The organism is Jiangella asiatica, from assembly GCF_004349065.1.
In the GTDB taxonomy this organism is placed as follows: domain Bacteria; phylum Actinomycetota; class Actinomycetes; order Jiangellales; family Jiangellaceae; genus Jiangella; species Jiangella asiatica.
Genome location: NZ_SMKZ01000002.1, coordinates 113,564 through 228,906, shown reverse-complemented (window position 1 = coordinate 228,906; position 115,343 = coordinate 113,564). Strand labels below are relative to the sequence as shown.

Below are 115,343 nucleotides of genomic sequence, written 5' to 3'. Positions count from 1 at the left end.
ATCGGGGCCATGCCTGGCACGAACCTGACCCGAGACGAGGCGCACGAGCGCGCTTCCGTCATAGATCCCTCGTCCGTCCAGTACGACGTCGAGCTCGACCTGACCCGGGGCGACACGACGTTCGGTTCGACGACGACGGCGCGGTTCACCTCGACGGAAGGCGCCGGTACCTGGCTCGACCTCATCGCGCCGGCTGTCCACGAGGTGGTCCTCAACGGCAATGCGCTCGACCCGGCCGACGTCTTCGACGGCAACCGCGTGCGGCTCGACGGGTTGGCGACGGAGAACGAGGTCAAGATCGTCGCCGACGCTGCGTACATGCGCACCGGCGAGGGGCTGCACCGGTTCGTCGATCCCGTCGACGACGAGGTGTACCTGTACTCGCAGTTCGAGGTCGCCGACGCCCGCCGGGTCTACGCCTGCTTCGAACAGCCCGACCTCAAGGCGGCCGTGACGTTCACCGTCGACGCCCCCACACACTGGGAGGTCGTCTCGAACTCGCCGGGCCACAGCCGCAAGCACAAGGAGAAGCGGCGCTGGACGTTCGACGCGACGCCGGTGCTGTCGACGTACGTGACGGCCATCGTGGCCGGCCCGTACCACGTCGTGCGGTCGGAGTACACGGGCAAGGAGAAGACGGTCCCGCTCGCGCTGTACTGCCGCAAGTCGCTGTCGGAGTACCTCGACGCCGACGAGCTGTTCGACGTCACCCGGCGCGGGTTCGCCTTCTTCGAGGAGGTCTTCGGCCTGGCCTACCCGTTCGCCAAGTACGACCAGCTCTTCGTGCCGGAGTTCAACGCCGGTGCGATGGAGAACGCTGGCGCCGTCACCCACCACGAGGACTACCTGTTCCGCAGCCGGGTCACCGACGCCGCCTACGAGCGCCGCGCCGAGACGATCCTGCACGAGATGGCGCACATGTGGTTCGGCGACCTCGTCACCATGCGCTGGTGGGACGACCTGTGGCTGAACGAGTCGTTCGCCACCTGGGCGTCGGTGCTGTCGCTGGCCGAGGCCACCCGCTGGACCGATGCCTGGACGACGTTCGCCGTCACCGAGAAGCTGTGGGCGCTGCGCCAGGACCAGCTGCCGTCGACGCACCCGATCTCCGCCGACATCCGCGACCTCGAGGACGTCGAGGTCAACTTCGACGGCATCACCTATGCCAAGGGCGCCAGCGTGCTCAAGCAGCTGGTCGCCTGGGTCGGCCGGGACGCCTTCCTGGAGGGGGTGCGGGCGTACTTCGCCGAGCACGCCTGGGGCAACACCTCGCTCGGTGACCTCTTCGCCCACCTGGAGCGCACCAGCGGCCGCGACCTCTCCGAGTGGAACGAGCAGTGGCTGCGCACGGCCGGGGTCAACACGCTGCGCCCGGTGGTCGCCGTCGACGGCGCCGGTGCCTACACGTCGGTCGCCATCGAGCAGACTGCGCCGCCGGAGCATCCCACGATCAGGTCGCACCGGGCCGCCGTCGGCCTCTACGACCGCACCGAGGACGGCGAGCTGGTGCGCCGGCACCGAGTCGAGCTGGACCTCGCCGGGTCGCGCACCGAGATCGAGGAGCTGCGCGGCGAGCAACAGCCGGACCTGCTCCTGGTCAACGACGACGACCTCACCTTCGCCAAGGTCCGCCTGGACGATCGGTCTCAGCAGACGGTGGTGCGGTCCATCGGCGCGCTGGGGTCTCTGCCGCGGGCACTGTGCTGGACGGCGTCCACGGACATGCTGCGCGACGCCGAGCTGTCGGCCAGCTCGTTCGTCGAGCTGGTGCTGGGCGGCATCCAGCGCGAGACCGCCATGGGTGTGGTGCAGCACGTGCTGGCCTCCGCCCGGGCGGCCATCGACCTCTACGCGTGGCCGGCCAACCGGACCGTGCTCGCGTCGCGGTGGGCGGCGGCGCTTCGCCAACTGGCTGGCAGGGCCGAGCCCGGCGGCGACCGGCAGCTCGCGTTCGCTCGCGCCTGGGTGGCCACCGCGGCCAGCGACGACCACGTCGGCGAGATCCGCACAATGCTCGACGGGGACGAGTCGACGCTGCCGGGGCTCGTCGTCGACACCGACCTGCGGTGGACGCTGCTGCAGCGACTCGTGGTCCTGGGCGCGGCCGGCGAGGACGCCATCGCCGCGGAACTGGAGCGCGACAACACCGCGGCCGGCCAGCGGCAGGCCGCCTACGCCCGCGCCTCGATCCCGACGTACGCCGCCAAGGCGTCCGCCTGGCAGGCCACCGTCGAGAGCGACGAGCTGCCGAACGCCCTGCTGACGGCGACGGTGCGCGGCTTCGCCCACCCTGAGCAGCGCGAGCTGGTGCGCCCGTACATCGGCCCGTACCTCGACGCGGTGCCGCGGGTCTGGGCCGAGCGCACCACCGAAAGCGCCCAGGCGATCATCGTCGGGCTGTTTCCGCGGGTGCTGGCCGACGCGCCGACGGCGTCCATGGTGCGGTCGTGGCTGGAGACGGCCGAGGTCCCCGACGCCGCCCGGCGGCTGGTCGTCGAGGGCCTGGCCGACCTCGAGCGGGCGCTGCGTGCCCAGGACCGCGACCGGCAGGCCGGCTGATCGTCGCCGTGGCGGGAACGGCGCGGGCGATCATGAAGGTACGGTCGGTCATCTAGCATGTAGATGACCATTCCGCGAGTGATGGTGGAGTCAGGACCGTGCCTCGAGTACCAGCCCGTGAGTCCGCCGGCGGCACCCAGAGCGTCGAGCGGGCGCTGTCGCTGCTGTCCGCGTTCACCGAGGAACACCCGGAGCGGCGCATCTCCGAGCTGGTCGCCGAGACCGGCCTGGGCCAGTCCACGGTCTCGCGGCTGGTCGGCGCCCTGGTCAACCTCGGGTACCTGACGCATCACGGGCGCAGCGGGCTGTACGGCGTCGGCCCCCGCGTGATCACGCTGGCCGGCATCGGGCTCAACCAGTCGCCCGTGCACCAGCAGTCGCGACAGCTCGCCCAGAACCTCGCCGCGTCGCTGGGCCTCGGCGTCAACGTCGCAGAGCGCCACGACACCGGCCTCTTCTACCTGTGCCACTTCGAAGGCGCGAACGCACCGCGACCGTCCACACTGATCGGCCGCGGCGGTCCGCTGCACGCCACCGCCATGGGAAAGGCGCTGATCAGCGAGCTGACGGCCGACGAGGTCAGCGCGCTTATCGGCACCGAGTACGCCCGCTACACTCCGCACACCATCACATCGTTTCCGGAGCTCACCGCCGCGCTGCGCGACGTCCGTGAACGCGGCTACGCCACCGAGCAGGAGGAGCTGGCCTTCGGGCGCGCGTGCATCGCCGCGCCCATCCGCGACCGGTCCGGGCGTATCGTCGCCGCACTGTCGGTGTCCGGACCGCTGTCGGCCATGAACCTGCCGGCCCGCCAGAACGAGCTGGCTATGATCGCCATCGAGCACGCCGACCAGGTCTCGTCGAACCTCGGCTACCACGCCGCACTCGCCTACCCATGATCATCAACGATTCCGAGGGCTATGACACCCGAAATCGTTGATGATCATGGGTGCGGCGCGAGGACGGCGCGGACGGCGGGGACGACCTCCGTCGCGAACCGGCGCAGTTGGTCGCCGGGCCTGCCGCCGAACACCAGCACGTCGGCGCGGTGCTCGGTGACGAGCATGGCCAGCTCGTCGGCCCACTGCGTCGCCGGCCCGGCCAGGAACCCGCCCGACTCACCGTCGGTGATGGTGCCGCCGAGGCTGAACACCCGGCGCACCGCCGACGGGTCCCGTCCGGCCTCCGCCGCCCCGGCGTCGACGCGGTCGTTGAGCTCGGGCAGCCGGGCCAGCACGTCCGCGCTCAGCGACGGCACCCAGCCGTCGGCGACCCGGCCGGTGAGGCGCAGCGCGCGCGGACCGTAGGCGCCCAGCCAGATGCCCAGGTCGTGCACCGGCAGCGGGCCGGAGTGCACGCCGCGCAGGTGGTAGTACTCCCCCTCGAACCGCAGCCCGCGATCGCCGCTCCAGACCAGCCTGATGACCTCGATCGCCTCGGCCAGCTGGTCCAGCGCCTGCCTCGGCGTCCGTCGCTCGCCGCCATAGCCCTCGATGGCGTCCCAGAACGCGCCGGCACCCAGGCCCAGCTCGAACCGGCCGCCAGACAACACGTCCAGGGAGGCCGCCGTCTTGGCCAGCACACCGGCAGGACGCAGCGGCACGCACGCCACCTCGGGGAACACCCGCAGCGTGGACGTGGCCGCCAGCACCGCGCTCATCAGCGCGAACGTGTCGACGTAGCGACGCTGGTACGGGTGATCCTGGATGCCCACCCAGTCCAGGCCGAGCCGCTCGACCTCGCGTGCGGTGTCCAGCAGCGGGTCGGCGGCGTTCGGTACCAGGAAGTAGCCGAAGGTCACCATGTGCCGCTCCAGACCGGCGGCCTGCGGTCGCGCCACGGCCGGGCCGCCTCCAGCTGGGCCGCCAACGACAGCAGCGTCTCCTCCGCGCCGTGCCGGCCACCCAGCATGACGCCGACCGGGAGCGTGACACCGTCGACGACCGTCTCCTCCAACGGCAGGCTGATGGCCGGCCAGCCGGTCAGGTTCCAGACACTGGTCCACGGCGTGAACGCCATCTGAGCGGCGAAGTCCGCGGCCGGGTCGGAGTCGATGCGCTGCGAGCCGACCGGCGCCGGTGGCTGGGCCAGCGTCGGCGCGAGGATCACGTCGTAGCCGGTCCAGGTGGCTGCGGCTTCGCGCGTCGTCAGCTGGATCAGACGGATCGCGGTCGCGTACTCCAGCCCGCTCACCGCGCGGCCCTTCTCGCGCAACCACCTGGTCAACGGCACCAACAGGTGCTCGTTCTCCTCCGGGACCGGTGCGCTCAGGCTCGACACCGACCAGATGGCCTCGAAGGAGTCCCAGCGCTCCGGCTCGAACGGCACCGGCGCCGGCTCGACGGCGTGCCCGAGATCCTCCACCAGCCGGGCGGTGCGGACCACGGCCGCGAGGACGCCGCCGTCGACGGCCGCCTCGGCGGAGATCACCGGCTGGGTCAGCAGCCCCACGGTCAGCCGGCCGGGCGGGCGCTCGCACGCGTCGAGGAATCGGCCGGCCGGCCTGGCCAGCACGTACGCGTCACCCGGCCAGGGATGTGCCAGCACGTCGAGGAACGCCGCGGTGTCGCGCACGTCGCGGGTGAGCACTCCCTCCAGCGCGAGCCCGGCGCCTTCGGCACGGTACGGACCAGGGCTGACCCGGCCGCGGGTGGACTTGAGGCCGACGAGCCCGCAGGCGCTGGCGGGTATGCGGATCGAGCCGCCGCCGTCGCTGCCGTGCGCCACCGGGACGATGCCGGCCGCCACCGCCGCGGCCGCGCCGCCGCTGGAGCCGCCCGCGGACCGGCCGACGTCCCACGGGGTCCGGGCCGGCGGCGCGATGTCGGACTCCGTGTACGGCGGCAGCCCGAACTCCGGCGTGTTGGTCTTGCCGACCATGAGGGTCCCGGCCCCGTGCAGCAGCGTGACGACGCCGTCGTCGGCCGGCGCCACGACCTCACCGAGAGCCGCGCTCCCGGCCCGGAACGGCACCCCGGCCACCATCGCCAGGTCCTTGACCGGGCACGGGACCCCGAGGAACGGCGGAAGGTCGTCGTCGGGCCTGACCAGGGCGTGCTCAGCCTCGACGGCCTGCTCACGGGCCAGCTCCGGGGTGGTGGTGACGAAGGCTCCGACGACGGGGTCCAGGCGCTCCGCGCGGGCCAGCGTGTGGTCGAGCACCTCGGTGGGCGACACCTCGCGCTTGCGCACCGCCGCGGCGAGCTCCAGCGCGGTCAGGTCATGGATCTCGGTCACGTCTCGACCCTACGCACCTCTCCCGTCGATCATGGCCGAAGTGGCCCTTCCCGGCAGCGCGACGACTCGGCGTGCCAGGGTGCTGGCTGATCATCAACGATCCGCGACATCACCAGGAGTTCTCGCGCTCCACCAGGCATGCAAGCACGGTGGAGCACACACAATCCTCGTTATGTCGCGAATCGTTGATGATCACGAGGCGCGGCGAACGCGAGCCCGACCCACACCCCCGCCGTCGATCGCGCGCCCCGCGCCGCCCCGCTCGCGGGCATTCGGCGGGTGGTACGGACCGGAACGATTCGGGCGACGAGTGTCACCGGCGGGCCATATTGTGACTTTCACGGTTGCACGGCGGTCATGTCGGCAGCTTCAATCGAAGATCAGTAGCTCCATCGGAGGCGGCGATGAGCGACCAGCGACAGGCCGGGACCAGCCCACCCGGCGCTTCTTCGCGGGCGCGGCCCACCGGCCCACCCGGGGGGTTCGACGACCCGGAGGCGATGACGGCGGCCCCGGGCGCCTTCCGGCGCCGGTTCTCCAGCGAGGCCACCACGCCGCGACCGATGCGGCACCGGCGCACCGTCGACCTCTCGACCTGGGCGTCGCTGGTCCTGGCACTGCCGTGGTTCCTCTTCAGCCTCACCGTCGTCGGCCTGGTCGGTCTGGGCGTCGGGTCGCTGGTCGGCAACCTCTCCGTCGTGCCCATCCTCGTCATGGTGCTGTGGCTGCTCAGCGGCGCCCTCATTTTCTACCGCCCGGTCGAGGTCATGCTGGCGCGGTACTTCTTCCGGGCCCGCCGGCCCACGCCCAGCGAGCGCGAGCGGCTGGATCACGCCTGGCGCGAGGTCACCGACGCCGCCGGCCGCGACGGGGCGCGCTACCAGCTGTTCATCGAGGACAGCGACGCGCTCAACGCCTACGCCACGTCCGGGCACATCGTCACCGTCACCCGCAAGACCCTCGACGCCATGCCGCACCACCACCTGGCCGCGGTGCTGTGCCACGAGCTGGGCCATCATTTGGGCGGGCACCCGTGGAGCAACCTGCTGGCGTACTGGTACTCCGTGCCGGCGCGGCTGCTCACCCGCTCGCTGCGGATGGTGCTGCGACTGGTGGTCAGCGTGTTCTCGGTCATCTTCGCGGTCGTGGCGAAGATGCCCGGGCTGGCCGCGTTCATCGCCCGGGTCATCACCTGGTCGCTGCTGGCGTTCGTGGCGTTCTTCCTGGTCATGCTCATGATCACCGCGGTCGAGTCAGGGCAGGCATGGGCGCCGCCGACGGTGCTGGTGGTGGTGCTGTCACCGCTGCTGCTGCCATGGCTGGCCCGGCGCAGCGAGTTCCGCGCGGACCGCGTCGCCGCCGAGCTCGGGTACGGCCACGCACTCATCGAGGTCTTCGAGGACTGGCTGCGCCAGGGTGTCGACGACGACCGCCGCACCGCGGTGCTGCGGGTCCGGCTGTTCAGCACCCACCCGGCGCTCGCGGCCCGCATCAAGAAGCTCGACTCCTACCTGAGGAAGAACGCATGATGCTCGGCAGACGGCGGCAGCGCGCGACGCCCTGGGAGTCCCTGCGCGCGGACCACCCCGACGCGGCTGTCGCGCTGGACCGACTCACCCAGGACGGCCGGCTGTCCGACGTCGACACCGCCCGTATCGTCGGCGCCATCGAAACCCGCTCCGGCGATCCAACCGCCACGGCACAGCTGGCCGACGAGATCGTCCGCTACGGCCCGTCGGCGCTGGCTCACCCGTCCGCCCTGCACGACCTCCCGGTGCCGCGGCTGGCCCGGCACAACCTCGCCGCCGGTCAGGTGCGCATCGGCCGCACCGTCCAGGACCCGCACGCCGACACCGTCGTCACCACCGACTTCGGCATCGACCAGGACGTCCTGCGCACGTCACTGCTGGTCATCGGCCCGCCAGGGTCGGGCAAGACGCGCAGCTTCGCGTTGCCGCTCGTCGAGCACCTGTCGCTGTCGGCGCTCGCGCAGCAGGCCAGCGTCGTCGTCGTCGATCCCAAGGGCGACGACTTCGCCTACGACGGCTGGTTCGATGTCACCATCGACCCCCTCAACCCGACCACCGGGTTCGACCTGTACGGCGGCACCAACCACCCCGACACCGCGGCCGACCGGCTGGCCAGCGCGATGCTGCCGCCGTACGTCACCGACGACATGGCCTACTTCATGGACGGCTCGCGCAACGCGCTCTACGCCTGTCTGGCGCCGTTCCACCTCGCGTTCGGCCGATGGCCGAAGATCCGCGAGATGCTCGCGCTGCTGCGCTCCGAGCAAGGCATGACCGACCAGGTCAAGGCCAACCTGCGCGGCCCGGATGGCAAGGAGGCCAAAGCGCTGCTGGACAGCCGCCGCGACCAGCAAGCCCGCAACGCCGATCCCGCCGCGTCCCTGGTCGAGCGGTTCCAGCTGCTGGCCCGGCCGCGGCTGATGGAGCTGTTCGACCGCGACAACACCTTCCGCATGCACGACATCAACCGGCCGACCCGGGTCCGGGTCTCGCTGCCGGAGGCGGAGTTCCCCGACGCCACCCGCATCCTCGCCAGGCTGGTGGTGTCGCAGTTTGTGCAGGTCACGTCCGCTCCCGACACCAACCGGGGCATCTTCAAGGCGCTGGCCATCGACGAGGCCGGCCGCTTCGTCGACGACTACGTCGCTCGCGGCGTGCAGAAGCTGCGCTCCAACAACGCCGGGCTGATCCTGCTCGCCCAGACCATCAGCGACTTTCCCGTCCAGGTCCGGGCGACGGTGTTCGGCTCCGTCGGCTGCAAGGCCGTGTTCGGAGGCATCGATCCCGTCGACGCGAAGGTCTTCTCCGACTGGTTCGGCGATCACTGGGTCTCCGAGATCAGCTACAGCCAGGGCGAGGCGGTCGGCCTGGCCCGTACCACCGGCAGCTCCCGCGACAGCCGCGGCGGCTGGAACCGCTCCGACGGCGAGACCCGCAACTGGGGCACCACCAAGGGCACCAGCCTGCGCCGCGTCGAACGCCCCCGGTGGACGGTGTCCGACATCGTCACCCGCATCCCGGCCGGCCACTGCGTCGTCGCGCTGTCCCGCTCCGACGGCACTCGCACCGGCCCGACGCTGATCAACCTCCGCGCCTGACACCCGCCGCGGTCACGCCGGTCTCAGTAGCACGGATCGCCGTCTGTCGAGCGGCGCCACACGCTGGCATCCGTCACCAGGACTTCACGCGCGTCACCAGGCTTGCAAGCATGGTGCGACACGAGATTTCGTGCTGAACGTGATCATTTGGAAGAGGTGGCGGCGAGGGTGCGCACGGCCGACTCGTCGACGGTGACGCCGAGACCGGGCCCGGTGGGGACGGTGATCGCGGAACCGGACGGCGCCAGCGCATCCGGGGCGATCACGGCCAGCGGGTTCGTACCCACCCAGAACTCCATGATCGAGAAGTTGGGCATCGCCGCGGCGCACTGAACGCTGGCGGCGACGTGGATGGGCGAGCCGATGCTGACGTGCGGCGTGGCCTGGGCGCCGAACGCGTCGGCGAGGGCGGCGATGCGCATCGTCTCGGTGATGCCGCCCGCCCGGCAGACGTCGGGCTGCAGTACGTGCAGGCCGCCGGTGCGCAGGAACTGCAGCGCCCGGTGCCGGGTGGCCAGGCTGTCCAGGGCCAGCGGCAGGTCCAGTGCCGCCGCCAGCCGGGCGTACCCGTCGATGTCCTCCGGCGGCAGCGGCATCTCGAAGAACCCCGCGTCGAGCTCGGCCAGCGCCCGGCCGACCCGCAGCGCCTGGGGCAGCTCGTACTGGCCGGCGGCGTCGGCGAACACCGAAGCGTCCGGACCGAACACCGACCGCACGGTGCCGACGGACGCGACGTCGTCGGCGGGCGCCACGCCGATCGCCACCTTGACCGCGCCGAAGCCCCGCTCGCGCAGCCGGGAAGCCTCCGCCCGCACCTGCTCCTGACCGGCCTCCCCAGAGCCGGCTGGCGCGCCCGGAACGCCCGACGCGTAGACCGGCACGGTGTCGCGGAAGCGCCCACCGAGCAGCGCGGACAGGGGCTGACCGAGGGTACGCCCCCACGCGTCCCACAGCGCGATGTCGACGCCCGCGAGCGCTTCCAGCCAGAACCCGGTGTCGTGCCCGCGCACCCGCATCCCGGCGTACATGCGCTCCCAGGTGGCGGTGATCTCGTCCAGCCGGGTGCCGACGACGAGCGGCGCGAGCAGGTCGTCGACGATGGCAGCGGTCGCCCGCGCCCCGACCGGTGCCTTCGACTCGCCCCAGCCGACCGCGCCATCGGCGGTGGCCACCCGCACGAGGACGGTGTCGATGGTGTCGCTGTAGACGTAGCGGCGCCTCGCCTCCGGCGGGTATTCGACGAGCGGGCGGCCGCTGGTGGCGCTCCACGTGCGGGCGCCCCAGTACACCTCCTCGGGCGCGGCCCCGAGCACGAACGTCTCGACCGACGTCACCTTCATGCGTGCGTTCCTCCATCCAGCCGGTCCAGCAGCGCGTGCAGCACCGGCGCCTGGCCCCACGGGAAGACCCCGGTGGCCCTGGTCACGTAGTTCGTCCGGTCGCCGACCGGGGTCGCCTCCGAGACCTCGAGCTCCGCGTCGTCGAGCACGTCCAGCGTCGCCTCGAACGCCCGGTGCGCCATCGCGCCGTGGCCGTCGCCCACCAGGCCGTGCGCAACCGCCCGTCCGACGCCCCAGGCCACGTAGGCGGCCACGCTGTGCTCCACCGGCGAGGACGGGTCGTCGACGACGGTGTGCCAGCGCCCGGCGTCCTCGTGCCGGGCCAGCGCCTCGACCAGCCGGGTCAGCCGCTTGGACAGCGCGTCGTCCGGCGCGGCCAGCACGGTGTCCATGAGCCCGAACAGCGCCCATGCCTGCCCGCGGCCCCAGGCCACCCCGTTGCCGCGGCCGGTGTCGACGTCGTAGCCGTGGTGGAACAGCCCGTCGTCGCGCTGCAGGACCTCGGCGTACTCGCTGGCGTACGCGACCGCCTCCTCGCCGAGCCCCAGCGCGGCCAGGCCCGGCCCGTCGGTGTGCATGCAGTCGACCCAGATGGTCGACGACCACGGCTCCAGGTCCGGCCGGTGCACCCTCGGCCCGCCGCGACCGCCACGCGGGGCGCCGAGCACCGTCGCCACCCACTGCTCGCAGGCGGCGCCCACCGCCACCGACGGCCGGGCCCGGTTCAGCTCGAGCAGGGCCTCGACCGGTATCAGGTGGTCCGTGGGTGCCGCCCGCGCGGACAGCGCCGGTCGCACCAGCTCGACCACCCGGTCCGCGAACTCCGGCGACCCGGTCGCCGACGACGCCCGCACCAGTCCGGACAGCGTACCGCCGATGCCGAAGCCCCAGATCGTCACCGGGCAGCCAGCGGTCCGGGCCGCGACGTCGACGGCGAGATCGGTCAGCGTCATGGAACCCTCGATCCGTAGACCTCGACCTCGAAGACCCGCGCCAGATCCGAACCGCCCTCGTAGCCCGACGGGTCGGTCAGCACCAGGCGCACCTGGTCGGCAGGAGCGGACCCGGCCACGTCTACGACGACGGGGTTGCGCGTGTTGTCCGTGACGCTCGCCACCGGCTGCCACAACCCGTCGACGAGAAGCTCGACGGTGAAGGCCCGGACGATCGCCCGGCTGTCGGTGAAGTAGCCGCTGTACACCTCGACGCGGTCGACGTCGACCGGCTGGGCCAGCTGGATCGTGGCCGTGGGCGTCAGGTCGCCGCGGGCGGAGATCCACCTGCTGTTGCGGTCGGTGCGGTTGCCGTCGACCAGGCAGGTGCCGCCGCTTTGCGGTGTCAGTGCCGAGCTGACCATGACGTCGGCAGCATACGCCCAGTTCGTCTCGTCCTCGGCGGCCGACGCCGAGGCCAGCACGTCGGCGGACCCCTCGGCGGAGTCCTCCGTCCTCGGCAGGGTCGCGTAGTACAGCCGGCTGGCCGGCGGGTCGTCGATGTTCGGCGCGGCCAGGTACAACACGTCGGTACCGTCGTCCCTCGTCGTCGTGGCAAGCCGCAGGATCGCCGACTCGTCCTCGAGGAGCGAGACCGTCCAGCCCGCGTCCGTCCGAACCGGCCGCAGCGAGACCTCCTTCTCGGCCAGGAAGAGCCCACCGCGCTCGGTGCTGCCCGGATCGCACATCGGCGGCTTGAACGTGTAGTAGACCCGGGCGACGCGGTCGTGGTAGGTCGCGCCGATGGCGGCCTCGGTCTCCATGGCGCCGGAGTAGATCGTCTCGCGGACCCACCGCCGTCCGTCCCACTGCGCCCAGCGCACCTGGAACAGCGCACCCGGCTCGGGCCGGTACCGGTACGCGACAGCTCCGGGCCGCACGGCCGGGTCGAGGAGCACCAGCTTGGCGCTCTGGATGCCCGGGTCGACGCTGCTGGTGCCGTCGTCCTTGCTCTCCTCGCCTTCCAGCGGCTGGTACACGACGTCGGCCGGAGCCTCGGTCGTGACCGGCACCCGCACCGGCAGGCCGCCGGCACCGACGAACCTGTCGTGCTCTGGCTGGTACACCAGGTAGGAGCCGAGGTGGCGGATGCCCGAGGCGCTGCCGTCGGCCCACTCCCACAGGATGTGCACCTGCCCGCGCCGGTCGGCCTGGAGCTGGTCGGGGTAGATGGCGTAGCCGGGCTCGTGGGCGAAGACGGCCACCCTGGTCCACGTGCTCGTGTCGACATCCCACCGGTAGAGCCGGCCGCTGGGTGACGCACCGGTCTCGGCGGAGGCCACCCGGGCGATCAGGTACACGTCGCCGGTCGGTGTCGACGTGGTCGTCGGGTAGGTGACGCCGCCGTCGGTGTCGGGCATCTCGGCGGAGTGGTTGGTGAGGGTGGTCACCGAGCCCGGTTCGTCCGAGCGGTAGTAACGCCAGCCGTGGCCGTGCATCGACACGAACGCATGGATGTGGCCGCGGCCGTCGACCGCGATCGACGGCTGGTGGTGGCCGATGTCGTCGTTGTACCGGACGCAACTGCCGTCGCCGGCGCGCAGGCAGCCGACGGTCCATTCGCCGGTGTCGGTGCGCTTGGCGATGTGGACCTCGTGCAGGTTCTCCTCGTCGGCCGGGGCGTCGAAGGCGAAATAGGTCGCGCCGTCGTGCTCGGCCACCGGATTCCACCACGCGGCTTGGTTGGTGGCGTCCATGGCGAACGGGACCGGCTCGACGGCGAGTTGCGGCGCCACGGCCGCGCTCGCCGTGACCAGTGGTAGCACGGATGCGGCCAGTGAAAGAGCGAGCGTCCTCATGCGGGGTCTGCCGTGCTCGCGGTGCCGGCGGGTCATGACGATCGTCCCGAGGCGGCCGCCGCGGTCAGCAGGTCCTGGCTCTGCTGCCGGGTCAGCAGGCCGTCCTCGCGCCAGCCGTCGGCTGTCGTGCGGACGGCACGGACCAGCGCGCCATGGTCGGCGAACGGTCCCTGTGCCTCGACGACGTCGAGGAACGTGCAGCCGTCGCCGCGGTCGCGGTTGGGCACGCCGGAGTCGACGGCACCGAAGGTCACCGTCACGTCGGAGGCGTGGCCGTCCGGGCAGGCGTCGGCCGCCTCGACCGTCACCCGCGCCAGCGCCGTGAAGGAGCCGAGCCCGTACGACACGGTCACGACGTCACCGGGCTCGGCCCCGAGCGCCGCGACGTCGAGCGGCCCGGCGAACGTCGTGGTGTCGGGGCTCACCTGCCGCACCGGCAGCGGCCGCGCGGGACCGGAACCGACGCGCACCCGCACCTCGGCTTCGTCGAGCACGGCGGTGTCGAGGTCGAGCGGTGCGGTCAGCTCCACCGTCGCGGCCGACCTCGACAGCACGTGCGTGACCGGCTCGCCGGACGACGACACGACGCGCACCGCCGTCTCGGTGTCGGCGAGCCAGGCCAGCGAGGCGTTCCAGGCCATGTTGAACGCCACCCAGCCCTCGCTGTGGCCGATGTTGCCGACGGTGGGCGCGAACGGGTAGTGCGCGTTCTTCGGCGACCCGTCGAGCACGCCGGGAATGCCTTGCAGCAGGCCGGCGCCGCCCTGGTACTCGCTGTACCAGCCCAGCTCCACGCCCTCGAAGCCCCACTGCTGCGTCGGCGCGCGGTACGAGGCGTGCCGTCCCGTGGGGTTGCGGCCGAAGACGTTGTCGACGGCGGCGACGGCGATCTCGCGCAGCCGGCCGGCCAGCTCCGGGTCGTCGACCACACTTGCCGCGGCGAGGGCCGGCGCCGCGAGGCCGGCGAGGTTCCCCGTCTCGTTCGGGTCGGCACCGCCGCCGCCGGAGAACGACGGGATCGTCCAGCGGTCGTCGGAGTAGCGCCGGAAGTCCCACAGGTTCGCCGAGCGGGCGACGGCGACCGAAGCCCACTGCGTGATCTTCGCGGCGGTCCCGGCCGGCGCCTCGCCGGGGTACCGCCGCAGGAAGTCGACCAGCCCCGTCACCGTGACGTGCTCGGACATCCGCTGGCCCTTGGTGGTCCGGGGGTCGTTCCAGTCCAGCTCGTCGACGATCCAGGCGGCGTTGCGCCGGGCGGCGTCGAGGTAGGCATCGGCGTCGTCACGGCCCTCGCGCAGCGCCACCTCGTGCATGTCGAGGTTCGGCCGGATCGAGTGGCCGGGCGGGAGCTCGCCCTTGCCGGTGCCGACCTGGGTGTAGGTCTGGAACAGGTCCGCGGTGTGCGGCGTGTAGTCGTAGGCGGAGGTGAACCGGTCGTGCGGCTGGTGGCTCCACAGCGGGAACAGGTAGTCGCGGGTGTCCTCGTACATCTCGACCGGGATCCACGCGGCGAGGTCGGGGTAAGCACGCAGGAACGCCGCCAGCTGCCCCTTCCACAGCGTGTGGTTGACGTCGTGCGCGAGCATCCGGTCGACGCCCCAAGCGATCAGCCGCACGACCTCGGGCGTGTCGGCCGGCAGCTCGTAGGCCATGCCCTGGTAGACGGCGTCGTCGAAGCGCATCCCCTCGAAGGCTGCCGGGTTGGCCGAGAACAGGTCGATCAGCGTCGGGACCTCGAACGAGTACGTGTCGCCGTCGCGCCACATGACGCTCCATCGGCAGCGTGAGCCGTTCCAGCCGACGTCGGATGCCGCGGCGTCGCCGAAGTAGCAGCGCGACCCGGTCATGAACTCGACCGCGTTCTCGTACGACACCCGCTCCAGCCAGGACGGGCCGATGCCGAACGCCACCGACTCGCCGGTGCCGGCCTCGCCATCGACGACGACGCGGAAGTCGCTCTCCCCCGCGCCCGGCCGGAACGCGCTGAAGTCACCGACCCCTCCGTGCACCGTCCCGGAGAAGCGCACCGTTCCGTCGGCGTCGACGACGGTGAACGCGGCGCCGTCCTCGGCCTTCGGCGCGGTGAACCGCTTCGGCCAGCTGGTGTTGAAGCCGCTCTGGTTGAGCAGCACCGGCTGCTCGTCGTCGGGCTCGCCGGGCGGGCTCCAGTCGCAGCCGCTCGGCTCGGTGGGGTGGTCATCCGGCACGCCGTCCAGCGCCTCCACCACCACGGAGTCGACCGAGGTCCGGGCCCGGTAGACGCCGAGCCCGACCGTGCCGCCCGTGTCGCCGGCTCGCACCGCGGCGACCCGCTGGTCGTTGATCTCCACGACGAGGATGCCGCCGGCCCGGCGCAGCACGATGTCGAACCACTCGCCGGGCGAGATCAGCGGTGCCGGGCCGCTGCAGACGATCTGTCCGGCGATCGGCTGCGCCATCCGCATCCCGCCGCCACCAGGGAGCTGCAGGGACAGGTTCTGCCGGGTCGGCGCGGAAGTGTCGGTCCAGTCGGCCAGCACGTTGAGCGGCACCGAACCGCCGGGCCCGGGGTCGTCGACCCGGGCCCGGACCCGGACCTCGTACGCCTCCGGCAGCACCAGCGCTGGGTCCGGGGTGATGTAGCGCCCGGAGGTCTGCGCCAGGGTGTCGACGGTGGTGTATGCGAACTCCGTGCCCTCGATCCGCCACTCGTCGAGCGACCCGGTCACGGCCCGCCAGGCGCCCATGCCGGCGGAGAAGTCTTCGGCGAACAACGACTCGCCGGCGTTGGCGGAATTGGCGGCCGGTCCGGTGGTGAGGCCGGCCGCCAACCCGGCGGCGAGAACGGGAGCGACCAGCAGGCCGGCGAGCCGGCGACGGGATGTGCGCACGAGATGCTCCTTCGCTCTGGATGTCGGCAGATCAGGGCACGGGGACGAAGCGGGCCGGCGCCGGCTCGGGTGAAGCCGCTCGACACGGCCCTGAGCACGACGGAGGTCGCCGTGCCGGCCGGCCGAGCCGGGACGATCGCATCACGACGCCTCCTCATAGACCTCGACCTCGAAGACCCGCGCGACGTCGATCGTGCTGCCCGACGGGTCGGTGATGGACAGTCGCACCTGGTCGGCGGAGAGCCCGACGTCGTCGACCACCACCCGGTGCGCGACGTTGCCGGTGAACCGCGCGACCTCGCGCCAGCCGGCGTCGGTCCGGGCCTCGACCGTGAAGTCCTTCAAGGTCGTCGTCGGGTCGTGGTTGGTGGTGACGTAGCCGGAGTAGAGGTGGATCTCGCCGATCCGGGTGGGCGCGGTCAGGTCGACGACGAGCCACGGCGCGGGGTCCCCTTCGGCCGAGATCCACCGGCTGGCGTCGGCGAACCCGCCGTCGACGGCCTTGTCGCCGCCCGCGGTGGCGCGCAGCACCGACGACACCGTCACCGGCTTGCCCAGCGCGACGTTGACACCCGGCGGGACCGCCACGAACGCGGTCCGCTCCAGCTCACGCTGAACGCCGAAGCCGCGATAGCTGACACCGGCACGCAGCTCCGCGGTGTCGCCGCCGTCGTCCGGTGCGGTCACCAGCCAGGTCGTCGTCGACATCGCGCCGGGTCGCAGCAGGCCGTCGGCGCCGGACTGGCGGACCGCCTGCCAGCCGTCAGGCAGCACGAGCTGAAACTCCAGCCGATGCAGCGGCACTTCGGAGCGGCTGGTGACGGTCGCGGTCAGCGGTGTGGGCACACCGCGCGGGTAGGACGCCGCCGCGTCGACGGTGAGGGTGGCGCCGAGGTGGTCGCCCGGGCGCACCGGGAACGCCTGGTCGGTGAACTGGATGGGCGCGTTGTGGTCCAGCCAGTTCGTCAGGTAGGTCCGGCCGGCCAGCAGCGCGACCCACTCCTCGCGCCCGGAGTACGTGTCCTCCGACGGCGCGCCGTACGTGCGGCCGTCGTCGAACCGGGCCTGCATGGCCAGCGCGCGCCCGGCATGCGCCGCGGCCCAGTCCGCGGCCGGCACGGCGGTACCGGTGTCGAAGCCGAAGACGGCGGCCAGGGTGTCCAGCAGCAGGAAGTGCAGCTGCCGGCTGGTGCCCCAGTCGTTGCCCTGCGGGTAGTAGATGTCCGCGGTCGCCGCGCCCTCGGCGTCACGCATGTAGATGGTGCCGCCGGGTTCGGCGTACGGCGGCGCGGCGAACTCGTGGTCGGCCAGCGCATGGTAGACGACGCCGGCGTTGTGCAGCGCCGCGCGCGGCGTCGCCCGGCCGGCCAGCCCGTACGCCAGCGGGGCGCCGACACTGTTGGCGATGCTGGTGAAGTAGTCCGGGTGGATGCGGGAATGGTTGACCAGCGTGCCGTCCTCGAAGATGTTCGAGCCGTTCAGCCACTCGCGCAGCTCCTTGCCGTTCACGACGGTGTCGTCGTGCAGGTCCGTGGGGCGCGAGTACGCCGAGATCATGAGCTCGATCGCCTTGTCCTGCCACACCGCGACGTTCGGGTGCTCCGGCATCATCGACACGGCGAGGTTGAGGAACGCGGCGTTCCAGGCGTTTTCCTCGGCCTTGCTGTCGCCGGGCGTGACGACGGTGCCGTCCGGCCGCTGGTAGTAGGGCACGGTGTAGTCCAGGAACACGTCCGCCTCCGCCTGCACCATCCGCGCCACCCGCTCCTGGTCGGCGAGGGTCAGGTCGTCCCAGAGCAGCCAGCCGGCGAACGCGGCGTTGAACGCCCACAGCGCGCTCTGCCAGGCCGTCCCCCACCCGCCGGCGGAGTTGGTCTCGTGCCGGTACGCGATCGACGTCGTCAGTAGGATCGCGACCTCCCTGGCCCGCGGCTCGGGTACGCCGGTCGCAGCGGCGTCGTAGGCACCGGTGGCCACCGACGTCGCCAGCGCGAGCGCCTCGCTGCCGGGCGGGCGGATGCTGCCCTCCCCGACGCCGCCGAGGTCGAGGTAGGGCCCCGTCTGTGACCCGAACTTCGCCGGGAACCAGGTGCGCAGCGCGTACTCGTTGGCGTTCAGCAGGATGGCCCGGGTGCGCTCGGCCTGGTCGTCGTCGGGGAGCCCGGCGGTGAACCGGTCCCAGTCGATGGGCACGACGGCGGCCGCCGCGCCGGAGTCGTTCTCCTCGGTGCTCTGGGCCGGTGCGGCCGTCAGTGTCAGCACGACGGCCGCGGTGGCGGCCAGTCCGGCGAGCCGGCGGCGTACGGCAGACATCTTGTCCTCCTGTAGCGGTGACCGATGCGGGGTCAGGCAAGCCGGAGCCGGGCGATGCGGGTGCCGCCGACGCTGGTGCGCAGGTCGGCGGTGAGCCAGGACGCGTCGCCGATCTGGGTGTCGTCGTCGTTGTACAGGTAGGCACTGCCCGAGCCGGTGTGCCAGCCCCGCTTGTTCTGGTTGTTGATCTGCTCGTAGTAGCGGATGCGGCGGCTCGACATCGAGATGGCGTACGTCCAGGTGGGACGCCGGTGAACGGCGCGGTCCATCACCGGGAGCTGCCGGTGCTCCGACCGCTGTGGCGCCGCCAGGCAGTTCAGTACGTGCTGGAACAACCCCACCGGGGCCACCGGAGCGGAAGGCAGCAGCGCCGGGCCGGTGTCGCGGCGCGCCCAGCCAATCACCTGGCCACGCCAGCGGGCGGCCGTAGGCGCATCCGTGGCCTGCGCCAGCCGCAGGAGGTGCTCCATGGGTGTGGCCGTGCTCGACCGACGTCCGGTCGTGGAGGTACGCCTGGCCATGGCCGTAGATCGTGTCGAGGTTGTGGTCGGCGTCGGCCGCGCAGGGCTCATTGGTTGACCGTCCGAGCCACCTGGATCTCCGAGTGGAATCGGTACTCGCCCGAGCCGACCACGTAGACGGCGTATCCGTCTCGCACTTCGAGGAACCGGACGCCGTCGGCACGGTCGGCTGGACCCCCGCCTTCGGTGACGCTGCCCGGATCAGAGGTGGGGACATGGACCGTTGCCGTCGCGTTGACGGGAACGGTGACCTCGAGCCTGAAGATGTCGTCGTCGTGTTCCCACTCGGTTTCGATCTCGCCACGGACGGACTCGTACGTCGTCTTGGCCTCGTCGACGCCCCCGGGGTACGGCCGGACGACGAACTTCTCGTAGCCCGGCCCGGAAGGATCCGGGGAGAGGCCGGCGACGTGGCTGTAGAACCACTCATCGACCGTTCCGAGCATGTAGTGGTTGTTGGAGCCGGGCCTCATGGGCCAGCGGGACGGGATCGTCGTCATCCCGTTCTCGATCCAGTGGCCCCAGCTGGGGTCCGTGGTCTGGCCGGCAAGACGATGCGCGACGTCATGGTGGCCGTGCTCGGACAGCACCGGCAGCAACACGCTGGTGCCCAGGATGCCGGTGTTGAGATGCCAGCCGCGAGCCTCGATGTCGTCGACCAGGCTCTGGACCACCGACGCCTCGTGTTCCTCGGGGACCAGGCCGAAGGCGAGGGGCACAGCGTTCGACGTCTGCTTGTACTCGAACCCCTCGAAGGTGTCGTAGTAGCCGCCGTCCCGGTCGAAGAAGACGGCGTTGAAACGGTCCCGTACGTGCTCGGCCACGGTGTCGTAGCGCTCGGCGTCGGCGGCCTCGCCGAGGACGGTGGCGATGCGTGCCATTTCGCGCAGCGACTTGTAGAAGTACGCGGTGCCGGCCAGGCGCCTGTCCTCCTCGGGGTTGGATCCGAAGGGTGATGCGTGGTCTCCGTACTGCTCGACGCTCATGATCCCGTCGTCGAGCAGGGTCTCCATGAAATCCATGTATCTGGTGAGGAACGCGTAGTGATCGGTGAGCACGGTGCGGTCGCCGTAGTCGGTGTAGAGCGACCACACCAGAGCCGGGAGGACCCCGGTCCAGGCAGCGGAGATGCTGGTGGAGCGGAAGTCGTTCGGCCAGGGAGCGACGACGGTCACCCGCCCGAGCCCTCGTTCGCGGTCGTCGGTTCGGTTCTCTGCGGTGTCGACCTGGTTGTCCTCGAAATCGTCCAGCCACTTCTTGAAGAACGCGGCCATGTCGAAGTTGTAGAGCATGGTCGGCAGCGCCACGTGCGCGTCACCGGACCAGCCGCGCCGCTCGAACGTCGGACTGTCGGTCGGCATGCTCTGCAGGTTGTTGAGGATGGTGGCACGCATCGCGTCGTGGATCTGACCGTACAGCTCGTTGGAGGACTCGAAGGCGCCCACGGAGTCGACGGCGTTGTGTACCTCGCGGCCTGTGATGGTGTCGGTGGTGGGCGGCTCTGGCAGGCCCTCCACCTGGACGTACTGGAAACCGGTGTAGCTGAACTCGGGCTCCCAGACTTCTCTGCCCTTGCCGTTGAGGATGTAGATGTCGAGCTGTCCGGCCGCGTCGCTTCGTTCCGGGTCGTGGTGACCGAGGTTCCGCACCGTCCCGTCGTCATTCAGCTCCTCGCCGTACAACATCCGGACCGCGGTGCCGGCCGCACCGGAGACCGACAATCTGGCCCAACCGGCCGTCGTCCGGCCCATGTCGAACACGTGGACACCTGGCTTCGGCTCGGTGATGCGCACCGGCTCGATGTCGGTCGCCGTGATCGGGGGCATCGACTGTGCCCGAAGCACCGGCGCCGGCGGCGGAAGGACCGCTGCGCTGGACCAGTCCGTTGCCTCGAAGCCGGGCGTCGCCCAACCCGGCTGCTCCCGCCGGGCGTCGTAGGTCTCGCCGGTGGCGATGTTGTCGTAGACAGTTGGCCCCTCGGTCACCTGCCAGGTCCCGTCCGAGGCCACCGTCTGGGTGGTGCCGTCGGTGTATTCGACCTCCAGCTGCATCAGCATCTTGGTGTCGTCGACGAAATCCGCGCCCCCGGCCGGGAGAACGAACCCGAGGTGGCCTCGACCCAGCTCAGCGCCGAACGCGTTGGCACCCGGCTCGAGCTGGTTGGTCACGTCGTAGGTCGAGTACAGCACCCGCCTGTTGTAGTCGGTGAACGCCGGATCGAGGACACGGTCACCGATCCGCTCACCGTTGAGGAAGTACGTGCCGTATCCGAGCCCGCTCACATAGAGCCGTGCGCGGCTGACCGGCTTGGTGACGGTGAACTCCTTGCGAAGCAGAGGTGCCGGCGGATGGGTCGGCCGAAGCCGGACCTGGTTCGGCCACGGCCCTTCCCCGTAGGCCGCGACCTCGCGCGCGCCGGACCACTCGGAGTCGTCGAAACCGGGCCGGTCCCAGCCCGACTCGTTCCGCCGCGACACCCGCCAGGACGAGTCCGTCAGGACCTCGACGCGCTGACCGTCGGCCAGCTCGACCTCGAGTTTGGCGACCAGGCCCGCCGGGCCGACGTACCGGTTGCGGGCCGACACCGCCAGAGTGTTGGACCCGGCGGTCAGCAGATCGGCGAGGTCGACCTCGATGGCCATGCGACCGCCGAAGACCCGCGTGTGAGAGCGGGCGGCCTCCGTGCCGTTGACATGCAACACGAACGCGTCATCCGCGGCCAGGACCATCATGGCCCGCTCCACGGGTTGCGCCGACAGCTCGAGCGTCCGGCGGAAGTAGCGAGTGCCGGCGGCCACGGAGGTCGCCGGGTCGCCCTCCGGGGTCCAGATCCAGGAGGCCCCGGCTGGATTGTTGGGGCCCTCCGGCATGCCGATCCAGTCGGCCTCCCAGTCGGACTCGTCGAGCAGCCCCATCTCCCACCAGGCCGGCTCGCTCCATCCGGAGCGGTCACCGTCCCCGTCGGCGACCTGTACCCGCCAGAAGTACCGCGCTCCGGACTCCAGGCTCGGACCTGCGTACGCGACGTTGACCGACTGCGACGACGACACCCAGCCGGAGTCCCACACATCCGGCCGGCCGCCGGTCAACCGATCCTCCGTGGACGCCACCTGAAGCCGATAGGCACTCTGCACCTGCGCCCGCTCCGGGGACTCCAACACCCAGCTCAGGAGGGGATGAGGTGCGTCGACACCCAGTGGATTGTGCGCATACTCCACTGTTGTGTCGGTCACGACCATGTCCTGACCCGGCGCCGGCATCGCCGCAGGCGCTGACAAGTGGAAGGCCAATAACAGCGCCGCCATGGTCGGAGCAACGAACAGTCGGCGTCGGAGCATGATGCCTCCCGGCAAGATCGCAGGTTACTGAACCCGAACAAGCGGTCGTACCGTCACTCAGGGCTGTGGCTGAAGCGCACGGCGTCGGCTCGCACGGTCCCGCCGCCCACTGTGAGGGTGACCTCTGCGTAGGCAGCTGTGAAGTCATAGGTGCCGAGCGAATGCCATTGGCCGCCGGTGGCGCACTGATCCACCGGGACATCCGTCGAGCCGCCCGCGTGGTGGACGGCGTAGGTGGTGTCGTCGCTGCAGATGCTGTTCTCTGGGAACCAGACGGCAACGTCGTATGCGCCGGGTGTCAGCGAGGCCCGCCAGGTCGCCGTGGCGCCGATGTCCCGGCTGAAGCGCGTTCTGGACTCGTCGAATCCGCGCACGGCGCTGGGTGACCAGGTGCCCGTCTCGTGGTACGCGGGCTTCTCCGGGTTGCAGGTGGGTGGTTCTCCTTCATTGGTGACGATGACCGGGCCGGGTTCGTCGTCGGGCGCGACGACGGTGTAACCCTCGGAGAATGGGCCGGTGCCGGCGTTGTTGACCGCATGGACCCGATAGGTCCCGCCGACCGAATCGGCCGCGCCCAGCGTGAGTTCGACCGCGCCGGTCGTGGCGCCGAAGACGACCTCCTCGTCGCTCGGGCAAGCGCCGTGGCCACTGACCGACACCACGTAACTGCGGGCACCGACGGCCGCGTCCCACCGTAGTGTCGTCAAACCGTCTGCCTCGGCGTGCGACAGGCCGGTGACCTGCTCCGGCGGTTCGGTGTCCAGCGGCACGGTGTGCTCCGCGGCGCCGCCTCCGGAGAGGCGGTAGTCATGGCCGGGCGTGATCGGGAACGACAGCGCCCCGGTGACCGGGTCGACGTCGAACTCCACCACTCCGCGCGTGGACGTGTCGGTGATCGAGAGGGATTCCGTGTCCCATCCGGTGTTGTCATTGCGGATCCGGGTGGTGTCCTCACCGTCGCTGAAGTCGTAGCTCGAACCGGTCTGGATCGGATACACCTGGGCCTGCAGGTGGTCGTCGGCGCCGGTGACGGTGACGCCCTTGCCACCGACGAACGCCGGCACCCGGTCGTAGCCGATCACGTAGTCCTCGAGAGTCGTCGGCCCGTTGAAGACCGAGCCCGTCGCGATGTCGATCCACTTTCCGGCGGGCAGATACACATCACGCGACTGTGCCGTCCCGAAGTCGGCACCGAACACCGGAGTAGCCAGCACGGATTCACCGAGCATCCATTCATACTGACGGGTCGTGTCGTTGGCGAGCTGGTACGTGTTCTCGTCGTCGGGGTAGGCAAGGGGTAGCGGCGTCATCGCGTATGGGAAGCCCGTCTCGTGCCCGTCCAATGCCGCGTCGTAGATGTACGGCCGCATCGATTCGTGCCACAGCGCCACGTCTTTCACGGCGCGCGCGTAGTCGTCTCGGCCCATTTCCCATGGGCCGCGCCCGAACGCCATCACCGGCTGCAGCGCGTTGAACTGAGCGTTTCGGACGTAGTACTTCTGGTACGACGGATCGCTCATGGGTACTTCCGGCGTCCCGCCCACGTAGTCGCCATACAGGCTGGAGACGCCGCTGGCGGCGTAGTTCAGCAGGTTGATCGGCATGCGGTCCGGATCGGTGTGATAGTTCTCGCCGGTGCCGTAGATCGTGTCGTTGATCCGAAGAATGTCTCCCGGGAGTGAGTACGCGGCGTTCCTCGCCATCACCAGATCGCCGGCCTCGTGCATCGCCCGCAGAACCGGGTTCCAGTTCGCATCCCGGTGGAGTCTGGGCGTGTAGAGCATGGCGTCCTCCTTCCACCCGTCCACGCCCCACTTCTGCAGCTGCTCCACGAACCAATCCACGGCCTCGCCGTTCGAGCCGTCGAGCACATAGCTGTGGCCGGAGGGAAACACGGCCTTCGTGATCACCGTGGGCGCGCCGTCGGCGTCGCTGACCAGGTAGCCGCGGTCGATCGCCTCATGAACAAAGGGGCCGTCGTACTTCTCGACGAAGTTGCCCCCGTCCTCCGGGAGCGCCTTGAAGTTGTTGCGGGCGCCGAGTATCAGTTTCACCTCGTTGTCGGCGAAGAACTGCTTCAGCGCATCGGGATCGGGATAGCGCGGATTGGGCAACCCGTCGTCCCGCCCGACTTCGGCGGTGTCGTCCCACATGCCGAAGCTGTTGGTCGTGCCCTCCTCCGGGGTGCTCCGCTCGCCCGGCCAGAAGCCCGACCCGACCACACCCCAGGACAACGGGTAGCCCTCGTCGAGGAACCTCTGCACTGTTTCGGTCACTGACGATTGATAGGTGTCCCAGCGCAGGGCTCCGAAAGCCTCCCAGCCCAGGCCGAAGAACTCCTGGTTGGGTCGCCCGTCGTAGTAGCCGTGTTCTGCACGTACGTGCCGGTAATCGGCGTAGACCTCCTTCAGGTCGCGGCCGACGAAGTAGTACAGGCCGTCCACCCGGTCCACACCGGCGGCACCGAGGCGGTTCTCCGTATCGGTGAGCCCGAACCGCTTCTGCCCGTCCTCGAACAGCACCTGCCCGAACCGTTGCTTCGGGAAGACGGTGAAGTTGCTGATGAAGCGCTGGCAACTGCCGCCGTTGGTGACGTCCTCCAGAACCAGCCCGGTCAATTCTGTGGTCGGTCGCGATCGCACCCGGCTGTTGCACGACTCGCCCTGCTCGTCCGATCCGTCGGCCCATGAGCCGTGGTCACCAAGGCCGTAGCCGGGCGCGACGTAGCCGGTGCGGAAGTCGATTGTGCCGCCCTCGCCGGGAAGGTTCCCCACCGAGATGCGTGCATGGCTGTCGAACGGGCGGACGTTCACCGTGATGCGTGAACCGCCCTCCAGCGTCACCTTGATGATGGCGGTGCGGGCATTCGGACGAGAGATCAACTCGGCGTCGACCGCGTCTGCGAATTGCGATTCACCTTGCGGGAGGAACCGAATCCCCGACTCATGGTGCGCCGGAACGATCTCCGCACCGGATCGATCGGCGAACGAATAGCGAAAGCCGCCTTTGACGATCCGCAGGTCATATGTGTCTCCGGACACCACGAGCGTGTCTCCGGTGTCGACGACACCGGTCGCCGCGCCGGCATCGGGTGCCGCCGTTGCCGGCGCCACCAGCGCGGCGATCGTCAGTGACAGGGCGAGAACTCCGGCGGCTGATCGTCTGGTCATGGGTCGGTGCATGAGTACCCCTCGCTTCGAAGGATGAGGACACGCTCGACAGGTCCGCGCCGTCACGGAAGCAGGCTCGCGAGGTCGACGACCTCTGCCAGCCGTGCGCGGGCCGCATCGCTGGGGTGCAGGTGGTCGCCCTTGTCGTACTCCGGCGCGAGCCGGGTGGGGTCGTCGGGATCGGCCAGCGCCACGTCGAAATCGAGCACCGCGTCGGCGTCGGCATGTTGGCGGATCGGGTTGCTGATCGCCGAAGTGCCAGCCGGGACGGCGACCCGGTGAGCGGGACCTGGGAGCCGGTCCGACCCGCCGATGCTGGTGTCTACGACGTTGCGCACCGTCTGGCCGGAGATCGTCACGTCCTGCAACAGCGACGACGACGCCGTCCACGTGCCGGTGCCCGGATGCGGCGCGTCCTGCACCGCCGGAGTGAACCGGACCGCGTCGGTTCGGGAGACTCCGGTGCCGCCGGCGGTGAGCGTCACCGATGCCGGTTCGGTGTCGGTGAACGCGAACTCCCCTAGCGACAACCAGGCGTTTCCGGCGTCGGCCTGGACCATGGACACGTCGGTCTCGCCGCCCGCGTGATGAACGGTGTAGGTCACCTCGGTGGCGCTGTTGGTGTGCCGGGGGAACCAGACGGAGACGTCGTACGTCTGCGCGGTGAGGTCGGCGGTCCAGGTGGCGGTGTCCCCGCGTGTTCGGGTGAACCGGGACTTCGTGCCGTCGAAGCCCGCCAGTGAGCTGCCCTGCCACGTCCCGGTCTCCGCGTACGCGGGCCGGTCCGGATCACACCTCGGTGGCGTGCCCTCATCGGTGACCGTGACCACGCCGGCTCCGTCGTCGGTGGGATCGACGACCACCGGCGCCGAGCGCGGCCCGGCTCCCTGCTCGTTCACCGCGGACACCGTGTACGTGCCGCCGATGCCGGACAGGCCCAGCGGGAACGTCGTCTCCGCGGTCGCTCCTACGATGCCGCCGAGGCACTTCTCACTGTCACTGACCTCGACGACGTAGTGCCGAGCGTCGTCGACCGCCGACCAGGACAGCGACGTTCCCTCGGACGAGGCGTCGACCTCGACCGGGTCCGGCGAGGCAGTGGGCGCGGCCTCGGGCACCGGCAGCGAATGTGCCGCCCAGCCGCCGCCGCTGAGGACGTAGTCGTGGCCCGGCTCGAACACGAACCGGAACGCGCCGGTCACGTCGTCGACCTCGAACGGCACGGTCTCGCCGGTGGTCCGGTCGGTGATTCGCAGCTTTGCGGCGTCCCAGCCGGTGTTGGCGTTGAGCACCCGGCTCCGGGCGGAACCGTCGGTCCACTCGTACCTCGTGCCGGTGGCGATCGGGTAGACCTCGGCCGTCATGCCGGTGAGCTCGCCGGAGTCGTCGCGGTCACGCGTCACCAAGACGCCCTTGCCGCCGACGAACGCCGGCACCCGATCGGTGCCGATGGCGTAATCATCGAGCGTGCGTGGACCGGTGAAGACGGCGCCGGTCTCGTAGTCGATCCACTTACCCGCGGGCAGGTAGACGTCACGGGCCTGCGCTGTGTCGAAGTCGGCCCCGAACACCGGGGTGGCCAGCAGCGACTCGCCGAACATCCACTCGTACTGACGGGTCTCGTCGTTGACCAGGCCGTAGGTGTTCTCGTCGTCGGGGTAAGCGATCGGCAGCGGGGTCATCGCGGCCGGGTAGCCGGTCGCGTTGCCGTCGAGCACGGCATCGTAGACGTATGGGTGCAAAGCGTCGTGCCACCGGGCCAGTTCCTTCACCGACTCCGCATAGTCCGCACGGCCCAGCTCCCACGGTCCCTTGCCGAACGCAAGCACCGGCGTCACGGCGTTGAACTGGGCGTTGCGCATGAAGTAGTCCATGTACGCCGGGTCGGTCATCGACGGTCCCGGGGTGCCGCCGACGTAGTCCGGGTACAGGTTGCCCGCGCCGCTGGCGGCCAGGTTCAGCAGGTTCACCGGCATCCGGTCGGGGTCCTCGTGGAACACCTCGCCGGTGCCGTAGATGGTGTCGTTGATCCGGACGATGTCGCCGGGCACGGAGTAGGCGGCGTTGCGGACCATGAGCAGGTCGCCGGCGTCGGCCAGTGCCGTCTGCACCGGGTTCCAGTTGCCGTCGCGGTGGAGGTCCGGCTCGTAGAGCATGGTGTCCTCCTTCCACCCGTCCACTCCCCAAGCGCGGGTCCGGTCGACGTACCACTCGACGGCGTCGGGGTCGGAGCCGTCGAGCACGTAGCTGGGACCGCTGGGGAACTGCGCGCGGGTCACGACCGTGGGTGTGCCGTCGGCGTCCTGCAGGAGGAAGCCCGCTGCGGCGGCCTCCTCCGTGAACGGCCCGTCGTGGACCGGGTTGTGGTTGCCGCCGTCGGCCGGGAGCGCCTTGACGTTGTTCCGCGCGCCCAGCAGCAGGTCGAGGTCGTTGTCCGCGAACAGCGCCTTGAGCCGGTCCGGGTCCGGGTAGCGCGGGTTCGGCAGCCCAGGCTGGGCGTCCTCGCGGCCCGGCTCCTCGGTGTCGTCCCACATGCCGAAGCTGTTGGTGGTCCCCTCGGTGGGTCGGCCGCGCGGCCCTGGCCAGAACCCGGAGCCGACGACGCCCCAGCCCAGCGGGTACCCGTGGTCGAGGAAGCCCTGGACGGTCTCCTCTACCGACGACTGGTAGGTGTTCCAGGCCAGCGCGCCGTAGGCCTCCCAGCCCAGCTCGAACATGTCCGGCCGCGGCTCGACGTCGACGTAGCCGTGCGCCTCGCGGGCGTCGCGGTAGTCGGCGTAGACGCGCCTCACGTCGCCGGCGAGGAAGTAGTGGACGGCGTCGATCCGGTCCACCGCCGCGGCGCCCAGCCGGTTCTCGGTGTCGGTGAGCGCGACCCGCTTCTGGCCCTCGTCGAACAGCACCTGGGCCACGCCCTGCTGGGGGAACACCATGAACGTGCTGATGAACCGCTTACAGGAGCCCTGGTTGGTGAGGTTGTCCAGCACGATGCCGGTCAGCTCGAGGGTGGGCCGGGCCTCGATGTTGCCGCTGCACGGCGTGCCCTCGTCGGGCTGGCCGTCGGCGTGTGCGCCGTAGTCGCCCAGGCCGTAGGCGGGCCCGGCCGGCGCGGTGCGCAGGTCGACGGTGGCCGGCCCGGCGAGGTCGTCGACGGTGATCCGCACGGTGGTGGGCGACGGGTGGACGTGCACCCGCACCGTGGCACCGTCGTCGAGCGTGACGTCGAGGACCGCCGTGGCCGCGTTCGGGTCGCTGACCAGCTCGGTGGCGGCGGCGTCGGCCTCGTCCACGCGCAGCCCGGACTCCGGGTGCGGAGGCAGCGTCTCGCGGCCGGCGGTGTCGGTGAACCCGTAGCGGAACCCGTCCTTGACGATGGTCATGGCGTAGGTGTCACCACGCACCACGATGGTGTCGGCGGTCTCGGTGACCCCGGTCCGGGCACCCGCGGGTGGTGCGTTGAGTGCCGCCGGCAGCGCCGCGACCCTCGGCGCCCCGGCCACGCCGAGCACCAGCACCGCGACCGCCAGCCGCGTCGTCATCGACCTGAACCTGCGTCCTCCGGTCACGGTGCGACCTCCGCGTCGTCGTAGATCTCGATTTCGAAGATTCGGGCGACGTCGATCGAGTCGCGGGAGCGCTCGGTGACCACCAGCCGGACGTGGTCGGTGGCGACCGGGTCGAGCCAGACGTCGCGGCGCAGCGAGGTGTTGTCGGCCACCGCCCCCACGTCGACCCAGCCGGTTGCGGTGCGTGCCTGCACCGTCCAGGCCACGACGACCTGCCGGTCCAGCGTGCCGGTGTAGAGCCGGAGCAGCTTCGGCGTGGTGGTCTCAGCCAGCGTGAAGGTCGCCGTGGGCTGCTCGTCGTCGACGGCGGACAGCCACCTGCTGGCGGTGGAGGTGCGGTCGCCGTCGACCAGGTTCGCGCCGACGTACTGCGGCGCGTAGGTCGAGCTCACCTCGACCGGGCGGCCGAGCGCGATGTTCTGGCCGAGTCGCGGGACCGGCCAGCGCAGCGGCTCGGAGTATCCGACGCCGTTCGGCTGCTCCGCGGCGACCCGCACCTCCACCGTCGCCGGCGCCGTCACGTCACGCAGGTCGATCGTCGCGGTGAGCGAATAGCCCTCCTGGCGCGGGGTGTCCGTCCAGTCGCCGCCGCCCACCCGCCACTGCGCCCAGGTGGTGACGGAGGCCCAGTACGCCCAGCTCACCCGCAGCTCCGTCTCGGAGCCGGTGAGGTCGAAGCCGCGCAGCCGCGGGCCCTCGGGGTCGGCGTCCAGGGTCGCGTCGACGGCGAACACCGCGACGCCGAGGCCGGGCAGCTCGACCGTCCACGCGCCGTCCTCCGGCCCGGCGGCCGCGTCACCGGCGAGCACCTGCGTGTCGCCCCAGGTGGCCCGCTGCCCGGCGACCAGGCTGCGCGGGTCCAGCCGCACCGTCGCCGTCGTCGGTTCCGGCGACTCGTTCACGGCGACGACGAACAGCCGGCCGCCGTCGACGGAGCGGGCCGTCAGCCAGTCGACCTCAGGGTCGTCGACGGTCACCAGCGGACGCGGCATCCACAGCTGGACGTCGTGGCCGAAGATCGTGCCGGCGGCGAACCCGTAGGGCCGGTGCGAGCCGACCTTGGCGGTGCAGAAGCCGTGCGGGAACGCGATCTCGCCGCCGCTGCGCAAGTGCGACTCCGCAAGCACATAGTCCATCAGCCAGCCCATGTGCCACCAGCCGTGCCACGGGAAGACGCTGGACCCGCCGTTGCCGGCCGACCAGTAGTACGACGGGATGCCGCTCTGCTCGCCGACCCACTCGTCCCTGCCCCGGGCGGCGGCCCGGGCCAGGTCGAGGAAGAGCTGCCGGCCGGTCAGCTCGTGGAACCGAACGAACGCGCCGGCGTGGCTGGCCAGCGTGATCGGCCCGACACCGTTGACGCTGCCGTGGAACCCGGCGTGCTCGAACGGGAGCCCGGACTGGCCGAGCTGCCAGTCCTCGACCGGGCCGCCGTTGAACGTCTTCGGCTCGTCGGTGGCGATCGGGTGGTCGAAGATGTGCAGCGTGTAGAACGTGGCCGCCTCGACCGCGGCGTCGCGGTAGCGCTCATCCTCGGTCACCTCGTACAGGTCGAGCAGCGCCTGCGCGGCGAAGATCACCTGGAAGTCGCGGATCAGCCGGGCGTCGTCACAGACGCCGAGGAAGTCGCCGGTGGCGACGGCGTGCTCGATGAACCAGTCCGCGCCGCGCTTCGCGGCGTCGAGGTAGCGCTGGTCGCCGAGCACCCGGTAGGCGGCGACGAACCCGTACCAGGTGGCGCGCAGGTCCGGCAGCTCCGGGTACTTGACCTGGTCCGGCTGGTCGCGCAGGTAGCCGATGTCGAAGCTGCCGTCGTCGTGCTGCCACTCCAGCAGCCGCTCCGCGCCCAGCCGCAGCCGCTCGCGGATCTCCGCGTCGTCGGGGTCGAACAGCGCGATGTTGCCGTCGTCGGCCAGCGTGTAGAACGTCGTGAAGATCGGCGAGACGTAGTCCGGCCCGAGCGAGCCGACCAGGTTCGCCCAGACGATCTCGCTGATCCACTGGCCGTCGCGGAAGTACTCGCCGAGTGCGGCGCCGCGGAACGGCCCGTCGGCGGTCTGCTGCTGGGCCAGCTTGAAGTTGCGCGCGTAGGGCAGCCGCTCGTGCCGGAAGACAGGGTCGTCGGTGAGCCGCGTCATCATCCACATGGCGCCGACGTCGGACAGCTTGCCGCTCTCCGCGCCCAGCGTCAGCCCCTCGTAGGTCCAGGTGTGCCACTGCGACTCCGGCGTCACCAGGAAGTCGTGCATGCGGTGGATACGGTGCGACAGCGAGTCGACGTTGCGGGCCAGCTCCTGCCGCCGCGGCAGCTGGTACACGTCGCGCGTCACGTGGTCGGTGACGTCGGCCCAACCGCCGGCCACCAGCACGTACCGGAACGCCGCACTGACCGGCTGCCCGGCCTCCAGCCAGGAGCCGCGCTGGCCCAGCACCGGCGAGAACAGCGTCGGGGTCAGCGCGCCGCCCAGGTCGCGCAGCGACGTGCCCACCTGCCAGGCCGTGTGCTCGCTGCGGTCGGTCGGCCACGGGTCGCGGGCCAGCGCCGAGTCGGCCGCGACGGCGAGCGTGGCGCCGTCGGCGGCGCTCTGCACGGCCGCGACCAGGCTGGTGGTGCTGCGCTCCTCGGCCAGCAGCGGCACCGCCGGAACGCCGAGGTTGTAGCGGCGGCTCAGCTCCGCGTCGGTCGCGGCCGTCGACGACGACCAGTAGCCGGGCACGACGCCCCAGGCCAGGTCGTCCTCGCCGACGGTGGCAAGGGTCGGGCTGGGCAGGCTGTACCAGCCGGCCCGCCGCGGCGTCCAGGTCACCGTGACCAGCAGGTCCTGGCCGAACTCCGGGTCGAGGCTCCAGTCCGCGCTCAGCGTCCCGCTGGGGTGCTCGCAGCCGAACCGGACGGTATCGCCGTCGGCGACGGCGTCACGGGCGCGCAGCTGAAGGTACCGGCCGGCCTGCGCCCGGCGCACCGCCTCGCGGTCCGGCGCCGCGTCGTCGCCGTGCATCAGGACGCCGTAGCCGCCGGCCGGCGCGAACGCCTGCCGCCAGCCCTGGTCGGCCCGCACGTGGATCGACTCGGTGGTCCAGCCTCCGGCGTCGCGGGCCCAGTGGACCCGGAGCCGGTCACTGTGCAGGAAGACCCGGCCCTGGTCGGCCGAGGCGCCCGCGGCGGACAGGGCGGGTGCCGCCAGCCCGGCGGCGCCTGCCCCGGCCAGGGCGAGGAACGAACGACGATGAATCCGGGCACCGTGCACTGTCATGGAATCTCCTCCAGGCGTTGGACACGTTCGCGGATCTCAGGTCCGGCGGGGCGCTCAGCCGATCCAGGCCAACTCGACCGGGTCGGTGCGGACACCCCCGGCCTCGACGTAGTAGGTCAGCGGTGCGGTGAGGTCGGACACGGTGACGGTCCACTCGTTCGGCAGCACGTCACGGGTGCTGTGCTGGTAGGTCGCGCCGCCGTCGGTCGACCAGTACAGCGTCGCCGGCTGGTCGGTCGCGGCCTGCACGAAGGCGTCGTACCGGCTGTTGTCCGGCGCGACGATGACCATCCCCCAGACGGCTCCGATCGGCGTGGTGTCGTCGAGGTGGTACGACCGTTCCGGCGCCGTCGTGGACGGCGGCTCGGTGTGCGTCGCGACCCGGATCGGCCCGACGTCGTGCACGACCACGGCGGTGATGCCGTGCGCCGACACCGTCGTGTCCAGCGCGTGGTCGGTCATCCAGGTCTCGGTCGGTGCGCCGTTGTCACGGATCACCGTGGCCCGGTAGGGACGTCCGGACTCCATCGGCACCAACGCGGGGTCCAGCCGCAGCCGCACCAGCTCGGCGGCGCCGGACTCGCTGGTGAGGCTGACGAAGACGCGGTCACCGGCCTCCGCGGCGACCCAGTTGACCTGGTCGTTCCCGGTGGACACCAGTCCCCTGGGCAGCCACGGCCAGGCGCCGTCGTGCCCGTAGAACCGGCCGGGCCGGTGTCCGTACACCCGGTAGGCGAACCAGACGTAGTTCTGCTCGAACTCGGAGGGGAACTCGATGTTGCCGGCGGAGCGGGTCTGGTGCTCGGCCAGCAGGTAGTCCAGCGTCATCCCCAGCTGGGCGGGTGCGTGGTGGTAGTAGATGGTCGTGTTCCAGAACGGCCCCTCGTAGGGGAACCGCGGCTTGAGGTGGTTCACCGAGAACTGCCGGAAGTAGTAGCCCGGGTAGTTCGTGTAGCGGCCGACGATGGCGTTGTGCGCGACGTCGCGCAGCAGGTCGTCGCCGGTGTACGCGGCCAGCCGGAGCAGGAACGGCGCCCACGCCGGGTTCATCGAGAACCCGTTGAACCGGTAGGTGGTCAGCGCCTCGAAGCTCATGCCGTTCGGCGACACCACCCAGCGGGGCACCTCGTCCGAGCCGAGGTCGGTCTTCGGGTACCGGTACAGCTCGTCGGGCTCCCACCAGCCGGCCAGCTCGATCTGGTGGTCCACGACGGCCGGCTCGTTCGGCACGGTGATCGTTCCGTCAGGTACCGGCCGCACGAAGACCTGGGTGACGTAGCGCTTGGCCTCCCGGTAGGCCGCGTCCAGGTAGGTCTTGTCGCCGGTCTCCTCGTACAGCTCCAGCAGGTCGACCCAGGACTTGACGTAGTAGTTCTGGAAGTCGTGGGGGTCGACGGCGTCCGGCTCAGGGCTGTCGACGTACTCGCGGGCCAGCTCCTCCGTGCGGCGCAGCAGCGCCGGGTCGCCTGTCAGCCGGTAGGCCGCGAGCGGCGTGCTCATCGGGGCGCGTTTGAGCCAGTAATCCTCGTCGTCGAGCCGGTCCGTCGCCAGCCGCCGCAGCGCCGGCACGCGCCCCCGGGTCATCGCCGCCAGCGGCGCCAGCGCGGGCGCGCCGAAGGGGGTGGCGCAGACACGGTGCTTGGCCGGGTCGCCGTAGACCGTGAAGCCGCGCTCCGGTGTCCAGCCGTAGCCGTTGCGTGAGGCGTGGAACTCCAGGATCGGCCGCGCCCGGGCGCCGTAGAGCTGATCGTCGCCGGTCAGCAGGTGGGCGCTGAGCAGCACCGAGGTGGTGGTGGCCCGGACGGTGCGGTGGTTCTCGATGTCGATGTAGCCCTTGGCCCGGCTCCACCACCCGCTCGGGGATCCGCGGAACTCGACGGAGTCGTCCTCGTCCGGTCCCGTGGCGAGCAGGTCGATCAGGTTGTGCGCGGTGTCGGTGAGGGTGGCGCCGAACACGTTCTGGCGGTACCGGCCGTAGTCGTACACCGTGCGCAGCAGCTCGCGGTAGACCTCGAACAGCTCGGTCCGCGCGGCCACGACGCCGAGCCCGAACCGGTAGGTGACACCGGCCGTCATCGCGGCCCGCTGCCCGTACTGCGGCGCGTAGAGCACCGGCTGCACGTCGCCGTCGTCGCCACGCAGGCTCATCCCCAGCGGCTGGTCGTCGTCGCCCAGGGACGGCTCGTACACGAACGGCAGCTCGTCGGGAGGCACGAACACGCCCACCGTCATAGGCCGTCCCGCCTCGGTGTGCTGGCGCAGGCTGAACGGCGCGGTCAGCTCGGACAGGCCGATCGACTCCGGGCCGCGGACCATGCGGCCGTGCTGGAGCGGGCCGCACAGCACCTCGTCGACGTCGGCGTGCGGCCGGGCACCGAACGCCCGGTACCCGACGACGTACCGGCCGTCGCGCTTCGGCGTCAGCTCGAGGCCGACCCGCGGGTGCGCCTCGGAGACGTCCCAGGTGATGGCGAAGTCGAACGCGTCGTCGGCCGCCGCCCGCAGCACCGCACGGTGCGTGTCGACGACGTCCACGCCGGCGAAGGCCACCCAGTGCTCGGCCAACGACGCATGCAGGTCGCGCCGGCTGCCGGCGTCTCCGGTCAGCACTACCCACTGGTCGCCGTCGCCGGCGAGGACCCAGCCGTCGTCGTCGCGAACGTGCACAGACGCCTGACAGGTGGTCCCGGTCCGGCGGGTGACCTCGGTGAACTCCACCCGGTACGCGTCGCCCTCGATGGCGCCGAGGTCTCGCCGCGACAGCTCCGGTCCGCTCACCCGCGGCGTACCGGCGGTGGGCGGCGGCGCTGTCCCAGCGGCGGCGCCCACCGCCGTCACCTCGATCGCGCCGAAGCTCGCCTCGGCGTCACTGACGCCGAGACCCACGGCACCGCCGGTGAGCCGGTCGAACTCGGCGACCGACACCAGCATGCGGCCGTCGACCGACACCTCGAAGCGGCCGCCGACCAGCGCGACAAACACGTCCAGCCATCGGTCGAAGTCGCACGTCCAGATGTCGTCGACGAGGTTCTCCTCGACCCCGGCCACCCGCTTGACCAGCGTCAGATAACGCACTCCGTTGCGCACCCGGAACCGGGAGAGGTAGCAGGTGTCCAGGTCCACCGCGTTGAGCAGCAGGTCGACCGAGCTGGCCGGACGGCCCCGCTCCGGCGCCGTGATCTTGATGCGCATGCTCACCCGATAGTCGCCGGTCAGCTCGGCCAGGTCCGGCCCGAGCAGGTAGGCATCGGGCTCCTCGTCGGTGGCGGTGGCCCGGACGGTGCCGGCCTCATCGCCGCCGGCCTCATCGCCGTTGGCCCAGCGCGCAGCGGCGCCGGCCAGCCGCCGCCATCCGGCGGTTTCGGCGACCCCCTCGGTCGGGCGCAGTGTCGTCGAACCGTCGGTCATGGCTGCTCCGGGACGTCGTAGTAGGCCTCGAGCTCGGCGATCCGGGCGTACTTGCCGTCGTTCGAGGCGAGCGCGACCACCCGCAGCGCCGTCGTCTCGACCGGCTCGAACACGGAGCTGACCACCAGCTGGGTGTTGCCTCGCACCTGCGCGACCGTCCGCCAGGAGCCGTTGACCAGCACCTCCACGTCCCAGTCGCGCAGCCCGTGCCGCTCCGGAGTGGAGCTGGCCGACTGGCTGGTGTAGAGGTCGACCCGGTTCATCGTCCGCGGCTCGGGCAGCGTCACCTCGTAGGTGCTCGGGAACACGCCGCTGTTCGCGGAGTTCCAGGCCGTGGCGTGCGACCAGGTGCGGTCGCCGTCGACGGCGCCGCACGGGTTGAACGCCGTCGACGCCGTCACATAGCTGGACGACGGCGTCGCGCGCTCGCCGAGCAGCACGTTGCTGCCCGGCGTCTTCGGCGGCGGCGCCGTCACCTCTACCCGGGCGGTGACGGTGTCGCCCCGGGGCAGCCGCTGGAGCAGCTCGCCGGTCACCTCGTAGGTACCGGGCGCGGTGCCGTGCGGCGCGGTGACCACGAATGGCACTGACACCTCCTGGCCGGGCGGGAGGTAGCTCGAGAACGACGGCCGGGACAGCTCGAGGGGTTCGTCCGCCGTCAGGAAGGAGTCGGCGAACACCGGCTCCGCGCCTTGGTTGGTCAGGCTGACGTTCATCGCCGGGTGCGGCAGGCACGGCAAGCCGGCCAGCACCTCGAGCTGCTGCGGCGCCACGGCCAACTCGACCGGCGCGGCGGACGGGCGAGCCTCGTCGGCCTGTCCCGGGAGTGCGCCGGTCTGGTGTGCGACACCGGCCGACACCAGCATCGAGACGGCGGCCGTCGCGACGACCGTGCTGGTACGCATGGTGGTCTCCTCCTCATCCGGCCTGGATGCCCGGCCGGCCGTCTTCGACGACCAGGCTGGTGCGGGTGGACGCCGGCGCCCCGGGCCGGGTGATGTACTCGACCACCCGGTAGTCCGACCGCCACAGGTCCGGCGTCACGGTGCAGCCGACGTAGCCGCGTTGCACGTTCACGTACTTGACGTGCGGGTTCTCGGCGAGAGTGCGCTGCCCGGCGGCGTCGATGTCGACTCCGTCACCGCCGGAGGAGATGGACGTGCCGACGAACTCCGCGGCCACCAGCGGGGCGCCCGGATCGCCGGCGTCGAGTGCGAGGTCCGAGGCGATGCTGCGGTGCAGGTCACCCCCGATGGAGATCACGTTCCCGACACCGCGCTCGTGGATGCCGCCGAGCACCCGCGCCCGCGAGGCCGGGTAGCCGTCCCAGCGGTCCATCCCGAACGTCTGGCCCGCGCCCGCCCTGGAGTCCAGCTGCGCGATGGCGTTCTGCTGGCCGATGACGTTCCATCGCGCCGTCGACGCGCCCATCCCGTCCAGCAGCCAGGCCTCCTGCTCGGCGCCGGTGATGCTCCTGTCCGGGTCCTGCCACTCGGGGCTGGCCTGGGCGACTATCGGCGACCGGTACTGCCGCGTGTCCAGGATGTTCAACTCCATCAGGTCGCCGAAGGTGAACCGGCGGTACAGCGGGAGGTCCGGCCCGACCGGCTTCGGCACCCGCATCGGCATGTGCTCCCAGTGGGCCCGGAACGCGTTCGCCCGCCGGATCAGGAACGTCTCCCACGGTTCGCCGTCGTAGGCGGCCTCGTCGGCCCAGTTGTCCGCGACCTCGTGGTCGTCGATGGTGGTGATCCAGGGTGCGGCCGCGTGCGCGGCCTGCAGGTCGGGGTCGGCCTTGAACAGCGCGTACTGGTCCCGGTATTGGTCCAGGCTCCACGTCTCGCCCAGCGTCGGGTATCTCAGGTGGGTGGGCAGCTCGGCCTGCCGGGCCACCTCCGGCCGGGCTCCGTACTCGTACAGGTAGTCGCCCAGATGCACGACCAGCTCGTAGTCGTACCGCGCCAGGTCCGCGTACGCGGTGTAGTAGCCCGAGGTCCACGACTGGCAGGAGACGAACGCGAACGAGAACCTGTCCAGCGACGCATTGGCCGCGGGTGCGGTACGGGTCCGCCCGACGGGGCTGACCTCGCGCCCGCACCGGAACCGGTAGAAGTACTGCCGGGCCGGCCGCAAGCCGGTGACGTCGACGTGGACGCTGTGTGCCCACTCCGGCACGGCCTGTACCGAACCGCTGCGGACGACCCGGCGGAAGTTCTCGTCCTCGGCGACCTGCCACTCGACCGGCATCCGCAGGTAGTCCATGCCGCCGAACGGGGCCAGCGGATCGACGACGAGCCGGGTCCAGATGACGACGGCGGTGGGCAACGGGTCACCGGAGGCGACGCCCAGGGCGAACGGGTAGCCGCTGGGTCGTGGCGTGGCCGGCCCGTCGCTGCCGCTCGCGATACCCAGGAGCCACGGGCTCAGGGCGGCGGCAGCGGACGCGCCGGTCAACGTCAGGAATCGCCGGCGCGTGGCCGACGCCGCGAGCAGGCGGTCCCGCCCGAGCGAGGTTGACATCGGCATCCTCGCGGGCCCTCAGACGAGACCCTGGACTGCCTCGCCGGCGGCCCGCATCGCGTCGGCGGGCGAGGAAGCACCGGTGAGGACGGCCTGGACCTGCTCGGCGACCGCGGTCTCCATCTGGGCGTACTGCGGGAACCGCCAGAACGGGTTCGGGGTGGCCGTGGCGGTGATGCGCTCGCCGAACTCCGCGGTGAACGGGTCGTTCTGCACCGTGTCCGACGCCAGGGCGGTATCAGTGGTGGGCGGCAGGCCCAGCGCCTCGAAGTAGCCGAGGACGAGCTCCTCGTCCGAGGTGACGAACTTGGCGAACTCGGCGGCCGTGTCCGCGCCTTCGCCGTCGACGACGACGATGGCGTGGCCCCACTGGACCGCGCGAGGCGTGTCACCGGCGGCCAGGACCGGGCGCGGCAGTGCCGTCAGCTTGCTCAGCAGCTCCGGGTCCGGCGACTCGCCGACCACGAACGCCTTGCCCACGATGGCATCGTCGTACATGGCCGCGCGACCCTGACTGAACAGGTTGCGCGCGTCGAGGCGCTCGACGTCAGGTGCGATGAGGCCCTGGTCGTAGAGCTTCTTGTACCAGGTGACGGCCTCGATGCTGGCGTCGTCGCCGATGGTGACCTGGTCGCCGTCGATCAGTGGGCTGCCGAACGTCTCCATCCAGATGAGGATGTCCTTGAGCTGCGCGACCTTGGTGGACGCGGCGTAGGGGATGAAGCCGGCCCCCTTGAGCTCGGTCAGCACGGCCTCGAAGTCCGCGAGCGTGGCCGGCGGCTCGGTGACGCCGACCTGGTCGAGGTGCTCCCGGTTGGCGATCAGGCCGATGGCGGCCGTCGTCCACGGCAGGCCGTACTGGACGCCGTCGACCTGGCCGGACAGCAGCCCCGACTCGGTGTAGTCGACGCCCTCGGCGACGGAGCCGAGATCGCGCAGCTTGCCGAGCGCGGAGAGCGCGGCGAGCCAGGCGATGTCCAGCTGCGCCGCACCGGTGAACTGCCCGCCCTGGACCTGCAGCGTGAGTTGGTTCAGATAGTCGTTGTAGGCGTAGGGCACGCCGGAGACCGAGACGTCGTTGGCCGAGGCGAACGCGTCCATCAGCTTCTGGATCTCCGCCTTCGAGGCGTCGTCGGCCAGGCTCCACGATGCGAAGGAGAAGTCCTGGGCGGCGTCGCCGGTCTCGCTGGTGCCGCCGGAGTCGTCGTCGTCATTGTCGGCCGACGGCGCGCACGCCACCAACCCTCCGATGCCGAACGCTCCGGCGCCCACGCCCATGAGCCTGAGCAGGTCGCGGCGGGTCACTGTACCGGTCACGGTCAACCTCCATGGTTGTCCTGGTAGTCAGCCTTTGATGGCGCCGACGGTGATACCGCCGACGAGGTACCGCTGAGCGGCGATGAACGCGATCACCACCGGGATGGACGCCATCAGCGAGGCGGCCATCAGTTCCGGCCAGGCAGCGCTCGCCTCGCCGAGGTAGCTGTTCACCAGGCCTGGCGGCAGTGTCTGCTTGTCCGGGCCGGCCAGGGTGAGAGCGAAGATGAAGTCGTTCCAGCCGCGGACGAACGCGAACAGCCCGGCCGCCACGAGACCCGGCGCCGACAGCGGCAGCACGATCGCGTGGATGATGCGCAGCCGCGACGCGCCGTCCACCCGGGCCGCTTCGACCAGGGAGTCCGGGATCGTGTCGAAGAAGCCCTTCAGCATCCACACGCACAGCGGCAGCGTGAACGTCGTGAACGACAGCACCAGCGCGGCGTAGGAGTTCAGCAGGCCGTAGGCGCTGAAGACGGCGTAGAGCGTCACGAGCATGAGCGCCTGCGGGAACATCTGGGACGACAGCACGAGGTACATGAGCGAGCGGCGTCCCCGGTAGCGGAACTTGGAGAACGAGTAGCCCATGTACGCGGACACGATGACGCTGAGGACCGCCGTGATGACCGATACGACGATGCTGTTGGTCAGGTAGCGGAACAGGTCGGGGTTGTCGCCCAGGCTGGCCACGTTGTCCAGCGTCAGCGAGTCCGGAATCAGCGACGGCGGGTAGCTGAAGGCCTGCTCACGCGGGGTCAGCGAGGTGACCAGCATCCAGTACGCGGGCAGCAGTCCGAAGCCGCCGAACACCACGACGACGGCCCAGGCCGCCAGCCGTCCCGGCCGGGACCGCCGACGGCGGGCTGCCGGCGGCGCGGACGCCTCGGCCGGAGGCAGCTCGGTCACGACCGGCGTCGCCGTCACTTCTCCTCGCCCCTCTCCGAGTAACGCACGTAGACCACGACGAAGACCATCAGGATGAGCATCCAGAGCAGCCCGATCGCGCCGGCGTGGCCGAGGTCGAAGCCCTTGAAGGCGGTCTCGTAGACGGCCGTGGCGAACGTCTGGGTGCTGCCGGCCGGACCGCCGCCGGTCATGACGTAGATGATGTCGAAGTGCTGGAAGTTCCAGATCAGCTCCAGCAGCAGGACGATGCCGATGATGCCCTTCAGGTGCGGCACCGTGATGGCGAAGAACCGCCGCACCGCACCGGCGCCATCCACCTCCGCGGCCTCGTGCAGCTCCACCGGCACCGTCTGCAGCGCCGCCAGCAGCATGACCATGATCCACGGGAAGCTCTGCCAGGTCTTGGCGATGATCACCGCTGCCGACGCCTGACCCGGGTCGGCGAGCCAGGCCTGCGGGGAGTCCAGCAGGCCGATGTTCTCCAAGACCCCGTTCAGCACGCCGTAGTTCGCGTTGAAGATCCACATCCAGAGGAACGACACCACGACGCCGGGCACCAGCCACGGCACCAGCAGCAGGCCGCGGAAGACGCGCTGGCCGCGGATGCCGGTGTTCAACGCCAGCGCCAAGCCGAACCCAATGACGAACGGCAGGATGGTGCTGCCGGCCGTGAACACAAGGGTCTGCCGGAGCAGCTGCCAGAAGTCGTCCTGGAAGACGTCGCGCAGATTGTCGAAGCCGACGAACTCGCGGCCCGGCAGCACAAGGCTCTGCTCGAAGAACGCCGTCACCAGCGCCGCGATCAACGGGTACAGGACGACGGCAGCGAGCAGTGCGAACCCGGGCAGCGTCAGGACCAGCGCGAACGCGCCGTCGCCCAGCCGGCGAGGTTCTCCTGCCGTCCGGTTGGATGTGCTGTGCGTGACTGCCACCATGCCTCCATGCACTGAATGGAGGTTGCATTCAGTATGTGAGTAGGTTACGCATATGTTGCCACGTGTCAAGCATCTCAGCCGGCGGCCTGCCGATCCAGGCGGCCCCCGGCCCGGAGCCTCGCGCGATCGACGATCACATCATCTACGATGTGGATGTGAATTCCGAAATCGCCCGTCGGGTGGGAGAGTGAACGATGTCCCGAGTCTCTGCTCGTGAGTCCGCCGGCGGCACCCAGAGCGTCGAGCGGGCGATGTCGCTGCTGTCGGCGTTCACCGAGGAGCATCCCGAGCGGCGGACGTCGGAGCTGGTGGCTGCCACCGGCCTGGGCCAGTCCACCGTCTCGCGCCTGGTGGGCGCGTTGGTCAACCTCGGCTTCCTCAGTCACGACCCCCGCAGCGGGCTGTACGGCGTCGGCCCCCGGGTGGTGACGCTGGCCGGAATCGGACTCAACCAGTCGCCGGTGCACCAGCAGTCGCGGCAGCTCGCGCAGAACCTCGCCGCGTCGCTGGGCCTCGGCGTCAACGTCGCAGAGCGCCACGAGACCGGCCTCTTCTACCTGTGCCACTTCGAAGGCGCGAACGCTCCACGGCCGTCCACGCTGATCGGCCGCGGCGGCCCACTCCACGCCACGGCGCTGGGCAAGGCGCTCATCTGCGAGCTGCCGCCGGAAGAGATCTGCTCACTCATCGGCAGCGAGTACGCCCGCTACACCCCGCACACAATCGCCGGGGTCGACGCGCTGCTGGAGGCGCTCGCCGAGGTCCGCGAGCGGGGCTACGCCACCGAGCTGGAGGAGCTGGCCTTCGGCCGGACCTGTCTGGCTGCGCCCATCCGCGGCCGGTCCGGGCGCATCGTCGCCGCGCTGTCGGTGTCCGGACCACTATCGGCCATGAACGTCTCCACCCGGCAGACCGAGCTCAGCATGACCGTCATCGAGCACGCCGACCAGATCTCGTCCAACCTCGGCTACCACGCCGCCCTGCTCTCCCCTTGATCATCGGCGGGATCGTGCGGGGATCGGCTATAGTCGGCGTCGTGGTTCGTCGATCGAGGTATTTTGCGCCGGCTCCGGGTGGAGCCGCGCGCTGATCGACCGACCCACCCGGAGCCAGCAGGGCAGAGACACTCGTCTCTGCCCTTCGTCATGAGACGGGCCGGCTCGGGTGACCACACGGGCGTCCCGCTCACCTGAGACAAGGAGACGCCGCACATGTCCGAGCCCCACTCCCCCACCGGCGACCTGCGCATCACCGGGTTCCAGCCTCTGCTGCCGCCGGCCCGGATGCTCGAAGAGCTGCCGATGGACGAGGAGCACGCCGCGCTCGTCCGGTCCAGCCGCGCGGAGGTCCGCCGCATCATGGCCGGCGACGACGACCGGCTGCTGGTGGTGGTCGGTCCATGTTCGGTGCACGACCCGGCCGCGGCACTCGACTACGCCCAGCGCCTGAGGCCGGTGGCCGACGCGCTGCGGGACGACCTGTGCGTCGTCATGCGGGTGTACTTCGAGAAGCCGCGCACGACGGTGGGCTGGAAGGGCCTCATCAACGACCCCGGCCTGGACGGCACCTTCGACGTGCAGCGCGGCCTGCGCGTCGCCCGCGAGCTGCTGTTCGAGGTGCTCGGGGTCGGGCTGCCGGTCGGCTGCGAGTTCCTCGAGCCGATCAGCCCGCAGTACATCGCCGACACCGTCTCCTGGGGCGCCATCGGGGCACGCACCCCGGAGAGCCAGGTGCACCGCCAGCTCGCCTCCGGCTTGTCCATGCCGGTCGGGTTCAAGAACGCGACCAGCGGTGACGTCCAAGCCGCCATCGACGGCTGCACGGCGGCCGGCCACGGTCACGTCTTCTTCGGCGTCGACCACGACGGCCGGGCCGCCGCCGTCAGCACCGCCGGCAACCCGGACTGCCACGTCATCCTCCGCGGCGGCAGCGCCGGGCCCAACTACGGCCCCGACGACGTCCGCGACGCGCTCACGCTGCTGCACAAGGCCGAGCGCCCGGGCCGGCTGGTGATCGACGCCAGCCACGGCAACAGCGGCAAGGACCACGAGCGCCAGGCCGTGGTGACCGGCGAGATCGCCGCCCAGGTCGCCGGCGGCCAGCACGGCATCGCCGGCGTCATGCTCGAGAGCTTCCTCGTCGCCGGGCGCCAGGATCTCGGCGACTCGCCCCTGGTCTACGGCCAGAGCGTCACCGACGCTTGCATGAGCTGGGAGACGACCGAGGGCCTGCTGTCCGACCTCGCGGCCGCCGTCCGCGCCCGCCGCTGACACACCGTCGCCAGCCGGCCACCGCCCGCCACCGCCATGTCCCACCGCCCCCGAGGGGACCCTGCGGAGGGGTCGGGGGAAGGTCCGGTGGGCGAAGCGCGGCGGTCAGGTGTCGCCGTCGCTGTCGTCGTCGAGGCGGGCCTTGAGGTCGGCTCGGGCGAACGCCGCCGGGGAAGTGATGGACAGCCCTCCGTCGACCGGCAGGACCACGCCGGTGATGCCGGACGCGGCCGGGCCGGCCAGGAACGCGACCGCTTCGGCGACCTCGGCAGCCGCGATGGTCCGCCGGATCGGGTAGCCAGCGGCCGCGTCGGGCACCCCGGAGAACGTGACCATGCCCGGTGCGACGGCGTTGACCCGGACCCCACGGCCCGCGTACTCGAGAGCGAGCTGACGGACCAGCGCGTCGACGCCGCCCTTGGCCGCGGCGTAGGCGGGCACCCAGGGCGCGGCGAGGAACGCGTTGACCGACGACACCGCGACGATCGAGCCGCCGTCGCCGTCGATCAGGTGCGGCAGCGCGGCCCGGGCGGTGTAGAAGAACGTGTCCAGGCAGCCGGCCAGGGCGCGGCGCCACTGCTCGTCGGTGGTGCGGTGCGCCGGAGCCACGGGCATGACCCCGGCGGCCGGCACCAGCGCGTCCAGTCCGCCCAGCACGCGCACGGCGTCCTCGACCGCGGCTTGCGCGGCGGCGGGCACGGCGCAGTCGGCCGTCAGGTCCGCGGCCAGCACCGGGCTGCCGGCCGGTTCCAGGGAGATGCCCACCACGCTCCCGCCGTCGGCGGCGAAGCGCTCCGCGATCGCGGTGCCGATGGGGGTGGACGCGCCGACGATCGCCACCTTCACGTCCTCACCCCTCCCCGCGCTGGTCGCCACGGGCGATACCCAGGACCTCCAGGATCTCATCGAGCAGCGCCCGGCCGCCGGCGTCCAACGGCTTGGCCGGAAGCCGCACCGTCGCGTGGTCGATGATGCCGCGGTGCACCAGGACCTCCTTGTGCACCGCCCAGGCGATCCCCTGCTGCAGGCCGTGCACGATGAGCGGCAGCAGCCGGCTGAACGCCTCCCGGGCCACCGCGGTGCGCCCGGCCGTCCAGTCGGCCAGGATCGGCGCCAGCAGGTCCGGGAACTCGCAGGCCGGCATGGTGCCGATCGAGCCGCGTGCGTACTCGTCGAGCACGAACTGGGCGTTCTGCCCGCCGAGCACCGCGAAGTCGTCCTCGTCGCCGACGGCGTCGACGACGGCGCCGACCTTGGGCACCGTCGGCGGCGACTCGACCTTGACCGACGTGACCCCGTCCAGCTTGCTCAGCTCGACGATCAGTGCCGGCGACATCGAGACGCCGGTGGCTCCGGGCGCGTCCTGGACCATCACCTCGACGCCCGCCCCATGCGCGAACTCGCCGAGCCGGCCGTAGAACTCCACCAGCTGGTCAGGGCTCGGCTTGACCATGAACGGTGGCAGCACCATGAGCGCCCGGGCGCCGCCGTCGGCGGCCTCGCCCGCCTGCTCGAGGGCGGTGGTGGTGGAGGTACCGTTCACGCCCGCCACGACGGGGACGCTCGCGGCCGCCGCGGCGACGACGTCTCCCAGGATCAGCCGGCGCTCCGCGGCGGTCAGCGCGAACCCCTCGCTGGCCATGCCGAAGACGGCGATCCCGTCGACGCCGCTGGCCAACTGGAACTCGACCAGCCGGCGAAGGCCGGACCGGTCCAGCGAACCGTCGGGTCCGAACGGGGTGGCGAGGATCGGCACGAGGCCGTGGACGGTGTGGCTCATACGGCTCCTGATTCATCGGCGAGCTTACGGACGGCTTCCTCGTCGACGTCGACCCCGAGCCCCGGCCCGGTGGGAAGTGCGAAGGCACCGGGGTGGACCGCCAGCGCGTGCTGGAGGAGGCGTTGGCCGACGTCGACCGATGTGGGCTGGTACTCGAACACGGCCAGGTGCTCCACGGCGGCGCTGACGTGCAGGCCCGCGGCGAGTGCCACCGCGAGCCCGGTCGAGTGGTGCGGCGCCACCGGCACCTGCCGGGCGGCCGCGAGCTCGGCGACGACCACCGCCTCGGTGATCCCGGTCCGCGCGACGTCGGGTTGCGCCACCCGCAGCGCGCGGGCGTCGAGCCACTGCCCGAACTCGTACCGGTTGCGCAGCGCCTCCCCGACGGCGATCGGCAGGCGGGCCTGCCGGACCAGCTCGGCGTGGCCGGCGACGTCCTCCGGCGCCAACGGCGCCTCGAGGAACCATCCGCCACGTTCGGCCAGCCCGTCCGCCAGCCGCAGCGCGTCGGGCACGTCGTAGACCCAGTGCGCGTCGACGGCGACCCGCAGCGCCGGCGCGGCGGCGCGCACGGCGTCGACGGTGGCCAGATCGGCGGCAACGCCGTGGCCCAGGTGCAGCTTCACCGCGGTGGCGCCCCGGCCGACCCAGTCGGCGGCCAGCGCGGCCCGCTCGTCGTCGGTGGTGCGCGGCAGCCCGGAGACGTAGACGGGGACGTGGTCGCGGAACGCGCCACCGAGCAGCTCGGCGACCGGGCGACCGGCCAGCCGGCCGGCGAGGTCCCAGAGCGCGATGTCGACGGCGGCCAGAGCGTCGGCCTGGTGCCCGACCAGGTGGCCGCGCTCTCGCATGAGGTCGCGCAGCTTCGACCAGGCCGGCCGCGGCCGCCGGGCGTCCATGCCGCGCAGGACCGGGGCAAGCAGGCGATCGACGATGGCGGCGGGCACCTCCGGCGCGACCGGCGCCAGCGCCTCGCCCCAGCCGGCGGTGCCGTCCTCCGCCGTCACCTTGACCAGCAGCGTCTCGAACCGCGACGAGTACAGGCTGCGCCAAGGCTCGCGAACCGTGTACTCCGGACCGATGGTGGCGCCGTCACGCAGGGCACCGAGATACGCCTCGTCGGCGTTGAGCTTGAGCACGAAGGTCTCAATACGGCGAATCAGCATCGGGCATCCGAACAGGGCTTCACCTCATGCAACATATGCGTAACTCTCCCACATAATGCACGCAATCTTCAACATCAGAGTTCAATGCCATGGTGTGTCGAAGGCCCTCGTTGAGCGGCCACCCCGGGCACTTGGGCACTCCCGGTATCGTCAGACCCACCCGTCCCGTGGAGAGGTCCGATGACCACCGTGCTCGTCACCGGCGCGGCCGGCAGGGTCGCCCAGCAGCTCCGGCCCGGCCTCGACGGGGTCGACGGGCTCACGCTGCGCGCGGTCGACGTCCGCGAGGTGACCGGCTGGGACGGCGCCGAGACAGCGGTGGGCGACCTGACCGACGCGGCGTTCACGGCCGCAGCGGTGGCCGGCGTCGACGCCGTCGTGCACCTGGCGGCCAACCCCCGGCCGGAGGCGGCCTGGCCGGAGCTTCGCGGCCCCAACGTGGACGCCGTAGTCACGCTGCTGGACACGGCGTCGACGGCGGGGGTGCGCAAGGTGGTGCTGGCCAGTTCGGTGCACGCGATGGGCGGTTACGTGCAACCGGGCGGTCCGGTGGTGGACCCGTCGTGGCCGGTGCGGCCGTGCTGCCGGTACGGGTCGAGCAAAGCGTTCGCGGAGGCGTACGGCCGGATGGTCGCCGACGCCGGCGGTCCGGCGGTCATCTGCCTGCGCCTCGGCGGCTGCGTGCCCGAACCTGGCGACCTGGGGACGACGATCGGCTGGCTGGCGCCGGGCGACCTACACCAGCTGGTGCGTGCCGCGCTGGCCGCCGACGTCCGCTACGGCACGTACTTCGGGGTGTCGGCCAACACCCGCGGGATGTTCGACTACACGAACGCCACCCGGGAGCTGAGCTACCGGCCGCGGTTCGACTCCGAGGTCTACGTTCCCGGCCTGCCCGACGGCGACGGTGGACTCTGCAGGTGGGCAGCGACTGACACCTGACCTCCCGCGCCGCAGCTGATTGCCATGCAGGCGTCGAACGGCACAAGCCGGTACGCGGACTCGTGCCCGTCGAGGACCGGCCGGACGATACGAAAGTGCCGCTGATCCGTCGTCAGGATGTCCACGGTTCGATGCTCGGAGGCCAGCACCGTGTCGGAGGCATCCGTCAGACCTTCGCGCGGCTCAGGACGCGGCGGTGTTGTCGAGCAGGCCCGCGCGGTGGGCGATGGCCGCCGCTTCACCCCGTCCGGAGGCGCCGAGCTTGGCGAGGATGTTCGACACGTGCACGCTGGCGGTCTTGGCGCTGATGAACAGCTCCTCGCCGATCTCGCGGTTGCTGCGTCCAGCGGCGACGAGGCGCAACACTTCGTGCTCGCGCAGGGTGAGCCCTGCCGTGGCGACGCCGCGTGCGCTGGGCACCCCGGAGACCAGCGGCAGGTGCGCCCTACGGGACAGCTCGTCGATCCATCCTCGGAAGAGCCCCGCGCCCAGCTTCTCGGCCGCGCCGGCGGCATCGCGCAGCGCGTCGGCGGCGGCGTCACGGTTGCCGCCCCCGAGCAGCGCCAGCCCGAGCCGGTACCCGGCGTACGGGATGAGGTGCACGGGCCCTTCGGCCTCGTCGAGTGCGCGCAACGCCTGCGCCCAGGCGTCCGGGTCGTCGCCGCCGCGGCCGGCCAGCTCGGCATCGACCAGCACCGGCCACAGCGAGACCGGCCAGCCGGTGGACGTGTGGGCGGTGAGCTCGCGCACCCAGGCAAGGTCGGCGCTGAGCCCGGAATCGAGGTCGGCGTCGGCGTCGCCGTCAGTGCCCGAGCCGGCCGCGCGGATGCGTGCGCCCAGCGCCTGGGCGCCGGCGAAGGCCAGCGGGAGATCGTACCCGGCGACGGCGGCCAGGACGTCGTCGCCGACGGCCTCGGTGACCACCGCCCATGCCTCGTCGGGACGGTCGGCGACCAGCGCGACGTCGGCGTGCAACCGAGCCACCAGCCGAGAGTCCTGCGGCAGCACGGCCCGCCGGGTCATGCCGGCACGGAGCTTCTCCACCGCCGCCCATGCCGCGTCGACGTCGCCGCGCCACAGCCCCAGCCAGGCCTGCAGCCCGATCATGTGCCGCTCGTGGTTGGGCGGCGGCACCAGCTCGAGCCCGCGCTCGATCATCCGCTCGGCGCGGTCCCAGTCGCCCAGCGCCATCATGGGTTCCGCGGCGTTGCCGGCCAACACCACTCCGGAGGTGCGCTTGCGGCCGCGTTCGCGGGCGTGCGCATAGCCCTCGGTGGCGACGTCGACCGCGTCGCGGTAGCGACCCAGCAGGGTGTAGGCGTCGGACAGATTGACGTAGTAGCGGTGCAAGTGGTCGCGCTCAGCCGTGGCCGTGCCTGCGGCGCGGTGCATCTCGCCCAGCGCCGCCTCGGCGTCACCCATGTGGACCCAGGCCGTGCCGCGGGTGATGCGTGCGGAGGCGACGATACGGGCCATGCCGACAGCCTCGGCCACCCGCTCGGCCTCGTCGGCGACCTCCAGGCACTCCTCGAAGCTCCAGTCGAGCATGAGGGTGGTGGCCAGCCAGTCCAGCGCCTCGGCCCGCTGCAACGACGGCGGGTCGGCCGGGATGAGCTCGCGGGCCTCGCGCAGCGCGTCGATGGCGCCGGGCTTGCCCAACCGGTTGAGGACGTTGCCCTTGTGCGCGAGCAGCCAGCCGGCCCGGCCGGGGTCGGCCTCACGGTCGACCAGCCGCAACGCCTCCTTGACCAGCGACAGCGCGCGGTCGAACTCGCCGGCGGCGTAGGCCTCGGTAGCCGCACGGACCACGACGTCGAGGCGGGAGGAGCCGGCGACGGCGTCGGGCTCTGCGACCTGGTCCCACAACTCCAAAGCGCGTTCCAGCATCTGCTGAGCGGTGGCATGCGCGTAGCCGCGCACCAGCTCGTCGGCCGCGGCGAGCGACCAGGCGAAGGCGCGCTCGACGTCGTGCGCGGAGTACCAGTGGTGCGCGATCTCGGCCGCGGTGGGCCCGTTGGCCATGAGCTCCGGGTGCGCCTCGAGTGCCTCGGCGTAGCGCGCGTGCATCCGGGCGTGCTCGCCGGGGAGCATGTCGTCGTGCAGCGCCTCACGCAGCAGCGCGTGCCGAAACGCGTAGCCGTCGCCGTCGACCACGATGACCCCGGAGGAGATCGCCTCGCGCAGCGCCGTCTCCATGGCACCGCTCTGCTTGCCGGAGACCTCCTCCAGCACGGCGTGGTCGACCCGGTTGCCCGCCGCGGACATGAGCCGCAGCAGCCGCTGGGTGTCCTCCGACAACGGCTCGACCCGGACCAGCAGCAGGTCGCGCAGGGACCCGGGCAGCTCCGCGCGGCCGGTTTCGTCATCGACCCAGGCCAGCTCCTCGACGAAGAACGGGATGCCCTCGCTGCGCTGGAAGATGCGGTCGACGTGGCCGCGTTCGAGCGGCCGGCCGAGCAGGCCGCGCAGCTGGGCGACGACCTCGTCGTGGTCGAGCCGCGGCAGCTCGATGCGGTGCACCTGGCGCAGGCGGTCCAGCTCGGCCAGCAGCGGCCGCAGCGGGTGACCGCGGTGGAGCTCGTCGGTGCGGTACGTGACCAGGATGAGCAGCTTGGTGTCGCGGACGCCGCGGGCCACGAAGCGCAGCAGGTCGCGGCTGGCGCGGTCGGCCCACTGGAGATCCTCGAGCAGCACGACCAGCGGATGCTCGGCCGCCGCCCGCTCCAACAGGGACGTGACGACCTCGTACAGCCGGCCGCGGCCCTCCGGACCGTCGGCCGGCGGGTCGCCGAGCTCCGGCAGTAGGCTGGCCAGCCGCTCGCTGCCCGGACCGGCCAGCTCGATCAGCCCGGCCGTGCCGACCTCGCCGTGCAGGCCGCGCACCGCGCCGACGAACGGCGCGAACGCCGGGCCCTCACCGTCGAGCGGCACCGACTGCCCGATCACGGTGCGCGCGCCCAGCCGGCCGGCCTCGGCCGTGAAGTCCTCGGTGAGGCGGGTCTTGCCGATGCCCGCCTCACCGCCGATCAGGACCGTGACCGGCTCGCCCGAGCACGCCTGCGCATACGCCTGACGCAGGTCGGCGAGCTGCCGGTCCCTGCCGACCAAGCTGGCGGATCGAGCGACGTGAATGGCCACGTCATTCATCCTGCCACCAGGCACCGACAGCGCCATCGAATTTCGTCTCCCGGCAGAGTGGCCGCCCGTGCCTGACGTCTCAAGCCGTCCGCGGCTGGGCACCGGTGGCCCGGCGCGCCTTGCGCCCGTCCGAGCGGTCCTTGTCGTCGCGGCCGGACCGGGCCAGCCGGTCCTGCCGCACCTCCGCCTGCAGGTCCTTCGACCGCTGGTCGTGGATGATCGATGCTGCGTAGTCCCCGTAGACACCCATGTTTCCCACTCCTCGTTCTCTCTGGGTACGAGCATCGTGCTGAGGCTGCGGGTGACACATCGGGAGACTGCCCCATCCTGCGGCCTCGTCGGCGGGCTAAGGCTCCCTCTGAGGAGCCTTAGACGTCTCACGGCGTCTGAGGGGGTCCACCTGACGGTGGACCCCGGCACCCACCACGCGACGCTCGCGCCCGGGCCGGCCGGTGGCCGATCGTGGAGCCATGACCGAACCGACCGACACCGCCATTCGCGTCCGCGGGCTGCGGAAGTCCTACGCCGGTGTGCCCGCCGTCGACGGGCTGGACCTCGACGTCCGCACCGGCGAGGTGTTCGCGCTGCTCGGCCCCAACGGCGCTGGCAAGACGACCACCGTGGAGATCCTGGAGGGGTACCGGCACCGCGACGCCGGCGACGTCAGCGTCCTCGGACACGACCCCCAAAGCGCCGGCGCCGGTTGGCGCAAACGCATCGGCATCGTGCTGCAGAGCTCCGGCGGCCACGACGAGATCACCGTCGAGGAGCTGGTCGGCCACTTCGCCGGCTACTACCCGGGCGCCCGCGACCCAGACGAGGTCATCGCCGCGGTCGGGCTGGACGAGAAGCGGCGTACCCGGGCCCGGCATCTCTCCGGCGGCCAGCGCCGGCGGCTCGACGTCGCGCTGGGCATCCTGGGCCACCCGGCGCTGCTGTTCCTCGACGAGCCCACCACCGGCTTCGACCCCGAGGCGCGCCGGGAGTTCTGGGCGCTCATCACCTCGCTGGCCGACGGCGGCACCACGATCATCCTCACCACGCACTACCTCGACGAGGCCGAGCACCTGGCCGACCGCCTCGGCGTCATCACCGCCGGGCGGATCGTCGCCCTCGACACGCCGGACCGCCTCGGCGGCCGCGACCAGGACCAGGCGATCGTGGGGTGGACGGAGGACGGCGTGCCGCGCACCGCGCGCACCAGCGAGCCGACCGCCCTGGTCGCCGAGCTGTCCGCCCGGCTGGGCGCCGAGGTGCCAGCGCTCACCGTCACCCGGCCGACGCTGGAGGACGTCTACCTCCGGCTCATCGACGGCGCGGCGACGACGGCGTCGGCGCACCCCTCGCCGTCCACCGCCCGATCCACCATCCAGCCCGCCGACCCGCAGGAGCCAGTGCCCTCATGAGCAGCCTCATCCGCACCGGGCCGGACCGCCGCCCCCATACGGCGTCGCGACCCAGCACGCCGCGCATCGCCGCGGCCCGGACCCGGCTCGAGATCGCGATGTACTTCCGCGAGCGGGACTCCGTCATCTTCTCGTTCCTGTTCCCGATCATCATGCTCGGGATCTTCGCGGTGGCCTTCAGCGAACAGATCGGGCCAGACGAAGGACCGATCGACTTCGCGCAGTACTTCCTGCCCGGCATGGTCGCCTCCGGCATCGCGCTGGTGAGCTTCCAGACCATGGCACTGAGCCTGGCCATCGAGCGCGAGGACGGCACGCTCAAGCGGCTGCGCGGCACCCCGATGCCGCCGATGGCCTACTTCCTCGGCAAGATCGGCATGATCCTCGTCGTCGGTGTCGCGCAGATCGCGCTGCTGCTGGCCGTCGCGGCGCTGGCATTCGGTGCCGAGCTGCCCACCGAGCCGGACCGCTGGCTGACCTTCGCCTGGTGCTACGCGCTGGGCACGGCCGCGGGCACCGTGCTGGGCATCGCGTTCTCGTCGGTTCCGAGGTCGGCGAAGAGCGCATCGGCCGTCGTCGTCGGCCCACTGATCATCCTGCAGTTCATCTCCGGCGTGTTCTTCGTCTACACCGACCTGCCAAGCTGGTTGCAGAACATCGCGTCGGTGTTCCCGCTGAAGTGGACGGCACAGGGCATGCGCTCGGTGTTCCTGCCCGACCACTTCGAGGACGTGGAGGTGTCCGGATCATGGCAGCACGGCTCGACCGCGCTGGTCCTGGCGGTGTGGCTGATCCTGGGCCTGATCGTCTGCGTGCGGACGTTCCGGTGGCGCCGGAGGGACGACGGCTGACGGGGCCGGGCCCGACGGCGTCCGGTGCGGCCGTGGGCACGGCGCCGAGCAGCAGTCTCGCGGACCTGGACACGTTCTGGCAGCGCACCGCGGTAGGCTTCCACGCCGTCTACCTCGGGCTGTTGGGGCTGCTCGCCCTGATGATCGGCAGCTCCGACGACCTGTCCAGCCGAAACCGTCTGATCGGGCTGCTGGTGGTCGCCACCATGGCAGTCGTCTACCTGCTGATCGGCCGCCGGCTGCTGGAGACCGAAGAGCGCGACTGGCGCACGCCGATCCAGCTGACCGTCAGCTGGGCCGGCCTGTACGTGCTCGTCGGCAGCGAGATCTTCGTGGCCTACTTCCTGCTGTTCGGGCTGATCCCACACATCTGGATCTTCCTGTCCACCCGCTGGGCAGTCGCGGCGACGTTCGCCTGCATGGTCGGCCTGGCGCTGGTGGAGGTCGCACGCGACGGCTGGACGCTGGCCGCGGTACGTGACATCGCGCCGCAGGTCGCCATGCAGATCGGGCTCTCCCTGCTCATGGGGCTGTTCATCACGAGCGTGTTCATCCAGGCCGAGAGGCGCGCGGCGCTGATCGACGAGCTCGAACGCACCCGCAGCGAACTGGCCGAGATGGAGCACTCCCGCGGCGTGCTGGCCGAGCGGCAGCGACTCTCCCACGAGATCCACGACACCCTGGCCCAGGGCTTCACCAGCATCCTGACGCTGGCGCAGGCCGTCGAGGTAGCGCTGGACCGCGACCCGGCCGCCGCCCGCGAGCGGCTGGCACTGCTGGAGCGCACCGCCCGTGACAACCTCGCCGAGGCCCGCGCGCTGGTCAGCTCGCTGACGCCGGTGAGCCTGCAGGGCGCCTCGCTGCCGGAGGCGATCGAGCGGATCGCCACCCGGTTCGCCGACGAGACCGGCCTCGACGTCAGAGTCGAGGTCGACGGCCGGGCCCAGCCGCTGGAGCCCAACGTCGAGGTGGTCCTGCTCCGCACCGCCCAGGAGGCGCTGACGAACGTCCGCAAGCACGCCGGGGCCAGCCGGGTCACCGTCGCACTGCGGTTCCGGCCCGGCCCGGGCGGCGCCGCCACGGTCGCCGTCGTCGACGACGGGCGCGGCTTCGAGCCGGTCCGCGCCGCGGGCGACGGGTACGGCCTGCGCGGCATGCGGGCCCGGGTCGAGCAGGTCGGCGGCCGCCTGGAGGTCATCAGCGCGCCGGGCGCCGGCAGCACCGTGCGTGCCACCGTCGCGTGACGACTCCCGCGCCGGGCCATCACGTGCGAGGGTGGCGCCCATGACGCTCGACGACCTCGCGGCACACGCCCGATCCATCATCGATGCCAACCTCTACCTGACCCTGGGGACGGTCGACGCCGACGGGCGGCCGTGGACCTCCCCGGTCTACTTCGCACCGGCGGGCGATCGGGAGTTCTGCTGGACCTCCGCCGTCGACGCCCGCCACTCCCGCCATCTGGCCGAACGTCCGCAGGTCAGCCTGGTCGTCTTCGACTCCACCGTCGAGCCGTACCACGGCCGCGCCGTGTACGCGGTCGGTGAGGCGCGTGAGCTGTCCGGCGACGACGTCGACCGCGCGCTGACCGTCTACCCCCGCGACGACGGCCGCGACGTCACCCGGCTGACCCGGCAGGACGTGACCGGACCGGCACCGTACCGCCTCTACCAGGCGACGGCCTCGGACCTGTGGATCTTGTGCCCGCGCGAGCCGCGGCAGCCCTGCGCGCTCCACGGCCTCGCGACGGACCATCGGGTCTCAGTGACGGGAGCTGACAGCGGCCGTGCCGGTAGCGTGGGCGCCCGTGACGACGTTGCGGCTGCTGCTGGTCGACGACCACCCGGTCGTGCGGACGGGCCTGGCCGGGATGCTCGGCGCTGAGGACGATCTCGAGGTCGTCGGCGAGGCCGGCGACGGCGACGAGGCGGTCACGCTGGCCCGCCAGCTGCGGCCCGACGTCATCCTCATGGACCTGCGGATGCCCCGGCTCGACGGCGCCGAGGCCACCGCGCGCATCGTCGCCGAGTGGCCCGACGCCCGCATCCTCGTGCTCACCACGTACGACACCGACTCCGACATCGTCCGCGCGGTCGAGGCCGGCGCCACCGGTTACCTGCTCAAGGACACCCCGCGGGTGCAGCTGGCCGAGGCTGTCCGGGCGGCCTACCGAGGCGAGACGGTGCTCGCCCCGCCGGTGGCGGCCCGGCTGGTGCGGCGGATGCGCACGCCGGCGGCCCCGCAGCTGACGCCGCGTGAGCGCGAGGTGCTGGCGGCGGTCGCCACCGGGCTGTCGAACGCCGAGGTCGGACGGCGGCTGCACATCGGAGAGGCGACGGTCAAGACGCACCTGCTGCGGGTGTTCGCCAAGCTCGACGTCGACGACCGCACGGCCGCGGTGACGACGGCGTACGGGCTGGGCATCCTCGACCCGCCCGGCGGCCCGAGCTGAACCCGTCGGCCACCCTCGACAGCCCGCCCAGACATACTTGGGGGATGTCTCCAACGCGCACGCGGGTCTCCCGGCTGGCGTTGCGGCCCACCATCGGCATCGACATCGGCGGCACCAAGGTGGCCGCCGGCGTCGTCGACGTCGACGGGAACATCATCGACCGCACCCGGCGCGAGACACCCAGCAAGAGCAAGAGCGCCCGCGAGGTCGAGGACACCATCGCCGACATCGTCGCCGAGCTGGGTGCGCGGCACCACGTGCTCGCGGTCGGCATCGGTGCGGCCGGCTTCGTCGACGGCACTCAGTCCTCCGTGCTCTTCGCTCCCCACCTGGCCTGGCGCAACGAGCCGCTGCGCGACGCCGTCCAGCGGCGCGTGCGCCTGCCCGTCGTCGTCGACAACGACGCCAACGCCGCGCTGTGGGCGGAGTGCCGCTTCGGCGCCGCCCAGGGCGAGTCCCACGTGGTGTGCGTGAACCTCGGCACCGGCATCGGCGGCGGCGTGGTGCTCGACGGCGTGCTGCACCGTGGCCGGTTCGGCGTGGCCGGCGAGTTCGGGCACATGGTCATCGTGCCCGGCGGGCACCGCTGCGAGTGCGGCAACCGCGGCTGCTGGGAGCAGTACGCCAGCGGCAACGTCCTGGTCCGCGAGGCCCGGGAGCTCGTCGTCAACGACTCGCCGGTCGCCTACCGGATCGCGGAAGCCTGCCAGGGCGACCCGCGGCGCATCACCGGCCCGATGGTCAGCGCGCTGGCCGCGCAGGGCGACCCGGCCGCGCTGGAGTTGTTGGAGGACATCGGGCAGTGGCTCGGGGTCGGCCTGGCCAACCTCGCCGCGGCGTTCGACCCCGGCCTGTTCGTCATCGGCGGCGGCGTGTCCGACGTCGGCGACCTGCTGCTGGAGCCGGCGCGCACGTCGTTTCGCCGAACGCTCACCGGCCGTGGGTTCCGGCCCGAGGCGACGGTGGTTCGGGCGGCCCTGGGCAACGAGGCCGGCCTCATCGGCGCCGCCGACCTCGCCCGGCGCGAGCGCTCACGCCGCCGCGACCGGGCCAAGCTGGTGACGACCCGGCTGCTGCTGCCGCGCCGGCGCGAGGAGCTCACTCACTCCGCGTCCGTGCGCCGCAACACCCGCCGCGCGACCACGACCGGAACCGGCACCGCCATCGAACCGGCGTCGACCCGGCGCGGCAACGGGACATGGCGCCGCCCCACTACTTCGTGACGCCTCCGGCGCCGGCCGCGTCGTCACCTGATCGTTCGTGTCCGTGGGCGCCGCCTCCGCGCGCGATCGGCGTCGACCGCACCGTCAGTACTCGTAGAAGCCACGCCCGGTCTTGCGGCCGAGCTGGCCGGCGTCGACCATGCGGCGCAGGAGCTCGGGCGGGAAGAACTTCGGGTCGGCGGTCTCGTCCCAGATGTTGGCGGTGGCATGGTGCAGGACGTCGACGCCGGTGAGGTCGGTGGTGGCCAGCGGGCCCATTGCGTGGCCGAAGCCGAGCTTGCAAGCGATGTCGATGTCCTCGGCGGTGGCCACGCCGGACTCGTGCAGCTTGACCGCTTCGACCACGAGCGCGCTGATGAGCCGCGTCGTGACGAACCCGGCGACGTCGCGGTTGACGACGATGCACGTCTTGCCGGCGGACTCGGCGAACTCGCGGGCCGTGGCGAGCGTCTGGTCCGAGGTGTGCTGCCCGCGGACCAGCTCGCACAGCGCCATCATGGGCACCGGTGAGAAGAAGTGGGTGCCGACGACGTCCTCCGGACGGCGGGTGGCCGCGGCGATCTTGGTGATCGGGATGGCGCTGGTGTTGGTGGCCAGCACGGCGCCGTCGCGGCAGACGCGGTCCAGCTCGGTGAAGAGCTCCCGCTTGACGTCGACATTCTCGAAGACGGCCTCGACGACGACGTCGGCGTCCGCGGCCGCGTCGAGGGCGGTCGTGGTGGTGATGCGGCCCAGCGCGGCCTCGCGGTCGCTTTCGGACAGACGGCCCTTCTCGACGAACTTCGCGGTGCTGGTCTCGATGGCCGCCCGGCCGCGCGCGACGGCGTCGTCGTCGAGGTCGCGCAGTACGACGTCCCACCCGCCGACCGCCGCCACCTGGGCGATGCCGGACCCCATCAGCCCGGCGCCGATGACTGCCACCCTGCGCGTCATGCCTGTTGCCTTCCTTTCACTGCTTCGTGGTCCGTCACCGCCGGCCCGCCCGTCGGTGCCGGCGTCTCGACGACCGCCGCGTCGCTGACGGGGATCGCCGCGTCGACGACGGTGATCGTGGCCTCCGCGACCGGGGCCGGGGTGCGGGCCGCCCGCCAGCGCTCCCACAGGTGCGCCAGCACCATGACGGCGGCCACGTACAGCCAGCCCATGAGGACGTCGACGACGTAGTGCTCGCCGCCGTAGACCAGCGTGAACGCCATCGCGAGTGGGAAGGCGGCCACGAGGACCCGCAGCGCCCAGTGCCGCGCCAGCGGCCACAGCGTCACCGCGACGAGCATCGCGAAGCCGGCGTGCAGCGACGGCAGCGCCGCGACCTCGTTGGCACCGCCCTGGGCGTCGGACAGCCAGACGTCTGCACTGCGCAGGCCCAGCTCGTTCCAGCCGCGACCGACCAGCCGGTACACCGGATCCTCGATGTCGCCGGTGCGCGCGGCCGCGAACCACGGCGGCGCGGCCGGAAGCAGCACGTACGTGAGCAGCCCGGTGTAGGTCAGCAGCAGCACCCGGCGGATGTAGGACACCCACCGCTGCCGGGACCACATGTAGAACCACGCGGCCAGCGCCCACGGCACCACGAAGTGGCTGAAGTAGACGATGGCAATGCCGACATCCCACCAGCGCACGCTCGACTGGAAGAACTGCTCCTGGAGCCAGACCGTGGGGACGGTGCCGCCGAACAGCCACCTCTCCAGGTCGGCGAGGTCGCCCACGTGCAACGGCATGCCCAGTGTGTCGGCGATGCCACGGGTGTGGTCGTAGAGAATGAGGGCGGCCAGCAGCGGCAGCCAGTCCAGGACCGTGCGCAGGTGCTCGCGCCACGGCCGGCCGATCTTGGCGGCGACCATCCCGATGATGATCCAGCCGGTCTGGCCGACCCGGTCCATCGGAATGCCCTCGACGCCGCTGTAGCCGACCAGGACCACGAGATAGACGCCCAGGCCGATGCGCCCGGGCGTCAGATGCCGGCGAAGAGATCTCCCCGGCGGATCGTCGTCGCCGACGGGCTCACCCGCGACCGGCTCGCTCTTCAGGTCAGTCATCGAAGTGGTCCGGGTCCGGCTCGCGGACGACGTCCGCACCCAGGCCCTGCAACTGACCGACGAAGTCGGGGTATCCCCGATCGATGTGGTGCACCGCCGACACCAGTGTCTCCCCCTCCGCGACCAGCCCGGCCAGCACCAGGCCGGCACCGGCCCGGATGTCGGTGGTGACGACCGGGGCACCGGACAGCACGGGCCGGCCGCGCACTACGGCGTGGTGCCCGTCGATTCGGACCTCGGCGCCCAGGCGGACCAGCTCGTTGACGAACATGAACCGGGCTTCGTAGACGTTCTCGGTGATCATGGCCGTGCCGTCGGCGACGGCGTCCAGCGCGACGATCATCGGCTGCAGGTCGGTCGGGAAACCCGGGTACGGCAGGGTGACGACGTCGATGGCGCGGGGCCGGCCGGACATGGCCACCCGCAGTCCGTCGTCGGTGGACTCCACCACCGCGCCGGCGGCACCGAGCTTGTCGAGGACGATCTCCAGGTGCTCGGGCCGGCCGTTGGTGATGGTGATGTCGCCGCGCGTCATGACCGCGGCGACACCCCACGTGCCGGTCACGATGCGGTCGGGAATGGTGGTGTGCTCGGTCGGCACCATGCGGTCGACGCCCTCGACCCGCAGCGTCGACGTGCCCGCGCCGTCGATCTTGGCGCCCATGTCGCCCAGCATGCGGCAGATGTCGACGATCTCCGGCTCGCGCGCGACGTTGTCGATGACCGTGGTGCCCTTGGCGAGAACCGCGGCCATCAGGATGTTCTCGGTGGCGCCGACGCTGGGGAAGTCGAGCCAGATCGTGGTGCCACGGAGGCCTTGGGGTGCCCGGGCCACGACGAAGCCGTGCTCGATCTCTACCCCGGAGCCCAGCTTCTCCAGGCCGGACATGTGCATGTCGAGGCCGCGCGAGCCGATGGCATCGCCGCCGGGCAGCGCGACGTCGGCGGCGCCGCAGCGGGCCACCAGCGGTCCGAGCACGCAGATGGAGGCCCGCAACCGACGGACGAGGTGATAAGGCGCCTCGTGGTTGATCTTCTCCGGGACGTCGATGACGACGGTGGAGCCCTCGCGGTGGACGTCGGCGCCGAGCTGGCGCAACAGCTCGGCCATGTATTCGACGTCGGTGATGGCCGGCACGTCGTGCAGGACCGTGCGGCCCTCGGCGAGCAGCGCCGCGGCCATGAGCTTCAACGCGCTGTTCTTGGCGCCACTGACCCGCACCTGTCCGCGCAGCGAGCTACCGCCCGTGACCCGAAATCTCTCCACTCGCGCCGAACCTTTCGCCGTTTCCACCCTGCCCGTTCACCGTACGTCCGCCAACGGCGTCCATGATGCCCGGCGATCGCCGGGAACGTGCAGAAACGGTACGCCCTTGAGCGCTCAGCCGACGAACTGACCCCCGGGTGGCGCCGCCTCCAGCCAGGCAAGGAAAGCCGTGGCGGCGGCGTCGGTCATGGACACCTCGACCGTACCGTCGCGGGTGGTGCAGATGAGGACGACGTGGCCGGCCGGCAACTCGTACGTCTCCTCCGCGTCGGGCTCACGACGGCGCTCGACGGCCAGCTCGGTGCGCCGGAAGGTGCGCTTGGGCCAGGTGGTGAAGCTGAAGGTGCGGAACCACTCGAGGGTGTCCCGGCGGTAGCGGCCGATGCCGAACGCCCAGCCGCCGGCCCAGCCGTCGTGGCTGTCGGCGCGCACACACATGTCGAAGCCACCGTCTCGCTGCAGGACGGCGCGGCGCACGTACAGGGCGAGGAGGACCAGCACAGCGGCCAGCGCGAGCGCACCCAGCACGAGCAGCGTCCACGACACCAGCGCCACCGATCACCTCCCCCGAGCGTCGATCCGATGATCTCAGATCTACCGGCTGCTCGCGACGTCAAGCCTGGCCTGGGCCCAACGCCGGGCACCCTCGCCGTCGTCTTCCGCAGCGGCGAGCTCGGCCTCGGCCTCGGCAGTGTCGATCTCACCGGCGAGCTCGGCCTGTTCGGCGAGGATGGCGATGTGGTTCTCCGAGACCGACAGGAAGCCTCCGGACACCGCCACCACGACGGCCTCACCGCTGGTGGAGCGCACCGTCACCGCGCCAGCGACTAGCAGTCCGAGGACCGGCTCGTGACCGGGCATGATGCCGATCTCACCCTCCGGCGTCCGGGCGATCACGATGGAGGCGGTGCCGGACCACACCTGCCGGTCGGCAGCCACCACCTCGACGTTCAGCTCTTCGGCCACGTTGTTTCCCTTCCCACGCTTACGCGGACTCTATCGAGCACTCGGAGGACCGGAGCCGCCGGGTGCGTCGGGTGGGCCGGGAGATTGGCGTGGGGCGCGTCAAAGCGAGCTTGCGAGCAGCGCCCCTAGCCAACTCCCGGCCCACCACGAAAGAGCAGCCAGCGGTTTCGGCCTGAGGGATTCGAGTCAGGACGCGAGCTCCCGCGCCTTCTTCTCCGCGTCCTCGATGTTGCCGACGTAGCTGAAGGCCTGCTCGGGCAGGTGGTCGTACTCACCCTTGGTGATCGCGTCGAAGGACTCCAGCGACTCCTGGAGCGGCACGAACACGCCGGGCTGACCGGTGAACGACTCCGCGACGAACATGTTCTGGGACAGGAACCGCTGCAGCCGCCGAGCGCGGTTGACGGTGACCTTGTCCTCCTCGGACAGCTCGTCGACACCGAGGATGGCGATGATGTCCTGCAGCTCCTTGTACTTCTGCAGGATCTCCTTCACCCTCGTCGCGATGCGGTAGTGGTCCTCGCCGAGGTACGCGGCGTCGAGGATCCGGCTCGAGGAGTCGAGCGGGTCGACGGCCGGGTAGATGCCCAGCTGCGAGATCGGCCGCGATAGCACCGTCCGGGCGTCGAGGTGCGCGAACGCGGTGTGCGGCGCCGGGTCGGTGATGTCGTCGGCCGGGACGTAGATGGCCTGCATCGACGTGATGGAGTGGCCACGCGTGGACGTGATGCGCTCCTGCAGCTCGCCCATCTCGTCGGCCAGCGTCGGCTGGTAACCGACGGCGGACGGCATGCGGCCCAGCAGCGTGGAGACCTCGGAGCCGGCCTGGGTGAACCGGAAGATGTTGTCGATGAACAGCAGCACGTCCTGCTTCTGGACGTCGCGGAAGTACTCGGCCATGGTCAGCGCCGACAGCGCCACCCTCATGCGGGTGCCGGGCGGCTCGTCCATCTGGCCGAACACCAGGGCGGTGTCCTTGAGGACGTCGGCCTCGCCCATCTCGACCCAGAGGTCGTTGCCCTCACGGGTGCGCTCGCCGACACCGGCGAACACCGAGGTGCCGCCGAAGTTGCGAGCGACACGAGTGATCATCTCCTGGATGAGCACCGTCTTGCCGACACCAGCACCACCGAACAGGCCGATCTTCCCACCCTGGATGTACGGGGTGAGGAGGTCGAGCACCTTGATGCCGGTCTCGAGCATCTGCGTGCTGCCCTCGAGGTCGGCGAACGGCGGCGGATCGCGGTGGATCTCCCAGCGCTCGCTGACCTCGATCTCCGACTCGTCGACGTCGAGCGGCTTGCCGAGGGCGTTGAACACGTGGCCCTTGACGCCGTCGCCGACCGGCACCGAGATGCCCCTGCCGGTGTCGCGGACTACGGTACCGCGGACGAGGCCGTCGGTGGGCTGCATCGAGATGGCCTTCACCAACCCGTCGCCGATGTGCTGCTCGACCTCGAGCGTGAGCGTGCGGTCGCCGCCGGCCTCATCGGCCAGCTTCACGTCGACCTCGAGTGCGTTGTAGATGCCGGGCATGTGGCCGCCGCCGAACTCGACGTCGACGACGGGGCCGATGACCCGGACCACCCGGCCGGTGGCGACGGCGGTCTCTTCAACCGTGGCAGTCATGATTCCTACTCGCTCCCTGCGGCCGCCAGCGCGTCCGCGCCGCCGACGATCTCGCTGATCTCCTGGGTGATCTCGGCCTGGCGTGCCGAGTTGGACTGCCGGGTGAGCGTCTCCTGCAGCTCACCAGCGTTGTCCGTGGCGTTCTTCATGGCCCGACGGCGCGCGGCCCACTCCGAGGCTGCCGCGTCCAGCAGCGCCGTGTAGACGAGGTTGCCAGCGTACTGCGGCAGCAGCGCGTCGAGAACCTCGTCGGCCGACGGCTCGAACTCGTACAGCGGCAGCACCTCGGAGCGCTCGCCGCGGCCGTTCGACGACGAGGCGCTGGCGGCCGGCGCGGACTGGCTCTCGGCATCGCCGCGGACGGCGCCGGCCTCGGCGTGGTACAGCTCGTCCGGCACCTCCTCGACCATGATCGGGAACAGCCGGCGGGCCCGAACCTCCTGGGTGACCATGTTGCGGAAGTGCGTCGACACGATGTGGATCTCGTCGACGCCGCCTTCCTCGGTCGGCGTGTTGATCGCCTCGAGCAGGTCGTCGGCGATGCGCCGGGCGTCGGCGTAGGACGGCTTGCCGGTGAAGCCCTGATAGTCGCCACCGAGCTCACGGCCGCGGAACCTGAACCAGGTCACGCCCTTCTTGCCCACGACGTACGGCACCGTCTCCTGGCCCTGGTCGCGCAGCAGCCCGGACAGCGCCTCGCTCTGCCGGATGACGTTGGCCGAGTAGGCGCCGGCGAAGCCGCCGTCGCTGGTGACGACGAGGACGGCCGAGCGGCGCGGTTCCTCGACGCCCTCCAGCAGCGGGTTGTCCAGCCGGGCCCGCTCAGCGGCGGCCTCCATCGCTGTCACCAGCGCCCGGCTGTACGGCCGGGCGGCCTCGGCGTACTGCTGCGCCCGGGCGATCCGCGAGGTCGCGATCAGCTCCTGGGCACGAGTGATCTTCTTGATGGACTCGACGGAGCGGATGCGCTGCCGCAGCTCACGAAGCTGTGCACCCATTAGTCGGACGACCTCCCTTCAGCGCCTCGGTACGGGGTTGCGGCCACGGTCACTCGCCCGTGTCGGGACGGGCGGCTTCCTCGATGTCCTGCCGCTCGCGCTTGCGCCGGCGCAACACCGTCAGGTCCTCCTCGCCCTCGCCGAGAGCCTCGACCGGCTCGTCCTTGATCAGCGGCTGGCCGGACACGGTGACGTACTGCTGCTTGAAGTCGTCGACCGCCTCCTCCAGCGTCTTGACGTCGTCGTCGGACAGCTTGCCCGAGGCCTCGATGCTCTCGAAGACCGAGCCCTGCTCACGCGCGATGAAGTCCAGGAACTCCGCCTCGAACCGGCGGATGTCCTCGACCGGGACCTCGTCGAGCTTGCCGGTGGTGCCCGACCAGATGGCGACGACCTCCCGGCCCACGGGCAGTGGCGAGGACTGCGGCTGCTTGAGCAGCTCCGTCAGCCGCTCGCCACGGTCCAGCTGCGCCTTGCTGGTGGGGTCGAGGTCGGAGGCGAACGCGGCGAACGCCTTGAGCTCGTTGTACTGCGCGAGGTCCAGGCGCAGCGTTCCGGCGACCGTCTTCATCGCCTTGATCTGCGCGTCGCCACCGACTCGGGAGACCGAGATACCCACGTTGATGGCCGGCCGGACACCGGAGTGGAACAGGTCGGTCTCGAGGAAGCACTGCCCGTCGGTGATGGAGATGACGTTGGTCGGGATGAACGCCGAGACGTCGTTCGCCTTGGTCTCGATGATCGGCAGGCCGGTCATCGAGCCACCACCCAGCTCGTCGGAGAGCTTCGCACAGCGCTCCAACAGCCGGGAGTGCAGGTAGAACACGTCGCCCGGGTACGCCTCGCGGCCCGGCGGGCGGCGCAGCAGCAGCGACACCGCACGGTAGGCCTCGGCCTGCTTGGACAGGTCGTCGAAGACGATCAGGACGTGGTAGCCCTGGTACATCCAGTGCTGGCCGATGGCGGAGCCGGTGTAGGGAGACAGGTACTTGAAGCCGGCGGCGTCGGAGGCCGGCGCGGCGACGATGGTGGTGTACTCCAGCGCGCCGGCCTCCTCCAGCTGCTGCCGGATGCCCGCGATGGTGGAGCCCTTCTGGCCGGTCGCGACGTAGATGCAGCGGACCTGCTTCTTCTTGTCGCCACTCTTCCAGTTGTCGATCTGGTTGAGGATGGTGTCGACGGCGACCGTGGTCTTGCCGGTCTGCCGGTCACCGATGATCAGCTGACGCTGACCGCGGCCGATCGGCGTCATGGCGTCAATGGCCTTGATGCCGGTCTGCAACGGCTCGGCGACCTTCTGCCGCTGCACGACGGACGGAGCCTGCAGCTCCAGAGCGCGGCGGCCCTCGGCCTTGATCTCGCCCAGGCCGTCCAGCGGCTGGCCCAGCGGGTCGACCACACGGCCGAGGAAGGCGTCGCCGACGGGTACGGACAGCACCTCGCCGGTACGGCGGACCGTCTGGCACTCCTCGATGCCGGCGTAGTCACCGAGGACGACGACACCGATCTCGCGGACGTCGAGGTTCAGCGCCAGGCCGAGGGTCCCGTCCTCGAACTCCAGCAGCTCGTTGGCCATGGCCGACGGCAGGCCCTCGACACGGGCGATGCCGTCGCCGGCGATGGCGACGTGGCCGACCTCTTCGCGGACGGCGGCCGCCGGCTGGTAGGACTCGACGAAGGCGTTGAGCGCCTCGCGAATCTCCTCGGGACGGATTGTCAGCTCCGCCATCGTTGCTCCTGCTCTCTCGCTCTTCGAACGGTGGTCAGTGTCTGATGTGTGCCGGTCAGCCGACGACGACCTGGCGTCGGGCGGTGTCGAGGCGGCTGGTGACGGTTCCGTCGACGACCTCGTCACCCAGCTCGACCTTGATGCCGCCGACGAGACCTGGCTCGACGATGACGTTCAACAGGACCGGACCGCCGGCCCGGGTGGCCAGCGCTCGTTCCAGCCGCTCGCGGTGCTGGTCGGTGAGCGGGGCGGCGACGTGGACCACCGCCACCCGGCGCTCGCGCAGCTGAGCCGCGAAGTCGGCGACGCGGGCCAGCTCCGCCTCCAGGCTACGCTCCCGCCGGTCGAGCACCGCGTGCTCGACCAGGACGACCGTCTCCGGCGCGGCCTTGCCCTCCAGCAGCGTGCGCACCAGCTGCCGCCGTGCCTCCGGCGGCGCGGCGCGGTCGATCAGGGCCGCGCGCAGCTCACGGTCGCCGCGCACCACCTGGCCGAAACGGAAGATCTCCTCCTCGACGGTGTCGAGACGACCGGCCGACCGACCCGCCAGCAGCACCGACCGCACGCCGAACTCCTCGACCGCCGCGGTGAGGTCGCCGGGGCGCGGCCAGCGTTCACGCACGGCCGCGGCGAGCACGTCGGTCGCGGCGGCCTCGATCCGCTCGCCGACCAGCCGGCGCAGCAGCGCCTCGCGGTCGTCGGCGGAACGACCGGTGTCGGTGAGCGCGCGGCGCACCGACGGGCGGGAGACGAGCAGGTTGGCGAACGCGAACAGAGCGTCACCGACCGCCGACGCGCGGTCGGCGGCCCGGTCGACGATGCTCTCGAACCCTTCTTCCAGAGGGCTCCGCCTGGTCGACGCCAGCGAGCCTTGTTGGCCCAGTTCGGCGTGGCTGTCGCCGAGGGTGTCTTGAGGCATCGCTCACGAGTCCTTACCGGCCAGCGTCGCGGCGTCGGCGGACTCGAGGTCGGCGAGGAACCGCTCGACCACCCGGCGCGAGCGCTCGTCGTCGTCCAGCGACTCGCCGACGACCTTGCCGGCCAGGGTGGTCGCCAGCGTGCCGACCTCGCCCCGCAGCTCGCGCAGCACCTGTTCGCGCTCGGCCTGCAGCTGTGCCTCGGCGCGGGTCGCGACCCGCTTCGCCTCGGCCTCGGCCTCGTCACGCGCCTGCGCGATGATGGTCGCACCCTGCTGCTTCGCGTCCTCGCGGATGCGCGCGGCCTCGCTGCGTGCGTCGGCCAGCTGTGCACGGTACTGCTCCAGGAGGGCCTGCGCCTCGGCCTGCGCCTCTTCGGCCCGCTTCGCACCGCCCTCGATGCTGGCAGCTCGCTCCGCGTACGTCCGCTCGAAGATCGGGAAGACCTTGGCGCGGAGGAAGAAGAACAGCAGCGCGAAGGCGACGAGCCCGACGATCAGCTCAGAGGTGTGCGGCATCAGCGGGCTCGGCCCGTCCTCCGCCGCGATCACCGAGATCGGTGCCATCGAGATAGCCATGATCAGAGGGCGAAGGCGAGGCCGATGGCGATGATGAACAGCGCCTCGGCGAGAGCGAAGCCGAGGATCGCGATGCCCTGGAGCACGCTGCGCGCCTCGGGCTGGCGGGCCACGCCGTTGATGTAGGCAGCGAAGATCAGACCGATACCGACACCCGGGCCAATGGCCGCGAGGCCGAGACCGACCATGTTGAGGTTGCCTTCCATCTTTCTTCCTTTCCCATTAGGTGAAGCTCGTTGTTTCGTGGTCAGGGTCTGTGTTCGCGCGAGATGAGGTCAGTGCTCGTGCGTGAGTGCGCCGCCGATGTAGATGGCGGATAGCAGGACGAAAACGTAAGCCTGCAGAAGCTGGACGAACGCCTCGAAGAACGTCAGGACGATGCTGAACAGGATGGACAGGCTGCCGGCGGCGATGCCCGCCACGCCCTGGTACTCGAACAGCAGATACTCGCCGCCCAGGATCGTCAGCAGCAGCACCAGGTGCCCCGCGAACATGTTGAAAGTAAGACGCAGGGTGAGCGTGACCGGCCGGACGAGGAACGTGGAGAAGAACTCCAGCGGCGCGAGCAGCGGGTAGATGGCCTTCGGCACCCCGGGCGGGAACATCATGTTCTTGAAGTAGCCGCCGAATCCCTGCCGCTTGATGCCCACATAGTTGTAGATGACCCACGAAATGATCGCGAGGACCAGTGGAATGGCGATCTTGGAGGTAGCCGGCAGCTGGAGAACGGGGATGATGCCGGAGATGTTCAGCACCGCGATGAAACCGAACAGCGTCACCAGATACGGGACGTATTTGATGCCTTCGCGGCCGATGGTGTCGCGGGCGACGCCGTCGCGAATGAAGCCGTAAACGGCCTCACCAGAGAACTGGAGCCTGCCGGGGACCAAAGTGCTGCGGCGCGCGGCGAAATAAAAGAATGCACCGACTGCAATGGTACCCAGCACGATGATGAGGATGGGTTTGGTGAAGAACGTGCCCTCGCCGAAAAGCGGCGGGAAGTCGAAGTCACCGGGCCCGGGGCTGTGGAACTCCGACGACTCAGCAACGATCATCCGAGTGCTCACGGGGTCCTTTCTTCAGCGCGCTCGCGGCGCGCGCGACAAGGGGTGCCAGGTCAGGGCTTACCGTATCTGACCCATACCAGGTACAGAGCGGCGCCCATCCCTACCAAGAGCCCAAGTACGAGGAAGACGCGACTGTTGAGCCACTCGGAGACGAGCCAGCCAACGCCACCCCATACCGCGATGCCGGACACGACCAGCCCGAAGGCGTCCCACGCCCGGGCCTGATCCTGGCGACGAGCGTCGTCAGGATCGTCCGTGCTCATGGCGACTCGAATACTACTGGGTGGTCCCGCCGGCAACGAAATCGGGTCCCACTATCGCGGTTGACCACCGGTCACGGACCGTCGTGGGCCGGCGGCGGAGCGGACGGGCGTGCGACCGGTCTGGAGCCGGCGTTGGCGCGGATCGTGAGGACGGCGTACACGACCGTGAACGCGAGCGTGCAGGCGACCAGCGTCATGCCGGTCCAGCGTCGGTCCACCACGTCCAGCTCCGCGGCGACGTACAGCGTCAGGAGCACCGCCGCCAGCCGCACCCAGTAGGTCAGCAGCAGCAATCCGACCGCCGCCAGTGGTCCGCGGCTCAACCGCTCGGTAAGCGCCAGCGGCATCAGGCCGCTCCAGAAGAACGCCACGACCAGCACCGTTGCCAGAACGCCCCCGACGACGCCCGGCCCGCCCGCGGCGACGCCGCCGGCCACCGCGCACAGGAGACCGACGGCGGCGGTCGCGGCTCGCGCCGGCGCGCTCGCGTCGCGGCGACGCCGCCGTACCGGCACAGGCGACTTGCTCTCCATCATGACGCACCCACCCTATCCACCCCTTTTCAAATGATCACGTTCAGCACGAAATCGCCTGTCGCACCATGGTTGTAAGCCTCGTGAAGCGCGCAGAAACCTGGTGGGCGGCCCACCCGCGACCGTGATCCACCACCCGCGGACCTCACAGCCTCAGGGTCGGCCGCGTGCGAAATGTCACACGTCGAGCGGGGTGCTGCGGCGCAGCAGCCGCCGCGGATGCCCCGTCGTGAACGCGATCATCACCAGCACCGCGACGGCCAGCAGGACGTAGGTCGTCCACCCGCCGACCATGGCGATCACCACCACGCCGAAGGACACGATGGCCGCCCACACCCACATGATGGCGACCGCGCGCACCTGCGAGTGCCCGATCTGCAGCAGCCGGTGGTGCAGGTGCTGCTTGTCCGGCGCGAACGGCGACTTGCCCGCCCGGGCGCGCCGCACCACGGCCATCATCATGTCCAGGAACGGCAACAGGATGACCGCGAGCGGCAGCACCAGTGGGAGCAGCGTCGGCAGGAAGCTGGAGGACTCCACGTCCTGGCTGGGCAGCCGGCCGGTCAGGCTGATCGACCCCGCGGCCAGCAGCAGCCCGATGAGCATGGCGCCGGAGTCGCCCATGAAGATCTTCGCCGGGTGGAAGTTGTGCGGCAGCAGCCCGGCGCAGATTCCGATGATCACGACGGAGACCAGTGCCGGCGTGCTCATGCGGCTGACGCCGTTCTCGACGTCGAGCAGGTAGGCGTAGGAGAAGAACGCCGCCGCCCCGATGCCGACGACGCCGGCGGCCAGGCCGTCCAGGCCGTCGACGAAGTTGACCGCGTTGGCCGCGCCGGCGACGAGGATGACGGTGAACAGCGCGCCCTGGGTCTGGTCGAGCACGAACGTCCCGCCCGGCAGCGGCAGGTAGAGCAGCTGCACACCCTGCGCCACCAGTAGGCCGGCCGCGACGAGCTGGCCGGCGAACTTCGCCAGGGCGGAGAGGTCCCAGATGTCGTCGGCGGCACCGACCAGGCAGATGACGACGGCGGCGGTGATGAGCGCTCGGGCGTCGGCGTAGTCCTCGAAGACCCCGCGCAGATGTGGCAGGTAGCTCGCGACGAGCATCGCGACCAGCATGCCCGCAAGCATCGCGAGACCGCCCAGGCGCGGCACCGGCTCGCGGTGCACGTCGCGGTCACGGGTGGGCGGCACCGCGCCGACCCAGTAGGCGAACCGGCCCGCCAGCCCGGCGACGAGGTACGTGACCGAGGCCGCGATGAAGAACGTCAGCAGATACTCGCGCACCGGCGGCCGAGCCTCCTACTCTTCCAAGCCGCGCAGCTCGGGCACGACGGCCTGCAGCTCGGCCAGGCCGATGGCGCCCTGGCGCAGCACCCGCGGCAGTGAGCCGGTGACGTCGACGATGGTCGACGGGGTGTCGTTGCCGGTCGGCCCCGCCTCGAGGTAGACGGCGACGCGCTCGCCGAGCTGGTCGCGGGCCTCGGCGGCGGACTGCGCCGGCGGCTGACCGGACACGTTGGCGCTGCTGACGGCGAGCGGGCCGGTCTGCGCGAGCACCTCGAGGGCGACCTCGTGGTCGGGCATGCGGACCGCGACGGTGCCGTCGGTGTCGCCGAGGTCCCAGCGCAGGGACGGCTGTTCGCGGCAGACGAGCGTGAGCCCGCCCGGCCAGAACGTCTTCACCAGTGCCTCGACGGTGGAGTCGGTGACGGCGACGCCGCCGAGCGTGCTCGTGGACCCGACGAGCACGGGCACCGGCATGTTGCGGCCGCGGCCCTTCGCCGTCAGCAGCGCGGCGACGGCGTCGGGCGTGAACGCGTCGGCGCCGATGCCGTAGACGGTGTCGGTGGGCAGCACGATGAGCTTGCCGTTGCGGATGGCGCGCTTGGCCGCGCCCACTCCCCGCTGCCGTTTGGTCTCGTCCGAGCAGTCGTACAAGGGGCTCACGCCCACATCATCCCTCGCGCTGTCGCGTTGTGCGTCATCGGTCCGTCATCACATCACGAGGATTCTTCGTGCATCACCAGGATCGCGATCGTGGTGCGACACGGGATCTCGTGCTGAAGGTGATCATTTCACCGGGGTCTCGAGGGCGGCGCGGCGGGCAGTGACGTAGCGGGGGCGGCCGGCCAGATCGAGGTGATCGGCCACCTCCGTCCACGCTGCGTGCCGACGGAACACCTCCGGCGCGGCCTCCCCCTGCATGTCGGCGTGCTCGGCCACCAGCAGTCCGCCGGGCCGCAGCAGCCGTGCCGCCACGTCGGCCAGCATCCGCATCGCGTCCAGGCCGTCGTCGCCGGACCACAGCGCCGCGGGTGGGTCGTGCTCGGCGACCTCGGGGTCGCGGATGTCGGCCGCGGCCGGCACGTACGGCGGGTTGGCGGTGACGATGTCGACCTGCCCGAGCAGCATCGACAGGCTGCGCTGCGCGACCAGGGCTACGTCGTCGCGGTGCACGATGATCGAGTTGCCGGCGGCGTTGCGGCGCAGCCACGTGACCGCGTCGTCCTCGCGCTCGACGGCGTGGACCATGGACGGGCGCACCTCGGTGGCCACCGAGACCGCGATGGCGCCGGACCCGGCGAACAGGTCGACGACGACGGGGACCCGCCCGGCCTCGACCAGCGCCCGGGCCTCGTCGACGGCCACGCCCGCGGTCAGCTCGGTCTCCGGCCGCGGTATGAACACCCCGGGCCCGACCCGCAGCGTTACGTGGCGGAAGTGGGCCTGGCCGGTCAGATGCTGCAGCGGGATCCGGTCCGCGCGCCGGCGCACCAGCTCGTCGAAGCGGGCGGTGAACTCCGCGTCCGGCTCCGGCTGCGTGATCAGCTCACCACGCTCGACGCCCAGCACGTGCGCGGCCAGCACCTCTGCGTCGTGCCGAGGCGAGGGCACCTCGGCGGTGGTGAGCCGGTCGGCCGCCGCGCGGAGCTGCTCGCGCAGCGACAGCGCGCTCATGCCGTCCCGGCCTCACTCGTCGCGGCCAGCGCGGCCGCCGCGTCGGCGTCGACCAGGGACTGCACGACGGCGTCGAGGTCGCCGTCGAGCACGGCGTCGAGGTTGTAGGCCTTGTAGCCGACCCGGTGATCGGAGATGCGGTTCTCCGGGAAGTTGTAGGTGCGCACCCGCTCGGACCGGTCGACGGTGCGGACCTGGCTGCGGCGGGCGTCGGCGGCCTCGCGGTCGGCCTCCTCCTGCGCCGCGGCCAGCAGCCGGGCCCGCAGGATGCGCATCGCCTGCTCCTTGTTCTGCAGCTGGCTTTTCTCGTTCTGGCAGGAGACGACGATGCCGGTGGGCAGGTGCGTGATGCGCACCGCGGAGTCGGTGGTGTTGACGCTCTGCCCGCCCGGTCCGGAGGAGCGGAACACGTCGATGCGCAGGTCGTTGGGGTTGATCTCGACCTCGGTCTCGTCCTCCACCTCGGGCAGCACCAGCACCCCGGCCGCGGAGGTGTGGATGCGGCCCTGGCTCTCGGTGACCGGGACGCGTTGCACGCGGTGCACACCGCCTTCGTACTTGAGGCGCGCGTACGGCGCGCTGCCCGGCTGGGCCGTGCCGCGCGCCTTCACCGCGACCGACACGTCCTTGTACCCGCCCAGGTCGGACTCCTCGGCGTCGAGCACCTGCGTGCTCCAGCCGGCCCGCTCGGCGAAGCGCAGGTACATGCGTAGCAGGTCGGCGGCGAACAGCGCGGACTCCGCGCCGCCCTCGCCGGCCTTGACCTCGAGGATCGCGTCGCGGTCGTCGTTGGGGTCGCGCGGCAGCAGCAGCCGGCGCAGCCGGTCGGCGAGCTCGGCCTCGCGCCGTCCCAGCTGCTCGGCCTCCGTGGCGAAGGCAGGATCGTCGGCGGCCAGCTCCAGCGCGGCGAGGCGGTCGCCGCCGGCGGTGCGCCACTCGTCGTGGGCCTTCACGATGGCGGTCAGCTCGGCATAGCGCCGGCCGAGCCGCCGGGCCAGAGCGGGATCGGCGTGCACCGACGGGTCCGCCATCCGCTGCTCGAGCTCGGCGTGCTCGGCGGCGAGAGCCTGGACCCCTTCGAACACGGTGTGATCCTTTCGTACCGGACGCGGCTGGTGCCACAAAGACGAGCGGGCGCACCGGCTTCGTCCCCAGGACGAAGAGTGCGCCCGCCGTACGTCTGGCTACTTGGCGTCGGCCTTCTTCTTGCCGTACCGCGACTCGAAGCGCGCGACGCGGCCGCCGGTGTCGAGGATCTTCTGCTTGCCCGTGTAGAACGGGTGGCAGTTCGAGCACACGTCGGCGTGGATGACGCCGTTCTCGGCGGTGCTGCGGGTGGTGAACGTGTTGCCACAGGTGCAGGTGACCGTGGTCTCCACGTACGCCGGGTGGATGTCGGACTTCATGCGTGTACTCCTGGAGTGTCAAGGCCGCCGGGTCGGAACGGCGGGATGCCGCACCGTGAACCGGAACCAACAGACGAGTATAAACGCCCCGCCCCCATAATCATGTTCCCTGGCGGACGCTCGGCGACCGCCAGGGAACATGATCAGCGGGATGGGTGCTAGTCGGCGTCCCTCGAGCCACCGTTGCCACCGATGGCCGGCGTCGTCTTCTGGACCGTGAGCATGAACTCGGCATTGCTCTGAGACTTCTTGAGCCGGTCGAGCAGCAGCTCGATGGCCTGCTGCGGGTCGAGCGCGGACATCACCCGGCGCAGCTGCCACATGATGGCCAGCTCGTCGCGGGAGACCAGGATCTCCTCGCGGCGGGTGCTCGACGCGTCGACGTCGATGGCCGGGAACAGCCGCTTGTCGGCGAGGTCACGCCGCAGCCGCAGCTCCATGTTGCCGGTGCCCTTGAACTCCTCGAAGATGACCTCGTCCATCTTGGACCCGGTCTCCACCAGCGCGGTGGCGAGGATGGTCAGGGAGCCGCCGTTCTCGATGTTGCGGGCCGCGCCGAAGAACCGCTTGGGCGGGTACAGGGCGCTGGAGTCCACACCACCGGACAGGATGCGGCCGCTGGCCGGAGCGGCCAGGTTGTACGCGCGGCCCAGCCGGGTGATGCCGTCGAGCAGGATGACGACGTCGTGACCCAGCTCGACCAGCCGCTTGGCCCGCTCGATGGCCAGCTCGGCAACCATGGTGTGGTCGATCGGCGGACGGTCGAACGTGGACGCGATGACCTCGCCCTTGACGGTGCGCTGGAAGTCGGTGACCTCCTCCGGCCGCTCGTCGACCAGCACCACCATCAGGTGGGTCTCGGGGTTGTTCTCCGTGATCGCGTGCGCCAGCGCCTGCATGATCAGCGTCTTGCCGGCCTTCGGCGGCGAGACGATCAGGCCACGCTGCCCCTTGCCGATGGGGGCGATCAGGTCGATGATCCGCGTCGACATGGTGGCGGCGTCGGTCTCCAGGCGCAGCCGGTCCTGCGGGTACAGGGGCGTGAGCCGGGAGAACTCCGGACGCTGCTTGGCGGCCTCGGGGTCGGCGCCGTTGATGGTGTCGACCCGGACGAGCGCGTTGAACTTCTGCTGCTTCTCGCCCTCGCGCGGCTGCCGGACGGCGCCGGTGACGGCGTCACCCTTGCGCAGCCCGTAGCGGCGCACCATGGCCAGCGACACGTACACGTCGTTCGGGCCGGGCAGGTAGCCCGACGTCCGCACGAACGCGTAGTTGTCGAGGATGTCGAGGATGCCGGCGACCGGGATGAGGACGTCGTCCTCGGAGACCTGCGGCTCCTCGATGCGCTCGCGGTTGGCGTTGCCGCCACGGCGGTCGCGGTTGCCCCCGCCGCGCCGGTCACGCCGGCGGCGCCGCCGGCCGCGGTCGTCGTCGTCATCGTCGCGCGGACCGTTGTCGCGGTCGCGGTCGCGCCCGCCGTCACGGTCGCGGCCGCTGTCGCGGTCGGCCGCACGCTCGCCGTCTCGGTTGCCACGGCCACCATCGCGGTCGCCGTCGCGGTTGCCACGGCCACCATCGCGGTCGCCGTCACGGGCACGCTCACCGTCACGGGCACGCTCACCGTCACGGTTACGGCCGCCGTCACGGTCGCGGCCGCCCTGGCGGCGGTTGTCGCGCTCGCCACGGCGCTCGTCACGACCGGACTCCTCGCGACCCTCGTCGCCTCCGGACTCGTCGCGGCCCTCGTCGGAGCGGCCGGTGACCGGCTCCGTCGTCGGCGCCGCGGACTCGACCGGCGCCACGGTGGGCGCGGCGGCCTGGGCGGCAGCTTCCTGCGTCGCGCCATCCTGCTCGGCGGCGACGATCACCTCGTCGAGGCGGTGCTCCGCGGCGGCCTGCGGCCGCTCGGCCCGGCGGCGCGTCGGCCGCCGGGACCCGGCGGACACCTCGGCCGTACCGGCACCGGCGTCCGGGCCGGCCGGGGCGGTGTCCGCACCAACCGGAAGTACGTTGTCAGCTGCCGGCGCCGAGCCGCCGGACTGAGCTGCCTTGATGGCATCGACCAGTTGGCCCTTGCGCATCCGGCCGGTGCCCTTGAGCCCGAGGCCGGCGGCGAGCTGCTGGAGCTCGGCCAGAACCATGCCCTCGAGGCCCGCCGCGCGACGACGTGGTCGCTTCGCAGCTGTGGCGTCGTCTGCCGACGCCTGGACGTCCGGCGTCTCTCCGACGCCGGGGATCTCGGTATTAGTCACTCAGGGTCCTTCCCTGGACCGGCACCGGCCAGAAAGCCGGTGCATCGAACGCCTCGGGTGGTTCCCCGAGGAACGACACGACGCATCTGATGGGGCCGCCACCTCTGCGGTCGCGCGAGCGAAACTGCGGAGGTTGGACGAAGACCATGGCCTTCAGTGACGAACGTCACCACCATGGGATACCGACCAGCAGAACGTCGGTGCACAGCGAGCGTAGCACGCCGTGGACCGTTTGACCCACCCCCGGTCCGCCCGCGGCGCGCGGGTGTCGTCAGCCCGCGGCATCGTCGACGCGGACGCCGTCGCCGTCGACGCGCAGGGTGCGCACGTCCCACCCGGCGGCGAGTTCAACGACCCGGCCGGCCCGCCCGGCCGCGTCCAGGACCAGCACCGACGGACCGGCGCCGGACACGACCGCCGCGAGCCCGTCCGCACGCAGCGCCCGCACCAGCGCGAGCGTCTCGGGCATGGCCGGCTCGCGGTAGTCCTGGTGCAGCCGGTCCTCGGTCGCGTCGAGCAGCAGCTCCGGCCGCCGCGCCAGCGCCTGGACCAGCAGTGCCGCCCGGCCGGCGGTGGCCGCGGCGTCACCGTGCGCCACGGTGTCGGGCAGCAGGCCGCGCGCCTTCTCCGTCGACACCTCGGCGGCGGGCACGCACACGACCGGCACGACGTCCGGATGCACGTCGACGCGGGTGGCGCGGGCCCGTCCGGTGCCGTCGAGCCAGGCGATCGTCAGCCCGCCGAGCAGGCAGGCCGCGACGTTGTCCGGATGCCCCTCCAGCCGGTTGGCCAGCTCGAGGTCCGCCGACGACGGCGCCGGCTCACCCTCCACTCCGGTGGCGGTGTCGGACAGCGCCCGCGCGGCCACGACACCGGCGACGATGGCGGCCGCCGACGAGCCCAGCCCGCGGCCGTGCGGCAGCGCGTTGCGGCACACCAGACGCAGGTCTGACGGCTGCCGGCCGGCCGCGTCGAACCCCGCGCGAAGTGCGCGCACCACCAGGTGCCGTTCGTCGCGGGGCACGGTCTCGGCACCGGCGCCCTCGACGTCGACCCGCAGCGAGCTGCCGGTGCCGCCGAACGACGCCGTCACCTCCACCTCGTCGTGCAGGGACAGCGCGAGACCCAGCGCGTCGAAGCCGGGCCCGAGATTGGCGCTGGTGGCCGGCACGCGGACCCGGACGGACGCCGTCGTCATGGTGTCGTCAGGCCAGGCCCAGTGCGGACGCGGCCGCGGCGGCGTCGGCCGGCACCACGTAGGGACGGATTTCGCCGTAATAGGCGCTCGCGGTGTCGACGTCCTTGAGCCCGTGGCCGGTCACGGTGATGACGACCCGTTGGCCCGCGTCGAGGCGCCCGGTGCGGCTGTAGTGCAACAGGCCCGCGACGCCGGCGGCCGAGGCCGGCTCGACGAACAGGCCCTCACGACCGGACAGCTCCTGCTGCGCGGCGAGGATTTGCTCGTCGGTGACGGCGTCGATGAGACCACCGGAGTCGTCGCGCGCGGCGATGGCGAGGTCCCACGAGGCCGGACTGCCGATGCGGATGGCGCTGGCGACCGTTTCGGGTGCGCTGACCGGACCGCCGTGCACGAACGGCGCGGCACCCGCGGCCTGGAACCCCCACATGCGGGGACGACGCTTGGCCGGGCCACTCTGCTGGTACTCGGTATAGCCGAGCCAGTAGGCCGAGATGTTCCCGGCGTTGCCGACCGGCAGCACGTGCAGGTCGGGCGCGTCACCGAGGTCGTCGACGATCTCGAACGCGGCCGTCTTCTGCCCGGCCAGCCGGAACGGGTTGACGGAGTTGACCAGCGCGACCGGGTAGGTCTCGGCGAGCTCGCGGGCCAGGCGCAGGCAGTCGTCGAAGTTGCCCTGTACCGAGGCGATGACGCCGCCGTGCACGACCGCCTGCGCGAGCTTCGGGCCGGAGATCTTGCCGTCGGGGATGAGCACGACCGGACGCATGCCGGCGCGAACGGCGTAGGCGGCGGCCGAGGCGCTGGTGTTGCCGGTGGACGCGCAGACGACGGCCTCCGCGCCCTGCTCGGCGGCCTTGGAGATGGCGACCGTCATGCCGCGGTCCTTGAACGAGCCCGTCGGGTTGACGCCCTCGACCTTCAGCCAGACCTCACAAGAGGTCAGCTCGGACAGCCACGGGGCGGGCACGAGCGGCGTGCCGCCCTCGCGGAGGGTGACGACGGGCGTGGCCGGCGTCACCGGCAGGCGGTCGCGGTACTCCTCGATCACACCTCGCCACAGCCGAGACCTGGTGGTAACAGACGCCGCAGCGGCCATCCGGCTCATTCCCCTTCCACCCGCATCACCGACAGCACATCACGAACCGTATCGAGTCGCGTGAGTCCCGCGACCGTCGCGGCCAGTGCGTCGTCGGTGGCCTGGTGCGTGACGATGACGAGCTCGGCGTCGCCGGCGCGCTCGGCGCGCTGCCGCACGGTCTCGATGGACACGTCATGCTCGGAGAAGACGTGGGCGACCGCGGCCAGCACGCCCGGACGGTCGTCGACGTCGAGGCTGATGTGGTACCGGGTAACGGTCTGGCCCATCGGGCGCACCGGGCGGTCGGCGTACCAGGAGCCGCGCGGACCGACGGACTCGCCGAGCCGGTTGCGCGCCGCGGTGACGAGGTCGCCGAGGACGGCGCTGGCGGTCGGCGCGCCACCGGCACCGGGACCGTAGAACATGAGCTGGCCGGCGGCCTCGGCCTCGACGAACACCGCGTTGTAGGCGCCGCGCACGCTGGCCAGCGGGTGCGTGCGCGGCAGCATGGCCGGGTGCACACGGACGCCGACGCTGCCGCCGTCGGCCGACAGCTCGCAGATGGCCAGCAGCTTCACCACGGCGTTCATCGCCTTGGCGGAGGCGACGTCGGCGGCCGTGACGTCGGTGATGCCCTCGCGGTGCACGTCGCCGGAGCCGACCGGGCTGTGGAACGCGATGCCGGCGAGGATGGCGGCCTTCGCGGCGGCGTCATAGCCCTCGATGTCGGCGGTCGGGTCGGCCTCGGCGTACCCGAGCGCCTGCGCCTCCTCCAGTGCCTCGGCGAAGCTGCTGCCGACGGAGTCCATCTGGTCGAGGATGTAGTTGGTGGTGCCGTTGACGATGCCGAGCACCCGGCGGACGCGGTCGCCGGCCAGCGACTCGCGCAGCGGCCGCAGCAACGGGATGGCGCCGGCCACGGCCGCCTCGTAGTAGAGGTCGACGCCGTGCTTCTCCGCGGCGGTGTGCAGCGTGACGCCGTCCTCGGCCAGGAGCGCCTTGTTGGCCGTGACGACGGAGGCGCCCCGCTCCATGGCGGAGAGGATCAGCCCGCGGGCAGGCTCGATGCCGCCGATGACCTCGACCACCAGGTCGACGTCGTAGCGGCTGACCAGGGCCTTCGCGTCGGTGGTGAACAGCGCGGGGTCGACGCCGGACGGCGTGCGGTCGCGGCCCAGCCGGCGCACCGCGACCCCCGCCAGCTCCAGCCGGGCGCCGACCCGGGCGGCGAGGTCGTCGGCATGCTCGTCGAGCAGGCGGGCGACCTCCGTGCCGACCACACCGCACCCGAGGAGTGCCACGCGCAGACTGGCCATCAGTCACCCTCCTTCGACACACCGACACGAGAACGCACGGCCACAAGTCTGTTCGAGTCCCGGACGATCTCGTGCGATCCATCCATGATGCGAGACATCCGTCTCACCCCACGCGCCACCCGCCGGAGATCCTTCGCCCGCCGGATGCACGCCATCTTTCCCATGGGTGGGCATCTCGGGCGGCCCTCGTCACATTCTGCCCGACCTGCGCCTTGGCCGCAGGCGCACCGCCTGCGTAGAAGGAAGCCAACGAACGGCAGCTCGTTGATGGCGACCCCGAACCGGAAGCTGGCGGCGGCCAGGACCCGGCTGGCGGGGCCAGGGCCGCCGCGGTCCACCAGCCGACGAGCAGCACACCCACCAGGTAGCCGACGGGCATCGAGACCTCCTCAGGACCGGTTGCGGTTCCAACCGGCCCACCCACCTCTCCTCCCAGGCTCAGGGAACGAGGGTCAGGCTTGGTCGGCCAGCTCCACCGGGCGCGCGATCACGTCGACCATCGCGCCGTTGCGGAACGTCGTGATGGGCAGTGGCACGTCGATGGCCTCGGCGAACATGCGCCGCTGCAGCGCCTGGGCGTCGGTGACCGGCTCGCCGCCGACCGTGACGACGAGGTCACCTGGGCGCAGGCCGGCGACATCGGCCGGGCTGCCGGGCTCGACATGGACGATGCGCACGCCCTTGCTTCTCCCGATCTTCTCCGCCAGCTTCGGCGGCACCGGCGCCGGGGACGTGGCGACGCCGAGGAAAGCCCGCCGGACCCGGCCGTCACGCAGCAGCGTGGTCACGATGCGGCTGGTGGTGGCGTTGATCGGGACAGCAAGCCCGAGGCCCACGCCGGCCACCGCGGTGTTGATGCCGACCACCCGGGAGTTGGCGTCGGCCAGCGCGCCGCCGGAGTTGCCGGGGTTGAGGGCGGCGTCGGTCTGGATGACGTCCTCGATGATGCGCACGGTTCGTCCGCTCTGCGCCGGGATGGACCGGCCCAGCCCGCTGACCACGCCGGCCGTCACGGAGCCGGACAGCCCGAGCGGGCTGCCCACGGCGACCACCAGCTGGCCGACGGTGAGGTCGTCGGCGTCGCCCAGGACGGCGGGAGGCGGGGTCGAGCCGTCGGCGCGGACGACTGCCAGGTCGGAGAGCTGGTCGCGGCCGATGACGGTGTACCCGACCTCGACGCCGTCGGCGAACGACGCGATTCCACGAGACGACACGCCCACGACGTGCGCGTTCGTCAGCAAGAACCCGTCGCTGGTGAAGACCACGGCCGAGCCGGTGCCGACGACTCCGGTGCGGCCGCGCCGCTCGCCCGTCACCGCCAGGCTCGCCACCGAAGGCAGCAGGGTGCGCGCGACGCCGGTGACCACCCGCGAGTACGCGTCGAGCGGATTCTCCTCAGCGGCCATGGCGCACCTCCCAGCCAGAATGTCCTGACCAACGCCCGGACCGGTCCACTCACTCCCGTGTACGCCCACAGCGCAACCGGCGGGCCGGCGCGAGATGATGTCGAGCGTGATGACGAGGTTCGACCACGTCGCCGACGACCTCCGCGTCGCCTACGAGGGTGGTGTCGAACGCCGCGACCGCATGCCGAAGACCGGCTGGAAGCTGACCGAGCGGGCCGTTGCGGCCGGGCGGGCGCCGGTACGTCGACGTCGCCTGACGTCGTCGACTTCCATGTGCTGGGCGAGCAGGACCGCTACCGCTTCCAGTCCCTCACCCTGCGCCGCTGACCGTCGCCTCGTCGAAGAGCTCCACCGGACACCGTGGCCGGCCCGAGCGAACGATCCGGCCATCGGTGGTCACGAGTGGGACGTCGTACGCCTCGGCCAGCGCGACGTACGTGGCGTCGTACGCCGGGAGGTGCGTGAACAGCTCGCGCACCCGAGGCAGCAACGGTGCATGCTCGACGCGGTGCCGCGGCAGCTCCGCGAACGACGCCCAGGCATCGTCGAGCTCCCGGTCGGTCAGCTTGCCGCCTCGATGTCGGCCGAGCAGAGCGGACGCCAGCTCGACATCGGCAAGATGCGGGGTACAGAGCCGCTCGGTCCGCACCCTGCGGCGCAGGGCCGTGCCCACCGGACCCCGGTCGGCCAGCAGCATGACCAGAGCACCGGCGTCGAGGACGATCACTCGCCGCGCCGGCCCGCGTCGATGTCGGCCAGCACCTCGTCGGTGGACAGCCGCGCGGTAGCACCCGTCTCGATGCGATCGATGACATCGGCCAAGGTCGGCGTGCGGGCTTCCCGCTCCAGGAGCTCACGGGCGTATGCCTGCAGCGACTGCCGGTTGCGGGCGGCCCGCACCTTCAGCTCGTCGACCGCCTCATCGGAGAGATCACGGACATAGAGAGTCGCCATGCGACAAGACTAGTCGCACCGCCAGCATTCTGCTAGCACGTTGCGGTCATGGCACAGTCAGGATGCGTGGCCCGTCCTCGGTGATCGCCACGGTGTGCTCGACGTGGACGCTGCGGCTGCCGTCGCGGGTGCACAGCGACCAGCCGTCGTCGGCCATGTAGTAGTGGTCGCCGCCACCGGCCATGAGGCTCGGCTCGATGGCGATGACCAGGCCCGGCACCAGTGCCAGCCCGCGGCCGGCACGGCCCTCGTTGGGCACGAACGGCTCCTCGTGCATGGCCCGGCCGATGCCGTGGCCGCCGAAGTCGTTCTGCATGCCGTACCCGCCGGCGCGACCGACGGCGGACATGGCCGCGCCGATGTCGCCCATCCGGCCACCGGGCTGGGCGGCGGCGATGCCGGCCGCGAGGGTCTGCTCGGCCACCTCGATCATCCGCAGGTCCTCGGAGCGGGGTTCGCCGACGACGAAGCTGATCGCGGCGTCGGCGTGCCACCCGTCGACGTGGGCGCCGCAGTCGATGCTGACGAGGTCGCCGTCGCGCAGCCGGTAGGGGGTCGGCAGCCCGTGCAGCATGACGTCGTTGACCGACGTGCAGATGACGCCGGGGTACGGCATGGCGCCGAACCGGGGGTGGTAGCCGAGGAACGACGAGCCCGCGCCGGCACCGTCGATGACCTTGCGCGCCACCTCGTCCAGCTCGTGCAGGGTGATGCCGACGGCGGCGTGCGCGCGCACCTCGGCGTGGACGGCGGCGACCACCCGGCCGGCCTCGCGCATGGCGGCGATCTCGGCGGGCGTCTTCAACTCGATCATGGGGGCGTCCTTGTCGGATGGAACGTGGCACGATAACTATACCGGTATTAGTATCGATGTCATGGTGCGAGTCCCGTTGACAATGTCCGAGCGCGAGCGCGGCGAGCGGTTGGGCCGGGCGCTGCGCGAGGCCCGCGGCCGGCGCAGCATCGTCGGCGTCGCCGCCCAGGCCGGCATCTCTCCGGAGACCCTGCGCAAGATCGAGCGCGGCCGCATCCCCACCCCGGCGTTCTTCACCGTGGTGGCCGTTGCCGACGTGCTCGACCTCTCCCTCGACGCGCTGCTGTCCGGGCTGACCGCCCAGGTGACGGATGCCGACGGCGCCGGCGCCCGGGAAATGGCTACCCTTGGGCGGTGACTCCCGAGCAACTCTCCACCGCGGTCCGTGACGTCCTCACCGCCGCCGTCGACGCAGGTGAGGTCGCCCTGCCCCACGGCGTGCCCGGCCAGGTGACGATCGAGCGACCGCGCAGCCGCGACCACGGCGACTACGCCACCAACATCGCGCTGCAGCTGGCGAAGAAGGCCGGCACCAACCCCCGCGCGCTCGCGGAGGTGCTGGCCGCACGGCTGCGAGAGGTCGCCGGCGTCGAGGCGGTCGACATCGCCGGCCCGGGATTCCTCAACATCACCGTCTCCGCGGCCACCCAGGGCGAGCTGGCCCGTACCATCGTCGAGGCCGGCGACGGCTACGGCCACGGCGACGCACTGGCCGGTGCCGCCGTCAACGTCGAGTTCATCTCCGCCAACCCGACCGGTCCCTTGCACCTGGGCCACGTGCGGTGGGCGGCGGTCGGCGACGCGCTGGCCCGCGTGCTCGAAGCCGCCGGCGCCGCCGTCACCCGCGAGTTCTACATCAACGACCGCGGCGCCCAGATGGACAAGTTCGGTGCGTCCATCATGGCCCGCGCCCACGGCGAGGCGGTGCCCGAGGACGGCTACCACGGCGAGTACGTCAGCGAGCTGGCTCGGGCGGTGGTCGCGGAAGTCCCCGGCATCCTCGACCTCCCCCGCGACGAACAGCTCGTACGGTTCCGCGAGGTGGGCTACCGGCTGCAGCTGGCCGAGCAGCAGCGTCAGCTCGACGAGTTCCGGACCCACTTCGACGTCTGGTACTCCGAGCGCAGCCTGCACGAGCGCGGCCGGGTCGAGCACGCGCTGGAGGTGCTGCACAAGCAGGGCCACCTGTTCGAGGCCGACGGCGCGCTGTGGATGCGCACCACCGACTTCGGCGACGACAAGGACCGCGTGCTGCGCCGCGGCAACGGCGAGTACACCTACTTCGCCGCCGACGCCGCCTACTACGTCGACAAGCGCGAGCGCGGCTTCGACGTCTGCGTGTACCTGCTGGGCGCGGACCACCACGGCTACATCGGCCGGCTCAAGGCGCTGGCCGCGTGCGCCGGCGACGACCCCGAGCGCAACATCGAGATCCCGATCGGCCAGCTGGTCAAGATCGTCAAGGACGGGCAGGAGCTGCGGCTGTCCAAGCGGGCCGGCACCATGCTGACGCTCGGGCAGGTGGTCGAGGCCGCCGGGGTCGACGCGCTGCGGTACTCGCTGTGCCGCTACCCGGCCGACTCGCCGCTGACCCTCGACGTCGCCCAGATCACCAAGCAGACGTCGGACAATCCGGTGTTCTACGTGCAGTACGCGCACGCCCGGCTCGACTCCATCCTGCGCAACGCCACCGAGTTCGGCATCGACCGCGGCGAGCTGCGCCCGGAGCTGCTCGACCACGAGCGCGAGTCCATCCTGCTGGGTGCGCTGGCTGAGTTCCCGCGGGTCGTCGCCACCGCCGCCGAGCTGCGTGAACCGCACCGGGTCGCCAGGTACTTGGAGAACACGGCAGGCACCTTCCACAGGTTCTACGACGCCTGCCGGGTTCTCCCGATGGGCGACGAGCCGGCCACAGACGTCCACCGCGCCCGGCTGTGGCTGGTCGCGGCGACCAAGGTGGTGCTGGCCAACGGCCTGGGCATGCTCGGCGTCGTCGCACCGGATCGGATGTAGCCGATGCACGCACACGAAGCCGGCGCGCTGCACGCGGAGGCCGGTCACCGCGGTCCGTCCTGGCTGCGCCCGCCCGACGACGTCAACGCGCTCTACCCGGGCCTGTGGGCCCAGGGCGTGTCCCGCGGCGACGACGGCGTGCTGAGCATCGCCGGCCTCGACGTCCGGTCCCTGGCCGCGGAGTTCGGCACGCCGCTCTACGTCGTCGACGAGGACGACCTGCGTGCCCGCGCCCGCGCCTACCGCGACGCGTTCGGCGCGGTCCTCGGCGGCGCCGACGTCTACTACGCCGGCAAGGCGTTCCTCAGCGTCGCCGTCGCCCGGTGGATCGCCGAGGAGGGGCTCAGCCTCGACGTCTGCTCCGGCGGAGAGCTGGCCGTGGCGCTGCGGGCCGGGTTCCCGGCCGAGCGGATCGGCCTGCACGGCAACAACAAGTCCGTCGCCGAGCTGGAGCGGGCCCTCGCCGCCGGGGTCGGGCGCATCATCGTCGACTCCTTCGACGAGATCGGCCGGCTGTCCCAGCTGGCCACCGAGCGCGGCGTCACCGCCCGCGTCCTGGTGCGCACCAAGGTCGGCGTCGAGGCGCACACCCACGAGTACATCGCCACCGCGCACGAGGACCAGAAGTTCGGCTTCTCCATCGCCGGCGGCGAGGCGGCCGAGGCTGTCCGACAGGTCCTCGCCGCACCTGGCGTCGAGCTGCTGGGACTGCACTCCCACATCGGCTCGCAGATCTACGACACGGCCGGCTTCGAGGTGGCCGCGCGGCGGGTGCTGCGACTGCAGGCCGAGATCCGCGACGAGCACGGCGTCGAGCTGCCCGAGCTCGACCTCGGCGGCGGCTTCGGCATCGCCTACACCAGCCAGGACGACCCCGAGCCGCCGGACGTGCTGGCGCCAGGGATGGCCGAGATCGTGGCGCACGAGTGCGCCGGCTACGGGCTGGCGGTGCCGCGGCTGAGCGTGGAGCCGGGCCGGTCCATCGCCGGGCCGTCGACGTTCACGCTCTACGAGGTGGGCACGGTGAAGTCGGTACCGCTCGACGGCGGCGCCTCCCGCCGCTACGTCGCCGTCGACGGCGGCATGAGCGACAACATCCGCACCGCCCTGTACGACGCCGACTACTCGTGCACGCTCGCCTCCCGGTCGTCCGACGCGCCCGCGGTGCTGTCGCGCGTCGTCGGCAAGCACTGCGAGAGCGGCGACATCGTCGTCAAGGACGAGTTCCTGCCCGGCGACGTGGCACCCGGCGACCTCATCGCGGTGCCCGGCACCGGCGCGTACTGCCGCAGCATGGCCAACACGTACAACCATGTGCCCCGCTCGGCGGTGGTGGCCGTGCGCGACGGCGAGGCCCGGCTGATCATGCGTCGCGAGACCGAGGACGACCTGCTGACGCTGGATGTGGGCTGGCCCCGGGGGTGACCGGCCGGTTCGCTCCGGCGCCGGCCGTCCTGATAGCCTTTGGCGAGCCCGAGCCCGCGTAGCTCAGGGGATAGAGCGTCTGCCTCCGGAGCAGAAGGCCGTAGGTTCGATTCCTACCGCGGGCACCAGGTCAGAGGGCATGTGGGCCGCCGCCGCAGAGGATCGAAAGCCACGTGAACCCCGGTCACACGGTCTTTCGGAACGCGTGATCCACCGGTCGAACCTCATTCGGTCGAACACGTTACGGACGGCGCGGTCCGTGTTACTTGAGCAGCCGCACGCCACCATCGCTCCGGGCACGGTCGCTGGTTTCCTCGAGAGCACGCCCAGCGAATCGCGGGGGTGCTGCCGCGTCGCCCAGCCCGAAGCCGACCGCGTGGGTGAAGCTCTTCACGTGTTTCGGTCGCACGATCGTGAAGTGCCTGTGATCGACCGTGGCGACCTCGGTGATTTGGTGCGGTGCGGTGCACCGCGCTGGACGCAGTACGCAGACGTCTTCGTCGGCGGCAAGGATCGAGGCGAGCGGCGTCGTGGACACTCGGCAGGCGTTCGTCTCCTACCCCGGCGTCGTCGACCAGTAGCGCGAGCTTGCCTTCCGTGACCCCCGGCCTACCGCGAGGTACAGGCGGACGACTGGAGCGCGCCGGCCGCAACCCCACTCCGGCGCGCGCTGAACCGTCCGGGCGCCATGCCCGGGACGACGATGCGCCCGCGCTTTCGCCCCGGACGTCAGGTCGACGGGCGGCTGAGGAGCAGTTTTACGCCGAGGACGGCGAGAGCCAGACCACCCACGGTGTCCATCCAGCGCGACAACCGGGAGACGGGTACGGCGCGGCGGGCGCGGGCGATGCTCCACACCCAGACAGCCAGCCACCCGGCCATCAGGATGATATGCACCAGGCCCAGCCCCAGCATGCTCGCCACTCCCACCGACCGCTCGGGCACGAACTGCGGCGCCAGGGTCAGGTAGACCGCGGCGGCCTTGGGGTTGAGCACGTTCGCCAGGTAGGCACCGGTCAGCACGTGGCCGGTGGTGGGCAGGTCACGTCGGCTGCGCTCCGCCGAGCTCGAGGCGGGCACGGTCGGGTCGGTGATGCCCGCGGCCTTCCGGGTCGCCCGACGCAAAAGGTGCACACCCAGCGCGACGAGGTAGGCCGCGCCGGCCAGCCGGACGACGGTGTAGGCCTCGGCGGAGCGCATGACGACGGCGGACAGGCCGACGCCGGCCAGGACCGCGTGCGTGACAATGCCGAGGGCGGTACCGCCGACGACCCATGCGGCTCCGCGCCGGTCGCCGGCCGCTTCCCGGGCGGCGACGAGCGCCAGGCTCGCTCCGGGCGTGAGCACGATCGGGAGGAGAGCGAGCCCGAACCCCCACATGAGAGCCGCGTTCATCAAGCCGCGGAGGTCGCCGCGTCCCACGCGTAGTGGAACGAGCTGCGCACTCCGTCCGGTCCGAGCTCGTGGAGCGCGACACCCGGCGCGGAGCCGGCATCGGTCAGCGGCCGGGCCGCGGGGTCGGGCCGCAGTGCCGCGGCGAGGCTTGGTGCGCCGACGACGGGCCGGCCCGCGAACGTCGTGGCCAGCGCCGTGTGCACGTGTCCGGTGACGACGAGCCGGGTCCGCGGCAGGGCGATGACCAGGTCGCCGAGCGCAGTCGGATTGGACAGGCCGATGCTGTCGGCGTACTCGTGGCCCAATGGCACCGGCGGGTGGTGAAGGGCTAACACGACGTTCTCGGCGTCCTCGGCCGCACGAAACGCGGCGTCGGTCACCTCCGGCCGCAGGTGCCCGTGGTCCTCACCCGGTACGGTGACGTCGAGGGCGACGACGCGCACGTCGTCGACGTCGAGAGACATCGCTCCGGACTGGTCCCAGCCCAGCACCTGGGCCATCAGGGCCGGGTCGTCGTGGTTGCCCGGGCAGACGATCCACGGGATGTCACCGCGCATCGCCGAGACGAGGTCCACGTACTCCTCCCGCCGGCCGTGGTCCGCGAGGTCACCGGTGATCACGATGAGGTCCGGCCGACGGCTCGGCGGGAGGATTCGCAGCGCGCGATCGAGCCGCCCGCGCGCGAGGTCGTCGTCGAGGTGCAGGTCGCTGAGGTGCAGGAGTGTGGTCACGAGAGGCAGAGTAACGGAACAATGAAGATTTCCGTTACTCTGAGGTTCGTGCGTATCCCACCCGGTGACGACGGAGCCACCGCGCTCGCGCTCGTCAGCACCATCCGCCACGACGGCCACGGCGGCGTCGCCGACGACTTCGCCGAGGACGCCGCCGTCGTCGACTGGGTACGAGTTCGCTGGCCGGGCCCGGCCGCCGCCTCCTCGCAAGGGCTGCCTGACTCGATGCGCCTGCTGCGCCGAGCCGCCCGGGCGCTCTTCGCGATGTCGGTGCGTCCCGCACCGCCCAGCCGCGCCGACACCGCGCGCACCATGGCGGACTCCACCGCGCTCGGCATCCTCAACGACGCCGTCGATGCGCTGGACCTCGAGGTCGGCGCCGAGATCCGCGACGACCGGCTCGTGCCGGTGCGCACCACGGCGCGCACCGACCCGGACACCGTCGTCCGCGGGTTGGTGGCGCTTGCCTGCATGGACTTCCTGACCGGCCCGGCCGCGCCCAAGCTGCGCTCCTGCCAGGCGCCGCGGTGCGTCCGCTACTTCATCCAGGCGCACGGGCGCCAGGAGTGGTGCAAGGAGTCGTGCGGCAACCGCGCCCGCGCGGCCCGGTTCCGGGCGCGCCGCAAGCCGGTGTAGCGGGCGACCCCGCGCCTACGACGACCGGCGGTACGCCCCGGGGGTGTGACCGAACGCGCGGTGGAAGACGTCGATGAACGCGCTGCTCGACGACCAGCCGCAGCGATGGGCGACGGTGGTCACCGGCACATCGTCGGCCAACAGGCGCAGGGCGTGGTAGAGCCGCAGCTGGGTGCGCCACTGCGGGAACGTCATGCCGAGCTCGCGCCGGAACAGCCGGCTGAGGGTTCGCTCGCTGGCGCCGACGACCTGGCCCAGCTGCTCCAGCGTGCGCGCGTCCGCGGGATCGCGATGCATCAAGTCGCAGACGGCGACGAGGCGTGGGTCGGTGGGCGTGGGGAGCTGGACCGGCTGCCGCGGGGAGGCGCGCAGCTGATCGAGGAGGACAGCGCGCAGGCGACGTCGCTGCGGGCTGTCGTCGTCCGATGGGCCGCTGGTGTAGGCGAGGATCAGCTCACGCAGCAGCGGGCTCACCGCGAGGACGGCGGGGCCTTCCAGCCCGAGGGGGTTCGCGTCGGCAGGCAGCCCGAGCAGGCGCAGGTCGAGCCGACCGTAGGCACGATGGGCATGGACACACCCGGCCGGCACCCAGATGGCGCGGGTGCCGGGCGCGAACCAGGTACCGGCGTCGGTGGTGACGGCCACGACGCCCGCTCCGGCATAGACGATCTGGTGGTCGTCGTGACGGTGTGCATCGATGCGCTCGCCCGACACCAGCTCGCGGACGCGCGTCGGGGCCTGGGGGACGTGGCGGATCACCGACATACCTTGGCAGATTATCGGAAGCGCGCCAGCTCCGGCGACGGCGACGATGGCAGAGTGACCGCCACGCATACCGCCACCCGCGGCCCAATCAGGCTGCTGACCATGGGACATGCGTGCGTGGACGTGTATCAGGGCGCGGTGGCCGCGCTGGTGCCGTTCTTCATCGCCGAGCGCGCCTACTCCTACGCCGCCGCCTCGGGCATCGTGCTGGCCGCGACCGTCGTGTCCTCCGTGGTGCAGCCGTTGTTCGGAGCGCTCACCGACAGATGGCCACTGCCCTGGCTGCTCCCGGTCAGCACCCTGATGGGCGGTCTCGGCGTCGGGCTGGCCGGGGTAACGGACTCCTACGCCCTCACCGTCGCGATGGTCGCGATGTCCGGGATCGGCGTCGCCGCCTACCACCCAGAAGCCGCACGCGTGGCACGGGACGCCAGCCGCGGCAGTCACACCGCGATGAGCTGGTTCGCACTCGGCGGGAACGTGGGTTTCGTCGCCGCGCCGTGGATGGTGGCGGCCGTCATCGCCGTCGGCGGTCTGCGTGCCTCGCCGTTGCTGGTGATCCCCGCCGTCGGCGGCGCCGCACTGTGTGCGATCGCGCTGCGGGAGGTCGCCGGCCGGGCGGCGAGCGACTCCACGCACACCGATCGCGTCCAAGGCAGAGACGACTGGCCCTCCTTCACGAAGCTCTCCGGCGCCATCGTGTGCCGCTCGATCGTCTTCGTCGGCCTGAGCGCGTTCCTCCCGCTGTACGTGCGCGAACACGCCGGCGGCGGTGCGGTCGCCGGCACGGTCGCGTTGTTCGTCCTGTACCTCGGCGGCGCCGCCGGCACTGTGGCCGGCGGGAAGCTGGCGACCCGCTTCGGGCGGCTCCGGGTGGTCCGGTGGTCGTATGCCCTGTCCGTCCTCGCCGTCGCGGGCGTCGTGTTCGTCCCCGGCCCGGCGATCTACCTGTTCGTCGCACTCACCTCGCTCGGGCTCTACGTGCCGTTCTCGCTGCACGTCACCCTCGGCCAGGACTATCTGCCGCGGCGGGTGGGTGTGGCCGGTGGGGTCACCTTGGGGCTGGCTGTCAGCGTCGGGGGCGCGGCCAGCCCGCTGATCGGCGCCCTGGCCGACGCCTTCTCCCTGCGGTCCGCGCTCACCCCGTTGATGGCGTTGCCGGCGCTGGGCTGGTTCCTGCTGCGCACCCTGACCGAGCCGGAGCCGCTCGTCGCGCCGACCGTCTCCAGCACGCGAACCGGGGGGTAGTGTCTCTGCCGACCTCGTCCCCGACGGACCGCGAGTCCGGAGAAGGGTTGCTGGCCACCCATGGAGATCCTCGGACTGGCGCTGTCCCTCGTCTTCCTCTACGGCCTGTACCACGTCATCCGCACCGGTGTCCGTGACGGCATCCGCGAAGCCATGAAGGACCAGGTTCCTCGCGAAGCGGGCACCGACCCAAAGAGCTGAGCCGGCGACGGGACCTTGGTCCCGAGATTCGAGCCATGCTGCCCTGGCGGGCCGGCCCGGCACGGCGGATGCTGGACGCGGCGGCGGCAGCCGCCGCCGGATCGGAGAGGTGCCCGTGACCACGTCCATCGCCGTCGGTGTCGACGGCTCCCCCGACAGCGGCGTCGCCCTGGACTGGGCCGCCGGCGAAGCGCGCCGACGCGGCGCCGCCCTGCACGTCGTCTACGGCCTGTTCATGCCGATCGCCGCGGTGCCGTTCGGTCCTGCCGCGGTGCTGCCGCCGTCGGACGAGCTCCGCGCCCACGCCGAGGGCCTGCTCGACCAGGCCCGCCAGCGAGTCGCTGACACCGTGCCGGGCCTCCCGGTCCAGACCTTCTTGATCGCCAAGCCGCCGGAGCACGCCATCCTGCAGGTCGCGGCCACCGCGACGCTCGCCGTCGTCGGGACCCGCGGCATCGGCACGCTCGGCGCGCTCACGCTCGGGTCGGTCAGCGCTCGCGTCGCCGTGCGGTCGCACTGTCCCACCGTCGTGGTGCCGACGGCGGCGATCCCGCGGGACGACGGGCCGATCGTCGTCGGCGTCGACGGCTCCGAGCACAGCGCCGCGGCCTTGCGCTTCGCGCTGGAGGAGGCCGCGCTCCGGGGCGCGGAGGTGATCGCGGTGCACACCTACCGGCTGGCCGCCAGCCTGCTGCCGGAGCTGGATCCTGACACCGCCGCCCGCGCCACCTCGGCCGAGGTCGACGACGCCGTCGCGATGGTCAAGGACGCGATCGAGCTCGCCCGGCAGGACACCGGCTCGCCGGCGACCGTCGTACCGCGGGTGGAGCCCGGGAAGCCGGCGGACGAGCTCGTCGAGATCGGCACCGACGCCGCGTTGATCGTGGTCGGCTCGCGCGGCAGGGGCGACGTGCGCAGCCTGCTGCTGGGCTCGGTCAGCCGGTCGGTCCTGCACCGCGCCGCCCGCCCCGTAGCCGTCGTCCTGGCGCGGTGACCCCTGGTCCCGCCACGGAGGGACGTGGAGACCAGCCGCCGGTGTGCCCCGAGATGAGGTTGGGGTGTGGGGTGGCGCCAGTTGGAGCGTGTCTGACACATGCCGGGTCCAGGCGATGACGGCGTTGCGGACGACGGCGGCGCGGTAGACGATCGCTAGCCCGTCGAACCGGGTGGCCAGCCCTCTCCAGCCTATGAACAGGTTGAACGAGTGCTCCGCGCCGTTGCCGCCTCGATAGTCGTCCGAGTCGAACGCGGGTGGGCGTCCAGCGCGCGAGCCGCGTCGATCGCCTGGCACCTGACCCACCCCACGCAGTACGCCTGTCCCAAGCGACGATCCACCGCATCCTGTCACGCGAAGGAGCCAGCACACCGGACCCGAAGAAGCGACCCAAGAGCTCCCACATCCGCTTCGCAGCCGAGCACGCCGGCAGGCGCGCCATGGCGATCAGCAGCGGGCAATGGTGGCATCGCCGCGTGCGGCGTCTGCGAGGGGTACTTCGCCGAAGTGCTTCAGACCACGGTGGGTCCGAAGTCGTGTTCGGGTTTGCCGTGGGCTTCGACGGAGAGATCCTGCCAATCCGCCCAAGCCTTGAGCCGGTCGGCGTAGACCTTCCGGACTATTTGATAGCCCTGAGGGCCGAAGAACACCCGCAATGGTGGGTTCTCGGAGTCGACAATCTTGAGGAGCGCCTGTGCTGCGGCAGCCGGGTCGCCACCGGGCGACTTGTCCATGAACTCGGCCATGCGCTGGCGGAGGCCGTCATAGATCGGATTGCGGTCGGCCTGGTCACCGTCGGTGAGTGGATTGGGCTTCTCCCCGCCGCTTCTGGTGGCGAAGCCGCCGGGTGCGACCACTGTCACCTTGATGCCGAACGCGCCGACCTCTTGCGCGAGGGAGTCGTTCAGGCCCTCCAGAGCCCACTTTGATGCGTGGTATCCGCCGCCGAGTGGCGCTGCGAACAGGCCCGCCATGGACGACATCTGGATGATGTGCCCGCTGCCCTGCTCGCGCAGGTACGGCAGCGCGGCCTGGACGACCCGCAGCGCGCCGAACACGTTGGTCTCCAGCACGTCTCGCAATTGCTGCTCGGCCAGCTCCTCGACCGCACCGATCAGGGCGTAGCCCGCGTTGTTGACGACGACGTCGAGACGGCCGAAGTGCTCCTCGGCTCGCCGCACAGTCTCGAACACGGCGGCTCTGTCGGTCACGTCCATGTCGAGCGGGAGCAGCGCATCGCCATGAGTGGAGACCAGATCGTTCAGGGTTGCGCTGTTCCGGGCGGTCGCCGCCACCTTGTCGCCGCGAGACAGGGCTGCCTCGACGAACCTGCGACCCAATCCGCGGGACGAACCGGTGACGAACCACACCTTGCTCATGATTTCTCCGAATCTCTCTGGGTTGGCTCTCAACCCCTGACGGGATGGACCGCAAGGATGTGACATCGCCACCAGGACGGCTGGGGACGGTGCCGTCGAAAGCTGCTGGCACGGTCAGGCACGCACTAGGGCTTGGTCAGGCTGCGGGCCTGTGAGCCGCCGTTGAGGATGACGACGGCGGGTCGTCGACGGTGCCGATGCAGGCGAGGAGCACGGTCGCGGGTGCCGTCGTCGCGGCTGCGGTGAGGTCGCCACGCTGGCGGGCTCGGGCTGTGGGGTGTGAGATACGCGCCGCAACATTGCGGCATCGCTGTGCTGATGCCGACAGCGATCGTGCATCATCGACGCGCCGAGCCCACATCCTCTTCTCGCTTGACCCTTCCGTCCAACCCGGGTGAGGATCGCAGCGCGGCCGGGTTGCGAGCGACCCGGCCGCGGTCACGCTCCCGCTGAGTTAGGACCACGATGACCTCGACCACTCGCCACGCGCTGGTGATCCGGGGCGGCTGGGACGGGCACGCCCCGGTCGCCGCCACCGGGCTGTTCATCCCGTTCCTCGAGAAGTCGGGCTTCGAGGTGCGGGTCGAGGAGTCGCTCGACGTGCTCACCGAGGCCGCGGCCATGGCGGACACGGACCTCGTCGTGCAGTGCTGGACGATGGGCACTATCACCCAGGAGCAGTTCGCCGGCCTCAGCGGCGCGGTCCGGGCGGGGACGGGCCTGGCCGGCTGGCACGGCGGCATCGCCGACGCGTTTCGCAACACCTCCGACTACCTGCACCTGGTGGGTGGCCAGTTCGCCACTCACCCGAGCAGGCCGGCGGCGGAGTGCACCCCCGGCGCGCAGGAGAACAACTATCTCCGGCACCGGGTGAACATCCGGCCCGAGCGGGCCGATCACCCGATCGTGGCGGGTCTCGCGGACTTCGACCTGGAGACCGAGCAGTACTGGGTGCTCACCGACGACTACAACGACGTGCTCGCCACCACCACCCACCCGGCCCGCGAGGACCAGCCGTGGCATCGCGCGGTCACGTGCCCGGCGGTGTGGACCCGCGAGTGGGGCCGCGGCAGGGTCTTCGTCGCCACACCCGGACACCAGCCCGCGGTCCTGGAGCACCCGACCGTGCGCACCATCATCGAGAGAGGACTGCTGTGGGCGAGCCGGTAGGCGTCGGGGTTGTCGGACTGGGGGCTATCTCCGGCCAATATCTGGCGACGCTGGACGCGGTGAGCGCGTTGCGGCTGGTCACGGTGGCCGACCTCGACCCCGGCCGCGCCCGCGCCGTCGCCGCCGAGCGCGACGGCGTCCGTGCGGGCACGGTCGACGAACTGCTCGCCGATCCCGCCGTCGACGTCGTCCTCAACCTCACACCGCCGGCCGGCCACGCCGAGATCGCGCTGGCCGCCATCACCGCGGGCAAGGCCGTCTACAACGAGAAGCCGCTCGCGGCCACCGTCGCCGACGGCCTGGAAGTCCTGCGCGCCGCGGAACTGGCCGGGGTGCGTGTCGGCGGCGCACCGGACACCGTCCTGGGCACCGGTGTGCAGACCGCCCGGCACGCCATCGACAGCGGCATGATCGGCGAGCCGACCGCGGCCAGCGCCACGTTCCTGTGCCCGGGCCACGAGCGCTGGCACCCGAACCCGGACTTCTACTACACCGCCGGCGGCGGGCCGCTGCTGGACATGGGCCCGTACTACGTCACGACGCTGGTGACGCTCCTCGGGCCGGTGGTCTCGGTGGTGGGTCGCGGCAGCACCGCCCGCGACACCCGCACCATCGGCAAGGGACCTCGGGCCGGCGAGCAGGTCCCGGTGCAGGTGCTCACCCACGTCGCCGGCATCCTGACCCACGCCTCCGGCGCGCTGTCCACCATCACCATGAGCTTCGACGCGACCGCGACGCTGGCGCCGCCGATCGAGGTGCACGGGTTGGAGGGCTCCCTCGTCGTGCCCGACCCCAACACGTTCGACGGTGCCGTCCAGCATCGCAAGCTCGACGGCGGCCAGTGGGAGACTCTGCCGGTCTCGGCCGGTTACACCACCGGCGGGCGTGGCCTGGGCGTCGCCGAGCTGATGGCCGGCGACGGCTCCGGACGGGCCAGCGGCACGCTCGCGCTGCACGTACTCGACGTCATGGAGTCGGTGCTGTCCTCCGCCGACGACGGCCGGCCGCGGCAGGTCGCCACCCGGGCCGAGCGCCCGGCGAGCGTGCCACTGTCGCCCGAACCCCTCGCCTGATCATCGGCGGTCGCCCAGGCCATGGACGCTGTTCCTCGTGCCGCGCTTGGCCGTACCGCGCCGTGGCACGCGAACTTGTCGCGATGAACGGCGACGCCCGGGGTGGTGGTCTCGTGTGCCAAGGACAACGATCGGGTGGGCCGAACGTCGACTACTACGGACAGCGGACGACCAACCCCGCGTAGGACAGGCCACCGCCGAAGCCGAACAGCAGCGCCGGCGCACCGGCCGGCACCTCGCGCCGCTCCACCAGCTTCGACAACGCGATCGGGATGCTGGCGGCGGAGGTGTTGCCGGACTCGACGACGTCGCGGGCGACCACCGCGCCGGCCGCGCCGATGCGGTTGGCCAGCGGCTCGATGATGCGCAGGTTGGCCTGGTGCAGCACGATGGCGCCCAGGTCCTCCGGCGCGACGCCGCTGCGTTCGCAGGTGAGCCGGGCGATCCTCGGGAGCTCTGTGGTGGCCCAGCGGAACACGGCCTGCCCCTCTTGGCCGAACGTCCCGGGCCGGCCCTCGATGCGCACCGCGTTGGACATCTCAGGCACCGAGCCCCACGTGACCGGGCCGACCTCGGGCTCGTCGGCGGCCACGAGCACCACCGCCCCGGCCCCGTCGCCGATGAGCACGCAGGTGGAGCGGTCGGTCCAGTCGGTGAAGTCGCTGAGCTTCTCCGCGCCGATCACCACCGCCCGGCGGGCCGCGCCGGCCCGGATGGCGTGGTCGGCGGTGGCCAGCGCGTGCGTGAACCCCGAGCACGCGGTGTTGACGTCGATGGCGGCGGGCGTGACCATGCCCAGCCGCGCGGCGACCCGGGCGGCCATGTTCGGCGAACGGTCGATGGCAGTGCAGGTGGCCACCGCGACGTAGTCGACGTCGGCCGGTGCCAGGCCGGCGTTCGCCAGCGCCTTCTCCGCGGCGCGTGCGGCCAGCTCGTCGACGGTCTCGTCCGGGCCGGCGATGCGGCGGGTCTCGATGCCGACCCGCGACCGGATCCACTCGTCGCTGGTGTCGACGATGGTGGCCAGCTCGGCGTTGGTGAGGATGCGTTCGGGCTGGTGGTGGCCGACGGCGACGATGCGGGAGCCTGTCATCCTGGCAGGGTACCGACAGCGTTCACCCGGGAGGACGGATGGCCGAGCACAGCTACGTCACCACGGTCCGGTGGACCGGTGACCAGGGCACCGGCACCGCCAACTACCGCGGCTACGCCCGGTCGCACGACGTGCTCGCCGACGGCCGCCCGGTGCTCGCCGGCAGCTCCGACCCGGCTTTCCGCGGCGACCCGGCCCGCTGGAACCCGGAGTTGCTTTTCGTCGCCGCGCTCTCGGAGTGCCACCTGCTGCAGTACCTGCACCTGTGCGCCACCGCCGGCATCGTCGTCGTCGGCTAGGAGGACACCGCCACCGGCGTCATGCGGACCACGCCGGACGGCGGCGGTTCCTTCACCGAGGTGACGCTGCGCCCGAGGGTGACCGTGACCGAGGCGGACATGGTCGACAAGGCCACCGGCCTGCACGAGCGCGCGCACGAGCTGTGCTTCGTCGCCGCCTCGGTGCGCACGCCCGTCCGGCACGAGCCGGTGGTTCGGGTCCGGGGGTAATCCGATGGCGGGTCCCGACGGGGTCCGCCTAGGGTCGCGGGGATGTCCGACCGACAAGCGGCTGCGCTCCTGGGTCCGCGACGACTTCGGCGTCGAGCTGACGGCGCTGGGCCGCGTCGACGGCGGCGCCGACACGACCGCGGCGGTGTGGCGGGGCGCGACGGCGGACGGGTCGCGGTACGCGGTGAAGTGGAGCGGGGGCGGGTCACCGGCCGGCCTGCGAGTGTCGTCCCGGCTGGCCGAGCTGGGCGTCCCGGGCGTCGCCGCACCGGTGCGGACGAGGTCGGGTGGGCTCTGGACGGAGCGGGAGGGACGGCGGCTGTCACTGCTGCCGTGGGTCTCCGACACCGACGGCCTCGACGGACGGATGGCCCGCGAGCAGTGGCAGGCCTTCGGCTCGCTGCTGGCCCGGGTGCACGGCGTTGTGCTACCGGACCGTCGGCTGGGTGACCTGCCGGCCGAGGGCCCGTCCCCGACGGCGGTGGCGTCGGCGATCCGGGAGGTCGGCCGCCGGCTCGACACCGTCGATGCAGGGGACGACGACCTCGTCCTGGAGCTCGTCGCCGCGTGGCGGTCGGGGATGGAGCTGGTCACGTCGCTGCTGGCGCGGACGGCGTCGCTGGCCCGCACTCTGCGGGACCGGCCGCGGCCGCCCGCCGTCGTCTGCCACACCGACGCACACCTGGGCAACGTCCTTGTCGGCGCCGCGGGACGGGTCTGGCTGATCGACTGGGACGACGCCGCGCTGGCACCGCGCGAGCGCGACCTGATGTTCGCCGTCGGCGGGCTGCCCGGGTTCGCTCCGGTCGGCCGGCGCGAGCAGGAGTGGTTCTTCGCCGGCTACGGACCGGCCGACGTCGACCGGACCCGGCTCGCCTACTACCGCTGTGTGCGGGCCCTGGACGACATCGCCCAGCTGGCCGCCGAGGTCCTCGACCCAGACGGCGACGACCGCGAGCGGGCCAGGTGGCTGCGCTACGCCCGCGGCGAGCTCGACGGCGCCGGGCTGGCCGGCCTCGCGCTGGCCGAGTAGAGGCCGAGTCGAGCTGAGTAGGGGCTGAGCAGGGGGCGCGGCGCACTAGGCGGCCGTCAGCGGCTGGTAGCAGAGCAGCACGTTGCCGGAGTCGAACACTCGGGTCCGCAGCAGCCGGAACCGGCCACGGCTGCCGCCGGCGAGCACCGACCGGCCGGCGCCGAGTGCCACCGGGTTCACCATGATCCGCAGCTCGTCAAGGAGACCGAGCCGCACCAGGGAGGTGGTGAGCGCGGAGCTGCCGAACACCACGACGTCCTTCCCGGGCTGCCGTTTCAGCTCGGCGAGGCCGGCCGGGTCGCGGACGATCCGGGTGTCCGGCCAGTCAGCCCGCTCGAGCGTCCGTGAGACGACCAGCTTCGGGTACCCGTTCATCCGGTCGGCCACCTCGGGCAGGTCGGCCCGGGCGCCCTCGGTCGGCCAGTACTCGGCCATGCCCTCGTAGGTGACCCGCCCGAACAGTAGGGTGTCGGCCTCGTCGAGCTGCTCGACGGAGAACTCATCGAACTCCGGGTCGAGGTTCCAGAAATCGAACTCCCGCGCCGGGCCCTCGTCGTACCCGTCCATCGTCACCATCAGGAAGGAGAAGATCTTCCGCATCGCGCGCTCCCTTCGTACTCATTGCAGTACGGACCGCGCGGCGGCGCCGGACTCATCGCAGCGGCGGCAGGCCGCGGATGAGGTCGGCGGCGCGCTCACGAAGCCGGCGGCTCGCTATCGTGACCGTTGACCCGACGGGCACGACCACGAGGAGCCGCGACCGATGGCCCAGACCTGCGAGCACCTCGGCACCGCTCGCGACGTCAGCCCGTCCGGTGACGGCTGCGTCGAGTGCCTTCGCGACGGCGGCCGCTGGGTTCACCTGCGCATCTGCATGAGCTGCGGCCACGTCGGCTGCTGCAACAGCTCGCCGGGGAAGCACGCGACGGCGCACTGGCACGAGCACCCCGAGCACCCGCTCGTCCGCTCCTTCGAGCCGGGCGAGAACTGGTGGTGGTGCTTCCAGGACGAGCTGACGTTCGAGGTGGACGGTGCGCCGCCGGCGCCGTCGCACGGCTAGCTCGCCACCACGACCGCTCGTCACGTGATCGTCAACCGGTGGCGACACCATGACGTCGCCAACCGTTGGTGATCGAGCCCGTCGTTCAAGCGGCCGACACCACCTGGCCATACGGGTGACCTTTGACACGTCAACGTTGGACCGTTCGTACCCGTGGGTAGACTCGCGCAGCGGGACGGCTGGACCCGCCGTCACGAGGCCGATCGTTCACACAGAAGGGGACCGGGAGACGTCCGTGAGCGCTTCACTGTTCGGACGTCGCGCCGCCACCGCGCTGGTCTGCGTTCTCGGCCTCGGCGTCGCGGCCCCCGTGACCGCCGCACTTCCCGCCTCCGCGCTCGACGTCGGCAGCGCCCCCGCGGCGCCCGCCGGACGGATGCAGGATCTCGACCCTGCCGACTTCACCACCGCCGCCGCTGAGCTGCCAGCCGGACTCGTCGACGCGGTCCGGCGCGACCTCGACCTCTCACCGGAGCAGTACCTCGCCGCCGCAGCGGCGGCGCGCCAGGCCGGCCAGGTGGTCGCCGCCCTGGGTGACGTCGTCCGCTCGGCCTGGCTGGAGGGCCGCACACTGCACGTCGCGGTCGCCGACCGCGCCGACGCCGCGGCCGTGGAGGCTACCGGCGCCGAGGTGCACGTGGGCGATCCGCTGGCCGACGCGCTGGCCGCCGCTCGGGCGCAGAACAAGCTCGCCTACATCGACCGCGCCGCCGAGCGCGTCGTCCCGGTCGAGGCCACCGTGGAGGGCGAGCCGGTCGGGCAGCTCGGCCTGTTCGCCCGGGACGGCGAGCACGAACATCGCGGCGGCTCCGGGTTCGCCGTCAGCGACCTGCTCAGCGACTACTACTGCTCCACCGGGTTCACCGGCACCAACGCCGACGGGGACCCGCTACTGCTCACCGCCGGCCACTGCGGCGGCAGCACCGAGGGCCTGTTCACCTCACCGGTGCAGGAGCTGACCCCGCCCACGCCGCTGGCCAGCGACCCGGCCGGCGACTGGCCCGCGCTCATCGGCCCCGAGATCGGCGCCTACGTCCCGGACAGCTTCGTCTTCGGCGACGGCCGCGACGCCGGCCTCATCGAGCTCACCAAGGACGACGACGTGCTCGCGCCCGAGGTCGCCGCGTGGAGCCCGGCAAGCGCCACCGAGGCCGAGCCGCTGCGCGTGTACGACTCGATCGACGCCATCGCCGGCGCACCTGCCTGCTCCGCCGGTGTCACCTCCGGTTGGAGCTGCGGGCGGGTGCTCGACGCGCAGACCACGGTGCCGGTCAGCGGGCAGCAGGTCACCGGCTTCGTCCTCGACACCTGCGTGCTGCCCGGCGACAGCGGCGGCGCCGTCGTCGTCGGCAACTACGCGCTGGGCATCAACTCCGGCTCCACCTGGCAGGGCCCCACGTGCGCCGACGGCGAGACGAACGTCAGCCTGGGCTACGCCGTCTCCGGCGGCACCGAGAACGCCGAGGCGCTCTACGGCGAGGACTGGGAGTTGCTGATCCACGTGGGCACGCCGGTCATCACCTCGCCGGCCGACCACGGCGTCGTCGGCGCCACCCCCACGCTCACCGGCACCGTGCGGGCCGCGGCCGGGGCCACCGTCACGGTCACTGTCGACGACGGCCCGACGCTGCGGTCCACGGTGGGCCCGACCGGACGCTGGAGCGCCACGGCCGACGAGCCCCTCGAGCCCGGCACGTACGAGTACGAGGTCACGGTCTCCCATCGCACGGCGACCGGCGACACCGTGACGGAGTCCGCGCCGGTCGAGGGCACGTTCGAGGTCGCGGAGCAGGCCGGGCTGAGCGTCGGCTGGCCTTCGAGCGGCCAGGTGGCCGGCACCGGCCAGCCCACGTTCGAGGGCACCGGCGAGCCCGGCGCCACCGTGACGCTCGCCGTCGGCGACGACGTCCACGGCACGGCCACCGTCCAGGACGACGGCACCTGGTCCCTCACCCCCGACGACAGCCTTGCCGCCGGGCGGTTCGACGCCGTGCTCAGCCAGGAGGCCGGGGACGCGTCCACCTCGGTCACGGTGGCCGACATCGGCGTCACCCCCGGCCCGCCGGTCATCACCAGCCCGCGTGCCGGCGACGAAATCGGCCCGCAGCACACGTTCACCGGCGTCGGCGTGGTCGGCGCCACGGTGTCGCTGCGCGTCACCACGGACGGCGACCGCGACCCCAGCGCCGCCGCGTCGTCGGCGGTCTCGGCGCGGACCGACGAGGAAGGCGTCTGGGAGATCCGCCTCGACGGGCCCCTGGCGCCAGGCCAGCAGGTCGTCATCGCCACCCAGACCGTTGACGACGTCGCGTCGCAGCCCTCGCGGTCGGTCGCGTTCGAGGTGACCCGGGCACAGGCCCGGACCGGCGGCGACCTCGGCGGCGACACGGACGAAGGCGACCTCGCGGAGACTGGGTGGTCGAGCCACCTGCTGCTCTTCGGCGCCGTCCTCCTGCTCGCCGCCGGCGCGTTCGTCGCCGGCTGGCGCCGCGGCCTGCTGCGCTGACCTGGTCCGGCCCCTTCCGACGCGACGCCATCGGCACGTCACCAGGACTCCTGGTGCCTCACCACGCTTACATCCGTGGTAGAGCACCAGAAGTCCTGGTGATGTCGCCATCCGTTGATGATCATCGTGCGCCCGTGATCGAACGGGCCGCGCCTCGCGCCGGCTTCGTCGCTCTCACGACGGCTGGTCAACGTCACTGTGAGTGTCCGTTTCCCGTGATTTGACCGTTGAGGATTCAAATATCTGGACAGGTACGGCGACAAGTGACATTGGTCGTGATAGGTGGCGAGTACTTGAATATGCGTCTGAACGGTGCTGTAGGGTGACTCACGGTTCCGGAGCCCCATGGGTGGCCCCCACCCACGGAGTGCCGGAGTCATTCCATGTCGATGACATTTTTCTTGGAGTAACTGTGAGCACAGCCCTGCTGCGCCGTCGTGGCGCTGCACGGGTCACCGGAGTGCTGGCTGCCTGCGCCCTGACGGGTACAGGCGTCGTCGCTTCCTCCTCGGCGGCATTCGCCGAGGAGGAGTCTGTAACGGAGACCCTGCAGACCTTTGCCGCGGAGGCGTTCGCCGCCCAGGCCGAAGCGCTCCCATCCGACCTGGTCGAGGCCATCGAGCGCGACCTCGGCCTGTCCGCTGCCGAATACCTAGCCAACGCGGCGGCCGCCAAGGTCGCCGCTGACGTCGTCGCCCAGCTCGAGGCCGACGGCGTGAGCATCAACGCATCCATCATCGAGGGTCAGGAACTGACCGTCTATGTCGACGCCGAGGCCGACGTCGCCGCCGTCGAGGCGGTCGGCGCCAGCGTCGAGATCGGGCTGCCCGACCTCGACACCTCCGGCACCGAGGACCAGGAATTCTACGCTCAGGACGACTTCAAGGGCGGCTACGGCTACGCCACGGTCGACGACGTCGAAGCGCCCACCGCCGCGAACCGCTGCTCGGCAGGCTTCAACGGCACCGCTGCCGACGGTTCCCCGGTGAACTACACCGCCGGACACTGCGGCGCGGACTTCCCTGAGGGCCACCCCTGGTTCCACCTGCAGCTGGACGCCCCGCTGTTCGACAACGAGGACTGGGCCGGCCCGGAGCTGCTGGACCGCCCGCTGGGCGAGAATGGCCCGATGCACCTGGGTGAGGGCAACGACGGTGGCCTCCTCAACATCACCGAGGAGGGCTGGACCGCCCCGCCGCAGGTCGCGTTCTGGGGCGGCGGCACCGGTGCTCCCGACGACGGCCAGTCGATCAACGTCTACGACTCGACCGACCCGATCGTCGGCCAGCCCGCCTGCAAGTCCGGCGCCACCTCCGGCTGGACCTGCGGTGAGATTCTCTTCGCCGAGGACACCGTGCCGATCGGCATCGGCGAGGGCGAGACCGCCGACGTGACGGCGTTCATCTTCAACGCCTGCATGCTGTCCGGCGACTCCGGCGGCTCGATCGTCTCCGGCAACTACGCGCTGGGCGTGGACTCCTTCTCCACCGCTCAGAGCACCGCCACCTGCGACGAGACCAACTGGAACCCGGCAACGGTGTACGAGGAGGGCGGCGCGTCCGACGGTGACGTCGGCGGCGGCTTCCAGGTCACCAGCGGTTCGGCCAACGCCGAGACCCTGTTCGGTGACGACTTCAGCCTGTCGATCCACGTCGGCGCGCCGAGCGTCACCGCGCCGGAGGACGGCGGCACCACCGGCCAGACCCCGACCATCTCCGGTTCGGTCGAGGCCGCCGCGGGTGCCACGGTCACCGTCGAGATCGATGGCGGCCCGACCGTCGAGGGCGCCGTCGCCGCCGACGGTTCGTGGAGCGCCGAGGTCACCGAGGCGCTGGAGCCGGGCGAGTACAGCTACACGGCGACCGCCTCGCACACCGCCAGCGGCGCGTCGGAGGCCACCACCTCCGACGAGACCACCGGCAGCTTCGTGGTCGAGGAGGGCCCGGAGGTCGAGGAGCTGGTCGTCGACTCGCCGACCGAGGGCCAGACCACCGACAACGCTCGTCCGACCTTCACCGGTACCGGCCACCCCGGCGGCACCGTGGCGCTGACCGTTGGCGAGACCGCCTACGGTGAGGCCGAGGTCGCCGAGGACGGCACCTGGAGCATCACCCCGAGCGGCGACCTGCCGGTCGGCGTGCGGTTCGACGCCGTCGTCACGCAGTCCGCGGAGGGCGAGACCCAGGAGGCCACGGTCGCGGGCCTCGGCATCAACGCCGCGGACGTCACCATCACGGCGCCGGAGGACGGCTCGACCGTCGCTGGTGACGTGGTCTTCGAGGGCACCTCGTTCGCGAACGCCACCATCGGCCTGATGCTCGAGGGCACGGCGGCCGCGTCCGACGAGGCTCAGCCGCGCCTGGGCATCCGTGCCGAGGGCGAGGACGACGTCGAGGAGTGGGCCGGCGAGTTCGAGATCGATGACGCCGGCAACTGGACGTTCGACCCGGCCGAGGACCTGGCGGAGGGCGAGTACACCGTCACCGCCACGGCCACCCTCGAGGGCGGCGACCCCGAGCTGTCCGACTCCGAGGCGGTTGCCACCTTCACCGTCTCGAACGAGGACGGCGACGCCGGCGGCACCGACGACGGCGACGAGGACCTGCCCGACACCGGTTCGTCCGGCACCACCTGGATGATCGTCGGCGGCGTCGCGCTGCTGCTGGCCGGTGGCGCCGCGATCGCTCTGCGGGCGCGTCGCAACGGCACCACGGCCTGATGAAGGCATAAGCACCACCTAGCTCGACACTGTGGCCCCGGCCCGCATTGCGGACCGGGGCCACAGTCGTGTCTCGCCTTTCACATCCGTCACAATGCGCCCCACCGTGATCGACAGTTACCTGATCGTTATGTATCCGGATTGTCCGAATTGCGGAATGATTGGTCGCCACCGAGACCATTACTGAGAGTGACGGCGGTCGCCGCGCCACCATCCGCGGCCGCGGGCGGTCCGATGGCCCTCGCTATGACAGATCGAGCTCGACCGTCACTCGCTGGACGCAGGTGACGCGTCGACCAGGGCGGCCGCATCGGTGATGATCATCAGCGCGCTTCGCAGCTGCGCGTAACCAGCTTCGCCGAGCGTCGCGGCGTGCCGTCGCTCGATTTCGGCGATGATCTCGTCCGCCTGGCGCTGCTCGTCGAGACCGCGTTCGGTCGGCACCACGAGCTTCGCGCGACGGTCGGCCGGGTCCGGGCGGCGCTTCACGTAGCCGAGCTCCTCGAGCTCGTCGACCAGTCGCCCGATGATCTGCTTGTGCCGACCCGAGAGCCGGGCCAGCTCCGTGGCGCGAACGCCACGCGCGTCGAGAAAGCCCAGGACCGCCCCGTGACGCGGGCGCACGTCGCCGTGCCCCCGGTCCGCGAGCCGGCCGAAGACCTCGCCCTGCAACCCGAACAGCAATCGCGCGGCGAGGATGCCGAGGTCAGGGTTCCGGGCGAGCATCTCGATGCGGCCGCCGGCCGGGGTTTTCACCACCCGCTGGATAGTATCACTTCGTGTAAGTCACATTTTGTGATCATCACCAATGTTTACTAATATTGGCCGCAGCCCACCGGCCGCACAGCAGCGAACCAGGACCCCTGACGAAAGGCACCACAATGAGCCGAACTGTCCTGATCACCGGAGCGAACGGCGCGGTGTCGAGCGCGCTTCTCGACGCCCTCGAGGGCTCCGATCTCACCCTGCGAGCCCTGGTTCGCGACCCGTCGAAGTCCGCGCAGTTGGAACGGCGCGGCGTCGAGGTCTTCGCCGCCGATCTCGGCGACCCGACCTCGCTTCCTCCGGCCTTCGACGGGGTCGACGACCTGTGGCTCCTGACCGCGATGGACCCACGGTCGCCCGAGCACAGCATGAACGCGGTCTGGGCGGCTCGCCAGGCCGGCGTGGAGCGGGTCGTGCGCCTGTCGGCGATCGGTGCCGCCTACGACGCGCCGACCCGAAACGGACGCTTGCATGCCATGGCCGATCACGAGCTGCAGGCGTCCGGCCGCCACTGGACGATCCTGCGTCCGCACGCCTTCATGCAGAACCTGCTTTGGCAGGCCGGCACCATCGCCGCCGACGGGGTCTTCGCCTTCAACATGGGAGGCGCCCGGCTCGGCATGATCGATGCGCGTGACGTCGCTGAGGTCGCTGCCCACGTCCTGCGCGCGGAACCCGAGCGACACCACGGCAAGATCTACACCCTGTCCGGCCCGCAGATCATGACCTACGTCGAGGCAGCCGAGCAGCTCGGCCAGCTGCTCGGCAGGCCGGTACGGTACGTCGCCGCCAGCGCCGAAGAAGCCCACGCCGGCATGGTCGGATCGGGCATCTCGCACTGGTTGGCAGGGATGCTCGTCGAGTACGGGGAGGCGATGGTCACCGGCTTCGGTGAGTTCACCACACCCGACGTCGAGAACGTCGTCGGCCGCCCGGCGCGGTCGTTCGGCGTCTTCGCCCGCGACCACCTGGCGGCCTTCACCCCCGAGCCCAGGTAGCGACGCTGCGACACCGCGTGAGCAGCTCCTAGGATGGACGCCGTGAGCACCGCGGCCGACGCCACCGGGCTGCTCCGTGATCGCGTTCTGCTCGAGTGGTACGCGTACGAGCCCGGCCCGCCGGTGACCATACCGCGTCACACCCACGACGGCTACCAGCTCAACCTCAACCTGGACCTGCCCGGCGGCATCCGCTACCGCGGCGAGTACCACGTCGTGCCCACCGGCACGCTGACCGTGGTGATGCCGGGTGAGGCGCACACGCCCGTCGACCCGGACCACCGCGAGCGCGACTCCCGGCACCTGGTGCTCTACGTGGAGGCGGACGCCTTGGGCGCGGTCACCGCCGAGATGGCCGGCTCGCCGTCGGGCACCCCGTTCTTCGGTGAGCTCGCGATCGGCGACGCCGACACCGTCAGCCGGTTCGCCGCCACCCACGCCACGGTGTCGGCGGCGGCGTCGGCGCTCGACCGCGACGTCGAGCTGCTCACGCTCCTGGCGGCCCTGGTGCGCCGGCACGCCGGCGTCCCGGCGCGCCCGATCCCGGCCGCGCACCGGGCGGTCCGGTGGGCCCGCGACTATCTGCACGACCACCGCGCCAGCAACGTGTCGCTGAGCGAGCTGGCGCAGGCCAGTGGGCTCAGCCCGTACCACCTCACCCGGCTGTTCACCGCCGCCGTCGGCATGCCGCCGCACTCCTATCAACTGCAGCTGCGGGTCGAGCACGCCAAACGGCTGCTCCTGGCCGGCCGGGCCGTCAGCGACGCCGCACACGAGGCCGGGTTCTTCGACCTCAGCCACTTCACCCGGCACTTCAGGCGCTTCGTTGGGGTGCCGCCGGGGAGCTACGCACGGCGGGCCGCCGGCACGCGCTGAGCGCTTTCCGAGCAAGAACGTACATTCCCCCTGGCACGGCGCCTCCTAGGGTCGAACCGCACCCCCCGATCACCCAGGAAATCCCCTGCCCATGAACACCGACACCACCGGAACGACCGCCCCGCGCGTCTGGCTCGTCACCGGCGCCTCGTCCGGCTTCGGCCGCGCCATCACCGAGGCGGCCCTCGCGGCCGGCGACTCCGTCGCCGGCGCCGTCCGCCGGCCCGGCGCACTGGACGACCTGGCCAAGCGGCACCCGGACCGACTGGCCACCATCGAGCTGGACGTCACCGACACCGCGGCCGCGCCGGGCGCCGTCGCCGCCGCCGTCGACCGGTTCGGCCGCATCGACGTCCTGGTCAACAATGCCGGCCGGGCGCTCATCGGCGCGGCCGAGGAGACCACCGACGCCGAGCTGCGCGAACTGATGGACGTGCACTTCTTCGGCCCGGCCGCGCTGGTGCGTGCCGTGCTTCCGGTGCTGCGTCGACAGCGCTCCGGGGCGATCGTGCAGATCAGCAGCATGGGCGGGCGGCTGGCCTTCGCCGGCGTCTCGGCGTACTCGGCCACCAAGTTCGCGCTGGAGGGGTACTCGGAGGCGCTTGCGGCGGAGCTGGCCCCGTTCGGCATCACCGTCCTGATCGTCGAACCGGGCGCCTTCCGTACCGGCCTGCACGGCGGCGCGATGCGGATGAGCGCCGTCAACCCCGCATACGACGACGTCGTCGGCCCGGTCCGGGCGATGCAGGACGGCTTCGACGGAGCCCAGCCCGGCGATCCCGCCAAAGCGGCCGCCGCCATCCGCGCCGCCCTGGACGCGGAGAACCCGCCGCTGCGGCTCCCGTTGGGCAACGACGCCGCCGATGCCGTCGACGCGAGCCTGAACCGGCTGCGCGCGGAGTTCGACGCCTGGGAGACCGCGTCCCGTGGCACCGACCTCGATCCTGACCGCTAGGACAACAGCTCGGGAGAGATTCCCAACGCCTCGTAGACCATCGCCGCGCGCCGATCCAGGCTGAGCAAGGTGGCGTCGTGCTCGGCTGCGGTGAAGGCGATCAGTGCGTCGTAGCTCTGGCCACCGGAGATCCGGCCGAGCCAGAGCAGGTCATTCCGTCCGGAACCGGCTGGCAAGTTCCGGCGTACATGAAGGGCAACGGGGAGACCTTCCTCCAGGCATCGGCAGAGCAGCGTTTGGAGGGCATCGTCGCGAAACGCCTACGCAGCCGGTACGAACCCGGAAAGCGCACTCGAGACTGGCTAAAGATCAAAAACTCGCAGAGACAGGTCTACAAGCGCGAAGCAGCAAACCCATCCCGGCTGCGAGGTGCTCGCGGACCATCGTTCTCCTACGTCGACCGAATCCACGACAGGATCGGGTTCGCGCTCCACGTGCACGCTGAACGGGCCGACGGCCTGGTCGCGGAGATGCCGGTCACTCGACTCGAGGAGGTCGTGCGAGAGGAGCTCGACCGCCATGGCGGGGCGATCGCGCTCGGCCACCCGTTCGGGTCCACCGGCGCGCGGATCATGACCACGCTGCTCAACGGGCTGGCGTCGACCGACGGCACGATCGGCCTGGAGACCATGTGCGTGGGCGGCGGTCAGGGGATGGCGATCATCCCCGAGCGGATGTGACGTGACACCAGGGGCCCACGCCGACGGCCCGGGTTGACCCGCGAAGTGCCGCCATACACAGGCATGCGAATACGGTCTGCACGCATCGCATCAACGCCCGCGACAAGCAGGGCATAACGTAGTATCAAGCGTGTTGGGGCCGCTCCGAGCGAGGAAACCTTGATGGAAAGAACAACCGACGCCACGATGCATTCGATGATCCGGAACGAATTGCTGGCGCAAATCGAGGTCGGGCGTTTCAGGCCGGGCGACCAGATCCCAACAGAGCCAGAGCTCATCGCACGCTACGACGTCAGCCGCACCACCGTCCGACGGGCCCTGCGTGACCTTCAGACCATGGGCGTCATACGGCGCCACCCGGGCCGAGGCAGCTTCGTCAACGAGCCGCAGCTGGAACAGCGCCTCGAGAAGCTGACCGGCTTCGTCGAGGACATGAACGCGTTGGGCCTGGACGCCAGCGCGAAGGTCGTCACCATCGAGAAGGTTCCGGCGAGCAAAGTCGTGGCCGACAATCTGCGCCTGAATGTCGACGAGTACGCCATCCATATCGAACGGGTCCGGCTCGCGAACGGTCAACCGATCTCGTTCGACGACAGCTATTTTCCGGAGTCGCTGGGTTCTCGAATAGCCCAGGAGAACCTGGAAGTCGATCCATTCTACAGCATCCTGGAAGAAAGGTACGAGCTGGCGCTTTCCGACGCCGACTACGTACTCCAGGCGTCGGTCGCCGACGCACGGGTCGCGGACCTGCTCGCGACCGAGCCGGGCGCGCCGATCCTCCTCATCGAGCGAACGTCCTTCGCGGCGCCGGACTCACGGCCGATCATCTTCGAGTATCTGATGTACCGGGGCGACCGGATGAAGTACCGACTCAAGCTCAATCGGCAATGACCGACAGCACCCCGCCGGGCCACTCACCCTTCCGGGTCGTCGTCGAGTGACCACGTGACGTCGTCGGGGCTCACGAAGGCCAGGCGTGCCTGACGTGACCGGATCAGCCAGGCATCTCCGACACGCGCGTAGTCGTCGTGGTACGTGCCCACCACCGCGGGCCCGGAGAACTCCACCGGCAGCTCGGCCGCCTCCGGCACGCTCGCGCGATAGAGAGTCAGGTAGATCACGCCGGAGGCGCGTCGATCGTCGTGGATCTCGAAGAGCATGTTCGTGCACACGTGACGGGTGAGAAGATCACGGCGACCTTCCCGGATCGCGAATCCTCTCCGCAGCTCCTGCTGGCCGACCATTCGCACGCCTCCAGCATCGAAGCAACCGTCCTCGGTGAACAGCGACGCAAGACGGCTTCCTTGTCCGGAATCGACCCAATGCGTGTACTGCAGGCTCAGCTGCGTCAACGCACGCTCGATCGCGGCATGCCCTGGTGACTGCACAGCATCCTCCGATGCGGGTAGGTATCGATTTCCGTTGCCGACGCGGTTCACCGCAGCAGGTCCACCAGATCCGGTCGCAGGAACGCGACGGGAGACGCCGCGCTCAGACCACCGTCGACCGGCAACACGACACCGGTGATGAAACCGGCCGCGGGCGACGACAGGAACTCGACGGCGGCGGCCACGTCGTCCGGTTCGCCGGTGTGCCCGAGTGCGTATCCTCGTGCCGCATCTGGTAGCTCCGCTCCGCCGATCAGGCCCGGCGCTACGGCGTTGACCCGGATGCCTCGGGCACCGCACTCGAGGGCGAGCACCCGAACGAGCGAGTTCAGGCCGCCCTTGGCGGCGGAATAGGCGGCATAGCCCGGTGATCCGCGATCGGCGACCACCGAGCTGACGGCGGTGATCGACCCGCCTCGTTCGAGGTACCGAAGAGCCTCCCGGCCCGCGAGGAACGCCGTCGTGAGCGTGCTGGACAGGGCCGCGTTCCACTGCTCGTCGGTGGTCTCGGCGGCCCGGGCCCGAGGAGACACGGCCGCGGCGGTCACCACCGTGTCGAGCCTGCCGAGCTCGGCCTTGGCTCGCCGGAACACGGCGGCCACCTCATCGGACACCGTGCAATCGACGGATTCGTGGACCACCATGTCCGTGCCGGCGCTAGCGGCCTCATGGCTGACGCCGAAGACCCGCGTGCCGTTGACCGTCAGCCGCCGAGCTATCGCCCGACCGATCTCCGACGAGGCTCCCACGATCAGAGCCCCGTTCTCTCCCTGCACCACCGGCGCCACATCACCCTTCTCGATCACCCACACCGATCCCCAACCGGACTATCGCGCTGCCTCGATGGCCTCGTCTCGCATCTCGTCCCACAGGAGGTTCGTCAGCTCTCGGAACCGGGATCCGGCACGTGTCTGCGTCCCGCGCGGACGCGGAAGGTCGACGGTGACGATCTCCTTGATCCGTCCCGGACGACGGCCCATCACCACGATGCGATCCGCGAGGAAGACGGCCTCGTCGATCGAGTGCGTGACGAACACCACCGTCTTCCTTCTCGGCGCGGACGGCTCGGCACCCCACACGCGCACGAGTTCGTCCTGCAGCACCAGACGTGTCTGAGCGTCCAATGCCCCGAAGGGCTCGTCCATGAGGAGCACCTCCGGTTCGTTGGCCAACAGACGCGCGAGTGCGCACCGTTGCTTCATCCCGCCGGACAGCTCGTGTGGATACTTGCCCTCCGAGCCCTGGAGACCGACCAGATCGACGAACCCGCGCGCGATCTCATCACGCCGGCGTCGCGGATACTGCCGGCGTCGCACGCCATAGCGCAGGCCGAACGTGATGTTGTCCCAGACCGTCTTCCACGGAAAGAGGGCGTAGTCCTGAAACAGCATCCCCCGCTCCGGAGACGGACCCTCGATCTCCTCGCCCTCCATGGACACGACTCCGGCCGTGGGCCGCTCCAACCCGGCGATGATGTTGAGCAGCGTCGTCTTGCCGCAGCCGCTCGGCCCGACGATGCAGAGGAACTCTCCTTCCTCGATGTCGAGATCCACATCCTGGAAAGCAACGGTCGCCGATCCTTGGCGGGTCGCCGCGAAGGTCATGCCGACGCTGGTCGCTTCGATGATCCCCATCAGGAACTACTCCTCCGTTGTGGCTCCCACTTCCGCCCGAAGGTGCGGAAGAGGGCATCGATACCGAACCCGAGTAGGCCGACGACGATCATGTACACGATCAGTGCGCTCACGTCGGTCTGGTACGCGTAGCTGATGAACATCAGCTGCCCGATCCCGCCGCTGGCGCCGGTCTTGGCGCCGACGGCCAGTTCGGCGGCGATGATCGACCCCCAGGCCAGCCCCATGCCGAGACGCATTCCGGTCATGACCTGCGGCGTGCAGCCAGGAAGGACCACGTGGGTCAGGACGTGTCGGTGCCCCAGGCCCAACGTCCTCGCCGCGTCGACCAGGCGCGTCTCCGTGCTGTGAACGCCCGCGATCGTATTGATGAGGATGGGGAACACCGCGGCGTACGCCACGACCGACGCAGCCGCCACATCGCCCTGCCCGAACCACAGGATGAACAACGGCAGGACGGCGATCGGAGCGATCGACCTGAACGCCTGCACGAGCCCGTCGAGGAAGCGTTCCAGGAGACCCACGTAGCCCATCGTGAGGCCCAGGGGCAATGCGATGACGACGGCGATGGAGAACCCGAGGAGGACTCGTTGCAGGCTCACCACGGTCGCCTGCCACAGATCCCCGGAAGCGGCCAGGTCGTACGCCGACTCCGCCACGTCCACGACGTTGGGAAACGGCAGTGACGTCGGAATACGCCCGGCGAAGAGCTGCCAGGCCACCAGGATCACCACGATCGACGTCGTGCCCCGAACCAGACGCGCGGCCCCCATCTCAGATCCCCCGTAGCGCCGGCGACCACGGCGTCAGCCGTCGCTGTAGGAGCCGCAGCGCTCGATCGGTGACATAGCCGCCGAACCCCGTCACGCAGATGTAGGCGATCATCTCCGCGGTCTGGATGATCCCGGCGAAGTACCAGATCGAGAAGCCGAGTCCGTCCGGCGCGCCGATGAACTCGGCGGCGACCAGCGCCAGCCACGCACCGCCGGCGCCCAAGCGGGCACCTGTCATGACCCCGACGACGGCGGCCGGAAGAACGACGTGGCGGATGATCGCGGACCTCGACAGTCCCAGGACCCGCGCCGCCCGCAAGAGTCCTTGGCTCACCCCTCGGCATGCCGCGGCCGTATTGAGCATGATCGGGAAGATCGCGACGTAGGCGATGATGAACACCGGGAGTGCCTGGCTGACACCGAGAACGATCAGTGCCAGTGGGATCCAAGCGATCCCCGAGATCGGACGGATGATCTCGACGACCGGTTCGATGAAGTCGTTCGCGGCTCGGGACAGCGCCATCAGAACGCCGAGTGGAGCACCGACGACGACCGCGATGATGAAGCCCATCGCCAAGCGGCCCAGGCTCGCCACCGCGTTGTTCAGGAGTTGGCCATCTGCGATGTGCTCGCCGAGAGCGGAGGCCACGCGCGCCGGCGGCGGCAGCAGGGCGGCGTTCGCGATCGAGCCGGCAGCCAGCTGCCACACCAGCAGGAAGGCCACGACGGCCACCCATGGCAGAGCGGACTCGATGACGGTGCGACTCGTGATCGAGGGGCGCGCGGAGCCCCCGGCGGAGCTCGCATTGTTGTCCGCCAGAGTCACCTGCTTGGACATTCTCACTCTCCGGGTCAGCAGGCGTCACTCGGCGGGCGCCGGCCACTCACCGGATTGCCAGCTCGGGAGGCCACGAAGATCCTCGGCATCGTTCGTGAAGTCGTCGGAGGTCGCCGCGCCCCCGGTGGCGTCGAAGGCCGCCTCGCTCGCGGCCGCGGCCCGGGTGAACAGATCGACCGTCTGCTGCCAGTCCAGCGGCTCGTCGATCTGGCCGGCCTCGACCTTGTCCAGGGTGGCCAGATGCAGGCTCAGCGCATCACCCCTGGTCGTCCAGATGAACCCTCGCGAGCGGAGAAGGTCGTCTTCCAGCACCGCCGCGCCCTGCTCGTCGTCGAGTTCGAGGACGTCGCTCAGCCGGGACGCGGCCTCCTCGGCCGCCATGTCGTTCACCTGGGACAACGCACGCTGCTGCGCCACCATCCACGCCGTCGCGACGTCCGGATCGTCCGCGAACATCTCGGCGCCCATGACCCAGAAGCCGCGATGGGCGAGGAACGCCTCCGGGTGGTACGAACTGTCCGTTGCCCCCTCCAGGGTCAGGCCGGCGCCGTCGCCCTCGGACCCGGAGTAGTACGCCTCCGTCGTCCCGTAGGAGTTGACCAGCGCTTCGGTCCCGAGGTCCTCGTGGGCGGTCAGGTAGGCCGTCGAGACGGTGACCGCGGCGTCCACACCCTCGGGCATCGACGCCGCTTGCGTGGGCGTCTGGAGGTTCACCAGCGTGAACGTGTCCTTGGCCGAGCTTTCGCCCAGGTGGTACTTGGCGATGTTGTCGAGGAAGGCCTCCTGGTCCGTGCCGACCGTCAGACCGATCCGCTTTCCGCGGAGGTCGTCCATGTTCCGGAACTCCGATCCCTTCCGGACGACGACGAGGAACCGCAGCTTTCCCGTGCTGACGTGCAGCGGGACGACGTCCTGGCCCTGGGAGACGAGCCCGACTAGCGGCGTCGTCCCCATGTCCCCGATGTCCAGGGTTCCCCCGGTCATTCCCTGGATCACCTGGGCGCCGGTGGGGAAGAACTGGTAGTTGGCGGTGATGTCCAGGCCGAGCTCTTCGCCGGCCGCTTCGAACAGACCCTCCTCCTGCATGAGGCTCGGAATGACCGAGTCGTAGGGGCCGTACAGGAGTCCTCCGACGTTGACGGTGACGCTCCTCCCGCCGGCTCCGTCCGCGGTGCCGGCGTCACCCTCGCCGTCGCCGGCACACGAAGCGAGCAGGACCGAGGATGCGGCTGCGACGGCGGCGAGAGCCAGCGTGCGGCGCTTGAGATATCCCATGTCACTCCAGTCGTTGCTGCCCGCAGGCGACGTGCCGAGCGCGAGGACGGTGCTGCGCACGGGCGCCCCACGAGATAACGATGTATTGTTATGTCGTTTCGACCTTGTGTCAAATGACGGCGACCAGGAATCCGCCGGCACCGACGAGAACGAGGGTCAGGGCAACGGCCCGCACGTAGAGATGCGGGAACTTCCGGAACACCAACGCGCCCGCGACCACACCGGCCAATCCGAACGGCGCCAGCTGGGCCGCCTGGATCATCTGGCCCGACGAGACATCGCCGGACACGCCGAGCAGCGCCAGCGCCGCGACGCTCGCCATCGCCGTATAGAACATGAGGGTCGCCCGGACCCGGTCCACCTCCGCCACCCCGGACACCAGGTATGCCGCGACCGGCGGTCCACCCATGCCCGTGGTACTGGTCAGCGCGCCGGAGAGGAGCCCGGTCCCCGCCGTGACCAGCTTGCGCGGGGTCACCGCGACCGGCGCCTTGCGAAGCAGCAGAACCACGGCGAACACGACCGTCAGCGCACCGATGACGACCCGCAGCACACCCGGGGTCATCAGCGAGAACAGGACGGTGCCGAACAGCAGGCCCGGCACGCTGGCGGCGATCAGCACGGCCGCCACGCGAACCTCCACATGCCGCCGATAGGCCACCGTCATGACCACGTTGACGACGGTGCCCAGGAACAAGGTCACGATCACGGCGTCCTTGGCCGGCGTCAGCAGAGCCAACGCCGGCACGGCCAGCAGGTTGAACCCGAATCCGGTGAAACCGACCAGGAACCCCGACACGAAGATCGCGATCATGGGGAGCAAGACGCACCCTCCCCCTCGGCCCGCGTGGGCGCCGCCGTGTCGTCCAGCCTCTGGCAGGCGGCCCGCAGGTACGGGCCCTGTCCCCACGGGTAGGCGCCCACCAACGGCGTGTGCTCGTATCGCGCCGGGTCGGCGTTGAGCCCCGGGCGATAGGAGACACCGGCCACGTGGCCGTTGGCGTCGACGCGATGCTCCAGGGAGCTCCACGCGGCGTCGGCCATCGTCAGGTAGCGTGCGTCGACGCGTCCGGACCGGACCGCCTGGGTCACCGCCGCAACCACCATCAGACTGGTCGAGGCCTCCGGGTAGCTGGCCGGGTCGTCAAGGATGTTGCGCCACCATCCGCCGGGCTCCTGGGTGGCTCGTAGCCCGTCGAGCATGGCGACGAACCGCTGGGTGAGCTCGTCGGCCCCAGGGGTTTCCGGTGCCACCGCGAGCACCAGATCGGACAAGCCCAGTACCGCCCATCCGTTGCCGCGGCCCCAGGCGATCCGCGCGCCGTCGGCCCCGTCGAACTCGGCGAAGTGGGCGAACAAGCCGCTGCGCTCGGACTGCAGGAGGCGGCAATGCCCCAGGCTCAGGGCGACGGCGTCGTCCACCATCGCCGGCGTCTC

General features: G+C 71.1%; 96 protein-coding genes, 1 tRNA gene and 3 pseudogenes (1 of these 100 cut by a window edge). 34 read left to right on the top strand and 66 right to left on the bottom strand.

Going from position 1 to position 115,343, the window contains the following annotated elements; all coding sequences use genetic code 11:
- The first annotated feature begins 9 nt into the window (after positions 1 to 9).
- Positions 10 to 2,559 carry an aminopeptidase N gene (gene pepN / locus E1269_RS02900; protein WP_131890915.1) on the top strand — a complete coding sequence of 850 codons (2,550 nt, stop codon included), beginning with the start codon at positions 10 to 12 and terminating at the stop codon, positions 2,557 to 2,559.
- A gap of 98 nt (positions 2,560 to 2,657) precedes the next feature.
- Entirely contained in the window at positions 2,658 to 3,458 is an 801-nt protein-coding gene (locus E1269_RS02895; RefSeq protein WP_131890912.1) for an IclR family transcriptional regulator, read from the top strand.
- Between the two features lie 44 nt (positions 3,459 to 3,502).
- Here E1269_RS02895 and E1269_RS02890 read toward each other — a convergent pair whose 3' ends face one another.
- Positions 3,503 to 4,363: an LLM class flavin-dependent oxidoreductase gene (locus E1269_RS02890; protein WP_131891082.1), complete on the bottom strand. Its 861-nt coding sequence runs from the start codon at positions 4,361 to 4,363 to the stop codon at positions 3,503 to 3,505.
- Positions 4,357 to 5,796 (bottom strand): amidase, encoded by a 1,440-nt coding sequence (locus E1269_RS02885; RefSeq protein WP_131890909.1) that lies wholly within the window; start codon positions 5,794 to 5,796, stop codon positions 4,357 to 4,359. Before E1269_RS02885 ends, E1269_RS02890 begins: the two co-directional genes overlap by 7 nt.
- Before the next feature lie 404 nt (positions 5,797 to 6,200).
- On the opposite strand from E1269_RS02885, the gene E1269_RS02880 reads away from it, so the two are divergent.
- Complete coding sequence (locus tag E1269_RS02880; RefSeq protein WP_131890906.1) at positions 6,201 to 7,325, top strand: M48 family metalloprotease; 1,125 nt, start codon at positions 6,201 to 6,203, stop codon at positions 7,323 to 7,325.
- Positions 7,322 to 8,923 carry a type IV secretory system conjugative DNA transfer family protein gene (locus E1269_RS02875; RefSeq protein ID WP_131890903.1) on the top strand — a complete coding sequence of 534 codons (1,602 nt, stop codon included), beginning with the start codon at positions 7,322 to 7,324 and terminating at the stop codon, positions 8,921 to 8,923. The genes E1269_RS02880 and E1269_RS02875 overlap by 4 nt, the downstream gene beginning before the upstream one ends.
- A gap of 143 nt (positions 8,924 to 9,066) precedes the next feature.
- Here the strand turns inward: E1269_RS02875 and E1269_RS02870 are convergent, their stop codons facing one another.
- From E1269_RS02870 to E1269_RS02795, 16 genes are all read right to left on the bottom strand, one after another.
- Positions 9,067 to 10,263, bottom strand: a complete 1,197-nt coding sequence (locus tag E1269_RS02870) for a mandelate racemase/muconate lactonizing enzyme family protein (RefSeq protein WP_131890900.1) — start codon at positions 10,261 to 10,263, stop codon at positions 9,067 to 9,069.
- Positions 10,260 to 11,216: a glycoside hydrolase family 88 protein gene (locus E1269_RS02865; RefSeq protein ID WP_131890897.1), complete on the bottom strand. Its 957-nt coding sequence runs from the start codon at positions 11,214 to 11,216 to the stop codon at positions 10,260 to 10,262. Before E1269_RS02865 ends, E1269_RS02870 begins: the two co-directional genes overlap by 4 nt.
- Entirely contained in the window at positions 11,213 to 13,021 is a 1,809-nt protein-coding gene (locus E1269_RS02860) for a BNR-4 repeat-containing protein (RefSeq protein ID WP_162606203.1), read from the bottom strand. Before E1269_RS02860 ends, E1269_RS02865 begins: the two co-directional genes overlap by 4 nt.
- A gap of 65 nt (positions 13,022 to 13,086) precedes the next feature.
- Positions 13,087 to 15,924, bottom strand: coding sequence for an early set domain-containing protein (locus E1269_RS02855; RefSeq protein WP_131890891.1), 2,838 nt, complete (start codon positions 15,922 to 15,924; stop codon positions 13,087 to 13,089).
- A gap of 141 nt (positions 15,925 to 16,065) precedes the next feature.
- Positions 16,066 to 18,237 carry a discoidin domain-containing protein gene (locus E1269_RS02850; RefSeq protein ID WP_131890888.1) on the bottom strand — a complete coding sequence of 724 codons (2,172 nt, stop codon included), beginning with the start codon at positions 18,235 to 18,237 and terminating at the stop codon, positions 16,066 to 16,068.
- A 32-nt stretch (positions 18,238 to 18,269) separates the two neighbouring features.
- Positions 18,270 to 18,707, bottom strand: a complete 438-nt coding sequence (locus E1269_RS02845) for a polysaccharide lyase family 8 super-sandwich domain-containing protein (protein WP_203432806.1) — start codon at positions 18,705 to 18,707, stop codon at positions 18,270 to 18,272.
- 98 nt (positions 18,708 to 18,805) lie between these two features.
- Entirely contained in the window at positions 18,806 to 21,991 is a 3,186-nt protein-coding gene (locus E1269_RS02840; protein WP_131890882.1) for a family 78 glycoside hydrolase catalytic domain, read from the bottom strand.
- Between the two features lie 158 nt (positions 21,992 to 22,149).
- On the bottom strand, positions 22,150 to 25,332 hold the full coding sequence (locus E1269_RS02835; RefSeq protein ID WP_203432804.1) for a golvesin C-terminal-like domain-containing protein: 3,183 nt from the start codon (positions 25,330 to 25,332) through the stop codon (positions 22,150 to 22,152).
- Positions 25,329 to 28,805 carry a golvesin C-terminal-like domain-containing protein gene (locus tag E1269_RS02830; protein ID WP_131890880.1) on the bottom strand — a complete coding sequence of 1,159 codons (3,477 nt, stop codon included), beginning with the start codon at positions 28,803 to 28,805 and terminating at the stop codon, positions 25,329 to 25,331. Before E1269_RS02830 ends, E1269_RS02835 begins: the two co-directional genes overlap by 4 nt.
- Positions 28,806 to 28,828: 23 nt before the next feature.
- The gene (locus E1269_RS02825) at positions 28,829 to 32,086 is read right to left on the bottom strand and encodes a discoidin domain-containing protein (protein WP_131890877.1); all 3,258 of its coding nucleotides are present in this window, start codon (positions 32,084 to 32,086) and stop codon (positions 28,829 to 28,831) included.
- A gap of 54 nt (positions 32,087 to 32,140) precedes the next feature.
- Positions 32,141 to 35,494: a hypothetical protein gene (locus E1269_RS02820; protein ID WP_131890874.1), complete on the bottom strand. Its 3,354-nt coding sequence runs from the start codon at positions 35,492 to 35,494 to the stop codon at positions 32,141 to 32,143.
- A complete protein-coding gene (locus E1269_RS02815; protein WP_131890871.1) occupies positions 35,491 to 36,399 on the bottom strand; it encodes a discoidin domain-containing protein in 909 nt (302 codons plus the stop codon). Before E1269_RS02815 ends, E1269_RS02820 begins: the two co-directional genes overlap by 4 nt.
- A gap of 13 nt (positions 36,400 to 36,412) precedes the next feature.
- On the bottom strand, positions 36,413 to 38,014 hold the full coding sequence (locus E1269_RS02810) for an alkaline phosphatase D family protein (RefSeq protein ID WP_131890868.1): 1,602 nt from the start codon (positions 38,012 to 38,014) through the stop codon (positions 36,413 to 36,415).
- An 18-nt stretch (positions 38,015 to 38,032) separates the two neighbouring features.
- Entirely contained in the window at positions 38,033 to 39,331 is a 1,299-nt protein-coding gene (locus E1269_RS02805; protein WP_203432802.1) for a sugar ABC transporter substrate-binding protein, read from the bottom strand.
- A 27-nt stretch (positions 39,332 to 39,358) separates the two neighbouring features.
- Positions 39,359 to 40,255: a carbohydrate ABC transporter permease gene (locus tag E1269_RS02800; RefSeq protein WP_131890863.1), complete on the bottom strand. Its 897-nt coding sequence runs from the start codon at positions 40,253 to 40,255 to the stop codon at positions 39,359 to 39,361.
- A complete protein-coding gene (locus tag E1269_RS02795; protein ID WP_131890860.1) occupies positions 40,252 to 41,172 on the bottom strand; it encodes a carbohydrate ABC transporter permease in 921 nt (306 codons plus the stop codon). The genes E1269_RS02800 and E1269_RS02795 overlap by 4 nt, the downstream gene beginning before the upstream one ends.
- Before the next feature lie 194 nt (positions 41,173 to 41,366).
- Here E1269_RS02795 and E1269_RS02790 point away from each other — a divergent pair, with 194 nt between their 5' ends.
- Both E1269_RS02790 and E1269_RS02785 read left to right on the top strand, forming a co-directional pair.
- Complete coding sequence (locus E1269_RS02790; protein ID WP_131890858.1) at positions 41,367 to 42,167, top strand: IclR family transcriptional regulator; 801 nt, start codon at positions 41,367 to 41,369, stop codon at positions 42,165 to 42,167.
- Positions 42,168 to 42,383: 216 nt separating this feature from the next.
- Entirely contained in the window at positions 42,384 to 43,442 is a 1,059-nt protein-coding gene (locus E1269_RS02785) for a 3-deoxy-7-phosphoheptulonate synthase (protein WP_131890855.1), read from the top strand.
- Between the two features lie 105 nt (positions 43,443 to 43,547).
- On the opposite strand, the gene E1269_RS02780 is transcribed toward E1269_RS02785, so the two are convergent.
- From E1269_RS02780 to E1269_RS02770, 3 genes are read right to left on the bottom strand one after another with little or no spacing between them, the layout of a single operon-like run.
- Positions 43,548 to 44,288, bottom strand: coding sequence for an SDR family NAD(P)-dependent oxidoreductase (locus E1269_RS02780; RefSeq protein ID WP_203432800.1), 741 nt, complete (start codon positions 44,286 to 44,288; stop codon positions 43,548 to 43,550).
- Between the two features lie 4 nt (positions 44,289 to 44,292).
- Positions 44,293 to 45,222, bottom strand: a complete 930-nt coding sequence (locus E1269_RS02775; protein ID WP_131890850.1) for a dihydrodipicolinate synthase family protein — start codon at positions 45,220 to 45,222, stop codon at positions 44,293 to 44,295.
- The gene (locus tag E1269_RS02770; RefSeq protein ID WP_131890847.1) at positions 45,219 to 46,388 is read right to left on the bottom strand and encodes a mandelate racemase/muconate lactonizing enzyme family protein; all 1,170 of its coding nucleotides are present in this window, start codon (positions 46,386 to 46,388) and stop codon (positions 45,219 to 45,221) included. The genes E1269_RS02775 and E1269_RS02770 overlap by 4 nt, the downstream gene beginning before the upstream one ends.
- Before the next feature lie 180 nt (positions 46,389 to 46,568).
- On the opposite strand from E1269_RS02770, the gene E1269_RS02765 reads away from it, so the two are divergent.
- Positions 46,569 to 47,330 (top strand): NAD-dependent epimerase/dehydratase family protein, encoded by a 762-nt coding sequence (locus E1269_RS02765; RefSeq protein ID WP_131890844.1) that lies wholly within the window; start codon positions 46,569 to 46,571, stop codon positions 47,328 to 47,330.
- Positions 47,331 to 47,513: 183 nt separating this feature from the next.
- Here the strand turns inward: E1269_RS02765 and E1269_RS33710 are convergent, their stop codons facing one another.
- Together E1269_RS33710 and E1269_RS32080 are read right to left on the bottom strand one after the other, a co-directional pair.
- The gene (locus E1269_RS33710) at positions 47,514 to 50,468 is read right to left on the bottom strand and encodes a helix-turn-helix transcriptional regulator (protein WP_162606202.1); all 2,955 of its coding nucleotides are present in this window, start codon (positions 50,466 to 50,468) and stop codon (positions 47,514 to 47,516) included.
- Positions 50,469 to 50,547: 79 nt separating this feature from the next.
- A complete protein-coding gene (locus E1269_RS32080; RefSeq protein WP_162606201.1) occupies positions 50,548 to 50,718 on the bottom strand; it encodes a hypothetical protein in 171 nt (56 codons plus the stop codon).
- 220 nt (positions 50,719 to 50,938) lie between these two features.
- On the opposite strand from E1269_RS32080, the gene E1269_RS02755 reads away from it, so the two are divergent.
- Genes E1269_RS02755 through E1269_RS02730 form a run of 6 tightly spaced genes read left to right on the top strand, consistent with a single transcriptional unit; the run spans position 50,939 to position 56,400 of the window.
- Positions 50,939 to 51,874: an ABC transporter ATP-binding protein gene (locus E1269_RS02755; protein ID WP_131890838.1), complete on the top strand. Its 936-nt coding sequence runs from the start codon at positions 50,939 to 50,941 to the stop codon at positions 51,872 to 51,874.
- Positions 51,871 to 52,725, top strand: coding sequence for an ABC transporter permease (locus E1269_RS02750; RefSeq protein ID WP_131890835.1), 855 nt, complete (start codon positions 51,871 to 51,873; stop codon positions 52,723 to 52,725). The genes E1269_RS02755 and E1269_RS02750 overlap by 4 nt, the downstream gene beginning before the upstream one ends.
- 32 nt (positions 52,726 to 52,757) lie before the next feature.
- Positions 52,758 to 53,969 carry a sensor histidine kinase gene (locus E1269_RS02745; protein WP_162606200.1) on the top strand — a complete coding sequence of 404 codons (1,212 nt, stop codon included), beginning with the start codon at positions 52,758 to 52,760 and terminating at the stop codon, positions 53,967 to 53,969.
- 40 nt (positions 53,970 to 54,009) lie between these two features.
- On the top strand, positions 54,010 to 54,609 hold the full coding sequence (locus tag E1269_RS02740) for a pyridoxamine 5'-phosphate oxidase family protein (protein ID WP_131890828.1): 600 nt from the start codon (positions 54,010 to 54,012) through the stop codon (positions 54,607 to 54,609).
- Complete coding sequence (locus E1269_RS02735) at positions 54,596 to 55,177, top strand: response regulator (RefSeq protein WP_131891076.1); 582 nt, start codon at positions 54,596 to 54,598, stop codon at positions 55,175 to 55,177. The genes E1269_RS02740 and E1269_RS02735 overlap by 14 nt, the downstream gene beginning before the upstream one ends.
- 44 nt (positions 55,178 to 55,221) lie before the next feature.
- Positions 55,222 to 56,400, top strand: coding sequence for an ROK family glucokinase (locus E1269_RS02730; protein ID WP_131890825.1), 1,179 nt, complete (start codon positions 55,222 to 55,224; stop codon positions 56,398 to 56,400).
- An 84-nt stretch (positions 56,401 to 56,484) separates the two neighbouring features.
- Here the strand turns inward: E1269_RS02730 and E1269_RS02725 are convergent, their stop codons facing one another.
- The 27 genes from E1269_RS02725 to map all read right to left on the bottom strand — a co-directional run bounded on the left by E1269_RS02725 (position 56,485) and on the right by map (position 81,774).
- Entirely contained in the window at positions 56,485 to 57,333 is an 849-nt protein-coding gene (locus tag E1269_RS02725; RefSeq protein WP_131890822.1) for a 3-hydroxyacyl-CoA dehydrogenase family protein, read from the bottom strand.
- A complete protein-coding gene (locus tag E1269_RS02720; RefSeq protein WP_131890819.1) occupies positions 57,330 to 58,436 on the bottom strand; it encodes a phosphatase PAP2 family protein in 1,107 nt (368 codons plus the stop codon). The genes E1269_RS02725 and E1269_RS02720 overlap by 4 nt, the downstream gene beginning before the upstream one ends.
- The gene (gene murA, locus E1269_RS02715) at positions 58,429 to 59,703 is read right to left on the bottom strand and encodes a UDP-N-acetylglucosamine 1-carboxyvinyltransferase (RefSeq protein WP_131890817.1); all 1,275 of its coding nucleotides are present in this window, start codon (positions 59,701 to 59,703) and stop codon (positions 58,429 to 58,431) included. Before murA ends, E1269_RS02720 begins: the two co-directional genes overlap by 8 nt.
- A gap of 114 nt (positions 59,704 to 59,817) precedes the next feature.
- On the bottom strand, positions 59,818 to 60,258 hold the full coding sequence (locus tag E1269_RS02710) for a DUF2550 domain-containing protein (RefSeq protein ID WP_203432798.1): 441 nt from the start codon (positions 60,256 to 60,258) through the stop codon (positions 59,818 to 59,820).
- Between the two features lie 39 nt (positions 60,259 to 60,297).
- Positions 60,298 to 60,669, bottom strand: coding sequence for a F0F1 ATP synthase subunit epsilon (locus tag E1269_RS02705; RefSeq protein WP_131890814.1), 372 nt, complete (start codon positions 60,667 to 60,669; stop codon positions 60,298 to 60,300).
- Between the two features lie 186 nt (positions 60,670 to 60,855).
- The gene (atpD, locus tag E1269_RS02700) at positions 60,856 to 62,298 is read right to left on the bottom strand and encodes a F0F1 ATP synthase subunit beta (protein WP_131890811.1); all 1,443 of its coding nucleotides are present in this window, start codon (positions 62,296 to 62,298) and stop codon (positions 60,856 to 60,858) included.
- Positions 62,299 to 62,303: 5 nt separating this feature from the next.
- A complete protein-coding gene (locus E1269_RS02695; protein ID WP_131890808.1) occupies positions 62,304 to 63,296 on the bottom strand; it encodes a F0F1 ATP synthase subunit gamma in 993 nt (330 codons plus the stop codon).
- A gap of 49 nt (positions 63,297 to 63,345) precedes the next feature.
- Positions 63,346 to 65,025 (bottom strand): F0F1 ATP synthase subunit alpha, encoded by a 1,680-nt coding sequence (atpA, locus tag E1269_RS02690; RefSeq protein WP_131890806.1) that lies wholly within the window; start codon positions 65,023 to 65,025, stop codon positions 63,346 to 63,348.
- A 55-nt stretch (positions 65,026 to 65,080) separates the two neighbouring features.
- Positions 65,081 to 65,944, bottom strand: coding sequence for a F0F1 ATP synthase subunit delta (locus tag E1269_RS02685; RefSeq protein WP_131890804.1), 864 nt, complete (start codon positions 65,942 to 65,944; stop codon positions 65,081 to 65,083).
- A 3-nt stretch (positions 65,945 to 65,947) separates the two neighbouring features.
- Positions 65,948 to 66,508: a F0F1 ATP synthase subunit B gene (locus tag E1269_RS02680; RefSeq protein ID WP_131890801.1), complete on the bottom strand. Its 561-nt coding sequence runs from the start codon at positions 66,506 to 66,508 to the stop codon at positions 65,948 to 65,950.
- 14 nt (positions 66,509 to 66,522) lie between these two features.
- Entirely contained in the window at positions 66,523 to 66,726 is a 204-nt protein-coding gene (atpE, locus tag E1269_RS02675) for an ATP synthase F0 subunit C (protein ID WP_131890798.1), read from the bottom strand.
- Between the two features lie 69 nt (positions 66,727 to 66,795).
- The gene (gene atpB, locus E1269_RS02670; RefSeq protein ID WP_203432796.1) at positions 66,796 to 67,587 is read right to left on the bottom strand and encodes a F0F1 ATP synthase subunit A; all 792 of its coding nucleotides are present in this window, start codon (positions 67,585 to 67,587) and stop codon (positions 66,796 to 66,798) included.
- A 50-nt stretch (positions 67,588 to 67,637) separates the two neighbouring features.
- Positions 67,638 to 67,850: an AtpZ/AtpI family protein gene (locus E1269_RS02665; RefSeq protein WP_131890796.1), complete on the bottom strand. Its 213-nt coding sequence runs from the start codon at positions 67,848 to 67,850 to the stop codon at positions 67,638 to 67,640.
- A 71-nt stretch (positions 67,851 to 67,921) separates the two neighbouring features.
- Entirely contained in the window at positions 67,922 to 68,386 is a 465-nt protein-coding gene (locus tag E1269_RS02660; RefSeq protein WP_131890793.1) for a hypothetical protein, read from the bottom strand.
- A 174-nt stretch (positions 68,387 to 68,560) separates the two neighbouring features.
- Positions 68,561 to 69,673 (bottom strand): MraY family glycosyltransferase, encoded by a 1,113-nt coding sequence (locus E1269_RS02655; protein WP_131890790.1) that lies wholly within the window; start codon positions 69,671 to 69,673, stop codon positions 68,561 to 68,563.
- Between the two features lie 15 nt (positions 69,674 to 69,688).
- Entirely contained in the window at positions 69,689 to 70,336 is a 648-nt protein-coding gene (locus E1269_RS02650; protein ID WP_131890788.1) for an L-threonylcarbamoyladenylate synthase, read from the bottom strand.
- Between the two features lie 123 nt (positions 70,337 to 70,459).
- Positions 70,460 to 71,347, bottom strand: a complete 888-nt coding sequence (gene prmC, locus E1269_RS02645) for a peptide chain release factor N(5)-glutamine methyltransferase (RefSeq protein ID WP_131890785.1) — start codon at positions 71,345 to 71,347, stop codon at positions 70,460 to 70,462.
- On the bottom strand, positions 71,344 to 72,432 hold the full coding sequence (prfA, locus tag E1269_RS02640; protein WP_131890782.1) for a peptide chain release factor 1: 1,089 nt from the start codon (positions 72,430 to 72,432) through the stop codon (positions 71,344 to 71,346). The genes prmC and prfA overlap by 4 nt, the downstream gene beginning before the upstream one ends.
- A gap of 99 nt (positions 72,433 to 72,531) precedes the next feature.
- Complete coding sequence (gene rpmE, locus E1269_RS02635; protein ID WP_026875210.1) at positions 72,532 to 72,753, bottom strand: 50S ribosomal protein L31; 222 nt, start codon at positions 72,751 to 72,753, stop codon at positions 72,532 to 72,534.
- Between the two features lie 158 nt (positions 72,754 to 72,911).
- Entirely contained in the window at positions 72,912 to 75,005 is a 2,094-nt protein-coding gene (gene rho, locus E1269_RS02630; RefSeq protein WP_131890780.1) for a transcription termination factor Rho, read from the bottom strand.
- Positions 75,006 to 75,276: 271 nt separating this feature from the next.
- A complete protein-coding gene (gene thrB / locus E1269_RS02625; protein WP_131890777.1) occupies positions 75,277 to 76,203 on the bottom strand; it encodes a homoserine kinase in 927 nt (308 codons plus the stop codon).
- Between the two features lie 7 nt (positions 76,204 to 76,210).
- Positions 76,211 to 77,302: a threonine synthase gene (thrC, locus tag E1269_RS02620; RefSeq protein WP_203432794.1), complete on the bottom strand. Its 1,092-nt coding sequence runs from the start codon at positions 77,300 to 77,302 to the stop codon at positions 76,211 to 76,213.
- Between the two features lie 5 nt (positions 77,303 to 77,307).
- Positions 77,308 to 78,600 (bottom strand): homoserine dehydrogenase, encoded by a 1,293-nt coding sequence (locus tag E1269_RS02615; protein ID WP_131890772.1) that lies wholly within the window; start codon positions 78,598 to 78,600, stop codon positions 77,308 to 77,310.
- A 452-nt stretch (positions 78,601 to 79,052) separates the two neighbouring features.
- Entirely contained in the window at positions 79,053 to 80,006 is a 954-nt protein-coding gene (locus E1269_RS02610) for a S1C family serine protease (RefSeq protein WP_131890769.1), read from the bottom strand.
- A 310-nt stretch (positions 80,007 to 80,316) separates the two neighbouring features.
- Positions 80,317 to 80,733, bottom strand: coding sequence for a type II toxin-antitoxin system VapC family toxin (locus E1269_RS02605; protein WP_131890766.1), 417 nt, complete (start codon positions 80,731 to 80,733; stop codon positions 80,317 to 80,319).
- On the bottom strand, positions 80,730 to 80,960 hold the full coding sequence (locus E1269_RS02600) for a FitA-like ribbon-helix-helix domain-containing protein (RefSeq protein ID WP_131890764.1): 231 nt from the start codon (positions 80,958 to 80,960) through the stop codon (positions 80,730 to 80,732). The genes E1269_RS02605 and E1269_RS02600 overlap by 4 nt, the downstream gene beginning before the upstream one ends.
- 46 nt (positions 80,961 to 81,006) lie before the next feature.
- Positions 81,007 to 81,774 (bottom strand): type I methionyl aminopeptidase, encoded by a 768-nt coding sequence (gene map, locus E1269_RS02595; protein WP_131890762.1) that lies wholly within the window; start codon positions 81,772 to 81,774, stop codon positions 81,007 to 81,009.
- A gap of 61 nt (positions 81,775 to 81,835) precedes the next feature.
- Here map and E1269_RS02590 point away from each other — a divergent pair, with 61 nt between their 5' ends.
- The 4 genes from E1269_RS02590 (at position 81,836) to E1269_RS02575 (ending at position 85,340) form a co-directional block, all read left to right on the top strand.
- A complete protein-coding gene (locus E1269_RS02590; RefSeq protein ID WP_131890759.1) occupies positions 81,836 to 82,132 on the top strand; it encodes a helix-turn-helix domain-containing protein in 297 nt (98 codons plus the stop codon).
- Positions 82,129 to 83,787 (top strand): arginine--tRNA ligase, encoded by a 1,659-nt coding sequence (argS, locus tag E1269_RS02585; RefSeq protein WP_131890756.1) that lies wholly within the window; start codon positions 82,129 to 82,131, stop codon positions 83,785 to 83,787. Before E1269_RS02590 ends, argS begins: the two co-directional genes overlap by 4 nt.
- A gap of 3 nt (positions 83,788 to 83,790) precedes the next feature.
- Positions 83,791 to 85,212: a diaminopimelate decarboxylase gene (gene lysA / locus E1269_RS02580; RefSeq protein ID WP_131890753.1), complete on the top strand. Its 1,422-nt coding sequence runs from the start codon at positions 83,791 to 83,793 to the stop codon at positions 85,210 to 85,212.
- Positions 85,213 to 85,264: 52 nt separating this feature from the next.
- Positions 85,265 to 85,340: transfer RNA gene (locus E1269_RS02575), tRNA-Arg, on the top strand.
- 134 nt (positions 85,341 to 85,474) lie between these two features.
- Here E1269_RS02575 and E1269_RS02570 read toward each other — a convergent pair.
- The 3 genes from E1269_RS02570 to E1269_RS02560 form a co-directional block, all read right to left on the bottom strand.
- Complete coding sequence (locus tag E1269_RS02570) at positions 85,475 to 85,750, bottom strand: hypothetical protein (protein WP_131890751.1); 276 nt, start codon at positions 85,748 to 85,750, stop codon at positions 85,475 to 85,477.
- 191 nt (positions 85,751 to 85,941) lie between these two features.
- Positions 85,942 to 86,607 (bottom strand): LysE family translocator, encoded by a 666-nt coding sequence (locus tag E1269_RS02565; protein ID WP_203432792.1) that lies wholly within the window; start codon positions 86,605 to 86,607, stop codon positions 85,942 to 85,944.
- Complete coding sequence (locus E1269_RS02560; RefSeq protein ID WP_162606199.1) at positions 86,607 to 87,338, bottom strand: metallophosphoesterase; 732 nt, start codon at positions 87,336 to 87,338, stop codon at positions 86,607 to 86,609. The genes E1269_RS02565 and E1269_RS02560 overlap by 1 nt, the downstream gene beginning before the upstream one ends.
- A 48-nt stretch (positions 87,339 to 87,386) precedes the next feature.
- Here E1269_RS02560 and E1269_RS02555 point away from each other — a divergent pair, with 48 nt between their 5' ends.
- Positions 87,387 to 87,974 (top strand): CGNR zinc finger domain-containing protein, encoded by a 588-nt coding sequence (locus tag E1269_RS02555; protein ID WP_203432790.1) that lies wholly within the window; start codon positions 87,387 to 87,389, stop codon positions 87,972 to 87,974.
- A gap of 15 nt (positions 87,975 to 87,989) precedes the next feature.
- On the opposite strand, the gene E1269_RS02550 is transcribed toward E1269_RS02555, so the two are convergent.
- The gene (locus E1269_RS02550) at positions 87,990 to 88,739 is read right to left on the bottom strand and encodes a helix-turn-helix transcriptional regulator (protein ID WP_131890745.1); all 750 of its coding nucleotides are present in this window, start codon (positions 88,737 to 88,739) and stop codon (positions 87,990 to 87,992) included.
- Positions 88,740 to 88,841: 102 nt separating this feature from the next.
- Between E1269_RS02550 and E1269_RS02545 the strand changes: the two genes are divergently transcribed.
- The 3 genes from E1269_RS02545 (at position 88,842) to E1269_RS02540 (ending at position 91,182) form a co-directional block, all read left to right on the top strand.
- On the top strand, positions 88,842 to 89,987 hold the full coding sequence (locus tag E1269_RS02545; protein ID WP_131891065.1) for an MFS transporter: 1,146 nt from the start codon (positions 88,842 to 88,844) through the stop codon (positions 89,985 to 89,987).
- Positions 89,988 to 90,047: 60 nt separating this feature from the next.
- Positions 90,048 to 90,188: a hypothetical protein gene (locus tag E1269_RS32710; RefSeq protein WP_203432784.1), complete on the top strand. Its 141-nt coding sequence runs from the start codon at positions 90,048 to 90,050 to the stop codon at positions 90,186 to 90,188.
- A gap of 115 nt (positions 90,189 to 90,303) precedes the next feature.
- Positions 90,304 to 91,182 carry a universal stress protein gene (locus E1269_RS02540; RefSeq protein ID WP_131890742.1) on the top strand — a complete coding sequence of 293 codons (879 nt, stop codon included), beginning with the start codon at positions 90,304 to 90,306 and terminating at the stop codon, positions 91,180 to 91,182.
- Positions 91,183 to 91,694: 512 nt separating this feature from the next.
- Here the strand turns inward: E1269_RS02540 and E1269_RS02530 are convergent.
- On the bottom strand, positions 91,695 to 92,561 hold the full coding sequence (locus tag E1269_RS02530; RefSeq protein ID WP_131890739.1) for an SDR family NAD(P)-dependent oxidoreductase: 867 nt from the start codon (positions 92,559 to 92,561) through the stop codon (positions 91,695 to 91,697).
- Positions 92,562 to 93,026: 465 nt separating this feature from the next.
- Between E1269_RS02530 and E1269_RS02525 the strand changes: the two genes are divergently transcribed.
- Entirely contained in the window at positions 93,027 to 93,731 is a 705-nt protein-coding gene (locus E1269_RS02525) for a ThuA domain-containing protein (RefSeq protein WP_131890737.1), read from the top strand.
- Positions 93,716 to 94,804, top strand: coding sequence for a Gfo/Idh/MocA family protein (locus tag E1269_RS02520; protein WP_131890734.1), 1,089 nt, complete (start codon positions 93,716 to 93,718; stop codon positions 94,802 to 94,804). Before E1269_RS02525 ends, E1269_RS02520 begins: the two co-directional genes overlap by 16 nt.
- A 154-nt stretch (positions 94,805 to 94,958) precedes the next feature.
- Here E1269_RS02520 and E1269_RS02515 read toward each other — a convergent pair whose 3' ends face one another.
- The gene (locus E1269_RS02515; protein ID WP_131890731.1) at positions 94,959 to 95,897 is read right to left on the bottom strand and encodes a beta-ketoacyl-ACP synthase III; all 939 of its coding nucleotides are present in this window, start codon (positions 95,895 to 95,897) and stop codon (positions 94,959 to 94,961) included.
- Positions 95,898 to 95,935: 38 nt separating this feature from the next.
- Between E1269_RS02515 and E1269_RS34130 the strand changes: the two are divergent.
- Positions 95,936 to 96,406: pseudogene (locus E1269_RS34130) on the top strand (OsmC family protein).
- Positions 96,407 to 96,410: 4 nt separating this feature from the next.
- On the top strand, positions 96,411 to 97,439 hold the full coding sequence (locus tag E1269_RS02505) for a phosphotransferase (protein WP_131890729.1): 1,029 nt from the start codon (positions 96,411 to 96,413) through the stop codon (positions 97,437 to 97,439).
- A gap of 45 nt (positions 97,440 to 97,484) precedes the next feature.
- Here E1269_RS02505 and E1269_RS02500 read toward each other — a convergent pair whose 3' ends face one another.
- The gene (locus E1269_RS02500) at positions 97,485 to 98,039 is read right to left on the bottom strand and encodes a dihydrofolate reductase family protein (protein ID WP_131890727.1); all 555 of its coding nucleotides are present in this window, start codon (positions 98,037 to 98,039) and stop codon (positions 97,485 to 97,487) included.
- A gap of 163 nt (positions 98,040 to 98,202) precedes the next feature.
- Between E1269_RS02500 and E1269_RS02495 the strand changes: the two genes are divergently transcribed.
- The 3 genes from E1269_RS02495 (at position 98,203) to E1269_RS02485 (ending at position 103,724) form a co-directional block, all read left to right on the top strand.
- Positions 98,203 to 98,499, top strand: a complete 297-nt coding sequence (locus tag E1269_RS02495; protein ID WP_131890724.1) for a UBP-type zinc finger domain-containing protein — start codon at positions 98,203 to 98,205, stop codon at positions 98,497 to 98,499.
- 235 nt (positions 98,500 to 98,734) lie between these two features.
- The gene (locus E1269_RS02490; RefSeq protein ID WP_131890721.1) at positions 98,735 to 101,005 is read left to right on the top strand and encodes an Ig-like domain-containing protein; all 2,271 of its coding nucleotides are present in this window, start codon (positions 98,735 to 98,737) and stop codon (positions 101,003 to 101,005) included.
- A gap of 412 nt (positions 101,006 to 101,417) precedes the next feature.
- Entirely contained in the window at positions 101,418 to 103,724 is a 2,307-nt protein-coding gene (locus tag E1269_RS02485) for an Ig-like domain-containing protein (RefSeq protein WP_131890719.1), read from the top strand.
- Positions 103,725 to 103,991: 267 nt separating this feature from the next.
- Here the strand turns inward: E1269_RS02485 and E1269_RS02480 are convergent, their stop codons facing one another.
- Positions 103,992 to 104,483 (bottom strand): MarR family winged helix-turn-helix transcriptional regulator, encoded by a 492-nt coding sequence (locus E1269_RS02480; protein WP_203432778.1) that lies wholly within the window; start codon positions 104,481 to 104,483, stop codon positions 103,992 to 103,994.
- 122 nt (positions 104,484 to 104,605) lie between these two features.
- Here E1269_RS02480 and E1269_RS02475 point away from each other — a divergent pair, with 122 nt between their 5' ends.
- From E1269_RS02475 to E1269_RS02455, 6 genes and pseudogenes are all read left to right on the top strand, one after another.
- Positions 104,606 to 105,487, top strand: coding sequence for an SDR family oxidoreductase (locus E1269_RS02475; protein ID WP_131890716.1), 882 nt, complete (start codon positions 104,606 to 104,608; stop codon positions 105,485 to 105,487).
- A gap of 42 nt (positions 105,488 to 105,529) precedes the next feature.
- Positions 105,530 to 106,363: a helix-turn-helix domain-containing protein gene (locus E1269_RS02470; RefSeq protein ID WP_162606198.1), complete on the top strand. Its 834-nt coding sequence runs from the start codon at positions 105,530 to 105,532 to the stop codon at positions 106,361 to 106,363.
- Between the two features lie 91 nt (positions 106,364 to 106,454).
- Entirely contained in the window at positions 106,455 to 107,318 is an 864-nt protein-coding gene (locus tag E1269_RS02465; RefSeq protein WP_131890710.1) for an oxidoreductase, read from the top strand.
- A 188-nt stretch (positions 107,319 to 107,506) separates the two neighbouring features.
- Positions 107,507 to 107,620: pseudogene (locus E1269_RS34125) on the top strand (ATP-dependent DNA ligase); the annotation flags it as partial.
- A 195-nt stretch (positions 107,621 to 107,815) separates the two neighbouring features.
- Positions 107,816 to 107,998, top strand: a pseudogene (locus E1269_RS34120) (acetyl-CoA C-acyltransferase); the annotation flags it as partial.
- 195 nt (positions 107,999 to 108,193) lie between these two features.
- The gene (locus E1269_RS02455; protein ID WP_162606197.1) at positions 108,194 to 108,889 is read left to right on the top strand and encodes a GntR family transcriptional regulator; all 696 of its coding nucleotides are present in this window, start codon (positions 108,194 to 108,196) and stop codon (positions 108,887 to 108,889) included.
- Between the two features lie 23 nt (positions 108,890 to 108,912).
- Here E1269_RS02455 and E1269_RS02450 read toward each other — a convergent pair whose 3' ends face one another.
- The 8 genes from E1269_RS02450 to E1269_RS02415 form a co-directional block, all read right to left on the bottom strand.
- Positions 108,913 to 109,437: a nuclear transport factor 2 family protein gene (locus E1269_RS02450; protein WP_131890702.1), complete on the bottom strand. Its 525-nt coding sequence runs from the start codon at positions 109,435 to 109,437 to the stop codon at positions 108,913 to 108,915.
- Complete coding sequence (locus E1269_RS02445; protein ID WP_239000750.1) at positions 109,434 to 110,135, bottom strand: SDR family NAD(P)-dependent oxidoreductase; 702 nt, start codon at positions 110,133 to 110,135, stop codon at positions 109,434 to 109,436. Before E1269_RS02445 ends, E1269_RS02450 begins: the two co-directional genes overlap by 4 nt.
- Before the next feature lie 78 nt (positions 110,136 to 110,213).
- The gene (locus E1269_RS02440) at positions 110,214 to 111,020 is read right to left on the bottom strand and encodes an ABC transporter ATP-binding protein (protein ID WP_203432774.1); all 807 of its coding nucleotides are present in this window, start codon (positions 111,018 to 111,020) and stop codon (positions 110,214 to 110,216) included.
- A complete protein-coding gene (locus tag E1269_RS02435) occupies positions 111,020 to 111,793 on the bottom strand; it encodes an ABC transporter permease (RefSeq protein ID WP_131890700.1) in 774 nt (257 codons plus the stop codon). The genes E1269_RS02440 and E1269_RS02435 overlap by 1 nt, the downstream gene beginning before the upstream one ends.
- A gap of 1 nt (position 111,794) precedes the next feature.
- On the bottom strand, positions 111,795 to 112,631 hold the full coding sequence (locus tag E1269_RS02430; RefSeq protein WP_131890697.1) for an ABC transporter permease: 837 nt from the start codon (positions 112,629 to 112,631) through the stop codon (positions 111,795 to 111,797).
- Between the two features lie 24 nt (positions 112,632 to 112,655).
- The gene (locus tag E1269_RS02425; RefSeq protein ID WP_131890694.1) at positions 112,656 to 113,966 is read right to left on the bottom strand and encodes an ABC transporter substrate-binding protein; all 1,311 of its coding nucleotides are present in this window, start codon (positions 113,964 to 113,966) and stop codon (positions 112,656 to 112,658) included.
- 49 nt (positions 113,967 to 114,015) lie between these two features.
- A complete protein-coding gene (locus E1269_RS02420) occupies positions 114,016 to 114,720 on the bottom strand; it encodes a sulfite exporter TauE/SafE family protein (RefSeq protein WP_131890691.1) in 705 nt (234 codons plus the stop codon).
- Positions 114,717 to 115,343 carry the 3' portion of a glycoside hydrolase family 88 protein gene (locus E1269_RS02415; protein ID WP_131890689.1) on the bottom strand. 462 nt of this gene lie beyond the right edge of the window, so only the last 627 of its 1,089 coding nucleotides appear in the window; its start codon lies off the right edge, out of view; it ends in the stop codon at positions 114,717 to 114,719. Before E1269_RS02415 ends, E1269_RS02420 begins: the two co-directional genes overlap by 4 nt.

Bases quoted from the DNA above. Each gene is read 5' to 3' on its own strand.
- E1269_RS32710 (WP_203432784.1), top strand. From the start codon at position 90,048: ATGGAGATCCTCGGACTGGCGCTGTCCCTCGTCTTCCTCTACGGCCTG.
- E1269_RS02435 (WP_131890700.1), bottom strand. From the start codon at position 111,793: ATGGGGGCCGCGCGTCTGGTTCGGGGCACGACGTCGATCGTGGTGATC.
- prmC (WP_131890785.1), bottom strand. From the start codon at position 71,347: ATGAGCGCGCTGTCGCTGCGCGAGCAGCTCCGCGCGGCGGCCGACCGG.
- E1269_RS02825 (WP_131890877.1), bottom strand. From the start codon at position 32,086: ATGACAGTGCACGGTGCCCGGATTCATCGTCGTTCGTTCCTCGCCCTG.
- E1269_RS02815 (WP_131890871.1), bottom strand. From the start codon at position 36,399: ATGCGTACCAGCACGGTCGTCGCGACGGCCGCCGTCTCGATGCTGGTG.
- E1269_RS02615 (WP_131890772.1), bottom strand. From the start codon at position 78,600: ATGGCCAGTCTGCGCGTGGCACTCCTCGGGTGCGGTGTGGTCGGCACG.
- E1269_RS02845 (WP_203432806.1), bottom strand. From the start codon at position 18,707: ATGGAGCACCTCCTGCGGCTGGCGCAGGCCACGGATGCGCCTACGGCC.
- E1269_RS02750 (WP_131890835.1), top strand. From the start codon at position 51,871: ATGAGCAGCCTCATCCGCACCGGGCCGGACCGCCGCCCCCATACGGCG.
- E1269_RS02665 (WP_131890796.1), bottom strand. From the start codon at position 67,850: ATGAGCACGGACGATCCTGACGACGCTCGTCGCCAGGATCAGGCCCGG.
- E1269_RS02530 (WP_131890739.1), bottom strand. From the start codon at position 92,561: ATGAGCAAGGTGTGGTTCGTCACCGGTTCGTCCCGCGGATTGGGTCGC.
- pepN (WP_131890915.1), top strand. From the start codon at position 10: ATGCCTGGCACGAACCTGACCCGAGACGAGGCGCACGAGCGCGCTTCC.
- E1269_RS02795 (WP_131890860.1), bottom strand. From the start codon at position 41,172: ATGGTGGCAGTCACGCACAGCACATCCAACCGGACGGCAGGAGAACCT.
- E1269_RS02735 (WP_131891076.1), top strand. From the start codon at position 54,596: ATGCTCGGCGCTGAGGACGATCTCGAGGTCGTCGGCGAGGCCGGCGAC.
- E1269_RS02515 (WP_131890731.1), bottom strand. From the start codon at position 95,897: ATGACAGGCTCCCGCATCGTCGCCGTCGGCCACCACCAGCCCGAACGC.
- E1269_RS02865 (WP_131890897.1), bottom strand. From the start codon at position 11,216: ATGACGCTGACCGATCTCGCCGTCGACGTCGCGGCCCGGACCGCTGGC.
- E1269_RS02695 (WP_131890808.1), bottom strand. From the start codon at position 63,296: ATGGGTGCACAGCTTCGTGAGCTGCGGCAGCGCATCCGCTCCGTCGAG.
- E1269_RS02720 (WP_131890819.1), bottom strand. From the start codon at position 58,436: ATGACTGACCTGAAGAGCGAGCCGGTCGCGGGTGAGCCCGTCGGCGAC.
- E1269_RS02505 (WP_131890729.1), top strand. From the start codon at position 96,411: ATGGCGGGTCCCGACGGGGTCCGCCTAGGGTCGCGGGGATGTCCGACC.
- thrB (WP_131890777.1), bottom strand. From the start codon at position 76,203: ATGACGACGGCGTCCGTCCGGGTCCGCGTGCCGGCCACCAGCGCCAAT.
- E1269_RS32080 (WP_162606201.1), bottom strand. From the start codon at position 50,718: ATGGGTGTCTACGGGGACTACGCAGCATCGATCATCCACGACCAGCGG.
- E1269_RS02440 (WP_203432774.1), bottom strand. From the start codon at position 111,020: ATGGGGATCATCGAAGCGACCAGCGTCGGCATGACCTTCGCGGCGACC.
- atpE (WP_131890798.1), bottom strand. From the start codon at position 66,726: ATGGAAGGCAACCTCAACATGGTCGGTCTCGGCCTCGCGGCCATTGGC.
- E1269_RS02820 (WP_131890874.1), bottom strand. From the start codon at position 35,494: ATGACCGACGGTTCGACGACACTGCGCCCGACCGAGGGGGTCGCCGAA.
- E1269_RS02890 (WP_131891082.1), bottom strand. From the start codon at position 4,363: ATGGTGACCTTCGGCTACTTCCTGGTACCGAACGCCGCCGACCCGCTG.
- E1269_RS02880 (WP_131890906.1), top strand. From the start codon at position 6,201: ATGAGCGACCAGCGACAGGCCGGGACCAGCCCACCCGGCGCTTCTTCG.
- E1269_RS02680 (WP_131890801.1), bottom strand. From the start codon at position 66,508: ATGGCACCGATCTCGGTGATCGCGGCGGAGGACGGGCCGAGCCCGCTG.
- E1269_RS02870 (WP_131890900.1), bottom strand. From the start codon at position 10,263: ATGAAGGTGACGTCGGTCGAGACGTTCGTGCTCGGGGCCGCGCCCGAG.
- E1269_RS02765 (WP_131890844.1), top strand. From the start codon at position 46,569: ATGACCACCGTGCTCGTCACCGGCGCGGCCGGCAGGGTCGCCCAGCAG.
- E1269_RS02545 (WP_131891065.1), top strand. From the start codon at position 88,842: ATGGGACATGCGTGCGTGGACGTGTATCAGGGCGCGGTGGCCGCGCTG.
- E1269_RS02550 (WP_131890745.1), bottom strand. From the start codon at position 88,739: ATGTCGGTGATCCGCCACGTCCCCCAGGCCCCGACGCGCGTCCGCGAG.
- E1269_RS02465 (WP_131890710.1), top strand. From the start codon at position 106,455: ATGAACACCGACACCACCGGAACGACCGCCCCGCGCGTCTGGCTCGTC.
- E1269_RS02785 (WP_131890855.1), top strand. From the start codon at position 42,384: ATGTCCGAGCCCCACTCCCCCACCGGCGACCTGCGCATCACCGGGTTC.
- E1269_RS02660 (WP_131890793.1), bottom strand. From the start codon at position 68,386: ATGATGGAGAGCAAGTCGCCTGTGCCGGTACGGCGGCGTCGCCGCGAC.
- E1269_RS02495 (WP_131890724.1), top strand. From the start codon at position 98,203: ATGGCCCAGACCTGCGAGCACCTCGGCACCGCTCGCGACGTCAGCCCG.
- lysA (WP_131890753.1), top strand. From the start codon at position 83,791: ATGCACGCACACGAAGCCGGCGCGCTGCACGCGGAGGCCGGTCACCGC.
- rpmE (WP_026875210.1), bottom strand. From the start codon at position 72,753: ATGAAGTCCGACATCCACCCGGCGTACGTGGAGACCACGGTCACCTGC.
- E1269_RS02525 (WP_131890737.1), top strand. From the start codon at position 93,027: ATGACCTCGACCACTCGCCACGCGCTGGTGATCCGGGGCGGCTGGGAC.
- E1269_RS02775 (WP_131890850.1), bottom strand. From the start codon at position 45,222: ATGAGCCACACCGTCCACGGCCTCGTGCCGATCCTCGCCACCCCGTTC.
- E1269_RS02475 (WP_131890716.1), top strand. From the start codon at position 104,606: ATGAGCCGAACTGTCCTGATCACCGGAGCGAACGGCGCGGTGTCGAGC.
- E1269_RS02600 (WP_131890764.1), bottom strand. From the start codon at position 80,960: ATGGCGACTCTCTATGTCCGTGATCTCTCCGATGAGGCGGTCGACGAG.
- E1269_RS02790 (WP_131890858.1), top strand. From the start codon at position 41,367: ATGTCCCGAGTCTCTGCTCGTGAGTCCGCCGGCGGCACCCAGAGCGTC.
- thrC (WP_203432794.1), bottom strand. From the start codon at position 77,302: ATGGCCGCTGCGGCGTCTGTTACCACCAGGTCTCGGCTGTGGCGAGGT.
- E1269_RS02725 (WP_131890822.1), bottom strand. From the start codon at position 57,333: ATGACGCGCAGGGTGGCAGTCATCGGCGCCGGGCTGATGGGGTCCGGC.
- E1269_RS02755 (WP_131890838.1), top strand. From the start codon at position 50,939: ATGACCGAACCGACCGACACCGCCATTCGCGTCCGCGGGCTGCGGAAG.
- E1269_RS02430 (WP_131890697.1), bottom strand. From the start codon at position 112,631: ATGTCCAAGCAGGTGACTCTGGCGGACAACAATGCGAGCTCCGCCGGG.
- E1269_RS02850 (WP_131890888.1), bottom strand. From the start codon at position 18,237: ATGTCTGCCGTACGCCGCCGGCTCGCCGGACTGGCCGCCACCGCGGCC.
- E1269_RS02565 (WP_203432792.1), bottom strand. From the start codon at position 86,607: ATGAACGCGGCTCTCATGTGGGGGTTCGGGCTCGCTCTCCTCCCGATC.
- E1269_RS02685 (WP_131890804.1), bottom strand. From the start codon at position 65,944: ATGCCTCAAGACACCCTCGGCGACAGCCACGCCGAACTGGGCCAACAA.
- E1269_RS02875 (WP_131890903.1), top strand. From the start codon at position 7,322: ATGATGCTCGGCAGACGGCGGCAGCGCGCGACGCCCTGGGAGTCCCTG.
- E1269_RS02830 (WP_131890880.1), bottom strand. From the start codon at position 28,805: ATGACGACGCGGCTGGCGGTCGCGGTGCTGGTGCTCGGCGTGGCCGGG.
- E1269_RS02730 (WP_131890825.1), top strand. From the start codon at position 55,222: ATGTCTCCAACGCGCACGCGGGTCTCCCGGCTGGCGTTGCGGCCCACC.
- map (WP_131890762.1), bottom strand. From the start codon at position 81,774: ATGATCGAGTTGAAGACGCCCGCCGAGATCGCCGCCATGCGCGAGGCC.
- atpA (WP_131890806.1), bottom strand. From the start codon at position 65,025: ATGGCGGAGCTGACAATCCGTCCCGAGGAGATTCGCGAGGCGCTCAAC.
- E1269_RS02455 (WP_162606197.1), top strand. From the start codon at position 108,194: ATGATCCGGAACGAATTGCTGGCGCAAATCGAGGTCGGGCGTTTCAGG.
- E1269_RS02740 (WP_131890828.1), top strand. From the start codon at position 54,010: ATGACGCTCGACGACCTCGCGGCACACGCCCGATCCATCATCGATGCC.
- E1269_RS02770 (WP_131890847.1), bottom strand. From the start codon at position 46,388: ATGCTGATTCGCCGTATTGAGACCTTCGTGCTCAAGCTCAACGCCGAC.
- E1269_RS02420 (WP_131890691.1), bottom strand. From the start codon at position 114,720: ATGATCGCGATCTTCGTGTCGGGGTTCCTGGTCGGTTTCACCGGATTC.
- E1269_RS02500 (WP_131890727.1), bottom strand. From the start codon at position 98,039: ATGCGGAAGATCTTCTCCTTCCTGATGGTGACGATGGACGGGTACGAC.
- atpD (WP_131890811.1), bottom strand. From the start codon at position 62,298: ATGACTGCCACGGTTGAAGAGACCGCCGTCGCCACCGGCCGGGTGGTC.
- E1269_RS02590 (WP_131890759.1), top strand. From the start codon at position 81,836: ATGGTGCGAGTCCCGTTGACAATGTCCGAGCGCGAGCGCGGCGAGCGG.
- E1269_RS02610 (WP_131890769.1), bottom strand. From the start codon at position 80,006: ATGGCCGCTGAGGAGAATCCGCTCGACGCGTACTCGCGGGTGGTCACC.
- E1269_RS02810 (WP_131890868.1), bottom strand. From the start codon at position 38,014: ATGTCAACCTCGCTCGGGCGGGACCGCCTGCTCGCGGCGTCGGCCACG.